General features: G+C 59.4%; 88 protein-coding genes and 2 tRNA genes. 40 read left to right on the forward strand and 50 right to left on the reverse strand.

Translation table 11 applies throughout. The features are described from left to right. Positions 1-278 precede the first annotated feature (278 nt). The 4 genes from purT to R0125_RS16140 are packed head-to-tail and all read right to left on the reverse strand — an operon-like array spanning position 279 to position 2,816. Positions 279-1,469: a formate-dependent phosphoribosylglycinamide formyltransferase gene (gene purT / locus R0125_RS16125; protein ID WP_317238811.1), complete on the reverse strand. Its 1,191-nt coding sequence runs from the start codon at positions 1,467-1,469 to the stop codon at positions 279-281. Positions 1,470-1,496: 27 nt separating this feature from the next. Continuing rightward, the gene (locus R0125_RS16130; RefSeq protein WP_248184884.1) at positions 1,497-1,679 is read right to left on the reverse strand and encodes a DUF1289 domain-containing protein; all 183 of its coding nucleotides are present in this window, start codon (positions 1,677-1,679) and stop codon (positions 1,497-1,499) included. Between the two features lie 2 nt (positions 1,680-1,681). Then, the gene (locus tag R0125_RS16135; RefSeq protein WP_317238812.1) at positions 1,682-2,209 is read right to left on the reverse strand and encodes a gamma carbonic anhydrase family protein; all 528 of its coding nucleotides are present in this window, start codon (positions 2,207-2,209) and stop codon (positions 1,682-1,684) included. A 1-nt stretch (position 2,210) separates the two neighbouring features. Continuing rightward, positions 2,211-2,816 carry an NUDIX hydrolase gene (locus tag R0125_RS16140; protein WP_248184890.1) on the reverse strand — a complete coding sequence of 202 codons (606 nt, stop codon included), beginning with the start codon at positions 2,814-2,816 and terminating at the stop codon, positions 2,211-2,213. Between the two features lie 97 nt (positions 2,817-2,913). On the opposite strand from R0125_RS16140, the gene R0125_RS16145 reads away from it, so the two are divergent. Further along, the gene (locus tag R0125_RS16145) at positions 2,914-3,462 is read left to right on the forward strand and encodes an NUDIX hydrolase (RefSeq protein WP_248184892.1); all 549 of its coding nucleotides are present in this window, start codon (positions 2,914-2,916) and stop codon (positions 3,460-3,462) included. 6 nt (positions 3,463-3,468) lie between these two features. Here the strand turns inward: R0125_RS16145 and R0125_RS16150 are convergent, their stop codons facing one another. Continuing rightward, a complete protein-coding gene (locus R0125_RS16150) occupies positions 3,469-3,780 on the reverse strand; it encodes a YqfO family protein (RefSeq protein WP_248184895.1) in 312 nt (103 codons plus the stop codon). Positions 3,781-4,218: 438 nt separating this feature from the next. After that, on the reverse strand, positions 4,219-8,124 hold the full coding sequence (gene purL / locus R0125_RS16155) for a phosphoribosylformylglycinamidine synthase (RefSeq protein ID WP_248184898.1): 3,906 nt from the start codon (positions 8,122-8,124) through the stop codon (positions 4,219-4,221). Between the two features lie 336 nt (positions 8,125-8,460). On the opposite strand from purL, the gene mltF reads away from it, so the two are divergent. Further along, positions 8,461-9,975 carry a membrane-bound lytic murein transglycosylase MltF gene (gene mltF / locus R0125_RS16160; RefSeq protein WP_248184900.1) on the forward strand — a complete coding sequence of 505 codons (1,515 nt, stop codon included), beginning with the start codon at positions 8,461-8,463 and terminating at the stop codon, positions 9,973-9,975. A gap of 31 nt (positions 9,976-10,006) precedes the next feature. Here mltF and R0125_RS16165 read toward each other — a convergent pair whose 3' ends face one another. Further along, the gene (locus R0125_RS16165) at positions 10,007-10,486 is read right to left on the reverse strand and encodes a regulatory protein RecX (RefSeq protein WP_248184903.1); all 480 of its coding nucleotides are present in this window, start codon (positions 10,484-10,486) and stop codon (positions 10,007-10,009) included. Positions 10,487-10,659: 173 nt separating this feature from the next. On the opposite strand from R0125_RS16165, the gene R0125_RS16170 reads away from it, so the two are divergent. Further along, positions 10,660-13,134, forward strand: a complete 2,475-nt coding sequence (locus tag R0125_RS16170; protein WP_317238813.1) for a DUF349 domain-containing protein — start codon at positions 10,660-10,662, stop codon at positions 13,132-13,134. 63 nt (positions 13,135-13,197) lie between these two features. Here the strand turns inward: R0125_RS16170 and R0125_RS16175 are convergent, their stop codons facing one another. Next, positions 13,198-13,461 (reverse strand): late competence development ComFB family protein, encoded by a 264-nt coding sequence (locus tag R0125_RS16175; protein ID WP_248184907.1) that lies wholly within the window; start codon positions 13,459-13,461, stop codon positions 13,198-13,200. 196 nt (positions 13,462-13,657) lie between these two features. Between R0125_RS16175 and R0125_RS16180 the strand changes: the two genes are divergently transcribed. From R0125_RS16180 to R0125_RS16195, 4 genes are all read left to right on the forward strand, one after another. Next, positions 13,658-14,866 (forward strand): acetyl-CoA C-acetyltransferase, encoded by a 1,209-nt coding sequence (locus R0125_RS16180; protein ID WP_317238814.1) that lies wholly within the window; start codon positions 13,658-13,660, stop codon positions 14,864-14,866. Between the two features lie 33 nt (positions 14,867-14,899). Then, the gene (locus R0125_RS16185) at positions 14,900-17,050 is read left to right on the forward strand and encodes a 3-hydroxyacyl-CoA dehydrogenase NAD-binding domain-containing protein (RefSeq protein WP_317238815.1); all 2,151 of its coding nucleotides are present in this window, start codon (positions 14,900-14,902) and stop codon (positions 17,048-17,050) included. A gap of 270 nt (positions 17,051-17,320) precedes the next feature. Then, positions 17,321-19,477: a carboxy terminal-processing peptidase gene (locus R0125_RS16190; protein WP_248184912.1), complete on the forward strand. Its 2,157-nt coding sequence runs from the start codon at positions 17,321-17,323 to the stop codon at positions 19,475-19,477. 43 nt (positions 19,478-19,520) lie between these two features. After that, entirely contained in the window at positions 19,521-20,240 is a 720-nt protein-coding gene (locus tag R0125_RS16195) for a helix-turn-helix domain-containing protein (protein ID WP_248184914.1), read from the forward strand. Here R0125_RS16195 and mtnA read toward each other — a convergent pair. Further along, positions 20,229-21,293 (reverse strand): S-methyl-5-thioribose-1-phosphate isomerase, encoded by a 1,065-nt coding sequence (mtnA, locus tag R0125_RS16200; RefSeq protein WP_248184916.1) that lies wholly within the window; start codon positions 21,291-21,293, stop codon positions 20,229-20,231. The two genes, R0125_RS16195 and mtnA, sit on opposite strands and share 12 nt — an antisense overlap. Positions 21,294-21,497: 204 nt before the next feature. Between mtnA and R0125_RS16205 the strand changes: the two genes are divergently transcribed. The 8 genes from R0125_RS16205 (at position 21,498) to rdgC (ending at position 27,390) form a co-directional block, all read left to right on the forward strand. Continuing rightward, positions 21,498-22,829: a TRZ/ATZ family hydrolase gene (locus tag R0125_RS16205; RefSeq protein WP_317238816.1), complete on the forward strand. Its 1,332-nt coding sequence runs from the start codon at positions 21,498-21,500 to the stop codon at positions 22,827-22,829. A 63-nt stretch (positions 22,830-22,892) separates the two neighbouring features. Next, a complete protein-coding gene (gene ubiG, locus R0125_RS16210; protein ID WP_248184921.1) occupies positions 22,893-23,621 on the forward strand; it encodes a bifunctional 2-polyprenyl-6-hydroxyphenol methylase/3-demethylubiquinol 3-O-methyltransferase UbiG in 729 nt (242 codons plus the stop codon). Beyond that, complete coding sequence (gene gph, locus R0125_RS16215; RefSeq protein ID WP_317238817.1) at positions 23,618-24,313, forward strand: phosphoglycolate phosphatase; 696 nt, start codon at positions 23,618-23,620, stop codon at positions 24,311-24,313. Before ubiG ends, gph begins: the two co-directional genes overlap by 4 nt. Before the next feature lie 64 nt (positions 24,314-24,377). After that, positions 24,378-25,127, forward strand: coding sequence for a YciK family oxidoreductase (locus R0125_RS16220; RefSeq protein ID WP_248184924.1), 750 nt, complete (start codon positions 24,378-24,380; stop codon positions 25,125-25,127). Then, positions 25,127-25,360, forward strand: a complete 234-nt coding sequence (locus tag R0125_RS16225; RefSeq protein WP_317238818.1) for a glutaredoxin family protein — start codon at positions 25,127-25,129, stop codon at positions 25,358-25,360. Before R0125_RS16220 ends, R0125_RS16225 begins: the two co-directional genes overlap by 1 nt. A 12-nt stretch (positions 25,361-25,372) precedes the next feature. Further along, a complete protein-coding gene (yaaA, locus tag R0125_RS16230) occupies positions 25,373-26,143 on the forward strand; it encodes a peroxide stress protein YaaA (protein WP_248184929.1) in 771 nt (256 codons plus the stop codon). A gap of 25 nt (positions 26,144-26,168) precedes the next feature. After that, complete coding sequence (locus tag R0125_RS16235; protein WP_248184930.1) at positions 26,169-26,369, forward strand: DUF2788 domain-containing protein; 201 nt, start codon at positions 26,169-26,171, stop codon at positions 26,367-26,369. 91 nt (positions 26,370-26,460) lie between these two features. Then, the gene (gene rdgC, locus R0125_RS16240) at positions 26,461-27,390 is read left to right on the forward strand and encodes a recombination-associated protein RdgC (protein ID WP_317238819.1); all 930 of its coding nucleotides are present in this window, start codon (positions 26,461-26,463) and stop codon (positions 27,388-27,390) included. A 38-nt stretch (positions 27,391-27,428) separates the two neighbouring features. On the opposite strand, the gene R0125_RS16245 is transcribed toward rdgC, so the two are convergent. Continuing rightward, a complete protein-coding gene (locus tag R0125_RS16245) occupies positions 27,429-30,173 on the reverse strand; it encodes a GNAT family N-acetyltransferase (protein ID WP_317238820.1) in 2,745 nt (914 codons plus the stop codon). A 188-nt stretch (positions 30,174-30,361) separates the two neighbouring features. Between R0125_RS16245 and R0125_RS16250 the strand changes: the two genes are divergently transcribed. Further along, positions 30,362-31,288, forward strand: a complete 927-nt coding sequence (locus R0125_RS16250) for a histone deacetylase family protein (RefSeq protein WP_248184935.1) — start codon at positions 30,362-30,364, stop codon at positions 31,286-31,288. On the opposite strand, the gene R0125_RS16255 is transcribed toward R0125_RS16250, so the two are convergent. Next, entirely contained in the window at positions 31,285-32,148 is an 864-nt protein-coding gene (locus R0125_RS16255) for a flagellar protein MotY (protein ID WP_317238864.1), read from the reverse strand. The genes R0125_RS16250 and R0125_RS16255 overlap by 4 nt on opposite strands. A gap of 214 nt (positions 32,149-32,362) precedes the next feature. Here R0125_RS16255 and pyrC point away from each other — a divergent pair, with 214 nt between their 5' ends. Together pyrC and rnt are read left to right on the forward strand one after the other, a co-directional pair. Continuing rightward, positions 32,363-33,400, forward strand: coding sequence for a dihydroorotase (gene pyrC, locus R0125_RS16260; protein ID WP_317238821.1), 1,038 nt, complete (start codon positions 32,363-32,365; stop codon positions 33,398-33,400). A gap of 41 nt (positions 33,401-33,441) precedes the next feature. Further along, positions 33,442-34,101 carry a ribonuclease T gene (rnt, locus tag R0125_RS16265; protein ID WP_248184937.1) on the forward strand — a complete coding sequence of 220 codons (660 nt, stop codon included), beginning with the start codon at positions 33,442-33,444 and terminating at the stop codon, positions 34,099-34,101. Between the two features lie 54 nt (positions 34,102-34,155). Here rnt and R0125_RS16270 read toward each other — a convergent pair whose 3' ends face one another. Further along, the gene (locus R0125_RS16270) at positions 34,156-36,141 is read right to left on the reverse strand and encodes an SDR family oxidoreductase (RefSeq protein ID WP_317238822.1); all 1,986 of its coding nucleotides are present in this window, start codon (positions 36,139-36,141) and stop codon (positions 34,156-34,158) included. A gap of 383 nt (positions 36,142-36,524) precedes the next feature. Here R0125_RS16270 and R0125_RS16275 point away from each other — a divergent pair, with 383 nt between their 5' ends. Then, positions 36,525-36,824 carry a hypothetical protein gene (locus R0125_RS16275; RefSeq protein WP_248184941.1) on the forward strand — a complete coding sequence of 100 codons (300 nt, stop codon included), beginning with the start codon at positions 36,525-36,527 and terminating at the stop codon, positions 36,822-36,824. 32 nt (positions 36,825-36,856) lie between these two features. Further along, positions 36,857-39,709, forward strand: coding sequence for an insulinase family protein (locus R0125_RS16280; RefSeq protein ID WP_317238823.1), 2,853 nt, complete (start codon positions 36,857-36,859; stop codon positions 39,707-39,709). Here R0125_RS16280 and R0125_RS16285 read toward each other — a convergent pair. Beyond that, entirely contained in the window at positions 39,633-40,271 is a 639-nt protein-coding gene (locus tag R0125_RS16285) for a TIGR04282 family arsenosugar biosynthesis glycosyltransferase (protein ID WP_248184946.1), read from the reverse strand. The genes R0125_RS16280 and R0125_RS16285 overlap by 77 nt on opposite strands. Further along, positions 40,255-40,956: a TIGR04283 family arsenosugar biosynthesis glycosyltransferase gene (locus R0125_RS16290; protein ID WP_248184948.1), complete on the reverse strand. Its 702-nt coding sequence runs from the start codon at positions 40,954-40,956 to the stop codon at positions 40,255-40,257. Before R0125_RS16290 ends, R0125_RS16285 begins: the two co-directional genes overlap by 17 nt. A gap of 113 nt (positions 40,957-41,069) precedes the next feature. Here R0125_RS16290 and R0125_RS16295 point away from each other — a divergent pair, with 113 nt between their 5' ends. Both R0125_RS16295 and R0125_RS16300 read left to right on the forward strand, forming a co-directional pair. Further along, complete coding sequence (locus R0125_RS16295) at positions 41,070-41,717, forward strand: MBL fold metallo-hydrolase (RefSeq protein ID WP_282448476.1); 648 nt, start codon at positions 41,070-41,072, stop codon at positions 41,715-41,717. 62 nt (positions 41,718-41,779) lie between these two features. After that, positions 41,780-41,856, forward strand: a tRNA-Arg gene (locus tag R0125_RS16300). 23 nt (positions 41,857-41,879) lie between these two features. On the opposite strand, the gene R0125_RS16305 is transcribed toward R0125_RS16300, so the two are convergent. The 3 genes from R0125_RS16305 to R0125_RS16315 all read right to left on the reverse strand — a co-directional run bounded on the left by R0125_RS16305 (position 41,880) and on the right by R0125_RS16315 (position 46,895). Further along, the gene (locus tag R0125_RS16305) at positions 41,880-42,884 is read right to left on the reverse strand and encodes a hypothetical protein (RefSeq protein WP_317238824.1); all 1,005 of its coding nucleotides are present in this window, start codon (positions 42,882-42,884) and stop codon (positions 41,880-41,882) included. Between the two features lie 193 nt (positions 42,885-43,077). After that, positions 43,078-45,723: an AAA family ATPase gene (locus tag R0125_RS16310; RefSeq protein ID WP_317238825.1), complete on the reverse strand. Its 2,646-nt coding sequence runs from the start codon at positions 45,721-45,723 to the stop codon at positions 43,078-43,080. Beyond that, positions 45,720-46,895, reverse strand: a complete 1,176-nt coding sequence (locus tag R0125_RS16315) for a DNA repair exonuclease (RefSeq protein ID WP_317238826.1) — start codon at positions 46,893-46,895, stop codon at positions 45,720-45,722. The genes R0125_RS16310 and R0125_RS16315 overlap by 4 nt, the downstream gene beginning before the upstream one ends. A 175-nt stretch (positions 46,896-47,070) precedes the next feature. Here R0125_RS16315 and R0125_RS16320 point away from each other — a divergent pair, with 175 nt between their 5' ends. Beyond that, positions 47,071-47,733 (forward strand): hypothetical protein, encoded by a 663-nt coding sequence (locus R0125_RS16320; RefSeq protein ID WP_317238827.1) that lies wholly within the window; start codon positions 47,071-47,073, stop codon positions 47,731-47,733. A gap of 40 nt (positions 47,734-47,773) precedes the next feature. On the opposite strand, the gene R0125_RS16325 is transcribed toward R0125_RS16320, so the two are convergent. Both R0125_RS16325 and R0125_RS16330 read right to left on the reverse strand, forming a co-directional pair. Next, positions 47,774-48,394, reverse strand: a complete 621-nt coding sequence (locus R0125_RS16325) for an L-threonylcarbamoyladenylate synthase (protein ID WP_317238828.1) — start codon at positions 48,392-48,394, stop codon at positions 47,774-47,776. Beyond that, positions 48,391-48,735 (reverse strand): BolA family protein, encoded by a 345-nt coding sequence (locus tag R0125_RS16330; protein ID WP_248184957.1) that lies wholly within the window; start codon positions 48,733-48,735, stop codon positions 48,391-48,393. Before R0125_RS16330 ends, R0125_RS16325 begins: the two co-directional genes overlap by 4 nt. A 141-nt stretch (positions 48,736-48,876) precedes the next feature. On the opposite strand from R0125_RS16330, the gene R0125_RS16335 reads away from it, so the two are divergent. From R0125_RS16335 to R0125_RS16350, 4 genes are all read left to right on the forward strand, one after another. Then, a complete protein-coding gene (locus tag R0125_RS16335; protein ID WP_317238829.1) occupies positions 48,877-51,045 on the forward strand; it encodes a DNA topoisomerase III in 2,169 nt (722 codons plus the stop codon). 88 nt (positions 51,046-51,133) lie between these two features. Then, on the forward strand, positions 51,134-51,859 hold the full coding sequence (locus R0125_RS16340) for a response regulator transcription factor (protein WP_248184961.1): 726 nt from the start codon (positions 51,134-51,136) through the stop codon (positions 51,857-51,859). A 1-nt stretch (position 51,860) separates the two neighbouring features. Next, a complete protein-coding gene (locus tag R0125_RS16345; protein ID WP_317238830.1) occupies positions 51,861-53,507 on the forward strand; it encodes a FecR family protein in 1,647 nt (548 codons plus the stop codon). Between the two features lie 33 nt (positions 53,508-53,540). Continuing rightward, a complete protein-coding gene (locus tag R0125_RS16350) occupies positions 53,541-56,120 on the forward strand; it encodes a CHASE2 domain-containing protein (RefSeq protein ID WP_317238831.1) in 2,580 nt (859 codons plus the stop codon). Positions 56,121-56,130: 10 nt separating this feature from the next. On the opposite strand, the gene R0125_RS16355 is transcribed toward R0125_RS16350, so the two are convergent. After that, on the reverse strand, positions 56,131-56,577 hold the full coding sequence (locus R0125_RS16355) for a fibronectin type III domain-containing protein (RefSeq protein ID WP_248184966.1): 447 nt from the start codon (positions 56,575-56,577) through the stop codon (positions 56,131-56,133). Between the two features lie 414 nt (positions 56,578-56,991). Between R0125_RS16355 and R0125_RS16360 the strand changes: the two genes are divergently transcribed. The 3 genes from R0125_RS16360 to R0125_RS16370 are packed head-to-tail and all read left to right on the forward strand — an operon-like array spanning position 56,992 to position 60,129. After that, positions 56,992-57,747, forward strand: coding sequence for a helix-turn-helix transcriptional regulator (locus R0125_RS16360; RefSeq protein ID WP_317238832.1), 756 nt, complete (start codon positions 56,992-56,994; stop codon positions 57,745-57,747). Positions 57,748-57,749: 2 nt separating this feature from the next. Then, positions 57,750-59,654: a sensor histidine kinase gene (locus R0125_RS16365; RefSeq protein ID WP_317238833.1), complete on the forward strand. Its 1,905-nt coding sequence runs from the start codon at positions 57,750-57,752 to the stop codon at positions 59,652-59,654. Continuing rightward, the gene (locus R0125_RS16370; RefSeq protein WP_248184973.1) at positions 59,647-60,129 is read left to right on the forward strand and encodes a response regulator; all 483 of its coding nucleotides are present in this window, start codon (positions 59,647-59,649) and stop codon (positions 60,127-60,129) included. The genes R0125_RS16365 and R0125_RS16370 overlap by 8 nt, the downstream gene beginning before the upstream one ends. Before the next feature lie 74 nt (positions 60,130-60,203). On the opposite strand, the gene R0125_RS16375 is transcribed toward R0125_RS16370, so the two are convergent. The 3 genes from R0125_RS16375 to R0125_RS16385 form a co-directional block, all read right to left on the reverse strand. Then, positions 60,204-60,761, reverse strand: a complete 558-nt coding sequence (locus tag R0125_RS16375) for a hypothetical protein (protein WP_248184974.1) — start codon at positions 60,759-60,761, stop codon at positions 60,204-60,206. 191 nt (positions 60,762-60,952) lie between these two features. Beyond that, positions 60,953-61,765, reverse strand: coding sequence for an SDR family NAD(P)-dependent oxidoreductase (locus R0125_RS16380; protein ID WP_317238834.1), 813 nt, complete (start codon positions 61,763-61,765; stop codon positions 60,953-60,955). 26 nt (positions 61,766-61,791) lie between these two features. Further along, on the reverse strand, positions 61,792-62,853 hold the full coding sequence (locus R0125_RS16385; RefSeq protein WP_317238835.1) for an AraC family transcriptional regulator: 1,062 nt from the start codon (positions 62,851-62,853) through the stop codon (positions 61,792-61,794). A 566-nt stretch (positions 62,854-63,419) separates the two neighbouring features. Between R0125_RS16385 and R0125_RS16390 the strand changes: the two genes are divergently transcribed. Further along, positions 63,420-65,246, forward strand: coding sequence for a CocE/NonD family hydrolase (locus R0125_RS16390; protein WP_317238836.1), 1,827 nt, complete (start codon positions 63,420-63,422; stop codon positions 65,244-65,246). Between the two features lie 170 nt (positions 65,247-65,416). Here the strand turns inward: R0125_RS16390 and R0125_RS16395 are convergent. From R0125_RS16395 to rpsB, 16 genes are all read right to left on the reverse strand, one after another. Continuing rightward, positions 65,417-65,493, reverse strand: a tRNA-Met gene (locus tag R0125_RS16395). A 70-nt stretch (positions 65,494-65,563) separates the two neighbouring features. Next, positions 65,564-66,241 carry a ribonuclease HII gene (gene rnhB / locus R0125_RS16400; protein WP_317238837.1) on the reverse strand — a complete coding sequence of 226 codons (678 nt, stop codon included), beginning with the start codon at positions 66,239-66,241 and terminating at the stop codon, positions 65,564-65,566. Then, entirely contained in the window at positions 66,238-67,422 is a 1,185-nt protein-coding gene (lpxB, locus tag R0125_RS16405; RefSeq protein ID WP_317238838.1) for a lipid-A-disaccharide synthase, read from the reverse strand. The genes rnhB and lpxB overlap by 4 nt, the downstream gene beginning before the upstream one ends. 16 nt (positions 67,423-67,438) lie before the next feature. Further along, complete coding sequence (lpxA, locus tag R0125_RS16410; RefSeq protein WP_248185330.1) at positions 67,439-68,230, reverse strand: acyl-ACP--UDP-N-acetylglucosamine O-acyltransferase; 792 nt, start codon at positions 68,228-68,230, stop codon at positions 67,439-67,441. Beyond that, positions 68,230-68,667: a 3-hydroxyacyl-ACP dehydratase FabZ gene (gene fabZ / locus R0125_RS16415; RefSeq protein WP_248185331.1), complete on the reverse strand. Its 438-nt coding sequence runs from the start codon at positions 68,665-68,667 to the stop codon at positions 68,230-68,232. The genes lpxA and fabZ overlap by 1 nt, the downstream gene beginning before the upstream one ends. A 12-nt stretch (positions 68,668-68,679) precedes the next feature. Then, on the reverse strand, positions 68,680-69,705 hold the full coding sequence (gene lpxD, locus R0125_RS16420; protein ID WP_317238839.1) for a UDP-3-O-(3-hydroxymyristoyl)glucosamine N-acyltransferase: 1,026 nt from the start codon (positions 69,703-69,705) through the stop codon (positions 68,680-68,682). Between the two features lie 59 nt (positions 69,706-69,764). Next, entirely contained in the window at positions 69,765-70,262 is a 498-nt protein-coding gene (locus R0125_RS16425) for an OmpH family outer membrane protein (RefSeq protein WP_248185333.1), read from the reverse strand. Between the two features lie 46 nt (positions 70,263-70,308). Next, entirely contained in the window at positions 70,309-72,627 is a 2,319-nt protein-coding gene (gene bamA / locus R0125_RS16430) for an outer membrane protein assembly factor BamA (RefSeq protein WP_317238840.1), read from the reverse strand. 43 nt (positions 72,628-72,670) lie between these two features. Next, entirely contained in the window at positions 72,671-74,020 is a 1,350-nt protein-coding gene (gene rseP / locus R0125_RS16435) for an RIP metalloprotease RseP (protein ID WP_317238841.1), read from the reverse strand. A 61-nt stretch (positions 74,021-74,081) separates the two neighbouring features. Further along, positions 74,082-75,260: a 1-deoxy-D-xylulose-5-phosphate reductoisomerase gene (gene ispC, locus R0125_RS16440; protein ID WP_410797727.1), complete on the reverse strand. Its 1,179-nt coding sequence runs from the start codon at positions 75,258-75,260 to the stop codon at positions 74,082-74,084. 8 nt (positions 75,261-75,268) lie between these two features. Continuing rightward, positions 75,269-76,108, reverse strand: coding sequence for a phosphatidate cytidylyltransferase (locus R0125_RS16445; protein ID WP_317238843.1), 840 nt, complete (start codon positions 76,106-76,108; stop codon positions 75,269-75,271). Between the two features lie 22 nt (positions 76,109-76,130). Then, positions 76,131-76,901, reverse strand: a complete 771-nt coding sequence (gene uppS / locus R0125_RS16450) for a polyprenyl diphosphate synthase (protein WP_317238844.1) — start codon at positions 76,899-76,901, stop codon at positions 76,131-76,133. A 66-nt stretch (positions 76,902-76,967) separates the two neighbouring features. Next, positions 76,968-77,525: a ribosome recycling factor gene (gene frr / locus R0125_RS16455; RefSeq protein WP_248185339.1), complete on the reverse strand. Its 558-nt coding sequence runs from the start codon at positions 77,523-77,525 to the stop codon at positions 76,968-76,970. Between the two features lie 71 nt (positions 77,526-77,596). Continuing rightward, the gene (pyrH, locus tag R0125_RS16460; RefSeq protein ID WP_317238845.1) at positions 77,597-78,325 is read right to left on the reverse strand and encodes a UMP kinase; all 729 of its coding nucleotides are present in this window, start codon (positions 78,323-78,325) and stop codon (positions 77,597-77,599) included. Between the two features lie 186 nt (positions 78,326-78,511). After that, the gene (gene tsf / locus R0125_RS16465) at positions 78,512-79,381 is read right to left on the reverse strand and encodes a translation elongation factor Ts (RefSeq protein ID WP_248185341.1); all 870 of its coding nucleotides are present in this window, start codon (positions 79,379-79,381) and stop codon (positions 78,512-78,514) included. 88 nt (positions 79,382-79,469) lie between these two features. Beyond that, positions 79,470-80,222 (reverse strand): 30S ribosomal protein S2, encoded by a 753-nt coding sequence (gene rpsB, locus R0125_RS16470; protein WP_248185342.1) that lies wholly within the window; start codon positions 80,220-80,222, stop codon positions 79,470-79,472. 251 nt (positions 80,223-80,473) lie between these two features. Here rpsB and map point away from each other — a divergent pair, with 251 nt between their 5' ends. Genes map through dapE form a run of 6 tightly spaced genes read left to right on the forward strand, consistent with a single transcriptional unit; the run spans position 80,474 to position 87,624 of the window. Further along, entirely contained in the window at positions 80,474-81,244 is a 771-nt protein-coding gene (map, locus tag R0125_RS16475) for a type I methionyl aminopeptidase (RefSeq protein WP_317238846.1), read from the forward strand. Next, on the forward strand, positions 81,245-83,890 hold the full coding sequence (locus tag R0125_RS16480; protein ID WP_317238847.1) for a [protein-PII] uridylyltransferase: 2,646 nt from the start codon (positions 81,245-81,247) through the stop codon (positions 83,888-83,890). After that, positions 83,887-85,089 carry a succinyldiaminopimelate transaminase gene (gene dapC, locus R0125_RS16485; RefSeq protein ID WP_317238848.1) on the forward strand — a complete coding sequence of 401 codons (1,203 nt, stop codon included), beginning with the start codon at positions 83,887-83,889 and terminating at the stop codon, positions 85,087-85,089. Before R0125_RS16480 ends, dapC begins: the two co-directional genes overlap by 4 nt. Beyond that, entirely contained in the window at positions 85,086-85,433 is a 348-nt protein-coding gene (locus tag R0125_RS16490) for an ArsC family reductase (protein WP_248185346.1), read from the forward strand. Before dapC ends, R0125_RS16490 begins: the two co-directional genes overlap by 4 nt. Before the next feature lie 39 nt (positions 85,434-85,472). After that, entirely contained in the window at positions 85,473-86,501 is a 1,029-nt protein-coding gene (gene dapD, locus R0125_RS16495; RefSeq protein WP_248185347.1) for a 2,3,4,5-tetrahydropyridine-2,6-dicarboxylate N-succinyltransferase, read from the forward strand. Beyond that, positions 86,488-87,624, forward strand: coding sequence for a succinyl-diaminopimelate desuccinylase (gene dapE / locus R0125_RS16500; RefSeq protein WP_317238849.1), 1,137 nt, complete (start codon positions 86,488-86,490; stop codon positions 87,622-87,624). Before dapD ends, dapE begins: the two co-directional genes overlap by 14 nt. A 22-nt stretch (positions 87,625-87,646) precedes the next feature. On the opposite strand, the gene R0125_RS16505 is transcribed toward dapE, so the two are convergent. Next, a complete protein-coding gene (locus R0125_RS16505; RefSeq protein ID WP_317238850.1) occupies positions 87,647-87,865 on the reverse strand; it encodes a SlyX family protein in 219 nt (72 codons plus the stop codon). Positions 87,866-88,071: 206 nt separating this feature from the next. On the opposite strand from R0125_RS16505, the gene R0125_RS16510 reads away from it, so the two are divergent. Beyond that, a complete protein-coding gene (locus R0125_RS16510) occupies positions 88,072-88,596 on the forward strand; it encodes a cold shock domain-containing protein (protein WP_317238851.1) in 525 nt (174 codons plus the stop codon). 96 nt (positions 88,597-88,692) lie between these two features. Here the strand turns inward: R0125_RS16510 and R0125_RS16515 are convergent, their stop codons facing one another. The 4 genes from R0125_RS16515 to R0125_RS16530 all read right to left on the reverse strand — a co-directional run bounded on the left by R0125_RS16515 (position 88,693) and on the right by R0125_RS16530 (position 92,454). Further along, the gene (locus R0125_RS16515; protein WP_317238852.1) at positions 88,693-89,070 is read right to left on the reverse strand and encodes a hypothetical protein; all 378 of its coding nucleotides are present in this window, start codon (positions 89,068-89,070) and stop codon (positions 88,693-88,695) included. Beyond that, positions 89,042-90,448: a hypothetical protein gene (locus R0125_RS16520; protein WP_317238853.1), complete on the reverse strand. Its 1,407-nt coding sequence runs from the start codon at positions 90,446-90,448 to the stop codon at positions 89,042-89,044. Before R0125_RS16520 ends, R0125_RS16515 begins: the two co-directional genes overlap by 29 nt. A 52-nt stretch (positions 90,449-90,500) precedes the next feature. Next, positions 90,501-91,907, reverse strand: coding sequence for a mannose-1-phosphate guanylyltransferase/mannose-6-phosphate isomerase (locus R0125_RS16525; protein WP_317238854.1), 1,407 nt, complete (start codon positions 91,905-91,907; stop codon positions 90,501-90,503). Between the two features lie 106 nt (positions 91,908-92,013). Then, positions 92,014-92,454 carry a VOC family protein gene (locus tag R0125_RS16530; RefSeq protein ID WP_317238855.1) on the reverse strand — a complete coding sequence of 147 codons (441 nt, stop codon included), beginning with the start codon at positions 92,452-92,454 and terminating at the stop codon, positions 92,014-92,016. A 65-nt stretch (positions 92,455-92,519) separates the two neighbouring features. Between R0125_RS16530 and R0125_RS16535 the strand changes: the two genes are divergently transcribed. Continuing rightward, entirely contained in the window at positions 92,520-93,479 is a 960-nt protein-coding gene (locus R0125_RS16535) for a DUF1853 family protein (RefSeq protein WP_317238856.1), read from the forward strand. Beyond that, positions 93,472-95,349 carry an MFS transporter gene (locus tag R0125_RS16540; protein ID WP_317238857.1) on the forward strand — a complete coding sequence of 626 codons (1,878 nt, stop codon included), beginning with the start codon at positions 93,472-93,474 and terminating at the stop codon, positions 95,347-95,349. The genes R0125_RS16535 and R0125_RS16540 overlap by 8 nt, the downstream gene beginning before the upstream one ends. On the opposite strand, the gene R0125_RS16545 is transcribed toward R0125_RS16540, so the two are convergent. The 6 genes from R0125_RS16545 to R0125_RS16570 all read right to left on the reverse strand — a co-directional run. Beyond that, positions 95,346-95,696 (reverse strand): hypothetical protein, encoded by a 351-nt coding sequence (locus R0125_RS16545; protein ID WP_317238858.1) that lies wholly within the window; start codon positions 95,694-95,696, stop codon positions 95,346-95,348. The two genes, R0125_RS16540 and R0125_RS16545, sit on opposite strands and share 4 nt — an antisense overlap. Positions 95,697-95,722: 26 nt before the next feature. Then, positions 95,723-96,706, reverse strand: coding sequence for a hypothetical protein (locus tag R0125_RS16550; RefSeq protein WP_317238859.1), 984 nt, complete (start codon positions 96,704-96,706; stop codon positions 95,723-95,725). A 143-nt stretch (positions 96,707-96,849) separates the two neighbouring features. Continuing rightward, positions 96,850-97,176, reverse strand: a complete 327-nt coding sequence (locus R0125_RS16555) for a hypothetical protein (protein ID WP_317238860.1) — start codon at positions 97,174-97,176, stop codon at positions 96,850-96,852. 231 nt (positions 97,177-97,407) lie between these two features. Beyond that, positions 97,408-98,484: a hypothetical protein gene (locus R0125_RS16560; protein WP_317238861.1), complete on the reverse strand. Its 1,077-nt coding sequence runs from the start codon at positions 98,482-98,484 to the stop codon at positions 97,408-97,410. Then, entirely contained in the window at positions 98,481-101,801 is a 3,321-nt protein-coding gene (locus R0125_RS16565) for a toxin VasX (protein WP_317238862.1), read from the reverse strand. Before R0125_RS16565 ends, R0125_RS16560 begins: the two co-directional genes overlap by 4 nt. A gap of 5 nt (positions 101,802-101,806) precedes the next feature. After that, positions 101,807-103,229: type VI secretion system Vgr family protein (locus R0125_RS16570; protein ID WP_317238863.1), on the reverse strand; the 1,423-nt coding region annotated here is incomplete at its 5' end.

The following is a 103,229-nucleotide window of genomic DNA, read 5'->3' on the forward strand; positions in this document are numbered from 1 at the left end:
CTCGGCCAGCGCCCACACGAATTACTTGGTTAACTTTTTAAAGAGCGTTTGAGCTGTTGCTCAATCAAGGTGGCGTATTCTACATCGTTCCGCCGCCTTGTCAACCGTTTATCTGAAGAATTTCAAAACTCGTTTTCTTCAATACTTTCAAACAGTTGACCCCCGAATCCGGAGCCGCCTAATCGGCTTGCCCCTCGAAGGAAATGCGCATTCTACAGACCTGCCCGAAGGTGTCAACGGTTCCATCAAAACTTTTTCAGGATCCACCAAAAACCGCCTTACAGGTCGACTTTCACCGCAGCCGCTGAGCGCCTGGCAGCTTCCCTTGCCTGCTCAATGGTCTCGCCTTTGGCTAACGCCACACCCATGCGGCGGCGCCCGTGCAGTTCAGGTTTGCCGAACAACCTCAATTGCGTGTCCGGTACCGCCAGGGCCTCTTGCAACTCATAATAGGAGACATCCGTCGATTCACCCTCAGGGAGGATGACCGCAGAGGCGGATGCGCCTAACTGACGAATAGCAGGAACCGGCAAGCCGAGAATGGCGCGGGCGTGCAGGGCAAACTCCGACAGGTCCTGAGAAACCAGGGTAACCAGACCGGTATCGTGAGGCCGGGGAGAGACTTCCGAGAACCAGACCTCGTCGCCTTTGACGAAAAGCTCCACACCGTAAACGCCATACCCGCCCAGGTTGCTGGCCACTGCTTCGGCAATCTCACGGGAGCGCGCCAGTGCCTGCTCACTCATGGCCTGAGGTTGCCAGGATTCGCGGTAGTCACCGTCTTCCTGCCGGTGCCCGATCGGATCACAGAATGAGATGCCGTCACGATGCTTGACGGTAAGCAGGGTAATTTCATAATCGAAGTCCACAAACCCCTCAACGATCACCCTGCCTTTGCCGGCACGGCCCCCGGTCTGGGCATACTCCCAGGCAGCCTCTACGTCACTTTCTGACTGAACGGTGCTCTGCCCTTTACCGGATGAGCTCATCACCGGCTTTACCACCAGGGGAATACCGACTTCCTTTATAGCCGCCAGATAATCCTCGCGGGTTTCCGCGAAACGGTACGGAGACGTTGGCAGGCCCAGTTCCTCTGCCGCCAGCCGACGAATGCCCTCCCGGTTCATGGTCAGGTTGACTGCACGGGCCGTTGGGATCACGCGATAACCCTCTTGCTCGAGAGCGACCAGTTCGGGTGTAGCGATGGCTTCAATCTCTGGAACGATGAGATTGGGACGCTCCTGCTCTATTACCGCGCGCAGCGCCTGGCCATCAAGCATATCCACAACATGACTGCGATGGGCCACCTGCATGGCCGGCGCATTGGCGTATCGATCAACAGCGATCACCTCCACACCCAGCCGCTGGAGCTCGATAACAACCTCTTTACCCAACTCACCCGAGCCACAGAACAGAACTTTGAACGCGCCCGTTCTGAGCGGCGTACCGATGCGCACGGTTTCAGACATAACCTTGGATTCCTGTAGCAATACGTTTCACAGGGCGACTTTCTCTTCGCGCCTGGCGACCTTCTTCAACACTTCCCGACGTTCCTCATTGGTCATTCGGGTCCAGTGCATGATTTCGTCGCCGGTGCGGTGACAACCAATGCACACATCGTTCGCGTCCAACGCACAAACGCTGACGCAGGGCGACCTTACTTTGTCAGCTACCTTCATGTTCAAAGCTCGCAGGGTGTCAGTTGGCAAAGATACCGTTCAGCGTTCTGGACATAGTGCGCCGCACTGAGCTCGAGCATCTTTTTCTGGTTATCGTTCAGTTCACGCTTGATTTTGCCGGGCGAGCCCACAACCATCGACCCATCCGGCACCTCCATGCCTTCAGGAATCAGGGTATTAGCGCCAATCAGGCAATGCTTGCCAACCTTTGCACCGTTAAGAATGACCACATTGATGCCAACCAGCGAATAGTCGCCAATCTGACAGCCATGGAGCATCGCCTTGTGGCCAACCGTGACACCCCGCCCCAGAGTCAGAGGGATGCCCGGGTCGGTATGGAGCACCGAGCCATCCTGAACGTTGGATTCAGGACCGATGGTGATCCATTCGTTGTCACCGCGGATCACCACGTTGAACCAGATACTGGCTTTCTCAAGCAAACGCACACTGCCAATCACACTGGCGTTGTGCGCCACAAAGTGGCCATTTCCCTGCAACTCGGGTTTGCGATCGCCAAGCGCGAAATACATATCAGGCTCCTGTTCGGGATGTGTTGGGGGCTGGGGGCTCCAGAAGGTCAATGCCGGCATCGTACACAGCGTTCAGGAAATCAACCAGAACCACTGCCGACAACCCCCATATCTGATACCGCTCCCAGCGGTAGCATGGAACATAAAACGTGTGATTCAGGAAGTCGAGAGCGTCGGTGCGCTCACGGCGGTCCTCCAGGAAAAATTCCAGAGGAACTTTAAAAATACTTTCGATTTCGTGGGGGTTCGCCTGCAGTGGGTGATCGCGGGGTATCACCCCAACGTAAGGTGTTACCAGTATCCCGTAACGGGACATGACCTGACTCAGGGGCGCAACGATCTGCACCTGCTCAGGCGGCAAACCGATTTCCTCGTGAGTTTCACGCAACGCTGTCGCCGCCAGCGAGGTATCGGTCAGGTCCCGCTTGCCACCCGGGAATGCAACCTGCCCGCGATGGGTATTCAGGTTCGACGACCTCAGGGTAAACACCATTTCGGGGTTGTGGTGGTTATCCGTCACCGGCACGAGAATCCCGGCTTCCGGATAATCCAGCGCCAGCTGTCGAGGCGCGTAACCCGAGAGTCGTTCTTTCAAAAGGTTGTGCAAAGCCCTGCTCCAACTACGACCGTCGTTTGAATGAGACAGCGGCAGCGCAGATCGTTAAACTTGCTACCACACATTTTACAAGTATACGGTGAAAGCCATGAAATACTGCAGCACATGCGGCCACCCGGTAGAGCAGCGAATCCCGCAGGGTGACAATCGGCACCGTTATGTGTGCCTCAGTTGCGACACCATACATTACCAGAACCCCCGCATTGTTGCGGGCACCGTTCCCGTCTGGAACAACCAGATCCTGCTTTGCCGCCGCGCCATCGAGCCGAGGTATGGCTACTGGACCCTGCCGGCAGGCTTTATGGAGAATGCCGAAACCACGATAGAGGCAGCCGCCCGCGAAACCCGCGAGGAAGCCCTGGCGGAAGTCAACATCGACGGCCTCTACAGCATTATCGACGTACCTCATATCAATCAGGTACACATGTTTTACCGGGCAACGCTGATCGACGGCCAGTTCGGTGCCGGCGAGGAATCCCTGGAAACCCGCCTGTTCGATCTGGATAACATCCCCTGGGAAGAACTGTCTTTCCCGACAGTACGCAAGACCCTGGAACTGTTCCTCGAGGACCTGAAAAGCGAGGCCTTTCAGGTTCACGTGACGGACATTCGCTATTCCATGGCTACGCGAAAATAGACCGGCCTAAAGCACCTCAAGGCGATAGACTTCATACGCAGGCTCTTCATAGGGATGAGCCTGTTTGAAGGCCTCGATCGCCTGCCTGATCACGCTGTCTTCGCACACCAGCTCGACCTTGTACTCGCTCACCTTCTCGACCTGACCTTGCTGGCCGATAAAGGGCTGGCTGCCCGCCAATGGACGGAACTGCCCTTGCCCCAAACTTTGCCAGGCACAGCAATCGTAGTCACCGATGCGACCGGCCCCTGCCCCGAACAATGCCGACTTGGTTTCCTCCAGGTGAGACTCGGGGACAAAATAACAGATTTTGTACATCACACTCGCTCCAATTGAACACTCCGTCACCTTCGTGACCGAGCATTTTTTGTACAGATTAAGGGCTTAGCTACTTACCCACAGATTCTGTGGATAACTCTGGGGAAAGTTTTTGGGAACACGCCCTCACCCCCTGCTATTACTGCACTTTCGTTAAATTGGCGACAAATTCACCTACAGATTTAAATCTATATTTTTCAATACCTTACAACTGTCCTACAAAATCTGAAGCAATAATCAGCGTTTTGTTCACTGATCGCACAGCGTGGCACCAAGAGTGTGCATAAAAGTAACGAGTCAAGGGCAGAAAAGCGATTTCAGAGAAATATTTCCCTTGAAATGTGCACACTTTTGAGGCTCACAGCCATAAAAAAACCGGCCAGAGGGCATCGCGTATTCGCAATCCCTCTGGCCGGCTCTGTCAGCCGGACCGGCGTATCAGCCAAACCAGCGACGGGCGCTCCGGAACATTCTCATCCATGGACCATCTTCCTGCCACTCAGACGGATGCCAGGAATGCTGAACGGCCCGGAATACGCGCTCAGGATGCGGCATCATGATCGTGACCCGACCGTCCCGTGTGGTCACACCGGTAATCCCGTTTTCCGATCCATTGGGGTTGTAGGGGTAACGTACCGTTGCCTGGCCTCGATTGTCGACGTAGCGCAACGCCACCAGCTCATGCTCTTCCAGAGCCGCTGCCGAGTTACTGCCCGCAAACTCGATACGACCCTCGCCATGCGCTACCGCAATCGGCATCCTCGAGCCGGCCATCCCGTCCATAAAGGCCGAAGGTGACGGAAGAACTTCTGCCATCACCAGGCGGGCCTCGAACTGCTCGGACTGGTTACGCACAAAACGCGGCCATCCCTCACTGCCCGGGATCAGCTCGTGGAGATTCGACAGCATCTGGCAGCCATTGCAGACGCCTAGCGCGAGGGTATCCTGCCGGTTAAAGAAAGTAGCGAACTGATCACGGACACGGTCGCTGAACAGGATCGACTTCGCCCATCCCTCTCCCGCACCCAGAACGTCACCATAGGAAAAGCCGCCACAGGCCACGAGGCTGCTGAAACCCTCCAGGGAGGCGCGGCCTGAGAGCAGATCACTCATGTGCACGTCAACAGATTCGAAGCCGGCCCGATCAAAGGCGGCCGCCATCTCAACCTGACCGTTCACGCCCTGCTCACGCAGCACCGCTACTTTCGGACGGGCCCCGGTGTTAATAAACGGAGCTGCCACGTCTTCGTTGATGTCGTAGCTGAGATCCACGCTCAAGCCCGGGTCAGCGACGTCCAGCAGATTATCGAACTCTTCCTGGGCGCAGTCCGCGTTATCGCGCAGCCCCTGAATCCGGTAGCTGGTCTCCGCCCACAGGCGCTGAAGCTCGGCGCGGGGTTCATCCACCACAGCGGAGCCGCCAAAACTCAGACGAATCCTGTCGTCATCACGCAGCGAACCGACAACCGAGGTATGGTCTCCCAGGCCGGACGCCGAAAACTGCTGCAGCACGAAATCGGTATCGTCACGACGCACTTGAATCACCGCACCAAGCTCTTCGTTGAACAGCTCGCGGGCGAATTGTGAGGGGTCCTCAGCGAGGCCATCCAGTTTGACGTCAATCCCGGTGTGACCGGCAAAACTCATCTCAGCGAGCGTCACGAAAAGCCCGCCGTCAGAGCGGTCGTGATACGCCAGCAGCTTGCCGTCACCGTTCAGGCCCTGTATCACCGCAAAGAACGCCTTGATGTCTTCCGGGTCGTCCAGGTCGGGCGCGACCGCACCCACATGACGGTAGACCTGCGCCAAGGCAGAGCCACCGAGACGGTTCTGGCCGGCCGCCAGGTCAATCAGAATCAGATCCGTTTCGCCGGCGTCGGTCATCAGCTGGGGCGTCAATGTACGGCGCACATCGGTCACCGGAGCGAAACCGCTGATGATCAGGGACAGGGGTGAAGTCACGCTTTTCTGCTCGCCACTCTCCTCTTCCCAGACGGTCTTCATGGACATGGAATCCTTGCCCACCGGAATGGTGATGCCCAGTTCCGGGCACAGCTCCATGCCCACCGCACGCACGGTCTCGTAGAGATTCTCGTCCTCACCGGGATGACCCGCTGCCGCCATCCAGTTGGCAGACAGGCGGATATCCGACAACTTCGAAATGGACGCTGCCGCCAGGTTGGTAATTACCTCACCGACCGCCATGCGACCGGAGGCCGGCGCGTCGATCACCGCAACCGGAGTGCGCTCACCCATGGCCATGGCTTCGCCCGCGCGAACATCGTAGGAACTGGAGGTAACCGCAACGTCTGCAACCGGCACCTGCCACGGACCGACCATCTGGTCGCGGGCGACCAGGCCGGTGATGGTACGGTCACCGATGGTGATCAGGAAACTCTTGGAACCGACGGAGGGCAGTCGCAGAATTCGCCGGATCGCGTCATTCAGGTCGACCTTGGTGGAATCGAAAATCGGCTTGGTAAACGACGACCGGGACACACTGCGATGCATGCGCGGCGGCTTGCCAAACAGTACGTCCATCGGAAGATCGACCGGCTTGTCGTCGAAATAGGAATCACCCAATTCCAGGTGGTGAGACTCGGTGGCCTCGCCGATGACCGCGTAGGGACAGCGCTCACGGCGGCACAACGCGTCAAAGAGCTCGAGATTTTCCGGGGCCACCGCCATGACATAGCGCTCCTGGGATTCGTTACACCAAATCTCCAGAGGCGACATGCCCGGCTCATCGCTGGGGATGTCCCGCAGCTCGAATTTCCCGCCGCGACCGCCGTCTTTGACCAGCTCCGGCATGGCGTTAGACAGGCCACCGGCGCCCACATCGTGGATAAACGCTATCGGGTTGGCCTCGCCCATCTGCCAGCAGCGATCAATCACCTCCTGGCAACGGCGCTCCATTTCCGGGTTATCACGCTGAACGGATGCGAAGTCCAGATTCTCGTGGCTGGTGCCGGAGTCCATGGAGGAAGCGGCACCGCCGCCCAGTCCAATCAGCATGGACGGTCCGCCAAGAACAATCAGCTTGGCACCCACCGGGATGTGACCTTTCTCCACGTGCTCGGCGCGAATATTACCAAGACCGCCGGCAATCATGATGGGCTTGTGATAACCGCGAACCTCTTCACCGGCTGCGCCGGGTACTTTCTCTTCGAAGGTACGGAAATAACCTGCAAGATTCGGGCGGCCGAATTCGTTGTTGAACGCTGCGCCGCCGATCGGTCCCTCGATCATGATGTCCAGTGCGGAGGCAATCCGTTCCGGCTTGCCGTAGCCAATTTCCCAGGGCTGCGGGTCACCCGGCAGATTCAGGTTGGAAACGGTGAACCCGGTAAGGCCCGCCTTCGGTTTCGAGCCACGACCGGTCGCGCCTTCGTCACGGATCTCGCCACCGGACCCGGTTGCTGCGCCGGCTGCCGGCGCAATCGCGGTCGGGTGGTTGTGGGTTTCCACCTTCATCAGGATATGAATGTCTTCTTCGTTGTAGCCATAAACCCCGGTTTCAGGATTCGGATAAAAGCGGCCACCACGGCTGCCGCGGATGACAGAGGCATTGTCCTTGTAGGCAGACAGCACACCTTCGCTGTTCATTTCATAGGTGTTGCGAATCATCGCAAACAGGGACTTTTCCTGGCCCTCACCGTCAATGTCCCAGGAGGCATTGAAGATCTTGTGGCGACAGTGCTCGGAGTTAGCCTGAGCAAACATCATCAGTTCAACGTCGGTGGGGTCCCGCTCCAGATCGGTGAACGATTTGGCCAGGTAGTCGATTTCATCATCCGCCAGCGCCAGCCCCAACTTGCGGTTAGCTTCCACCAATGCATCACGGCCGCCCGCCAGCACAGGCACCCGTTGAACGACACGGGGCTCGTCATGGCTGAACAGGAGTTCCGCGCCGCCCACCTCGTGAAACACTTTCTGGGTCATGCGATCGTGCAGCAGTGCCGCAATTTTTTCCCGCTGCTCCAGATTCAGTTTGCGATCAGCGCGCACGTAATAGGCGATACCCCGCTCAATGCGACGGATCTGACGCAGGCCACAGTTGCGGGCAATGTCGGTGGCTTTGCTGGACCAGGGGGACAGGGTTCCTGGGCGCGGCACCACCAGAAACAGCACACCTTCCGGGTCTTCAACCTGCACGCTGGGGCCGTAAGTGAGCAGACGATCAAGAATGACCTGCTCCGATTCAGACAGCTCGAATTCCAGATCAGTGAAGTGCATGAACTCAGCGTACACATGCTCCACTTCGGGCACGATGTCCCGGAGGCGGCTGTGCAGTTTGCTGGAGCGGAAGGGCGAGAGCGCTGGCGCGCCGCGAAGTTCAAGCATGATCGAAACCTGTATCGCGCGAAACGGGGGAGTCAGGGCGCCTGTGGACATTCGCCTCAGGTACCCGGCCATCTGAAAGGCCGCCATGATACTTGAAAGCGTGGCAGGGATACAGCGTCGGGAGCGTAATTACGGCCATGTACAATTGACATTCTTTTGCATATAAATTGATCACATTGATTGACCGGCGTAACTCGAACGGAGATGATTGAAATGTGGCATCGGACGCCACTAACAGGTTTGAACTCGGGTGTTATCGGATCCGGCAATGATCGGAACCCCGTAATGACATCGTAAACTCAGTGTCCTGCAGCAGTTCCAAGGGAGACCAGGGATTTGTCAAAGCCAAGACTGTATTCTGCCAGCCAATTCGGGCGCTGGCTGTTGCCTATCGCGCTTGTTGTCCTGTCCAGCGGTTGCTCTCGGCCAACCACCGTTCAGGAAGTGCGCTCGGAAGGCGTTCTCCATATCATTACCCGTACGGCTCCCTCCATCTATTTTGAAGGCCGTGACGGCACCACCGGTTATGATTACGAACTGGCAAAGCGATTCGCCGACCACCTGGGCGTAGAGCTTCGGGTCAGGGTGGAAGAAAACAACACTGATATTCTGTCTGTTCTGGACCGCAACTTTGCCCACATCGGGCTCGCCGGGCTGACCAACCGCGAAGAACTCACCGACCGCTATCACACCGTCCCGACCGGGATACTGGCTGAATCTGTGGTGATCTACCATCGAGAGATAGACCGCCCGCAAACGACCGCCGATCTGACCGGAGCCACCCTGCACCTGGTTTCAGACAGCAACCATGAACACCGGCTCAAGCAGCTGCGCGCGGATCATCCGGATCTCCAGTGGCAGGTACACCCAGCACTGGACGCCGCCGGAGTGCTGGCGCGCGTAGAGTCCGGTGAATTCCCGATTGCGGTTGTCTCGTCCAATGAGCTCGACCTCAACCACGTCTATTTCCCCATGGTGAAAGAGGCGTTTTCGCTGGGTGAACCCGAACAACTGGCTTGGCTGTTCCCCGCCGATCAGGACACCACCCTGTCGGATGCGGCGCGGGCATTCCTCGAAGAGCTGAACACCAACGGCACCCTGGCCCAGCTTTCGGAGCGGTTCTACGGGCATCTGGACCGGCTCAATTACGTCGGTGCCCGCACCTTCGTCCATCACGTCAATAACCGGCTTCCGAAGTACGAAGGGCTGTTTCGCAACTATGCGTCAGAGTACGGACTCGATTGGCGGCTGCTGGCCGCTATTGGCTACCAGGAATCCCATTGGCGGCCCAACGCCGTGTCGCCCACTGGCGTTCGCGGGCTGATGATGCTGACCCAGAACACGGCGGGCCAGATTGGTGTCAGTAACCGGCTGGACCCCGAAGAGAGCATTCAGGGCGGCGCAAAATACTTCACTCTGGTGCACCGCCAGATCCCGGATCGCATTCCGGAACCTGATCGCACCTGGTTTGCCCTCGCTTCCTACAACGTCGGCTTCGGCCACCTTGAGGACGCACGCCGGCTGACCGAGGGCGCAGGCAAGGATCCGGATCGCTGGATGGACGTGAAGGAATTCCTGCCGCTGCTGGCTCAGAAAGAGTGGTATTCAAAAACCCGGTATGGCTATGCCCGGGGCCACGAACCGGTGATCTACGTTCAGAACATCCGCCGTTATTATGACGTGCTCGCCTGGATGCTTGAGCCGGCCGAAGAACGCGAAGCCCCGGAAGAACCCTGGTTCGTTGAACTCGAAGGCGCCCCCATCGTCGAGCCCCCAGCCGAGTCCGGCGGCGGGGGCGACATGCGCGCAATGCTGCCAAGCGAGCTGGGCATGATTCCACCAACCCTGTGAGCCGCCACAGCCGGATGCATCGCACCGGCGGTCAAAGCCCGGATTCCTCGGTGTAGTCCAGCGCCTGCTCAACCTGGGCGGCGGTAAATCCGCGACGGCTCAGAAACCGGGCCTGGCGGGCTTTCTCATTCCAGTCATCGCGCAGGCTGTACCCACCGAAGCGCTTGCAGCGCAAACGAGTCGCCTGTTCCGCCCAATCCTCGTCCGTCATCTGATCCACGCACTCGGGCGCTGTGTGAACGCCGCGCTGCTGCAGTTCGGACAGAATTCTCAGGGGGCCGTACCCGAGATCCATACGCTGACGGGCATACACGTCGGCGAAGCGATCATCATTGAGCCACCCCTCCGCTTCATACTCGTCGAGAACCCGGTCAATTACGGCTCTTTCAATCTGACGTTGGCGCAGTTTCAGGCTCAATTCGACTCGACTGTGCTCACGCCGCGCCAGCAATCTCAACGCCACCGAGCGCGCCTTGTATTCCTGATCGTCCGGTTTTTCCTGTTTTGCCATTCTGACCCTTCCCGCAAACGCGAACAAAACGCTAGACTAGCCCCCGCAATGCAACTGCCCCTCTATCGATGGCAGCGCGTTGACTTCTCCGGCCCCGTGACGCGGGACGCCGATGGTCGGTGCGGCACACTTTGCCCACACCGGGAACTGGTTTCAATCTCAAGGATACCCTCATGGCTGCATTCATCCAGAAACTGTTCGGCAAAAACAAATCCGCAGGCAAGTCCGGCGCGACCCGCGGCAACACCAAACCGGCTCCGGTGAAGCCGGTCGAAACGCCGGCCGTGGATCCGCGAGACGAACTGCGTGCAACGCAACAACAGCAGCTGGCGAATGCCCCCACCGACACCCAGCTCGAACAACTCGCCATCGAGGGATTGACCGCCGATATCCGTGCCGAAGCCGCCGGCCGGCTGACGGATAAGGCCGGTTTACAGCGGATCCAGAAAGAGGCCAAGGGCCGTGATAAGGGGGTTTACCAGATTGTTCGGCAGGCTTTGCAACACCTGCGGGAAGAAGAAGAGCTGGCGCAGAAAATCCGTGACCGCATTCAGGCCCTGGTGACCAGCGCCACAGAACAGGCCCGCAGCGAAGACATGAAGCTCTATGAAGCCCGCCTGGACGCCCTGCTCAAACAATGGGCCGAGGTGGAAAAACAGGCCACGGCGGATCAGATCAATGCCTTCCTGGAAGCGATTCATCAGTGCCGTGAACGGGTAAACGCTCTGAAAGCAGAAGCGGAAGACATACAGCGACAAAGAGAACAGCAACAACAGCGGGCTGAAACCCTCGCGCTACTTCAGACCACGCTGGATGAGCTCCGACAGCAAAGCCCGGACCAGGCACCGGCGATCTCCTCCCTCGATGCCCTGCAGAAAACCCAGGAAAACCGGTGGCTTGAAGCAACCCGTGACACCACCGTCGACAAGCAGCAGCAAAAGCACTACGAGAGCCTGATGCAGCCACTCAAGCTGTTCATCGCGGCGCTGCGCCGACTCGGGCAGTACCGAGAGCAACTGGCGGCATTCGACACCGCTCAGGCGACTGACGACAGCGGCGATGCGCAGACCCGGGCACGGGAGCTGATCAAAGCCATCGACTGGCCCATGGATTTTGCCCGCCCGGAGCAGCTGGACGCACTCACCCGCAAAGCCGGCGAAACCCCGGCGGCAAAACCCCCGAAGCGGGACGACGCCGAACAGAAGCAGCAGGCAGATGCCCTCAAGAGCACAATGGCCAAGTTGGATGAGGCGCTGGACGCCAAGCAGCTCAAAGAATCCAAGCAACTGTTCAAGCAGGCACAGCAGCAGCTGAAAGCGCTGGATCACCGCCATAGCAAACCGTTTCAGGCGCGCATACAGCTACTGGGCGGGCAGTTGAGAGAGCTCACTGACTGGCAGGGCTTTGCGACTGAACCCAAACAGATTGCCCTGTGTGAACAGATGGAATACCTGGCCACCCAGCCCATGGAGCCGGAAGCCAAATCCGAGCGCATCCGCGAACTGCAGAACGAATGGCGGGAACTGGGCGGGTCCTCGGACCGAACCTTGTGGACCCGCTTCAAGGCCGCTTCAGATACAGCCTACGAGCCCTGCAAAGCCTATTTTGCGGCCAAGTCGGGCCTCAAACAGGCCAATCTGGAAACCCGCAAGGCGATCTGCGACCAGTTGGCCACCTTTGTCGATAATGCAGACTGGTCCCGGATCGACTGGAAGTCTGCCGAACGCATTCACCAGACCGCACGTCAGGAATGGAAAGCGGCGTGGCCTATCGAGTTCCGTGACAACCGCACGGTCCAGAAGCGCTTTGACGAACTGCTGAAACAGCTCGAGGAACCTCTGGAAGCGGAGCGCCGGAAAAACGAAGCGCTCAAGCAGGATATTGTTGACCGCGCCCACGCTCTGATCACCCATGAGCCATTGAACGAGGCCATGGACCGAGCCAAAGGCCTGCAAACCGAGTGGAAACAGATCGGCATCACCCGCCACCGGGAAGACCGCAAACTGTGGCAGTCTCTGCGTCAGGCCTGTGACGAGATTTTCGCACGTCGGGACGCACAGAAGTCCGAGCAACAGCAAGCATCCCGGGATGCGGATGCCAGCGCGGCTCCGGTACTGACCGAATGCGAGGCCCTCCAGCAGGCCACGGACCCGCAAGCCGTTGAACAAGTCCTCTCCGGGGTGCGGGCGATCACGGCGGAACCGGTGTCACCGGCAGTTCGGGAGCGGCTGAATCAGGAGAAACGCCGGCTGACCCAGCTGTTGGACAACCTGAAAATCCGCAGCCGGGTGCAGACCTGGCAGAACCTGGTCAGTGCACGGATGACTGGAGCATTGGATCAGGGCGCGCTGCCCGAAACCTGGACGCAACTGGCGAGCGACGGCGATGTCATGGCGGCCGATGAACTGGTCATTCGAGCCGAAATCCTCACCGGGACCGCATCACCGGAGTCGGATCAGGGGCGCCGAATGCAGATTCAGGTACAGCGCCTGGCGGACGGCATGGGCAACAGCAACGGTGACACGCCGGACACCGGCCGGCAGCTGGAGGCACTGGTTGCCCACTGGTGCCTCCGCCTGCCGGCGGAGGCAGTCAATAATTCGCTGGCCGAGCGTCTCAACCGGTCACTGGAGACGATGCTGGAGTGAGCGGCCTCATCTTCGCTGATGGCTCCCAACTTCGCTGATGGCTCTCAATTCCGCTGATGGCTCCTAACCTCGCTGATGGCTCTTCACAAACTCCCTGGCGTCCTTAACGGCGATCAGGGAGTTTTCTTTCATGGCCTTCAGTTCGTCGTCACCCAGGTAGAACATCATGTCGATGGAATGCCGGTAGTATCGGGTTGGCAGGTGGTTCAGGGCCACGCATATCACGTCGGTCAGGAAGTCGGCGTTGTCAGATTCCTCTCGGGTGGCATCGATGGCGTCCACCACCAATCGTTCATAAAAGTTATCGATCGCATCTCTGAGGGACATCTTTAACCTCCTGCCGCAGTGTTCGTCTTTTTATACAATAGATCCCCCGCGCCACCTTGTCATGGCCGCCCGCCCACGCATGAGCAGTTTTGCCAATTCGATTGGCAGCCGGCGTCATTACGCAGAACACCCCCAACCCGCTATGGTTGCATCATCGGCAGAGCATCCCGACACAATAATCATCAGAGGAACAGCAATGACCACCGAAGCGTATATCTTCGATGCAGTACGTACCCCGCGGGGTCGCGGCAAAAAAGACGGCTCACTTCACAGCGTGAAACCCATTTCACTGCTGACCACCGTTCTCAACGCACTGCAGGAGAGAAACAGTCTCGATACCGCACACGTCGATGACATCGTCATGGGCTGTGTGACGGCGGTGGGTGATCAGGGTGCCGACATTGCAAAAACCGCCGCACTGGCTGCCGACTGGGACGAAAAAGTCGCTGGTGTGACCCTGAACCGCTTCTGCGCTTCCGGGCTGGAAGCTGTCAACCTGGCCGCCATGAAGGTCCGCTCAGGCTGGGAAGACATGGTGGTCGCTGGTGGCGTCGAAGCCATGTCACGGGTGCCCATGGGCTCCGATGGCGGTGCCTGGGCCACCGACCCTGCCACCAACCTGCACACCGGCTTTATGCCCCAGGGCATCGGCGCTGACCTGATTGCCACCCTGGAAGGTTTCAGCCGCGAGGACGTAGACGGTTTTGCGGTGAAATCCCAGCAAAAGGCGGCCAATGCCTGGGCCAACGGTTACTTCGCCAAATCCATCATCCCGGTGACCGACCAGAACGGTGTGGTGATTCTTGACCAGGACGAGCAGATTCGTGGCGGCACCACGGTCGACTCCCTGGCGAGCCTGAAGCCGTCCTTCCAGATGATGGGCGAAATGGGCTTCGACGGCGTCGCGCGTGAGAAGTACCACTACGTGGAGAAGATCAACCACGTGCATCACGCCGGCAACTCTTCCGGCATCGTGGATGGCGCTACCGCCATGCTGATCGGCAGCGAAGCCAAAGGTAAAGCGTTGGGCCTGAAGCCGCGGGCACGCATTGTCGCCACCGCGGTCACCAGCACCGACCCCACCATCATGCTCACCGGCCCGGCTCCGGCCACCCGCAAGGCACTGGAAAAGGCGGGCATGACGGTTGATCAGATCGATCTGTTTGAAGTGAACGAAGCGTTTGCCTCGGTGGTTATGCGCTTCCAGAAAGAACTGTCTGTTCCGGATGAAAAAGTGAACGTCAACGGCGGCGCCATTGCCATGGGTCACCCGCTGGGCGCCACCGGCGCGATGATTCTCGGCACCCTGCTGGATGAGCTGGAGCGCCGTGATCTGCGGTTCGGCCTCGCCACCCTGTGCGTGGGCGGCGGCATGGGCATTGCCACCATCATCGAACGCGTCTGAGCCCGACACTTTTTCTGACAGGAGAACCGAATTATGAGCGCCATCCATTATGACCTGGGATCAGACCAGATTCTGACCCTCACCATTGATATGCCGGGCCAGTCCGCCAACACCATGAATGAGGATTTCCGCGCAGGCCTGACCGACACCGTCGCCAGGGTCAAGCAGGATCTCGACAACATCAAAGGTATTATCATCACCTCCGCCAAGAAAACGTTCTTTGCCGGCGGCGATCTGAAAGAACTGCACAAAGTCACCCGTAACGACGCCCAGGCTTTTGAAGACATGGTCAACGGCCTGAAAGCCGAAATGCGCGCCCTGGAGACCTGCGGCAAGCCGGTCGTGGCTGCCATTAACGGCACCGCGCTGGGCGGTGGCCTGGAGATTGCGCTGGCCTGCCACCATCGGGTGGTGCTGGATAACGACAGCATTCAGTTGGGCCTGCCGGAAGTTACCCTCGGGCTGCTGCCCGGTGGCGGTGGTACCCAGCGCCTGCCACGTATGATCGGACTGGAAGCGGCGTTTCCATTCCTGATGGAAGGTAAGAAGGTCAACCCGAAAGCGGCTCTGAAAGCGGGTATTGTCAGCGAACTGGCCACCTCCGCCGACGACATGATGCAGAAAGCGCGGGCCTTTATTGACGCCAACCCCAAGTGCCAGCAGCCCTGGGATCAGAAAGGCTTCAAACTGCCCGGTGGGGCACCTCACCACCCGGCGATGGCGCAGAAACTGGCCATTGCTCCGGCCATGCTCAAGCAGAAGACCAAAGGCTGCTACCCGGCACCGGAGCGCATTCTCTCGGCCGCCGTGGAAGGCGCCCAGGTAGACTTCGACAACGGCAGCCTGATTGAAACCCGCTATTTTGCCGAGCTGGTGATTGGTCAGGTGGCAAAAAACATGACCGGCACTTTCTGGTTCCAGCTTAACGCCATCAATGCCGGTGGCAGTCGCCCGGATGGTGTTGCCAAAGAAACCTTCAAGAAGGTCGGAGTACTGGGCGCGGGCATGATGGGCGCCGGCATAGCTTACTCAACGGCCACTCGCGGTATTGACGTCGTGCTGAAAGACGTCTCCGTTGAAAACGCCGAGAAAGGCAAAAGCTACTCCGAAAAGCTGCTGGCGAAAAAGGTCAGCCGTGGCCGCATGACCGAGGAGCAGAAAGCCGAGGTACTCGGTCGCATCAAGGCGACGGCTTTGGCGGATGATCTGGAAGGCTGTGACATGGTGATCGAGGCGGTGTTCGAGGACAGCTCCCTCAAGGCCAAAGTCACCCAGGAAGCGGAGCCAAAGCTGGTCAGCAACGGCATCTTTGCCTCTAACACCTCCACCATTCCCATCACCCAGCTGGCCGAGGCCTCCGCCTTGCCGGACAACTTCATTGGCCTGCACTTCTTCTCCCCGGTGGACAAGATGCAGCTGGTGGAGATCATTGTGGGTGCCAAAACCTCCGAGGATACGCTGGCGCGCGCGTTCGACTATGTCCAGCAGATCGGCAAGATTCCGATTGTGGTCAATGACAGCCGTGGTTTCTTCACGTCGCGGGTGTTCGGTACGTTTGTGAACGAAGGCATCTCCATGCTGGCCGAGGGCATCCACCCCTCCAGCATCGAAAATGCCGGTGTACTGGCGGGTATGCCGGTTGGCCCGCTGGCCATTTCGGACGAAGTCAGCCTGACTCTGATGCAGCACATCCGCGCCCAGAGTAAGAAAGACACAGAAGCGGCCGGCGGCACCTGGCAGCCACACCCGGCTGAAGCCGTCATCGACCAGATGGTCGACAAGCACAACCGCAAAGGCAAAGCCGCAGGTGCCGGATTCTACGAGTACCCGGCCAACGGCAAGAAGCAGCTGTGGCCGGAACTGGACACGCTGTTCGTGGACGCCGACAAGGCCCGCGACGTGGCGCTTCAGGACCTGAAAGATCGCATTCTGTTCATTCAGGCCATCGAAACCGTTCGCTGCCTTGAGGAGGGTGTGCTGAAAACCGTCGAGGATGCCAACATCGGCAGCATTTTCGGGATCGGCTACGCGCCCTGGACCGGCGGCGCTATCCAGTTCATCAACCAGTACGGTGTGCGTGCGTTTGCAGAACGCGCGAAAGCGCTGGCAGACACCTACGGTGAGCGATTTGCCCCGCCCGCCCTGCTGATCGAGAAAGCCGAGAACAACACCCTGTTCGAATAACGTTTCGAATCAGGAGTGTATCGAACCCCGCAAGGCCCTGCGCCCTGCGGGGTTTTTCGTGTTTGCCGGTTACGAACCTGACCACTTCATGGACAGATTGTCACGAACCGATACGCCCCGCCTATGGCAACCACTGGGGCCCTTGCCTACAATAAATCCAAGATCCAATCCGGCGATTCCGGCCTGGCGTATCTGTCAGAAGCAGTAAACACTGTACAGCTATCCCGCCCGGCGTACCGTTATCGCCACATACCGTCAGGTAGACTGTTTATGAGCATCGCGGAACGTTTGATCACCAGACACACGCCCCATCGGGCCCTGGGAAAAGGGATTGCCCTCAGCCTGCTGCTGGCACTGCCCTTCTCGTCCGTCGCGACTGTCGACACGGACGCCGAGTACAAGGCGGTCACGCCAACGGTCGATCAGGCCCGTGCCAACATTCTTATCGCCCGACAGCTCCAGTTCACCCATTTCCGTGATCTCGGCATTAACGATTCCCTGTCGGGCGACGTGTTTGACGCCTACCTCGACTATCTTGACGGGCAACGCATCTACCTGACCCAGGAAGACCTGCAGAAATTCTCGGCGATTCGCCTGGGCCTCGGCTCCGCCCTGAAAACCGGCCAGCTGCAGCCCGGTTTTGACATCTACAACCTGGTGCAGCAGCGCATTATTGAGCGCCTGAATTTTGCGCTTAACATCATCGACAACGGCATCGACAAGCTCGAGTTCGACACCAACGACACCATCCGGCTCGACCGCTCCGAAGGCGACTGGGAGCCCGACCGCGCAGCGCTGGATGCGCTGTGGGTCAAGAGGGTGAAGAATGCAGTGCTGGCCCAGCGGCTGAACAACACAGACGACGACGCCATTGAGGAGAGCCTGCGCCAGCGTTATGAAGGCCAACTGAAGCGCGCCTTTCAGGCTCGCAGTGAAGATGCCTTCCAGGCCTACATGAACGCCTTTGCCGGCATGTGGGACCCCCACACCTCTTACTTTTCGCCACGCACCTCGGAAAACTTCAACATTAATATGAGCCTGTCCCTTGAAGGCATCGGTGCCGTTCTGCAGGCAGACAACGAATACACCAAGGTGGTTCGGCTGGTTCCCGGCGGCCCGGCGTCCAAGCAAGGGCAACTGCAGCCAGCGGACCGCATTGTCTCGGTGACTCAGGATGACGAGGAAAAACCGGTCAACGTCATCGGCTGGCGTCTCGATGAAGTGGTGGATCTGATCCGTGGCCCCCGCGAGTCCACGGTCACGCTGGAAGTGATCCCCGCCAATGCCACCGACGAAACCGTTACCAAGGCCATTGCAATCAAGCGCGACAAGGTCAAGCTGGAAGAACAGAGCGCCAGCAAAGACGTGATCGACCTGGACCGGGGTGGGCAGAGCTATCGCATCGGGGTCATCAACATTCCCACCTTCTACGCCGATTTCCAGGCCATGCAGGCCGGTGATGCCAATTACAAGAGCACCACCCGGGATGTGCGCAATCTCATTGAAGAACTGAAAGAAGACGGCGTTGACGGTGTGGTGATGGACCTCCGTAACAACGGCGGCGGTGCGCTGCACGAAGCCAACGATCTGGTGGGTCTGTTTATTGACCGGGGCCCCACCGTGCAGATCCGCAATTCCAACAACGACGTGCAGGTGCTGACCGACGAAGATCCGGCCGTCGCTTACGATGGTCCGCTGGTGGTGCTGGTGAACCGGATGAGCGCATCGGCGTCAGAAATTTTTGCCGGCGCCATCCAGGATTACGGCCGCGGGCTGGTGGTCGGGTCGCAAACCTTCGGCAAAGGCACCGTGCAGGCCGTGCGCCCGCTCAATCACGGCCAGCTCAAAATCACCCAATCCAAGTTCTACCGGGTATCCGGGGGCTCCACCCAGCACAAGGGGGTGATTCCCGATATCGAGATTCCGTCCCGGGTTGATAAATCCCGCATTGGTGAAGACGCTCTCGATCACGCCCTGCCCTGGGACCAGATCGAGGCCGTGCCCCATGCGCGCTACTTCGACTTCAGCGGAATCATTGATGAGCTGCGCCAACGTCATGACGAACGCTTCGAGGAAAGCCCGGAATTCCGTCTGCTGCAGCAGGAAATCGACTTCCTCAAAGAGCAGCGGGCCACGGAATCAGTCAGCCTGAACCATGACGAGCGCAAGGCGCAGCAGTCCCAGATCGAGCGTACCCGACTGACCATTGCCAACGCCCGTCGCGAACTGCGCGGCGAAGAGCCGTTCGAGACTCTGGAAGAACTGGACGACTGGCAGGACGTTCGGGCCGCGGATCTGGACAACACCGATGAGGAACTCGACTTCATCATCCGTGAGGGTGGCCACATCATGGCCGATATGCTGGAGCTGGACCGCCGCATGGCGTCCATACTCAATCCCAAGCAACTTGCCGCTCAGGCACGCTGAGAGCGCCTGATAGCAGGCTGAGACCAGACCGACAGGGTAGCCCATGACGGCCAGAAAGGACGACGACCAGAAAAAAGCGCAGATGCTTCAGGGCATGCTTATGGACGCCATGCACGCCATGAAATCCCTGGAAGAGGTGGAAGGCCTGGAACAACAGGGAGACGAGGGTCGCGACCAGAAATCTCTGGTTAACCGGCTCGCCGGCATGACCGGCTCGGCACTGCGATTTGCCGCTCGCTCAACCGACACCTCACTGCGGGTCGGGCGGGCGCTGATCAACTCCCAGGACCAGCTGCGAATGATGCTGTCCGCCGGCCAGTCCCTGAAAGACATTCGCGAGGTGGCGGGACTCACGCTGTCGGAAATGAGCGAAGCCCTCAACCTGCGTGACAAATCGGTGCTGGAAGCCATAGAGAATGGCACCGCCACGCTCTCATTCGAGCTGATTCTGCGCCTGGCGGCACTGATAGCCCGCAATGATCCCATCCCGTTCATCCTGCGCACCACACGCAACTACAACCCGGAAGTCTGGCAGATTCTCAACGACTGGGGCGTGGGCCGGCTGCCACTGCAGTTCGAGCGGGAGCGCGAGTTCATCAATATATTCCGCCGCCATGACGACGCCCGTAACCTGTCGGATGAAGGCTTCCAGAAAGTACTGGAATTCACCCGCCAGAGCTTCGAGATGTCACTGCACTTTATCGAAGAGCAGGAACAGCAAACGGCAGCGCTGAAAGCCCAATACGAAGACTCAGCCGAATAATACCCGCATGCCGGTGATGTCCGGATTGTGAACCACCCCTTTCTCGGTCACGATGGCGTCAATCAGGCTCGCCGGCGTCACGTCGAACACCGGGTTGAACACATCGACGCCCTCCGGGGCGATCGGAACCCCCCTGATCTGTCGCACCTCACTGCCCTCACGCTCCTCGATGGGAATATCGCTACCTGAAGCCAACGACATATCGACGGTGCTGGAGGGCGCCACCACCATAAAACCGACCCGGTGATAACTGGCCAGCACCGCCAGACTGTAAGTGCCAATCTTGTTGGCCACGTCGCCATTGGCGGTGATGCGGTCCGCACCCACGACGATCCATTTCACTTCACCGCGAGCCAGGATCGCGGCTGCCGCGCCGTCGGCGTTGAGCGTCACAGGTATACCATCCCGCGCCAGTTCCCAGGCCGTCAGCCGGCTACCCTGCAGCCAGGGTCGGGTCTCATCGGCGTACACTTGCTTCAACAGCTTTTTCTCGTGAAGGCGGCGAATCACACCCAGCGCGGTGCCATAGCCACCGGTGGCGAGGGCGCCGGTGTTGCAGTGGGTCAGCACCGAAAACGGCGTATCCGCGGCCATGAACTCGAGGGCGCGATCCGCCATCGCCAGATTGGCTGACAGGTCCTCCTGGTGAATCTGCACCGCTTTCGCCGCCAGACATGTGATCGCCTCGTCGAGGGTCCGGCACCGGTGAAATTCCTTTTCCATGATCTGCAGCGCCCAGAACAGGTTGACCGCCGTCGGGCGGGAGGCCGCCAGTTCGCTGATGGCTTGGCGGATTTCCGCTTTCCAGTCACCTGCGCCGGCATGGCGTGCTGCCAGGGCGACGCCGTAGGCGGCACTGATGCCAATCGCCGGTGCGCCCCGCACCACCATGTCACGAATACACTGGGCCACACCTGAGGCACCCTCCAGCGTAATCCAGTGTTCCTCCATGGGCAGCAGGCGCTGGTCCAGCAACTCAAGGCTGCTGTCATGCCAGCGCATGGCCACCGTGCCGATGGCGCGCTGGTCAGAGGAATGGGTTGGCTCAGGCATGGACAGGCTCCAATCGACTCAATGGGATGAATTCCGGGCCGCCAGTATAACCGTCCATCCTGCCGGATTTGAATCACGGGCTGACTCGCCCTGCCGGCAGGGTAGTTCTCAACGCACCTGCTCGTTATACTTTCCGGCTACATTCTTCGGGAACGGCCTGTCAGGCAGGCGGCCCACACAAACAGCACCCAAAAGGCAGGGTACATGACGGCAGATACCATCACGGCAGCGGACATTCGCATTAACGCCCGCTGGCTTATCCCGGTGGAACCCGCAAACACCGTATTGCACCACCAGGCAGTCATCATCCAGGGCGATCGCATTGCCGCCATTGTGCCCCAGCACGAGGCCGACAGCCGGTTTCGCGCCCGCGAGACCAATGATCTGGCCTCCCATGTGGTACTGCCGGGGCTGATCAATATGCACGGCCATGCGGCCATGTCCTTGTTCCGCGGCCTCGCCGACGACCTGCCGTTGATGACCTGGCTGAATGACCACATCTGGCCCGCCGAGGGCGCCCATGTCAGTGAATCGTTCATTGCTGACGGCACCCAACTGGCCATGGCGGAGATGCTGCGAACCGGCACCACCACCTTTTCAGACATGTATTTCTTTCCGGAGGTTGCCGCCCAGCTGGCACACGATGCGGGTATGCGCGCGCAAGTCTGCTTTCCCCTGCTGGACTTCCCCACGCCCTGGGGCGCCGGCCCGGACGAATACCTGAGTAAAGGGGCTGCGTTTATCGAACAGTGGCAGGGCAACGAATACATCATGCCGGCTATCGGCCCCCACGCGCCCTATACCGTATCCGATGCGCCGTTGCGCCGCGCGGTAGCGCTTTCTGCTGAAACCGGCGCGCGCCTGCAGGTCCACCTGCACGAAACCGCATTCGAGGTGAATGAGGCCGTCGAGAAAAGCGGTCAGCGCCCAACCCGGCGCTTGGCGGAACTGGGCGTGTTGAACTCTCTCACCCAGTGCGTTCACATGACACAGATTGATGACAGCGATATCGAGCTGCTCACGCAGACCGGCGCCCATGTCATTCACTGCCCGGAATCCAATCTCAAGCTCGCCAGTGGCCTGTGCCCGGTACAGAAACTGACCGACGCCGGGGTCAATGTCGCCATCGGCACTGACGGCGCCGCCAGCAACAATAACCTGGACCTGTTCGGCGAGATGAACACCGCCGCCTTGGTGGCCAAAGTGGTCGCCGGCGACGCCGCCGCCCTGCCCGCTCACCATGCCATTGCCATGGCGACGCTGCACGGCGCCCGGGCGCTGGGTCGGGATCATGAGCTCGGCAGCCTGGCCGCCGGCAAACTGGCGGATCTCATTGCCGTGGACCTCAGCGATCCTTTCCTGCAGCCCGTGTACGATCCGGCGTCACACCTCGTATACAGTAATCACGGCCGCCAGGTAAGCCACAGCTGGATCAATGGCGTACCACAAGTACAGGACGGCCGTTTGACGCGGATAGACGTGCCGGATCTCATGCTCAGGGTCAAGTCCTGGTCTGAGCGCATCGGACAACACTGAGCCCGGCGGACGCCCCGGATGGAATTCGTCCACGACCTTATTATGAATCAGGCAGAAACGACCATGAGTAACCACAACGTAGACCAGAACGAAATTGCCAAGTTTGAAGCGCTGGCCAGCCGCTGGTGGGACCCGACCAGCGAATTTCGCCCCCTGCACGACATCAACCCGTTGCGCCTGAACTACATTGACGAGCGGGCGCCCCTGGCCGGCAAGCGGGTGCTGGACGTGGGTTGCGGAGGCGGCCTGCTGTCCGAGGGCATGGCCCGCCGTGGCGCGCAGGTTACCGGCATCGACATGGGCGAGGCCCCGCTGTCCGTGGCCCGGCTGCACGGTCTGGAGAGTGGTGTCAAAGTGGACTACCGCCAGATTACGGTGGAAGAGCTGGCGCAGGACCCGGAGCAGGCCGGCCAGTATGATGTGGTTACCTGCCTGGAGATGCTTGAGCACGTGCCGGATCCGGCTTCGGTCATTCGGGCCTGTGCCTCCATGCTGAAACCGGGCGGCCACCTGTTTGTGTCCACCATCAACCGCAACCCGAAATCTTTCCTGTTTGCCATCGTGGGTGCGGAATATGTGCTGCGCCTGCTGCCCAAGGGCACGCACGAATGGAAGAAATTCATTCGCCCGTCGGAAATGTCCGACCACCTGCGCCACGCCGGGCTGGATATCCGGGAACTCACCGGCATGACCTACAACCCGGTGACCAAGGTGTACCGTCTCGGCCGGGACGTGGACGTGAATTACATGATGCACGCTGTGGACGACCGCGAAGGTAACGGCGGCGAATGAGCGCCTCCGTACCCACCGGCCCGGCTCATGCCTCATCGGGCGCGCCCTCCACCGTGCTGTTCGATCTGGACGGCACGCTGATCGATACCGCACCGGATTTCATTCGCTGCCTCAATCAATTGCGCATCCAGCATGGCCTGACGCCGCTGCCGGCGGCCACCATTCGTCGCTCAGTCTCGAATGGCGCACGGGCCATGGTCCGGGTCGGTTTTGGTCTGGAGCCGGAGCACCCGGACTACCTGGACAAGCACACGGCCTTTCTCGATCTCTATGAGGAAGGCGTTGCCATCGAGACCCGGCTGTTTGACGGTATGGACGCCATTCTCAGTGATCTGGAATCGCGGGGCATTCCCTGGGGCATCGTCACCAACAAGCCGGTGCGTTTTGCCGAGCCGCTGGTGGCGGCACTGGGTCTTGCCGAGCGCTGCGCCGTGGTGATCTGCCCAGACCATGTAACCCACCGCAAACCCCACCCGGAAGCGCTCCACCTGGCCTGCGAGCGCATCGGTGCGGCCCCCGATACGGGCATCTACGTAGGCGACCACGAACGTGACATTGAAGCGGGCCGGAACGCCGGCATGAAAACCATCGCCGTGCGCTATGGCTACATCGAAGAGCCACACACCGTTGATCTGTGGCAAGCAGACCTGATAGCCGACACCGTCCACGACCTGGCAAAGCTGTTACAATAGCGTCCTACCAGAACGTTGGATTCGTCGGTTTTTCCGAACGGTTTCCCCTACAAGGAGACAGGTTATGCAAGATTACCAGGCACCGGCTGATTTATTGAAAGATCGCATTATTATGGTGACAGGCGCGGGCAGCGGCATCGGGCGCGCAGCAGCCAGGTCCTTTGCGGCCCACGGCGCCACAGTGATCCTGCTGGGCCGGACCGTATCCAAGCTGGAATCCCTGTACGATGAAATTGAGGCAGCCGGCCACCCCAAGCCCGCCATCGTTCCGATGAATCTCGAGGGCGCCGCGGTCAAAGAATACGAAGAGCTCGCCATGACCATCGAGGACAACTTCGGGCAGCTGGATGGCCTGCTGCATAACGCCGCAATTCTCGGCAGCCGCAGCCCGGTCGAGCTGTACGATCCCGAAACCTGGAACAAGGTAATGCACGTCAACGCCACCGCACCGTTCCTGCTGACCCGGGCGATGATTCCGCTGCTGCGCAAATCCGCTGACGCCTCGGTGATTTTTACCTCCTCCGGGGTGGGCCGCAAAGCCAAGCCCTACTGGGGCGCCTACGCGGTGTCGAAGTTCGCGCTGGAAGGCCTCAGCCAGCTGCTGGCCGAAGAGCTGGACGACGAGCGTCACAATGTTCGGGTCAACAGCCTTAACCCCGGTGCTACCCGCACCAATATGCGTGCCCATGCCTACCCGGCCGAGAACCCTCAACAGAACCCGGCACCGGAAGATCTGATGCCCAGCTACCTTTACCTGATGGGCAAAGACAGCGCGGATGTGACCGGCCAACAACTGGACGCCCAGCCGAAATAATGGAACTGCTGTTTTACACCACCTCACAGTGCCACCTGTGTGAACTGGCAGAAGCCCTGCTCGTAAACACTCCTATACCCGCGCCCGTTCCGGTGGATGTGGTGGACATTGCCCAATCGGAAGCACTGGTGGAACGCTACGGCACCCGCATCCCGGTGTTGCGCCGCAACGATACCGGAGCCGAGCTGGACTGGCCGTTTGACCGGGATCAGTTACTCACCTTCTTGCAATGAGGACACCCTGACATGTTGATGGTTATATCCCCGGCGAAAACCCTGGATTACGAAAGCTCGCTGGCCACCGAGCAGCACAGCCAGCCCGATTTTCTGGACGACGCCTGTGAACTGGTGGATCAGCTCAAGACCCTCGAGCCCCATCAGGTCAGCAATCTGATGAGCATCAGCGACAAACTCGGGCAGCTCAACGCCGAGCGTTTCCAGCAGTGGAAAACGCCGTTCACCCCGGACAACGCGCGCCAGGCCATTCTGGCCTTCAAGGGTGATGTGTACACCGGTCTCGACGCAGAGCGCTTCAGTGACAAGGAGTTCGAGTTTGCCCAGAAGCACTTGCGCATGCTGTCCGGCCTGTACGGAGTACTCAAGCCTCTCGACCTGATGCAGCCCTACCGGCTGGAAATGGGCACCCGCTTCGAGAACACCCGCGGCAAAGACCTGTATGCCTTCTGGGGCGATCGCATTACCCGGGAACTGAATCGCCTGCTGGAAGCGGACGACGGTGTGCTGGTGAATCTGGCGTCCAATGAGTATTTCAAGAGCGTGCGCAAGAAAGAACTCAATGGCCGCCTGGTCACACCCCAGTTCAAAGACTGGAAGAACGGCCAGTACAAGATGATCAGTTTCTACGCCAAAAAAGCCCGAGGCCTGATGTGCCGTTACGCCATTGAAAACGGCATCACCCAGGCAGACGACCTCAAGGGATTCAATCTCGAAGGCTACTATTTCAGCCCGGAGCAATCCGACCAGAACAACTGGCTCTTCCTGCGGGACGAGCAGTAACACCGATCACGTTGTGGAGTCCTGAATGAACGAAGCTGTATTTTCCCAGATTGCCATGCTGGTGCTTCTGACCGGCCTGATTGTCTGGATGGGCATTATCGTCTGGGATCTGGCCAAGAAATCCCAGGCCGGTCGGTTCGGCACCCTTGCCCTGTTCACCGTGCTGGGCGCTGGCGTGGTTGGATTTATCGTCAAAACTGTGATGGTGGAGATCTTGCAGATCTGACGTGACGCTGCCGCCACCACTTTACGGCCACGGACCCGTGGCCGTATCATCCTCTCCCCGATTTCTGAAACTCTGACAAGGACCGACCCTGATGTGGTTTCGTAATGCCCGTGTGTTCCGTTTTACCAAGCCCTTCGATATTTCCGCTGAAGCCCTGGAAGAAAAACTGCAAGGCGACGCATTCAAACCCTGCGGTCCCCAGGAAACCACCCGGCAAGGCTGGGTACCGCCGCTTGGCAAACACAGCGACATGCTGGTGCACAGCACCAACGGATACCACCTGATCGCCCTGCGCAAGGAAGACAAGATCCTGCCAGGCTCTGTGGTCAAAGAGATCGTGGAAGAGCGCGCCGAAGCCATCGAGATCGAGCAGAGCCGCAAGGTACGGCGCAAAGAGAAGGATGAAATCAAAGAACAGGTCATGCTGGAAATGCTGCCCCAGGCTTTTTCCAAAAACCATCGCAGCTTTGCTTATCTGGCGCCCCAGGATGGACTGCTGGTGGTAGACGCGGGTTCCTCGAAACAGGCCGAAGATCTGGCCTCGTTCCTGCGTAAAAGCCTCGGCTCGCTGCCGGTTCGCCCCCCTGCGGTAGAGCAGGCGCCCGCGTTTACCTTTACCGGCTGGCTCAATGAAAGCATTGATCTGCCGGGCACCATCGAGCTGGGCACCGAGTGTGAACTGAAAGACCCGTCAGAGGACGGTGGCGTGGTGCGCTGCAAAGGGCTGGACCTGAAAGCCGACGAGATTCGTAACCATCTGGACGCCGGGATGCAGGTCACCAAGCTGTCCCTCACCTGGGAAGACAACCTGTCCTTTGTGCTGGATGAGGAACTGGGCATCAAACGCCTGAAGTTCGGCGATACCCTGCAGGAAAAGCTGGACGACGTGGACGCCGACGACGCGGCCGCCCGTTTCGATGCTGCGTTCGCGCTGATGACCCTGGAACTGGCGCGTCTGATTCCCGGCCTGCTCGAGGCCCTGGGCGGAGAAGACCGCTCGGCGATCATCGAAGAGAGCTGAGCACGGCCCAATGCCGTGACGGCTCTGCGTTACCCTGGTCAGTGGGACTGCCGGCGAAGGCGCTCCCGCTGCCAGTCTTTTTCAGGCTCGTTAAGCACCAGCCGCAGATCCATCACTTCCTCTTCCGCGTTGTACTGGACCTCGAACCCCAGGTGGTCTGCGAGATGCAGCATGGGCCGGTTGTCCGGTAGTACATTGCCCACCATTTCCACGGTGCCACGGGCGCGGCAGTAATCAATCATCTTCTGCATCAACGCCACTCCCAGGCCCTCACCTTTCATCTTGTCATGCACCATCACGGCAAATTCGCACTGCAGGTTATCGGCGTCCGTCCAGACCCGTACCGTGCCCAGGGTTTCCTCGCCCTCGCCGTCTTCCCGCGGGGCGTTGGCAATGAACACCATCTCCCGGTCATAATCGATTTGCACCATCTGCGCCACGTCCTCACGGGAGAAGTGTTTGCGGTATTGAAAAAAGCGGTAGCGGATGGACTCCGGCGATTGCAGTTCGTGGAACGCCCGATGGGCGGGCTCGTCTTCGGCCAGTACCGGGCGCAACACCACCCGGCGACCGGATTTGGGCAGCACGATCCACTCTTCCAGTTCCTTCGGATACGGCTGTATGATCGGCCGGCCGGGCTTGTCCGCAAGATCGATTGCCACATTGACCGCCACAGCGCCACTCTCGTTGAACAACAGCGGCGATATTTCCAGCCCGCGTATCTCGGGAATGTCGATTACGATCTGGGATAACGTGACCAGGGTTTCCGAGACGGCGCGAATATCTTCATCGGGCCTCAGGCTGTTTTCTTCCAGCAGTTTGTACATGTAGGTCCGGCGCAGCAACTCCCGCGCCAGCACCATGTTCAGCGGCGGCAGGGCAATCTGCCGATCTGTCATCACATTGATCTGCGCGCCCGCAGCGCCACAGACGACGAGGGGGCCGAACACCGGATCACGGGTGATACCCACACTGAACTCGATACCCCCGACATGTTGATAAGCTCGCTGAACGGCGAACCCCAGGAACCCGCTGCCCGGGAAATGGTATTGATACTCTTCCATCAGAACCCGGCAGCAATCGATGATGGCCGCCTCACTGTTGAGCTTCTGCATGGTGCCCTTGAACCGCCGCTGACCGGTGCTCAGCTCCTGGAACGGGTAACACGCCTGTTGGTGAATCACCGTGATGTCCACCGGGCGCCGCTCCACGGCAAACGCCTCGAGCACCTCTTCCACGTCATCACAATAGATGGTCTCGATGGTGTTGATGCCGTAATCACGGATCACGTCCCTGGCCTCGCGGCTGGACAGGTGCATGCGCCCGGCCCGCATGGCCGCCATTACCACCCGGCGTGTCTGTGTGCGGTCTTCGAAATGATCGGTAAAGGACTCCGGCGTCTCAGTCAGCAGGCGCTGAACCCGCTGGTGACGAACGTGCTGCATGAACGCCATGACCGCCTTCTCCGGATTGAAGAATGACGGCAGGCCGGCACGGTAGAACTCTTCACGGGCGTCCATCACCGTGCTCTGCCCCAGCCAGCAGGTGAACACATTCAACCGCGTACCTTTGGCTGCCTGTACCACCGCATCGGCAATCTGCAGGCTGTCTTCGGTCAGGCTGGGCGCGTACATCACCAGCACGTTGGCCACTTCCGGATCACGCGCCAGAACCTTGATCGCCTCCGCGTAAAGCGCCGGTGAAGCATCGTAGTTCAGGTCGATGGGGTTCTTGCGGGTCCAGTACGGCGGCAGGTGTTCCGCCAGTGCCTCGATGGTCTGCTCCGACAGCGGTGCCAGCTCACCCCCCAGGTCTGCCAGCCTATCCACCGCCAGCACCCCGGGACCGACGCCATTGGCCATGATCGCCAGGGTCTCGCGGCGCAGCGGGCGCATGCGAGTGAGGGTTTCCAGGGCGTCGAACATCTGCCCGAGGCCGTCGACCCGCAACACACCGGCGCGCTGCAGCATCGCATCGTAGATGGGATCGCTGCGCTTCAGGCCTGCCGGCAACTGATGGGGAAACCATTCCGATTCCGGAACACGGCCGCTTTTCACAGCGATCACCGGCTTGGTGCGGGAGGCAACCCGAACGGCCGACATGAACCGGCGCGGGTTGGGAATGTTCTCGATGTGCAGCAGAATAGCGCGGGTCTGGCTGTCCTGGGCCAGGTAATCGATCAGATCGTCGTGATCAATGTCCATGCCATCGCCCAGAGTCAGGAAGTAGGAGAACCCCACCCCCCGGGCGAAGGCCCAGTCAATCACCGAGCTGGCAATGGTGCCGGACTGCCCCACGAACGCGACCTTGCCCGGAATCGCCCCCATATGGGCATAGGTGGCGTTGAGACTCCGGGCGGGCACCATCAGGCCGATGGTGTTGGGCCCGAGTACCCGGATACCGGTTTCCCGGGCCGCGTCCCGCACCGAATACATCAGCGGCTGGCCAGTCTTGCTGTGGGTCCGGGACATGCCGCCGGTCATCACAATCGCCGTGCGCACCCCGGCCTCACCCAGCCGACGCACCATCTTTGGCACCGTATCCGGCGGCGTACAAATAATGGCCAGATCCGGGCTGAACTCCATTTTCGACACTTTGCGCACGCAAGGTACACCGTGCACGTTGTCGTAATCGTTCTGGTTCACCACCAGCAACTGGCCTGGATAACCGCCTCCCAGCAGGTTACGCAGCACCATGCCGCCCAGGTTGTCTGCGCGCTCCGACGCACCGGTCACCACGATAGATGAAGGATTGAAAAGACTTTCCAGATACCGGGTGCTCAAACGCACGCTCCTTGCTGATTCCAGTCGTTGACGAGGCTACCCTTATCTTAGGCGCTTGGCCTCTGATGTAAAATGCCGAGCACCGGCCTAAGACCAAAGAAACACGGCAACAACGTACTATCCCTGATAACATTGATGAAAATACAAGCAGAACCCAAGCACGCAAAACGAACGTTGTCAGGATTCGTATGACCACAGCCTTTTTCTCTCATGATGACTGCCTGAAACACACCATGGGTCCGGAACACCCCGAGTCACCGGAGCGCATTGCAGCCATCATCAGTCACCTTGCCGACACCGGCGTCGGGGATGTGCTGGATTGGGTTCGCCCGGACGAAATCACCCGGGATCAGCTGCTGACCGTTCACCCCGAGAAATACCTGCACCAGCTTGAGCTGATTCAACCGACCCGCGGCCGCGTGTTCACCGATCCGGACACCGCCATGATGCCCGACACCCTGCGCGCGGCCCGCCTGGCCGCCGGCGGCAATATTGAGGCGGTCGACATGGTACTGAGCAGCCAGGTGACCAATGCGTTTGTGTGCGCCCGCCCGCCGGGACACCACGCCGAGCGCAGCAAATCCATGGGATTCTGCTTTTACAACAACATTGCCCTGGCGGCGATGCGGGCCCTCACCTTCCATCATCTGGAGCGGGTCGCGATCATCGATTTCGACGTGCACCAGGGTAACGGTACCGCCGATATTGTCGGGGGCGACGAGCGCATTCTCATGTGCTCCAGTTTCCAACACCCCTTCTACCCCCACTCCCATGTGCATCGCCAGCCGGAGAACATCGTCAACATCCCGATTGAATCCGACTGCTCGGCACTGGCCTATCGCAAGGCGGTGGAAGCGGGCTGGCTGAAAAAACTGCAGGATTTCCGGCCGCAACTGGTGCTGATCTCGGCCGGCTTTGACGGCCACCGGCTGGACCCGATGGCGGAGCTGAATCTGGAAGTGGACGACTATCGCTGGCTGACGGAAATGATTGTCAGCGTGGCCAGCGACCACGCCAATGACCGCATCATTTCAACCCTGGAAGGCGGTTACCATTTGCGTGCACTGGCGGAAAGTGTCAATGCGCATCTGGAAGTGCTGAGCGCGGTGCACTAGCCGGCAAAGCCGGACTCATAACCGTTGGCCTGCTGCAGTTCCGGGCGCTCGCCCTCGCGCTGCAGACGAATGGTTGTGCGTCGGTTGTCCGCCGCGCGGTTAGACACCGGGTACTGATCCGCATGGGCCCGAACCGTGATCAGATCCTGCGGCACCCCCTGCTCAATCAGGTAATCCGCCACCGCGTTAGCGCGCTTTTCTGACAACGCCCGGTTGTCAATGCGGCTGCCGGAACCGTCGGTATGACCATCCACGAAAATACGCTCAATGGTGGAATCCGCCCGCACGTAGGTCACGATGTTGTCCAGCAGGGTCCGGTCACCGTCCGACAGGCTGGTGCTGCCTGCCCGGAACGGAACCCTGGAACGCTTGATCTGGTCGTAATTCACCGGCAACAGACCCGCGGTGCACTGACGATAACGGCCGAACTCGCTGGCAAAATTGATGTTCGACACCCTGACCCGTACCGGACGGCTGTCATACCAGGATTGCCGGGTCACCGTGGGCATCATGCCGTCCAGCAACCCCTGAGCGATGACCATAGCCTGTCGGGCGCCCAGCGCCACCGGGCGGCGGCCCTCACCCACATCAATGGTGCCCATCTTGCGCGGTGCCGCTCCGGGCCGCCAAGGCGGCGCCTCGACCGCCAAACTGCCACGGCCCGGCCGCATCAATGCGGTATCAGACTCGAGAATGAACGATAACTGCTCACCGGCCTTATGGCGAAAAATGGCGCGACCGTAGCCCGGCACCTCATGCACCAGAGCGCATTCGAAGACCGATTCGGAGACATACCACTGGCTGTTTTCGATGCCGGCACCAAAGCTGGAAGACTGCGCCAAACCACTGGCACCCGCCATCAGTGCGCCGGTCAGCGCAGCCGCGCGGGGAAACAAGGCTGATTGTTTGGCCATAACATCAATCCGTCAGTATCTGGGTCACTGATCGTTTAACGGCAGCGGGAAACCTTTCTTTAGGTATTCGGCAGAAACAAACACCCAGCGCATCTGGTATAATTCCGCCAAATTTTTGGCCGGCGCATGCCCGGCCCCGGACTGCGCGGAAAAACACCGAATGACTGACACCCTGACCATCACCCGCCCTGACGACTGGCACCTGCACGTTCGCGACGGCGCCGTGCTCAACGACGTGGTGCCCGCCACCGCCCGGTGTTTTGGCCGTGCCATCATCATGCCGAATCTGGTGCCGCCGGTGACCACCGCGGACGCTGCACTGGCTTACCGGCAGCGGATCGTGACGGCCGCCGGCAACCTGCCGTTCGAGCCACTGATGACCCTGTACCTGACCGAGTCCACCACCGCAGAGGACATTCGCGAGGCCAAAGCTGCCGGGGTTGTTGCTGCCAAGTTGTACCCAGCGGGTGCCACCACCAACTCCGCCTCAGGCGTGACCGACATCCGCAATATTTACCCGGTACTCGAGGCCATGGCCGACTGCGGCCTGTTGCTGCTGGTGCATGGGGAGGTGACCGATGCAGACATTGATATCTTCGATCGCGAGAAAGTCTTTCTTGAGCGGGTGCTGGCGCCCACGCTGGAGGCCTTCCCAGCATTGAAAGTCGTGCTGGAGCACATCACCACCGCCGATTCCGTCGAGTTCGTGCGCAGCCACACCGGCGACAACCTGGCCGCGACCCTGACACCCCAGCACCTGATGTATAATCGCAACCACATGCTGGTAGGCGGCATCCGCCCTCACCTTTACTGCCTGCCGATCCTGAAGCGCAACCTTCATCAGCGCGCCCTGCAGGATGCAGTGATCAGCGGCGACAAACGGTTTTTCCTGGGTACCGATTCCGCCCCCCACGCCCGTGACAAAAAAGAGGCTGCCTGCGGCTGCGCCGGGTGCTACTCGGCCTTCGGTGCCATCAGCCATTACGCCGACATTTTCGAGGAACTGGGAGTGCTGGACAAGCTGGAGGCCTTCGCCAGTTTCCACGGCGCGGACTTTTACGGCCTGCCCCGCCACTCTGACACCATTACCCTGACCAGAGAGCCATGGACCATGCCGGCGGAACTGCCGCTTTCCGACGGTTCGATTGTCCCGCTGCGCGCGGGCGAAACCATCAACTGGAAACTGGCATCCGCCTGAATCAGGCAATCCGAATCACGGCCTGACACCTAGGAGTTTGAGTGACTGACGAAAACAGAGAACTTCATCCCATGGCCCGCCGATTCCGCGGCTTTCTGCCGGTGGTTGTGGATGTGGAAACCGGCGGGTTCAACCCGGAAACGGATGCCCTGCTGGAAGTGGCCGCCGTGCTGCTGACCATGGACGACGACGGTTGGCTGGTGCGTGGCGAAACCCACCTGCAACAGATCGATCCTTTTGAAGGCGCCAACCTGGAGCAGTCTGCACTCGACTTCACCGGCATCGACCCCTGGAGTGCCGAGCGTGAGGCGGTGCCCGAGCGGGAAGGCCTGAGCGAGATCTTCAGCCCGATCCGCAAGGCGGTCAAAGCCCACGACTGCAAACGAGCGGTACTGGTGGGCCACAATGCCACCTTCGATCACAATTTCGTGTTCGCAGCGGCCCTGCGTTCGGACATCAAACGCAATCCGTTTCACCCGTTCTCGACCTTCGACACCGCCACTCTGGCCGGTCTCGCATACGGCCACACGGTACTGGCACAGGCCTGCAAACTGGCCGGCATTCCGTTCAGCAACAAGGAAGCTCATTCCGCTGCCTACGACGCCGAAAAAACCGCCGACCTGTTCTGCGGCATCGTGAACCGGTGGAAAGAGCTCGGAGGGTTTCCGCCGCCCCTGATCTGCGAACCGGACGACGCCTGAACCAAAAAAAACGCCTCCCGAGGGAGGCGTTTTTTACAGGCGTGAGCCAGACCGTTACCAGTAAATGCCCCGCATGATGGCCGCGAAGGCCACCTGCTCGGAAGACACCTTCGGCTTCTCGCCCGACTTGCTGCCCGCAGCAGACGGGGAATCCGGGAACATCCGGTAACCGGTGTTCATCACGATCTCACCCATCTTCGGCGCCACGGCATGCAGCACCTGGGCGAAGATACCCAGCCGCGTCGCAACGCGCTTGGGACGGTACACAATGGCGTCTGCCACCATGTCTGCCGCTTCCTCCGGCGTCAGCGTGGGTACTGAATCGTAGATCTTGGTGGGCGCGATCATCGGTGTTTTCACCAACGGCATATTGATGGTGGTGAAAGTCACGTTGCGATCCGACCACTCAGCCGCGGCACAGCGGCTGAACGCATCCAGCGCAGACTTGGACGCCACATACGCCGAGAAGCGCGGTGCGTTGGTCAGTACGCCGATGGAGGAAATGTTCACCACGTGGCCACGACGGCGCTCCAGCATGGCCGGAGCAAAGCCCATGATCAGGCGCACAGAGCCGAAGTAGTTCAGCTGCATGGTGCGCTCGAAATCGTGGAACCGGTCAAACGACAACGCCAGCGAACGGCGGATGGAGCGACCGGCGTTGTTCACCAGCACATCCACATGACCGTGGTTGTCGAGCACGGTTTTCACGAAGCGGTCGCAGTCTTCCATATCGGCGAAGTCACACTGGTAGGCGTGAATGTTGCCACCACGCGCCTCCAGATCGGCGGCCACTTCGTCGAGGGTTTCCTTGGTGCGTGCGCCGATCACCAGAATGGCACCGGCCTCGGCCAGCTTGTGAGCGGTGGCCAGGCCGATACCCGAGGTGGCACCGGTCACGACACACACCTTGCCTTCGACGGTACCGCGAAGGGTACGGTCCTTGAACAGATCGGGATCCAGGTTACGCTCCCAGAAATCCCAGATCACCGCCGAGTAATCCGGCAGGCGAGGCACGCCGATGCCGGTGCCTTTCAGCACACGCTCGGTTTCCCGGGCATCAAATCGTGTGGGGTAATTGATGAACGACAGCACCGACGGAGGAATGCCCATATCGTCCAGTACCGCAGCGGTGAGTCGCTTCACCGGTGGCAGGTTTTTCAGACTCTGGCGAATGAACGGTGGCACAAACCCGAACATGCGGGAATCAATGCGCATACCCATCTTGGGGGCGTGGCCGGCTTCGCTGAAAATATTGAGGATCTCACCCACTTTGTAAGGATCGGAATCCACCAGATGGAAGCAGTTGCCGTCCTCGCCTTCGAGGTGCGCAATGTGATCCATGGCATTCACCACGAAATCCACCGGCACCACGTTCAGGCGGCCGCCTTCGATACCGATGGTGGGCACCCACTGGGGCAGCATGCTGCGGATCTTCTGGATCATCTTGAAGAAGTAGTAAGGGCCGTCAACCTTGTCCATCTCACCGGTTTCAGAGTGGCCAATCACCATGCCGGGGCGGTAGATACGGAACGGTACCTTGCAGCTCTCACGCACCACCTTTTCGGATTCGTGCTTGGTCAGCAGGTACGGATGATCCAGCTTTTCCGCTTCCTCGAACATGTCTTCGCGGAACGTGCCCTTGAACATGCCCGCGGCCGCAATCGAAGACACATGATGGAAACAGCCGGCCTGCATGGCCTTTGCCGCATTGACCGCACTGCGCGTGCCCTCAATGTTGGTCGCCTGCTGGGCGGCTTCATCGGCGCCCATGTCATACACGGCAGCAAGGTGGAAGAAATGATCAATGTTGCCTTTCAGCGCATCGAGGGTCTTGGCGTCGATACCCAGATTGGGGCTGGTCAGATCGCCGATAACCGCTTTGACCTGCTGCTCGGTTGCGCCCCAACGTTCGCGGAGAACATCCAGTTTGCCGAGAGATTGTTCACGAACCAGTACATGAACGGTACCGCCACGCGCCAGAAGTTTCTCTACGAGAAAACGGCCGATAAATCCGGTGCCACCCGTCAGAAAGTAATTCATTGATTGTCCACCCTGCTTGTTGCTCAATTGTTGTCTGTCCCTAACGCCCGGCCGAGCCCCTGCGACTAAAGTCGTAGACTCATTCGGTAACGCCGGCATTGTACTTAATTGCAACCTTCATGTATCGAACTTTTTTAGAGCTTTTACTCTGTAAGCCTTTGTTTTAATTAGAGCCTTTACTCTAGGATTGCCCCGGAAGCACGCACTGAAAAGCCCGAACCCCTCGACTCTGTCGACACACTGATTTTGAGCCTAGCACAAGGTTCAGCACCTGCCCGGAAAAACACTTCATTACCAGAAAGAAATGAAACCACCCCATAGCAATGACATAATCCGCCCATACATCAGACACATCACTACCCTCTCATTCCGGACAGTCCTATATGAAACAAAACGACGCCAACGCTGAACGCTACATCGCCATCGCGCGCGCCTGCCTGAAAGCCATCAACGATACCGCGGCGGATTCCGGTTCCCGGGAAGACAAGATTCAGGCGGTCTATCAGGCCATTGATGATGCGTTCCAGGCTGAGTTTGCGGATTACCGCCAATCAGTGGCGGTGATGGGCACCGTGCTGGAGAAGATTGCCAGCGGACAGCTGGATGCTGATACGGCGGCCTCCCTTGCTCGTAAAACTCTGGACCAGCAACCGAAAAGCACCCGCAACGCCATGATCCACTGAGCGATTCACCGAAACCCGGAGCACGCGACACCATGCAATCAGGCACCGTCCGTTTGAGCGCCCAGCCCCGCTGGCTGGTTCAGTCATTGGCCCTGGCTTTCCTGCTGATTTTCGGCAGCCTGGCCCTGGCCGCTACCGACCCGGTAAAAAGCCCCAATGACAACAATCGCTATCGCTATCTGGAACTGGATAACCAATTGCAGGTGCTGTTGATCTCCTCCCCCGGCTCGGACAGGGCAGCCGCGTCCATGAACGTTGCCGTGGGCAGTGGCGACGACCCCAGGGATCGTGAGGGGCTGTCCCACTTTCTGGAGCACATGCTGTTTCTGGGCACTGAGAAATATCCGGAGGCAGGTGAATACCAGCAGTTCATCAAAAGCCACGGCGGCAGCCACAACGCGTTTACGGCGTTCCAGGACACCAATTACTTCTTCGATATCCGCGCCGGCTATCTGGACGATGCCCTCGACCGTTTCGCCCAGCAATTCTCCGCGCCCCTGTTCACCCCTGACCTGGTCGACCGCGAGCGGCAGGCGGTGCATTCCGAATTCACCTCCAAACAGAAAGAAGATGGCCGGCGCATCTATTCCGTGGAAAAAGCCATCAGCAACCCTGACCACGCCTTCAATCAGTTCGCCGTGGGCAACCTGAGCACCCTCGAAAACACCGAGCAACGGCCGTTGCGGCCGGACCTGATCGAATTCTGGAAAACCCATTACTCCTCCAATCTGATGAGCCTGGCGGTTTACGGCCCGCAGTCTCTGGACGAACTGGAGGCCATGGTGCGAGGGCGATTCGACGCCATCGAGAATCGCAACCTGGAAGCGAAAGTGCATTCCGAACCGCTGCTGCAGCCAGACACACTGCCGGCCCGGGTCACCGTGGATGCCCTCAAGGACATTCGCGGCCTGACGCTGACCTTCCCGATCCCGTCCCAGCGCGCCAATTACCGCACCAAACCCGGCAGCTACGTCGCCAATCTGCTGGGTCACGAGGGCCCGGGCAGTCTGTTCGACGTACTGAAACGGGAAGGCCTGGTGGAAAGCCTGTCGGCCGGCACCGGCATGGACACCGGTACGGAAGCCAGTCTGGAGCTGTCCATGTCACTCACGCCGGAAGGGCTGGAGCGCCAGCAGGACATACTCTCGCTGGTGTTCGACTACATCGGGCAGGTCCGTGAACAGGGCATCTCCGAAGATCGCTTCAACGAGATGAAGAACCTGGCACAGATCGATTTCCGCTTCCGTGAGCGCAGCCAACCCATCCATGAGGTGATGCGCCTGTCCAGCCAGCTGCGCCATTATCAGTCGGCCGATGTGCTACAGGCACCGTGGATGATGGAGCGCTACGAGCCGGCCCAGTACCGGGATATTCTGGCGCGGCTGACCCCCGAGAACGTACTGGTCACCGTGGTGGACCCGGAACCCGACATCGAAACACCGAGCCTGACCGAGTGGTACCAGGCCGCCTGGGAACTGCAGCCGCTGAAACTATCGGCGCTTGAGACTACAGACACCAGCCGCCTGGCCGGGCAGCTCGCGCTTCCGGAAGCCAACCCCTTTGTTCCGGAAAACCTGGATATGGTCGGTGGCCCGACCATGACCAAACCGGTGCTTTTGGGCGATCAGGGCGGGTTGTCTGTCTGGTACGCCCGGGATACCCAGTTCGCTACGCCCAAAGCCAACGTGTACGTGAGCATCCGCACGCCACTGGCGCAGGCGTCTGCCCGGGGCAAGGTGCTGACCGAGCTGTTGGTGGATTCGGTCAACACCAACCTGAATGCCTGGGCCTACCCGGCCCAGCTGGCCGGTCTGGATTACAGCGTGTACTCCCACTTGCGGGGCATCACCCTTCGAGTGGGCGGGTACAGCGATAAGCTGCATGTGTTGCTGACGCGCATCCTCGCGCAAGTGGCCGACCCACACCTGACCCAGCAACGCTTTGACATCGCCCGCAAGCGGACGATCGACAACCTTCGGAACAAGACCAAGGAACGCCCGGTTCAACAAACCTCCGAGAGGGTGCAGACGCTTCTGATCGAGGGCGCCTGGAGCACAGAGGATCGTCTGGCGGCTGCCGAGGAAGTCACGCTGGAGGAACTGGAACGGTTTGCCGAGGAGCTGTTCACCCGGACCGACCCGGTGATGCTGGCCCACGGCAATCTGAGCCAGGCCTCAGCGCTGAACCTGGCGCAGCAGGTGCGCGCCATGGTGCTGCAGGATGCGGAGATCACGGAAGTGGCTCGCAGCCAGGTGAAAGAGCTACCGCAGGGCGAGACCACCGAAAGCATCCCGGTGAACCACCCGGATACCGGCTATACCCTGTACCTGCAAGGCACTGACACCGGGTTCGATGAACGGGCCAGGTACCGTCTGCTGGGTCAGGTGATCAGTAGCCCCTTCTACGAGGAACTGAGGACGAACCGCCAGCTCGGCTACATCGTGTACGCCACGCCCTTTGAAATGCTGGAGATGCCGGCCCTGGGCCTGGTGGTGCAATCACCGGAAGCGTCTGCGGATGACATTGACCAGGCGGTCAGTGAGTTTTCCGACGCGTTCGAGGAGCGCCTGAGCAGCCTCAGCGACAGCGACCTGGAGCGGGAAAAGCAGGCTGTCATCAGCAAGCTTGAGGAGCAGGACCGCCAGCTGAGTGAAGTCTCCGAGCGGTTCTGGCGGGAAATCGACCGCGGTGCCACCGGTTTCGATTCACGGGATCGGCTGGTGGCTGCCGTCAAGGCGGTGGACCGGGAGCAACTGCTGGAGGTTTATCGCCGCGCCGTACTGGAGCGGAATCGCGCGTTACGGGTGACTACGGATTCGCCAGGCGAAGAAACCGCTGCCAGTCCTCAGGCTCGTCAACGTCCCAGCGAGGCGCCAGCAGGCTGACGGACAAGCCACAGCCGGCAAGGCGATCACGGGTCTGGTCCAGAACGCTCTCCGTTCCCCAGGCCACGTGATCGAGCATGCCGGGCACAACCCTGCGCACCCCGATCAGCACATAGCCGCCGTCATTGGATGGCCCCAGCACCACGTCGCTGGCGTCCAGCGCGGCCACGGCCTCACGCACGTACTCCGGATCCACTGATGGGCAATCACTGCCCACCACGACGGCTTTGCAGTGGCTTTCCAGTGCCAGGCCCAGCGCCGCCTCCATCCGCTGCCCCAGATTCTCACCCTCCTGAATGCCGATGGTGATGCTTGCCGCGTCCAGCGCTGCCAGCACCTGGCTGGCAGCTTCCGGCGCCGGTTCCAGCGCGCGATCCCACCAGAACTGCACCGGCAGGCCGCTGGCGATGAGGTTATCCAGCACTTTCAGGCTCAGGCGGATGTGCGCGTTGAGGGCACCCCGGGCGCCCAGCTCCGACATCAGACGGGTTTTGACCCGGCCTTCCTCTGGCCATTTCGAGAACTGCATAACCAGCGCTGAGGCTTCAGGATTTGTGGGCATTTCGCACATCCGATCGGTAAACGGTCACAAGAGATTCCGGCGATTCACCGCGCCAATAGCGCCAGCGCAACCGCCACATGAGCAGGATGGTACGCCAGGCGCCGTGTTGTTCCCAGCGCCGGCTGTCAGTGACCACTGGGTCGCGGATGCAGAATGGGCGCGACACCCGCCGCAACCTCGAAGACAACTCCACATCCTCCATCAATGGCAGGGGTTCAAAACCCCGCAGGGCTTCAAACACCGGGCGCCGGACAAACAGCGCCTGATCACCCGTGGCGATACCGCTGAACCGGGAGCGTTGATTCATGAACCAGGCAATCACCCGGAATAAGGGGCGCCTGCCACTGAGGCGCACATCGAACCGGCCCCAGGCGTTGCGGCTGTCACTGAACCGCGCCAGTGCGTCCAGCGCCGATGCCGGCAGGCGGGTGTCGGCGTGCAGGAACAACAGGATATCTCCGGTGGCGACCCGCGCTCCGGCATTCATCTGCAGCGCCCGCCCGCGCTCTGACGCCACCACCCGATCACACAATCCGTCCGCCAGCTGTGGGGTGCCATCGGTGCTGCCGCCATCCACCACAATCACCTGGTGGCCCGACGCCCGCAACGGCGCCAGTGTTTGCAGGGTTGCCACAATGGTGGCCGCCTCCTGCCACACCGGTATGATCACACTCAATGCCAACAAATCATTCTCCGCTGCTGTCTTTGGTTGCGCTTTGTCTTGAAAATTCGAGCCCCGGCCCGATGTCCTTTATCATAGCCATTCTAAACCAGACCAACCCGCGGACGAGCATCACTATGCCACTGAAATACAGAATCATTCCTGTGACCCCGTTTCAACAGAACTGTTCCCTGCTCTGGTGCGACGAAACCCGGGTCGCGGCGGTGGTCGATCCCGGTGGCGATCTGGACAAGATACGCACGGCAATGGAAGAGGAAGGCGTCACCGTCGAAAAAATCCTGCTGACCCACGCCCATATCGACCACGCCGGCGGTACGGCCGAGTTGTCCCGGGCGTTGGATATCCCCATCGAGGGGCCGCAACAGGAGGATAATTTCTGGATTCAGGGCCTGCCGATGCAGGCCCAGATGTTCGGCTTTCCGGCTCCGGAGACTTTCACCCCGAACCGCTGGCTGGAGGATGGCGAGCAGGTAACCGTCGGCAACCAGACCCTGGACGTGCTGCACTGCCCGGGCCACACGCCGGGCCACGTGGTGTTCTATCACGGGCCGTCGCAACTGGCCCTGGTGGGCGACGTGCTGTTCCAGGGCTCCATCGGCCGCACGGACTTCCCGAAAGGCGACTACAACACCCTGGTGCGTTCCATCCGCGACAAGCTGTTTCCGCTGGGCGACGACATCCGTTTCCTGCCTGGCCACGGCCCCATGTCCACCTTCGGCCACGAAAAGGCCACCAACCCGTTCGTCTCCGACCACCGGGGCTAAAAACCCGCGGGCCCTTGAGACACATCACCGGGCCCGCTATCATACCGGCCTTCTGACGATCCGCCCCAGTAGCTCATCTGGATAGAGCGTCCCCCTCCTAAGGGGAAGGTAGCAGGTTCGAGTCCTGCCTGGGGTACCACAGCCCTCTCTGGATCAGCCCACTCAGAAAATCAACGCCTCGCACTCAGCCTCTGTATAGTCCTCGGTATCGCTGGTACCAATCACCGTTGCCCGTGCCTCTGTGCCACTACCCATCACAGGCGGCGGAAGTATGCTTACTCCGTACGCGATCTCAATGCCTGAGGCTTCTGGCTCACCGATAATCCGAACAACTCCCTCATCGGGACAGCCGCCCCCGGTTGGGCGCTTCATGGTGGTTGTTGTGGAAATATCGACGTACCCATCCGTTGCGGAATCAATCAGGCGGGAATTGATGGTCACTTCGGTAATGCCGCCTTGAGACGACAGGGTGGTGACCGCATTGGTAATGGCCTTGTAGTCACCGCCACGCAAAAACTCCAGCGCATCGGTGGTGTAGGTCTCCTCACGCGGGCCGGAGCCTGCCTGTAACGGCGTGGATGTCTCCCAGGCATCGGAGCCCTGCATGGCGATCGGCTCGCTGCCGCTGACGATGGTGCCGGTCAGATCCACGATCTGGAAACCGTCCACTTCTCTGCTGCTGTCGGTCTCGGAGACCAGATTGACGTAGGTATAGGTGCCATTGAGCACCACTGTGCCGAGCTCGGCGGTTGCCAGTTGGCAGTTACGGAACTCCAGGGTGAAGTCGGTCTCGGTTTCACGGTTCAAGGTAAACGCCAGTGTGCCCGACCCGGGGTTGTCGCAGCGAACGGTCACGGTATTCCCGGACTGCCCCACGGCATCGTCCAGTTCGAGGGCTGCTTCGCGGATCTCGTCAATCGACAGGTAGGTTTGCTCGGCGCCGGAATAGACATCAAGAACCTCCTGAAAATCTTGAAACCCCTCGACCAATGCTCTCTGTTCGCTGAGCCCGCCGGCATCCAGCTCTAGCTCTACACTCTCCGGTGGTGATGTTGGCGTGCCGCCTCCCCCATCGCTGCTTCCACCGCTACTGCCCCCACCACCACACGCTACCAAAGCCGACACGGTGCCGAGCACCAGAATTCTGGATGTTGTTGTTCTGACCACAGCGAACGCTCCCTTTTCAGCGGCCGGCGCGAACGGTTGAACCTGTCCGGGTCCCCCGACTTCCTTTCGCGTCTTCCCCAATCTACCTGAGGTGGTGAGTGGCCGCGGCCACCCGCCTGTTAATCACGGCTTACACCTTAAAAAGAGTAGTTCATACACCGGAAAACCGGCAGTTTTTTGCAAACATTTCACGTTACGGGTTGCCGGTTTTCAGTGCTTCCAGATCCACGGGTGCAACACCCAGGTCTCGCCAGTTTTCCGGGTGGCAGGTAAACAGCAATATCTGATGGCGGCAGGCGGCGTCGAACAGGATGCGTTTCATCTGTTCCAGGCGCTGTTTGTCACTGTGCACCAGGGTGTCATCGAGAATGATCAGCGTGGGCCGGCCCGCTTCCTGCAACAGATCGGCGTAGGCAAAACGGCTGATCAACCCCATCTGCTCGCGGGCGCCAAAGCTCAGCTCCTGGAGCGCACCCCGCTCCTGCCCCTGCTGGCCGGTGCGGGTCAGTTGCCCCGGGACCAGGTGGTCGTCCACTTCCAGGCTGGCTTTAGGAAACAGCACGCCCAGGTAGTGGTTCAAATGCTTCTGCAACGGTGCCTGTAGCCGCCGCGTCAGCGCCTGGCGCTTGTCCTGCAGCAGCCCCAACAACAGGTCCAGCGCCTCGGCGCGGCGATGCAGTTCCTGATAACGTCGGCGCACATGCTCCAGGCGGGCGGCCAGTTCGTCACGCTGCTCCTCGAGCCCCTCGGCGCCCTGGCTCTCCAGCTTGCTCTGCAACCCGGTCAGTTCCAGGGCCTCTTTCTGGTGGCCTTTTTCCAGCTGCTCGGCGCTCGCTCTGAACCGCTCCATGTCCTGCCGGATCAGTTCCGGACGAGCCTCATCAATCTGGCTCTGGCGCTGGCTGACCGACTGCTTCAGCCGGGCTTCCCGCTCGCCTGTCTCCATCACGGACTGCTGCAGGCTCTTGAGCGTAGCCTGGCGCTCGGGATCGTCCAGCTCATTCTTGAGCTGCTGCCATTCCGCTTGCGCCGTCGCCAGGTTCTGTGCCGACGCAAACTGCTGTTTGCTGTGTTCCTGCAGTTGCCCGTCGGCCTCACGCAGTTGTTGCTCGGCCGCTTCCAGTGCGGCCTCAGCACCGGCCAGCGGAGGGGTGTCCACATTGGCTGGCGGCAACACCTGATGTTCGTTTTGCAGCTGGCTCAACCGCCCCGACAGTTCCTGCTGCTGGGCCTCCAGGGTTTCCACGCCGCGCGGTGCCACTGACCCCAGCAGTGCTTCCAGCCGTTCAATGGTTTGCTGACACTGCAAGTGCTCGGCGGCACGCTGCTCGGCCTGCTCAAGCGCGGTAACATTGAGAGCTTTCAGCTGGCCGTCGTAATCTTCCTGCAAACGCTCCAGCTGGCGCTGAACCCTGGAAAGATCATCCCCGCCCGGAGTGATGGTCAGTTGGCCGAGGCCGGGTAGCAGCAGGGTGGATTCCGCCAGCAACAAGCGGTCGCCCTCACCTTCCACGACTTCGCCGTCGACGGAGAGGGAGCGACCATGGTCAAGCTGGTAATGAAGCCGGGTGGCAATGGCACGGGAGCGAATGCGCTCCTCCTCGAGCCGGCGGTGAATGCCGCGGAGGTTCTCCAGGCCGGCCACATCAATCAGGCTGGCCTGCTGTTGCTTGCGGGCGTTCTTCAGCTCTGCCAGATAGTCACGGGCCCGGACCAGGGTCTGTTCCAGCGCGTCCAGTTGCTGGCGCACCTGCCGCAGCTCTGTGTCCAGGCGGGCCCGGCGCTCCTGTTCCTTGGCAGCGCGAACCTGGCCGCGGGCACTCTCATAGGCCTGTTTCGCCCTGGCCTGGGTTTCGGTCACCCGGGCCTCGCGGTTCTTCAGGGCCTCTTCCGCCTCGCGGGAGGCTTTCAGGTGCCCGGCACGGCTTTCGAGTTTCTGGCTGGCCACCTCTGCCTGCTGCTGTTGCTGTCGCAGCAGCCTGAGATTCTGCTGGCAGTCCACCAGCGCCTGCTGCTCACGCTGCTGCGCCTGTTGCCATTGTTCAATCTCCCGGAAGCGCTGCTCAGCCTCCTGCAGGTTCTTGCGGGCGGTCTCCCAGGGTCGTTCCTGTTCATTCTGCTGATGGCGCTGGCGCAACTCGCCAAGCCGATCCACCAGGGTCTGATACTGGCTGATGCGCTCATCCAGCGCGGACAGCTCGGTCTCCAGGCTCTGCTGCTCGTCCCTCAGCCGGGCGTATTCTCCGCGGGGTTTTCCGGTACCGGTGAGCAGTTCCGCGCGCTGGCTCTGCACCTGCTGGATCACGTCATCACCGCCGGTGCTGGCCACCTCGCCCAACAGACTGTTCAGTGCGGATTTGAGATGGTCGCCGGCATACGCCACCGCGTCATGAACATTCTGCCCGCTGCCCTGCTCCACCCACAGCAGACCGGGTATGCCCCAGTGTTTATCCTGGCTGGCGCCTCGGGAAGCGAACTGGAAACCCAGCAGATCCGCCAGTTTGTCCTCGGCTTCCTCACCGGACCAGGATTCGCCGCCCACGCTCAGGTCACAGCGTTTCTGCTGGAGGAAGCGTTTCTTCAGGTGCCAGGGCTGATCCTGAGCAACAAACTCCAGCTCCACCGAAGGCGCCGCCGAGGAATCGCCCCAGGGGCGCAGATCGTCCACGCTGCTGGAGCGGTGGCGCTCGAAGAAGGCCGCACGGATGGCACGCACCAGGGTGCTCTTGCCGGACTCGTTGGGGCCATGAATCACATTCAGACCGGGGTTCAGATCGGTCAGTGTGAACGGTTGGCGAAACTGTCGCAGCTGCTCGATGCGAAGACCCTGTATCTTCATGACGGCTGCTCCCCGCTGACCCTTGCACCATGGCCATCCGCCGCACTGGCGTTGGAGCCACTACGATCCATCAACAGGCCGGTGAGTATCGCCAGGGCGTCCCGTGCCGGCAGTGCGCGGGCTCCGTCGTCACTGGCTTGTTGCTCCCGCAGCTCAGTGATCACATCGCCCAGATAGCCATCGGCATTCAATTCGGCAATATCGTCATCGGTGGGCTGCAGCGACAACCCGCTGCGGTCACACTGCACGCTGCGGTGTTTTGCTTCCGCCACTGATAATGCCCGGAGCAGACGGCGCTCCCCGGCCAGGTCCACCTCGCCGGTGAGCCTCAGGTCCACCACCGCTGGCGCTTCCAATTCCTCGAGCCGGGCCAGCACTTGGTCCAGATCGGTCGGCACATTGAGGTGCTCGCGCCATTGCACCCACTCGAATTGCCCGATGCGATGGGGCGTGACTGTCGGCTCAGTGCCGGGCCCGCCGATGTCGACAATCAGCGCCACCCCCGCATCATTGTTACGGAATCGCTCCGGTTCCGGCGTGCCGCTGTACCAGGTGCGGGGATTAATCTGTTTGACACCGTGCCAGTCGCCCAGCGCCAGGTAATCCAGCCGCGCCCGCTCTACCCGGTCCGGGGCGATGGGATTGGCGGAATCGATGCCCTCGGCCAGCACGCCCTGCACGCTGCCATGGGCCAGCCCAACCCGGATCAGGGCTGGCGCCGTTTGCCACTGATCAAACGCCTCGGTGAGATCACTGTGAGTATGGCGCTGGGTCAGCGGGGCCGCCAGAACCGCCATGCTCTGCTCCGGCAATTCCACCACGCCCGGCGCCAGCGCCAGATGAACATTTGCCGGCACGGCACCGAGGCGCTGGGCGCGGGTCCAGACACTCTCGGCCAGCGCCGCATCGTGGTTGCCGGGCAACATGACCCAGGGGCCTTCAAAGGCGGCCAGGGCGTTGAATACCCGGCGAATGGTGCGGTCCGATACGGTCTGGGCGTCAAACACGTCGCCCGCCACCACCACCGCGTCGCACTGTTCATCCACCGCCAGCTGCGCCAGCCGCTCAATAGCGGTGTATCGGGCTTCCGCGAGCGCAACCGCATCGTCGTTGTCGAAACGGCTGTAATAACGGCCTATCTGCCAGTCAGCGGTGTGAAGAAAGCGGGGCATCGGATTTCCTTTGGCTCTGGAGAACAATATCAGGGGGATAAATCCGCCGTTAACTCTACGTTCAAACGGCGACGAACGAAAGTCTGGCCCGGTTTATGCAGACACCGGGATATATAACCCTGCAAGCGTTCGATTTTTGTCGCCACCTACAGGTGACAATGGGAGGTTACCAGCCGTGTCGCTGCTTACATCACTGATCAAGGCCAGCACCCAGTTCCAGAGTGCACTGGAGAAACGCCCTGCAGCCGCTGCCGACCAGCCAGCCGGCAAGGCCGGCGATGCGGTGGCTGTGGATCAGCCGTCATCACCCACCGATGACCGCTTTACCCGCACTGCACCGCAGAATCCAGACCTGGCGGCGTTGAAATCCCGCCAGCTGTCGGTCACCGATTACAAGCAGACCGTGGGGCAGGATCTTGCCTTCGTAAGGGAAACCCTGCGGCACAAACTTGCCGAGTACGGGATGCACCCGGCCACGGCGATCAATGTCACCAAAGGTGATAACGGCAATGTGCAGGTGGAAGGCAAGGTGCCGGAAGCCAAGCGCGGCCAGATTGAACAGGATCTGAATAATAACAAGGGATTTCAGGATGCGTTCAGCCGCCTGAGCGTCAACGAGCCCACCCTGCACTTCGTGGACAACGCACTGAAGCTGAACCGTGCCTATGGCGTCAATAATTCGTTACTGGACACTCTGGTCAGCGACAACCAGCAGTTCAATGGCCTGCAGGATCTGGTGCACCGCTACGACACCGTGCGCAAGACCGTCAGCTCCGAGCAGCTGGAGGCGGCGGGCGTCCGCAAGAATTACGCATTCAACTTCAACACCCGCGCCTAGGTTGCCGCAGTCGCGTCAGGCACAATCTGTCGCGCCGGACTTACTGAAAGGGTTCCGGATCGCCCTTGCCGACCCGCGTCACCTCTGGCACATCACCGGTCATGTTGACAACAGTAGTGGCTTCAAACCCGCAGAAACCACCATCGATGATCAGGTCGAGCTCGTGTTCCAGAGTGTCGCGGATCTCGTAGGGGTCTGTCATCGGATCGGACTCACCGGGCAGAATCAGCGTACTGCTCATGATCGGCTCGCCCAGCTCACCCAGTAACGCTTGCACGATGGGGTTGTCCGGCACCCGCAAGCCAATGGTCCGGCGCTTGGGATGCAGCAACCGGCGTGGCACCTCGCTGGTGGCATCCAGAATGAAGGTATAGGGCCCGGGGGTGAACGTTTTCAGCAACCGGTACTGGGTGTTGTCCACTTTTGCATAAACCCCGATGTCAGACAGGTCACGGCACATCAGAGTGAAGTTGTGTTTGTCATCCAGCTTGCGCACTCGCTTGATGCGGTCCGCCGCCTGCTTGTCCCCGAGGTGGCAGCCAATGGCGTAAGCCGAATCGGTCGGATACACAATCACCCCGCCGTTGCGAAGGATATCCACCGCCTGGTTGATCAGCCGTTTTTGCGGCGTTTCCGGGTGTATCTGGAAAAACTGGCTCATTGAGGCTCTCCCGAGGCCATCGCCGGATCTTTTTTCGATCCGCCCATACAGTTGGGAGACTCCGGCGCGGCCTGCCCGGAGGCCACCCACTCCTTTGGTGAGTAGAGATGCAACGCCAGGGCGTGAACCTCGCCCGCCAGCTCGTCCGCCAGCACGGTGTAGATGGCCTGGTGGCGCTTCACTTTCATTTGCCCGTCGAAATCCGGCGATACCAGCGTCACCTTGAAGTGGGTTTCGGAATTGGGCGGCACGCTGTGCTTGTGGCTTTCATTGGCCACCTGCAGATGATCGACGGCAAACGCCGAGGACAGTTTCTGCTCGATCGAATTCTGAATTTTCATGGGTCATTCTGCTCCTTTTCGCGCTTCCTCGCGCGAACTTCATATCAGTACCTGACGCCAGTCTACTACAGAGCCCGCCAGCCTTGACACAACAAGGCCAAAAGGCCATCTTCCTTTCCCGATCCGAACACGCTCGATGCCATGCAACTGTATATTGCCGAAAAGCCTAGCCTGGGCCGCGCCATCGCCGCGGCGCTGCCTGCGCCCCACCAGAAAGGGCCGGGGTGGATTCGCTGTGGCCAGGGGAATGAGGCCGTCACCGTCAGCTGGTGCATCGGGCATCTGCTGGAGCCGGCGGAACCGGGCAGCTACGACCCCCGATGGCAGAAATGGCGCCAGGAAGATCTGCCACTGTTTCCCGAGCGTTGGGAAGTCACCCCCAAAGACAGCGTGCGCCAGCAGCTCAACGTGCTGGAGTCCCTGATCCGCCAGGCCGATACCATCGTGCACGCCGGCGATCCGGACCGCGAAGGCCAGCTGCTGGTGGATGAAGTGATCCGCTATTTCGGGGCCACCTGTCCGGTTCAGCGGATCCTGATCAACGATCTGACCCCGGCGGCCGTGGCCCGCGCCATCCACAGCCCGAAAGACAACCGCGAGTACCGGCGGCTGTCGCACTCCGCGCTGGCTCGCCAGCGCGCGGACTGGCTGTATGGCATCAACCTGACCCGCTTCTACACGCTCAGCTATCAGCAGCAGGGACAGCAGGGGGTTTACTCGGTCGGCCGCGTACAAACGCCGGTGCTGGGCCTGGTGGTCGAACGCGACCACACCATTGAACACTTCGAGCCCAAACCGTTTTATCGCATCGAAGCCACCTGCCACGGCATTGAACCGGACAGCGATCCGTCACCGTTTACCGCGCGCTGGCTGCCTGACGAGACCTTCCGCGAGCACCTCGACGAAGAGGACCGCCTGCTCGACAAAGCCTCCGCCGAGCAGATCGCCGGCGCAGTGGAAGGCCGGCCAGGCACCATCACCGAATCCCGGTTCCGCGACCGCAACGAGTCGCCGCCGCTGCCGCTGTCGCTGTCGGCGTTGCAGATCGAAGCTGGGCGGCTGTTCCGCATGGGCGCAAAGGACGTTCTGGATACCGCGCAGAATCTCTACGAGCGGCACCAGCTGATCACCTATCCCCGCTCCGACTGCCGCCACCTGCCGGAGGGCCACTACGGTCAGCGCCAGGGGGTAATTCGGGCCATCGGCCAGGTGGATAGCGAATTGACCCGGGCCTGTGAGCAGGCCGATCTGACCCGACGCACTGCGGCGTGGAATGACAAACAGGTGGATGCCCACCACGCCATCATCCCCACCAGCCGGCCAGCAGCCAACGGCAAACTGACCGCAGCGGAAACGAAGATCTACAACCTGATCGCCCGTTTCTACCTGATGCAGTTCAGCGCCGATGCCGTGCATCGCGAGGGCCGGCTGACCGTCACCATCGGCGAGCACCGCTTCCGTGCGACAGAAACGGCGATACTGACTCCGGGCTGGAAAACCCTTGAAATCAAACTGCGGGAAGCCGCCCAGGAGACCCGCAAGGCACCGCTGCCACGGCTCGGAAAAGGCGAGCCGGCGCTATGCGACCAGACCGCCATCCGCGAGCGCAAGACCCAGCCGCCGCAGCACTTCACTGACGCCACCCTGTTGTCAGCGATGACCAACATTGCACGCTTCGTGAGCGATCCGGAACTGCGCAAAACGTTGCGGGAAACCGATGGGCTGGGTACCGAAGCCACCCGCGCGGCGATCATCGACACCCTGTTCAAGCGCGATTACCTGTACCGCGACAGCCGCCATATCAAGGCAACCGACAAGGGCAAGGCGTTGATCGGCGCATTGCCAGACACCGTCAGCAAACCCGACATGACCGCCCTCTGGGAAGCCACGCTGGAAACCATAAAGCGTGGCGAGGGGGACCCCAGGCAGTTCCTGGCGGACCTGAAACAGCAGATCAGCGGTTTCATCCGCACCCGCCCGGGCATCGGCAGCGCGCCGGTCGCCGATCAACCGGCGGCGCCCCACTGCCCCAAATGCCGGACCGCGATGCGGGAGCGGGAGGGCAAATTCGGCCGCTTCTGGGCCTGCACCCGCTTTCCCGACTGTAACGGCACCCGGCCGCTGGAAGACAGCGCGCCCGCCGACGGCACCAGCCAGAAGCCGGTGCCCTGCCCCCATTGTTTCTCCCCGCTGGTGCGGCGCAAGGGTAAAAAAGGCTGGTTCTGGGGCTGCAGTAATTTCCCCACCTGCCGACAAACAGTTGATGACAATGATGGAACACCTGCCGTTCGTTTACGCAATTCTACATAACGACACTGAAGGTAAATCCGTGATCTGTGATAATGCTCAACGTCACCAAAACTTTAATCGGTGGAACGTCACCCCCGGGAGATGCTTGATGCGCATAGCTTTGCTTGAAGATGAACATGAACAGGCGCAGCACGTTCAGTCCATTCTTTCAGAGCGCGGACACCACTGTGACAGCTTCCCCACGGGGCAGTCGTTCCTGAGCGCCGTGCTGCACCGAAGTTACGACCTGCTAATTCTTGACTGGCAGATACCGGACATGACCGGTATCGATGTGCTGGAAAACGTGCGGGCTCAGCTCAACTGGCCGATTCCGGTGGTGTTCCTGACCCAGCGCGACAGCGAATCTGACATCGTTCGTGCCCTCGACGCCGGCGCCGATGATTACCTGGCCAAGCCGGCCCGCGAGGCCGAACTGGTTGCGCGCATCAACGCGCTGGCCCGCCGCACCAACCCGGACAACGAAAAAGAGCTGCTCACCTACGGGCCTTTCGAGATTAATACCCAGCAGCGCAGTATTCTGCTCCACGGACAGGCTTTGACGCTGACCGACAAGGATTTCGACCTGACCCTGTTCCTGTTTCAAAACCAGGGCCGGCTGCTGACCCGCGAAATGCTGCTGGAGCGCGTGTGGGGCCTGGCCCGCGACATCAACACCCGCACCGTGGACACCCACATGAGCCGCCTGCGCCGACGCCTGGGACTGAACCCGGAAAACGGCTTCCGGATCAAGACTATCTACCAGCGCGGTTACCGTCTCGAAGCCATGAAAGCCAACGAATCGGCCGATCCGGTCGCGACCGCGGACCACGCCTGACATGAAATCAGGTTCCTACGGCAACCGGCTCATCCGTGCCGTGATCCCAGCGTTACTGACGCTGGTCTTTGCCGTACCCGTGCATGCGGAACTGTCTGTCACCCGGGGCTCCACCGCCTCTAAAAACGCCTCCCAGCAAAGCAGTTCAGTACCGGAGTGGCTGTACACACTGCGCCCGGGTGAAAGCTTCAGTGAAGTCGCCGACGCATTGCTGAACCGCAATGTGCGCCCGGAACAGGTCTTGCGCTACAACAGCATCGGTAACAGTGCCTCCATTGGCGAAGGCGACGCACTGCGTATTCCCCTGACCTGGCTGAAGCGGCAACCGGACCCGGCGCGGGTCGTTGCAGTGTCTGGCCAGGTACACCACATCTCCGGAAACAACGGGCGCAAACAACCACTGGGCAATGACGCCCTTGTGCGCGTAGGAGACGAGATTCTGTCCGGATCGGGAACCGCTACCGTGGAACTGGCAGACGGCTCCCTGGTGCGCATATCCCCTGATTCCCGGCTGATCTTCAACCGGCTGACCCAGTATGGTAAATCCGGCATGGTGGATACCCGTCTGCGGCTGGATCATGGCGAAGTGCACACCCAGGTCAAGCCGGTTATCGAAGGCGGCTCACGCTTCGAGATAGAAACCCCGTCCGCCGTGGCCGCGGTTCGCGGCACCGCGTTCTCCATGCGGTCCGGCCCGGGCACCACCAGCCTTCAGGTCACCGAGGGTGAGGTCAACTTTGGCGCTCCAGGTCGCACCCGCAACATCCCGGCCGGTTACAGTGCCAGCGTGTCAACCGCCGCCAGCGGCCACCTGAGCATTCGCCGATTACCGCCGGCGCCGGCAGTGAATCCGCTGGCACCTCAACTGAACCGTTTACCGACCAAACTGAGCTGGCAGGCGAGCGCCGCACCGGCACACCGCCTCGACATATTCGACGCCGAATCCGGGCGTTGGGTCGACAGCCGCCGTGTTAATGGCAGCCAATACAAGCTCAACCTGCTCGATAACGGCACTTACAAGATTCATCTGGCCGCCCTGGACGACCGCGGGATGCCCGGCATGCCCAGTATCCTGGAGGTGGAAGTGGATCTGCGGGCACAGGCTGCCAAACTGCTGGCCCCACAGGCCGGGGCGACCGTGGATGATGACATGCCGGAATTCAGCTGGGAGCTCACCGGCAGCAACGAAGTGGCCCGGATCGAAATTGCCGAGGACGACTCATTCCGCCGGCTGATCGCCACCAGCGAGTGGGCGCCGGATACCGAAGCTCTGCCGTCACGGGCGCTGTCACCCGGCACTTATTACTGGCGCGTGGTCAGTGAGGCCGGCGGCAACTCGGTGGCCACCAGCAAGCCGCAATCCCTCACCGTGAACGGAACACTGCCGCCGGTTCGTATCATCAGTGTAAATTACGTGGACAACCAGGTTCGGGTGTTCTGGGAGAGCGTTGATACCGCCTCGGACTACCGGCTGCAGCTCGCCGAAGAGCCCGGATTCAACAACATTATCAAGGAGGCAACGCTGTCGGATACCACCGCGGCCTTGCGCCTGATTCCCGGAAGGCGGTATTTTGTGCGCCTGAAGGCTCTTTCTGATGGTCCGCTGGCAAGCCGCTGGGGACCTGGGAGGGAACTGTACCTGGAATAATCCATCGCACCTGAACATCTGACAGCAGGGCTCATGACTCGGGATTGGCTGGCCATAAAAACGACTCCCCTGACCCTGGGCATACCGCTACTAGGCATTCTGCTGTTACTGCAGATGACCGCCCTGCCTCAACGGTTCGATTACTGGCTGTTCGATGCGGAAGTCACCACCAGCCCGGCGCCCCTCTCTGAAGACGTAGTGCTGGTCGAAATTGACGAATTGAGCCTTGACCGCCTTGGCCGTTGGCCATGGCCCCGCGACATTCACGCCCGGTTAATTGAAAAACTCCACGCCGCGGGCGCTGACACTCTGGTTTTTGACATCCTGTTTCCGGAACCGTCGCCGTACGATGCAGAGTTGGCCGCGGCCATGCGGTCACACGGCAAAGTCGTCTTGCCCCTGTACCTGTCGCCCGCAACGCGGAACTACCTGATCAGCGAACAGCTACCGACAAACACTCTGGCGTCTGCCGCCTACGCCATGGGGCACGCCCACGTCGAGCTGGACGCAGACGGCATCGCACGGGGCCTGTATCTGCGGAACGGCCTCGGTGACAGGCTCTGGCCAAGCCTCGCCATGGCCGCATACAACGATCCGGAGACGGCCTACGTGGGCGGAGAAAGCGGCAGCGCCGCCGCGTTCATGAATATCCGCAAACATTACCGTGCCGTGCCTCTGGCCGGCGAAGCCGGCACCCTGCCCAGTTATTCGTATTTCGAGGTGCTGTCCGAGCAGCCCGCGCCGGATCGGTTCCGCGGCAAAACCGTATTCATCGGGGCCACCGCGCCGGGCTTCGGTGACATACTGCCCACCCCCTTCTCCGGGCTGAACCGGCCCATGTCCGGTGTGGAATTCCACGCCAACAGCTTTTCGGCGCTCACCGGCAACGAGTTGATCACCCCACTGCCGCGGGCACTGTCGATCGCCACGGCGGTGCTCACCATCGTCTTTCTTGCGCTGGCACTGCCCCGTATGCGCCCGACGCGCACGCTGATGCTGTGTCTCACGGTAACGGTGGCCCTGGTGGTGGTGCACAGCCTGCTGCTGCTCGGCGCGCGCCTGTGGCTGCCCATTGCCAACGCGCTGCTGATGCCGTTCTTCGCATTTCCCGTGGCCAGTGGCCTGCGTCTGGCAATGACCAACCGGTTTCTCAACCGGCAGCTGGATGATCTGGCCCGGGGGCCACACATGGCACTGCCCGAGCCCTCCCGGCGCAACCCGGCACAATTGCTGGAGCATTTTCAGGCCCTGTTGCAGCCCCGGGGCTGGTGGCTGTCCGAAGACGACGATCTCCTCAGCAGCCATCAGCTGCACGCTGAGGAGATCCCGCCCCTGCAGCCGGACCAGTGGCTGCATACCAACAACCAGAGCTGGATCCAACTGCAGCGAGGCCGGAAGCGCTACACCCTGGGCCTGCTACTGCCCAACGACCTGAGCCGTGAAGCGATCCAGCGATACCTGCGCAGGCTGCCTCTGGGCGCTGCGGAGCAGGAACAGAAGCCGACGAAGCCCAGCGAGAATATCTCCGCGCGGATTGAGCGGGTAAAACTCGCCACTGACCGCCTGAACAACCTGCAGCAGTTCATTCGCCGCAGCTTCGAGCGCATGCCCGATGGCATTATCGTCACCGACGAGCTAGGGGTGATCCGCTTTGCCAACGGCCACATTGAAGAATGGTTCCACGAGCCCATGCCCAGCCTCGCTGGCCTGCCCCTGGTGCGCCTGCTGGAAGGCCATGACCCGAGGGAGACGCCGCCCTGGCACGAAACCGTGTCCGAGACACTGACTCTGAACCAGAGTCGCACTGTGGACCTGAACATCGGCGACAAGGACTTCCTGATCCACTTCGCGCCATTCGCGCTGCCCGACAGCGAACAGAGCGGCATTATCGCCAACATTTCCGACATCTCCGAGTTGCGGGCACAACAACGCCAGCACCGGGAAGCCATCGACTTCATCTCCCACGACGTGCGTTCGCCGCTGGTGTCCCAGCTTGCGCTCATCGAACAACTCAAACGCAACCCGGGTCACATTGAACCGGGCCAGCTGGAGCAGCTCGGCCGCCTGGCGCGCCGCAGCTACCACCTGGCGGAGGAGTTCGTGCAACTCGCGCGGGCCGAGCAACTGACAGAAACACGGTTCTACGATTGCGAATTCCTCGCCATTGTCGAGAATGCCCGAGACAGCGTCAGTGAACAGGCCGCCGAGAAAGGCATCCATCTGGCGCTGCAGGGCAACGAGGATCTGTGGCTGAAAGGCAATGCGGAATTGCTGGAACGGGCGGTGATCAATCTCCTGACGAATGCGGTGCAATACAGCCCCGGCGGCTCAACGGTAAGTATTCAGGTGTTCCGGGCCGGACACCAGGCCTGCCTGACCGTCAGCGACGAAGGCAGTGGCATTGCCCCCGAGGAGCTTCCGCACCTGTTCGACCGATACCGGCGGCAGAAAAGCAGTGAATTGTCAGGCAACCACGGCACCGGTCTGGGGCTGTCGTTCGTGAATGTTGTGGTGGAAAAGCACCGGGGGGAAATTGCCGTGAGCTCTGAGCTCGGGGAAGGCTCGGCGTTTACCCTCAAACTGCCCGTAGCCGACCCCTTACCGAACTCCTGACGATCCGGGATCAGCCCCGGATCTGCTTACTCACGATCCCGGCAGGCTCACTGATCAAACCATCCACGTCTTCTGCCTGAATGGTGAAATACCAGGTACCGCTGTCCAGGTTGCTGACGGTGTACTCCATAGTGGCGGCGCTATCGATACGGATCGATTCTGTCATCTCGGCAGGGTCCTTTCCGTAGCTGATGACATAACCTGCCAGCTCACCCATCTTCAAAGATTCGTTATTGACCCGTGACATCGGCGCATTCCAGTTCAACGCCGCGGTGCGGTCACCCGGTGCACCCACAACCGAAGATACGACAGTACCGTCAGATGCCGGCGACTCGGTCTTGACGGAATCACCAGAACTGGCGCTCCCACCTGAAGAACCACCCCCACAGCCTGTGAGAATGATTCCGGTAAACAACGCGGCGATCCATGCCTTTGACATTTCGTTGACGCGTTTCATGATATATACCCACCATTATTTCGTCGTATTTGTGAAATTGTATAAAACGTGGGCAAGTATCGGCGTGACCGGCCTCATCTTCCTAATTACAAAATGGTCAATTTTTCGACACTAATAAGTAATGAAAGGCATCAAGGCCTTGAATGAAAAAGGGGTTTTACGTAACGGACAGGAATCGTTCGGTTGCTGGATACAAAACTACAAAGCGATGTAACCAAGGTCGCTGAAAAATCGGATGTTTTTAATAACCTATTATAATAAAAAAAGCCTTTTTACGTCGGCACAGCTACCCAGCCGCCCGCGTGCTGTCAGGCGATCCGACTGAGCCATGTGGCCTCAACCCCACCCATGAACATGGGCTCTTGCTCACGAAGCGGCGTATAATGTTCAGTCTCCAGCCACATTTTGCGAACCATGCCTGAACTCGATTCGACGGCGACCGCCCTGCGGGCCGCCTACCGCGCAGCAGGACTCTCTGAACGGCACCTGCAGTGCCTGCAAAGCTGTATTCAGCTGATGCAATCGCCGAGGGATGACGACCAACAAAAACTGTTAGCAACCATTGCCGACCATTTTGGCGCGCCTCATGCCGTGCTTTTAAGCTATCAATCTGGGCGCCTGCGAGCGCTCGAGTCACTTGGCGGCGCCGCCATTACCGCATCACGACAACCTGTCAGAGCGGCTCTGGCCCCCTTTCTGAAGTGGCCGTGTAAACCTTTTGTTCGACACACACCGGAAAAAGCATGGCTTTTCTATTCTCTGGATCCCGGATTCGAATGGCTGATTCCAATCATTCTTCGGGGGCGAGTCGTGGGAGTCTTGGCAATGGCGGGATATGCAGATCAGCCTGCACCTGGAGAACGTGATCATCAGCTAATGACGATTCTGTCAGCACTTCTTGCTGGCCGGATTGGCCACGAAAAACCCCAACCCGCAACGTCAGCCCGCGCCCAAAGCCATGATCTGGGTTTGCTATCACCCCGGGAGAAAGAGGTAATGAGCCTACTGCCGCGCGGCATGAGCAACTCACGCATCGCCACAACACTGGGCATTGCTCCGGGAACCGTCAAGACTCATGTGGAGCGCATTCTCAATAAGCTCCAGCTTGAGGACCGATCCCATGCGGCTGCCCGCGCAGTGGAGCTGAATTTAGGTAACTCAGGACTCTAGATATGCCGCTGAAAACCACAAGGTTCTGGCACGGGTGGGACCTGAAACGTCGGAGCCTGATTGCCCTTCTCATCCCATTAATGGTTGCCGCCGTTGTACTTCTCGTTATGGTCAAGGTTCTCGCGTTCAATCGAGAGGCGGAAGATGAGTTGCAGCGCGGTCTTCGCGCACTCGGACAAATTCATGCGGTGCATGCAGCGCTGGCCGAAGCTGCCAGTGGCGTGCGAGGCTTTATTCTGACTCAGGATGAAACCTTTCTGGCGCCCTATCAACGAGCCGAGGGTCTGTTAAAAAAATCTTTAAGTGAACTCGAGACGGACCTGAAAGATCCGACGCAGCGTCAAAGTCTGTCGGAAATTTCGGCGCTCGTTACTGTGAAACTCGCTAACCTCGAGAAGTTGCAGTCTTCTCCTCTCACTGAGTCCTCCGGCCGGGTACGAGAATACTCTCTCGATAACAAGTTATTGCTGGATCAGATTCGCACGCGCATCGCCGAAATGGAGACACGCGAGAACCAGATTATCGCTGCCTTGCAACAAGACCTTAAACAAGCGCGCCAATCCAGCCAACGGATCATTTTCAGCACGCTGTTGGCCGCTGTCATTCTGGCTGCAATCCTTGCTCAATGGTTTGCCAGGGACTTGATCAGACGCGTCCGCCGCATTCGTGACAACGCAGTGAACATAGGCCGTGGAATACCCTTAAGGTCGTTCAGTGGTGGCTATCAGGATGAGGTGGCGGAACTTGACAGCCTGGTTGTTCAAACGGGTGTAATTCTCGACCAAAAGCTGGAGGAGCTGCGCTGTGCAAGGGAGCTCGCTGAAGAGGCGAACCAGGCCAAAACCGAGTTCCTGTCCCGCACGAGCCATGAATTGCGGACTCCACTGAATGCCATTCTTGGATTCAGTGAACTTTTGCAGGGCACAGCTCGGTCCCCTGAGAACAACAGACATATCACTATCATCCGTCGTAGTGCAGAGCACCTGCTTCAATTAGTAAACGATCTTCTGGATCTATCTCAACTGGAAAGTGGCAATATGGCCATTCCATTGCACCCAACCTCTATCCATGAAGCCGTTTTCACCGCGCGGGATATCGTCTCAAGTCGCGCTCAGGCGAAGGCGGTCACATTGAATGTCATCGACGATGGCGTCGTCCTGGCGATGGCGAATCCACAGCGACTGGTGCAGATCCTGATCAACCTGATGGACAACGCCATCAAATTTACGCCCCCGGCAACACACGTTACCGTGCGCTGGAGGATAATGAACGGGAAGTCCGCAGAGAGTGTTGAGCTCATCGTAACCGATAGCGGCCCGGGCATCACCGCGGGTCTCGAAGAAGGGCTGTTCAGTCCGTTCAACCGTCTTGATAGCAACCGGGAGGGCGTGGGGCTTGGGCTCGCCATCAGCCGCTCCCTGGCAGAACAAATGGGGGGGCGCCTTGATTACCGAGCGGCCCCCGGGGGCGGCTGCGATTTTGTTCTCTGGCTGCTATTGGATCGCCGCGCAACCGAGTCGCATAAGCCCTCGCAACAGCCACATCGCGCCACTCTCTCCAATCAATTACAAAAGACCAGACACCCACCGCTTCCCTGGATCCTGATGGTTCAGGACCCGGAATTCCTGATGCTTGCAGAAACGCTGGCTGCTCGCTTTCGGGCCCAATGCGTGGTTGTGTCTTCGCAATTGGACTGGCGGTCGATATCTTTGACAGAGCCGTGTTTTCTGCTGACTGACATCCCCCCTCAAAGGCTGACATTGCCTGAGAATCTGATGATCACGAAACGGCTTTACATCACCGCGGAACCGCCGCCCCATTGTGACCAGAAGAGCATACTATGGCTCGCCGCCCCAATTACGGCGAGACGCATGCGGCGCCTAATTCAGGAAATGGATTATGTCTGAACAGCCTAATAACATTCAGCAAAGCCGACTGCTGATCATTGATGATGAGCCTGCCAACCTCGAACTACTTGAGGACCTGTTTGCGGAGGAAGGGTTCGAAAATGTGCTCTCGTCCATCGATGCTCGGCGCGCCTCCTCTCTGATACAGGGCTTCCGACCGGACATCATTTTACTGGATCTGCGAATGCCGGATATCGACGGATTCAGTGTACTGAGCCTAATCGATGATTTGCGCGATCAGGAGTGGATTCCGGTTATCGTTCTCACCGCCGACATTACCAAGGAAGCGCGTTACCGGGCGCTGTCCATGGGCGCATCGGACTTTCTCACCAAACCATTCGATCGGATGGAAGTGGTGTTGCGGGTCTGGAATCTTCTGGAAACGCGACACCTCTACCGACGGCTCAGAGCCATCGGAGACTCTCCGGATATCTCTAAAATCCGACCATGGACCAAACATTCACCAAGCGACTGACTCTCCGAAACCTGCCCTCACTCTTACACTACTGCACCGGAGTATGACCGTGACGGAGAGCCAGGGTAAACAGATTACTGATTACCGAATGGCAGAGACGAATGATGGAGAACGATACGAAGGTTTCCTTCGTCATCACGCTGATAGCCAAAGGATTTATCAACCGTAGTGATCGAACCATCTGTGTTTGTGAAATGCACGTTACCCATCGTCAAAGCGACCGGGCCCGCGAAGTGAATCGCTGCGTTCTCAAACTCCACCTTGGTCCAGCCTTTAATGCCAAAGCCACTGTCCTCAGGGTAGTTGTCATCGTGACCGACAAAATACGCGAGAGCACCATCGGCAGTAAGCCGAATGTTCTGCGGGATCGGCGCGAGGGTAGGCTTGAACAGCACAGGCCCCATATTGTAACCGTAGGCTGCATCGATGACTTCGCGGGCGGAGCTCCGGGCCTTCTCTACGCCCCCCTCATCGAAGTGCGCCGACAGCATGACCACAGCATCGCCCCACGCTTTCTGGGCAGAAACCACCTCCGCTTCGGTAATGTCTGCCGATGCGGTGGCAGAAAATGCGACTGCGGCAGCAATAGCAGTCAGACTCAACGCGTGACGATTAACAATGGTATTTCTCATGGCGACTTACCTCATTGACGATTAGAAGAAAGAGCTGCTTTGGCAGTAGCCCCTGAACACATCCAATCGTACGCATGAGTTTTCGCCCGTTAATCTGCCGATCAGCATAGCCTCGTGTATGCCAATCAGCATACACGGCCTTAGCGTAAATGCCATGTATCGAGAACCGGCAGCGTCACTGCCCCTTCCGCTTAACGGGCGGAACGTTTGCCCACAACCCCGTGAAGCATCCGCGAAACAAACTGTTGAGGGAAGAGAGCGGAGGCAGGAACCAGTTTATTCCACCCTGGCAACGCCACCCGCTGCCGCTTCTCAATGGCCCGAACTCCACACTCCGCAACCTGCGTTGCGTCCATCGCCACCAGGTCGGCGAGCGAGCTGATGGATCCACGGCTGTGCTGCTCGGACGATAATCCCATGGCATCGTAGATCTTGGTGCGGGTTATTCCCGGGCAGAGCATGCCCACATAAATCCCATGGGTCGCCAGCTCATCAGCCAGGGCGTGAGTGAAGGCAATCACATAATGTTTGCTACCGGCGTAGGCAGCCAGTTTCGGCACCGGAACATAACCACCAATGGAGGCGACATTGAGGATGTGTCCCTTCACTCCGTTCTCTATCATCCGCCGGGCAACCAGGGCCACCAGTTCAGTGACCACCTGAACGTTGAGAATCAGCGCCTTGCGCACGCTTTTTGTGTCCAGTTCCGTGTGATTGCCCAGCAAGCCCGTGCCGGCGTTGTTCACCAGTACTTCCACGCTGAAACCCTGATCATCCAGTTGCTGAATCAACGCTTCCACAGCGTCGTCAGCCGTAAGGTCCACCTGGATGGGAATGAACTCGCCGGGACCGCTGCCCAGTTCGGCCTGCAATGAATCCAGTTCATCCGGGTCCAGAGTCGCCGTTGCCACTCTTGCCCCCATCGCGTGAAGCATGATGACCATTTCACGCCCAATGCCACTGCCACCACCGGTTACCAGCACCTGCCTTTGATTCCAGTCCATACCGTTCTTTACCTCTTTTAATTGCCTTAATTGCCTTGATTGGTTGCTTGCTGCCTGAACCGGGCGGGAGTCACCCCATGACACGCCTTGAACCATCGTATAAACGACTGGCTTTCGGTGTACTGCAGGCGATGCGCAACGGTTTCGATACTCTCGTCACTTTCCAGAAGAAGGTTCCTCGCCATCTCCTCACGCAATTCACCCAACAAGGCTCGATAGCTGCTGCCTGCATCGGTCAAGCGGCGCAGGAGGTGACGGCTGCTCATACCCATGGCATTTGCCAACACAGACCGGGAGGGCTTCCCGCGCATCACCATCGTTTTCAGAATGGCGCGGGCGCTACCGAGAAAATCAGGTTCGGGCTGTTTGCTTTCGAGGAACCGGGCATGGCTCTCCAGGACATCGCGCATGGCGCTGTTGGCATGCAACAGCGGTGCGTCCAACGCCGCCAGTGGGAATACCAGCGCATCGATTGGCTGATCAAAATACACCGGGCAACGGAACACCCGCTCATATTCCCGGATCTGGTCAGCGAGTTCTGGCGCCCTTCGACGGAGCCGCACGCAGTCGAAATCCCAGTGGGTTACGTTCGGTAGGTGCCCCCTCACCGTGGCGAGACTGCCTAGCATGTAATCCACCGCCTGCAACCGAAACACCGGGTTGGTTGTAGTCAGTTTCCAGGTCCAGGCAACCTGTCCGGGCCTGACATCAAACGAGGTACTGCCAACACTGCTCACCAGGTGCTCATACCGCATGCACATCTCAATCACCTCGCGAAGCGATCCGCAGGCCCGCACGATGTAGCCAGCCACCCCGAAACTTTCGGGCTGAGTCAACTCCGATAAATGCAGCCCGAGGAGATCATCGCCGGTGCGCCTGACACCCGCATCGAGTACTTGCTGAACGTACCGCATGGGGACCATCCGGTTCGGATCCGTCAGGGCCTCAGGGCTCAGCCCGGCATCACCTAACAAGGTGTTGTACGATAAACCGAACTGCTCGGCCAGGATCACCAGGTTCTGCAAGAGACCGGCCTGCACCCGCCCTCCATCGTCGTTGACGCCACCATCCTCAATGTCTGATTGCATACCGAGACCGTTCTTCCCAATCATTGAAATCCGGACCAGGGCCAGACCCGGCAAGCCAATAATGTGTACATTCCATGCACAATACTGGACATGTGGACAAACTGACCATCACATCTTGGGACCACCGATAAACATTTTAGGACAAACTGGGGAGTGCAAAGACCGGTACGCTCATCGTTATGCTCTATCATCCGGGATCCAATTCGTTAACGGGTTCCGGAGACGACACTGCTGCGGGCAGAGTATTCACCACCGGGCATTATTTTTGTCCAGCCGCCAACGCGAGCAACGCCACCCTGACACAGGCCCACGGCACTCTAGCCAATGTGCCATATGACTGACGGCTTAAAATGACAAATCGTCACGTTACTCCGAATCCTGTTGAGGGCTCCATGACAAAGACCATAAAAACAATCAATATCGCCTGGGTCGCCACCCTGTCGCTCGCCTTAGCTGCCTGTGGTGGTTCCTCAGAGCCGGCCTCAGTAGCCACGGATCCAACGGCTCAACCCGAAGTACGCCCCCCAGTGGTCGATAACGAGTCAACAGAGTCTCGCAGAGAGTTAATGACTCTGGGCAGCCGCAATACCGAGGCGCAGCTGGTCTCCGTGGGCAACCCCGAGCCCACGCAGTGGCAAGTGTACGATCGGCCACCGAGCTTTACCCATACCGTGGCGCTACCGAACCAGACGATCACCATGTCAGACGGTACCAAATTGTTCGTAAAGGTATCCTTGCCCGGTTTCAGTGCCAACAACCCAGAACCCGGACCGTTTCCGGTGGTGTTGACGCAAACGTCCTATAACACGTCGGTTGGTCAGTTCGTGCCGGAGGTAGGGGGCGCGAATGAATTCCTGGTGACCCGCGGATACGCTCATGTTGTGGTCGATGTTCGAGGCACGGGCAACTCCGCCGGTAACTGGGAAGCATTCGGCGATCGGGAGCAAGCAGACTACCTTGAGGTGGTCGAGTGGGTGGTGGAGCAACCGTGGGCGCTTGACCGCATCGGACTGGAAGGCATCTCCTACCTCGGTATAACGGCGATCCTGACATCACAACACAACCATCCGGCGGTAAAGGCTTCGTTCCCCATCGTACCGATCGGTGATGGCTACCGGGACATTGTATTCACCGGTGGCAACGTCAACGCGACCTTCATCCCTTCCTGGATGGCTCTGGTAACCGGCCTTGGGTTACTCCCCGTGGAATTACTGGCCACCGATCCCGCCAGTTTCCTGGGGGCTGTTCCGGATCGTTTGACCGGCGCCCTTCTCGACTTTCAGGTGCCCACCATCCTCAAAGCTCTGCTTGGCGAAGAGGAAACCGTTTTCGATGAGGGGTTCTGGGAAATTCGCTCGCCGATGGAGGGTGTGGATGACATCAATGTCCCCACCTTCGTGGTCGGCGGGCTGTTCGACCTTTTTCAGCGCAGTGAACCCCTGTGGTTTGAGCGACTTAATGGCCGGGTGCCCACCAAACTGCTCATCGGACCCTGGACGCACATTGAAGCCGCCGGAGTCCCCAGCAACGGCTTGCCCAAAGATGGCGTACCGACTCTCGATGTATTGCGCTTACAGTGGTTCGACGAATATGTCATGGGCCTGGATACTGGCGTTGACGACCAGCCAGACGTAACGCAATACGTCCTTGGATTAGAACGCTACGAGACAGCGACAAACTGGCCGCATCCGGAACTGCGGGCCGAGCGCTTCTTTCTGGACAGCGATGGCGCTATGAGCTTGGACCTGCCAGCAGATGGCGGAGAGCAGAGCACACTTCAACAGCCACTCAACGGACTGTGTTCCTTCAGCACCACCCAGTGGACCGCAGGCCTGACCGGCCTGATACCCCTGCCCTGCCTGGAGGATAACCGAACCTCAGAACTGGCGGCGCTGAAGTTTGAACTGCCAGCGATTGACGACGGAATCTACCTGAACGGCCCCATGCAGGCAGACCTTTGGGTATCAACCACCGCCAGCGATGTTCAACTCTCAGTCAGGCTCGACATTCTTGATCCCGACGGGACCACTCAGCCCATAACGAACGGGTTGCTTACAGCAAGCATGCATTCCGTCGATGAGAGCCGGTCGCGCTTTGTAAATGGAGAAATGCTTCAACCCTGGCACACCTATCGGGCCAGCGATCGTTCCCCGCTGACCCCCGGTGAGATCCGGAAAGTCTCGGTTGAAATCTTTCCCAGCAGTGTTTGGGTGCCACCCGGCAGTTCCCTGCTGGTATCGGTAAATACCAGCAACATTGCACAGGGAGTTCCACCACTGCTCACCGGACTGATTCCGTCTCTGTTGGGCGTAATGACCTTGCACACAGGGCCAGAGACCCCGTCCAGTCTGACGCTACCTGTGGTGCCAGTGGACAACCTGCAAATACCTTAAAAATGGCATTTAAAGTTTGAAACAAACACCAAAGCCCGCCATCTGCGAGCTTTGGTGACTCCGGAGGAGGCGACTGGGGTTCGGGGGTGTGGCACGTTTTTCACTGCAATTTCTAACGCCCAAACGAAAAAAGGCGGATCAGTAAAATACTGATCCGCCTTTCTCTTATATGGTAGCGGGGGCAGGATTCGAACCTACGACCTTCGGGTTATGAGCCCGACGAGCTACCAGACTGCTCCACCCCGCATCAAACTGGCTGTTTACCGGGGAGCCCCCCGATCAACGTGCGCGTATATTAAGGATTAGCCTGGGCTCTGTCAATTGATATTTTCAAACAGGTCGACGGGATAATGCATCGTTTCTTCCGCCTGCTCCCGATAGAACCCCACTGAATCAATCGCTTCCTGAACCGGCCGGAAGGAACGGCGATGGTGCACGGTGGCGCCGTGGCAATTCAGTGCTTCCAGGTGCACCGGCGTGGGGTAGCCTTTGTGTTGGGCCAGGCCGTATTCCGGAAACTGCGCATCGAGCTCGGCCATTTCCCGATCCCGAACCACTTTGGCGATGATCGATGCGGCGCTGATCGCCTCGACACGGCTGTCCCCCTTGATGACCGGCTCGGACGGCCAGTGCCACTTCGGACAGCGGTTGCCATCCACCAGCACATATTCCGGCTGCACCGGTAAACCAGCGACCGCACGCTCCATGGCCACCATGGTAGCCTGATAGATGTTGAGGCGATCAATCTCGCCTGCTTCCGCCCGCCCAATGCACCAGGCAGTGGCGTTTTCGATAATCTGCTCGTAGAGTGCCTCACGGCGTTTTTCCGTGAGCTTCTTGGAGTCGGCTAGGCCGGCAATGGGTCGCCGAGGATCCAGGATCACCGCGGCGGTGACGACGGCACCGATCAACGGGCCGCGACCGACCTCATCCACGCCGGCCAGCAAGGTGCCATCATAGCGGCAGTGAAAAGGCGGCAGCGGTGGTTTGCTCATGAGGCGCGCCTTTGCTCGACCAGAGCGGAAATGGCATCGGCGGCGCGCTCATCGGCGTTCTGCCGTAACTGGTGGTGCAGTTTGGTGAATTCGGCTTTCAGGTGCGCCCGTTCTTCGCGGTTCTCCAGGCGCTCCAGTACCGCGGCACCGAGGGTCTCGGGGGTGGCGTCATCCTGCAGCAACTCCGGCACCAGCGGTTTGCCGGCCAGCAGATTCGGCAGCGCCACGTGGGGCACTTTCACCAGCCGGGACACCAGGGCGTAACTGAAGTTACTCAGGCGATACCCCACCACCATGGGCTTTTTCAGCAACATGGCTTCCAGGGTGGCGGTGCCCGAAGCCAGCAGCACCACATCGGCGGCGGCCATCACTTCGCGGGAACGGCCCCGCACGATGGTCACCGGCAACGCCACGTCCAGGGCTTCCACCAGCCCCCGCACCTGTTTTTCCCGGTCCCGGTTCACACAGGGAATCACCAGTTGGAGATCCGGGCGAGACGACTGGATTTCCCGTGCGGCAGAGAGAAACAGGCTGCCCAACCGCTCCACTTCCCCACCCCGACTGCCCGGCAGGATGGCCAGCACCGGCTGGTCCTCGTTCAGACCCAGATCACGGCGTGCAGCCCGGGTATCCGGCTCCATGGGTATGCGGTCCGCCAGGGGATGACCCACAAAGGTGACCGGCACGTCGTGTTCTTCGTAGAATCGCGCCTCGAAGGGAAACAGGGTCAGCATCAGATTGACGGATTTGGCGATCTTGAAGATACGCTTCTGGCGCCAGGCCCAAACCGACGGGCTGACGTAGTGAGCGGTGGGAATGCCGGCGTCACGGCAGCGCCGCTCAACCCCGAGGGTGAAATCCGGCGAATCGATTCCGATAACCACATCGGGTGGCGTGGTCAGGAAGTACTCCATCAGCCGGCCGCGGATGCTGAACAGCTCGCGGATGCGGCCCAGCACTTCCACCAGCCCCATCACCGACAATCGCTCCATGGGCACCAGCGAGTGAAAACCCGCGGCTTCCATTTCCTCGCCACCGATGCCGACGAAACGCGCCCGCGGATAGCGGGCGCGAAGCGAGCGAATCAGGCCGGCGCCGAGTATGTCACCCGATGCCTCGCCTGCCACAATACCGAACGTTATGGGTCGGTCACTGATGACCGAAGGGTTAGAACTGTCCATCACCGCTCCGGCCCGGTCAGCGGATGATGCCGCGGTGTGCACCACGAAGGGATTCGATCAGCGGACGAACTTCGACCACGTCCGGATAGGCTTTTTCCAGTTCCTCGACAGCCTGCTCGGTTGTCAGGCCCTGACGATAGATGGTCTTGTAGGCGCGACGCAGGGTCAGCAGCACCTCTTTGCTGAAGCCACGGCGGCGAAGGCCTTCCACGTTCATACCATGAGGCGCCGCCGACTGGCCGCTGGCCATCACGTACGCCGGGATATCCTTGAGAACGATACTGCCGCCGGCTGCCATGCTGTGAGGGCCAATGTGACAGAACTGGTGCACCATGGTGCCGCCACCGAGAATGGCGTGATCACCTACAGACACATGCCCGGCCAGGGTCGCGCAGTTGGCCAGTATGGTGTTGTCTCCCACGGTGCAGTCGTGGGCCACATGGACGTAGGCCATCAACAGGTTGCCGCTGCCGATCCGGGTCTCGCCCCGATCCTGTACGGTGCCCCGGTGGATGGTGCAGTTCTCACGGATGACGTTGTCATCACCGATGAACAGCGTGGTCGGCTCACCTGCGTATTTCTTGTCCTGGCACTCTTCACCAATGCTGCAGAACTGGAAGATGCGGTTGTTGCGGCCGATGCGGGTCGGCCCTTTTACGACCACATGGGACAGGATTTCAGTGCCCTCTCCGATTTCCACATCCGGACCGACATAGCTCCACGGCCCAACGGTGACGTTATCCGCCAGTTTGGCTGATGGGTCTACAATCGCTTGAGGATGGACACCCGACCAGTCATTTGTCGCCATCAAACTTCTCTCTCAGCGGTCAATATGTCGGCCACACAGACGACTTCCCCATCGACCAGTGCCCGGCACTCGAATTTCCAGATTCCGCGCTTGCCGGAGATGAAAGTCGATTCCATGCAGAGTCGATCTCCCGGCACCACGGGGCGCTTGAAGCGCACCTTACTGGACCCAGCCAAATATTGTATCACGCCGTCTGAGGGTTTCCGTTCAACGGTCACAAAACCCAGGATGCCGGAAAGCTGCGCCATCGCTTCTATGATCAGCACTCCGGGCATGATGGGCTTGTTGGGAAAATGGCCCGTAAAGAATGGCTCGTTAAAGGAAATGTTCTTAAATCCCTTGATCGATTTGCCTTTCTCGACTTCCGTCACCCGATCCACCAGCAGGAACGGGTATCGATGGGGCAAAAATTCCAGTATCTCTTCAATGTACATCATCTTTAAACGGCCTCAGCCTTCGGATTTCTTTTCCAGTTCTTTCAGCTTCCGTGCCATGGCATCCAGCTGACGAAAACGAACTGCGTTCTTGCGCCATTGACGGTTCGTGTCTGCGCTGGTGCCCGATGAGTACACGCCGGGTTCGCGTATATCGCCCGTCACCAGTGTCATGCCGGTCAAGTGGACCTGATCGGCAATCTCGAGATGCCCGGCCACGCCCGAGGCGCCACCAAACACACAATGCTTTCCAATACGGGTACTGCCGGCGATACCCACCATCGCGGCCATGGCACTGTGATCGCCAATGCTTACGTTGTGGGCGATCTGGATCAGGTTATCCAGCTTGACGCCATCGCCGATGACGGTGTCATCCAGCGCGCCCCGGTCGATGGTGGTGTTGGCACCCACTTCCACATCATCACCCAGGATCACCCTGCCTATCTGCGCAATCCGGTGCCATACGCCCCGCTCATTGGCAAAGCCGAAGCCGTCCGAGCCGATCACGGCACCGCTGAGGATATGACAACGCTGCCCTATGACCGTGTCGTGCGCCAGAGTGACCCGGGGGCGCAGAACCGTCTGATTGCCGATGCGGCTGCGGGCGCCCACAATGGAACCGGCGCCAATCACAACGTCGTCACCGATGTCGGCCTCGGCCTCGATCACCGCCTGGGGACCAATGGAGGCCGAGTCTGAAATGCGGGCAGTAGGATCAACCACCGCGCTCGGATGAACGCCGGCTGACGGGCGTGGCGAGGGGTCGAACCAGTGGCTGAGGCGAGCGTAGCCGAGGTAGGGATTGTCCAGTAACAGGACATTGGTCGGAGATTCGTTTGCCACCGAGGGCGACAGGATCACTGCTGATGCTTGCGTGTCCTTGAGGTACTTGCCGTACGTTGCGTTGGCCAGAAACGCAATCTGACCCGGCACCGCCGCCTGCAGCGTAGCAATTCCACGGATCGGTGTTTCCGGGTCGCCCTTGAGCTCCGCACCGAGTTCGGCGGCAATGTCGCCCAGCCGATAACAACGTTCTGTCATCACGTACTCCAGAAGTCAGGGCCGGCGGTGTAACCGATGCCAGCCCATGCCAGGCTCGTTCAGCGGTTAAGCTTGTTCAGCAGCTCATCGGTCAGATTCATTTCCGGCTTCACGTAAACCACGGCTTCGCTCGGGAGAATCATGTCCAGATCGTGCTCTTCCAGCAGTTCCTTGACGGCAGCATCCACATCGGGCCGGGCATCTTCCAGGAACGCCTGCTTGCGGTTGGCAACGGTGGTGTCGAGGCGCTGTTTGAGGAAGTTGAACTCTTTCACTTTCTCCTGGAATTGCCCGGTGAGCTCGTTGCGCTCGGACTCATTCATCATCGCGCCGTCTTTCTCGAGCCGGTCCTTCAATTTCCGCGCTTCCTCCTGGGCCTCGCGCACCTGGGCCTCATCATCGGCAAAATCCCGCTGCAGGCTTTCGCTGAACGTTTTTGCCTCGTTGGAGGAAAACAGCGCCTGACGAAGATCAACAACGCCAATACGGGTTTCGGCCATCGCCGGGAAAGACAGGGTCAGCGCCAGCATGGCAGCCATCGTTGCAAAGCGGAACATGCTATTTCTCCTATGATTCATTCTTTTTTTGTTTATCGTCCGTTGATCAGAACGTCTGTCCCAGCGAGAACTGGAAGATCTGGGTATCGTCGCCACTCTTGTCGTTCAGTGGCTGCGCCAGACTGAAGGCCAGCGGGCCCACGGCGGTAATCCACTGGAAACCGACACCGGCAGAAAGCCGGAGTTCGTCGGCGGCCGGGTCAAAGTCCCGGTCCGAATCGAATACCTGACCGGCATCCACGAAGAACGCGGTGCGCATGGAACGGGTATCGCCGGCGAACGGCGTCGGGAAGATCAGCTCCAAACTGCCCTCGGTCAACAGATTGCCCCCGAACGGATCCGGATCTGACAGATCGTTCGGGCTGTTGGTTGCCCGCGGACCCAGAGAGTTTGCCTCGTATCCCCGCACAGAGCCATAGCCCCCGGCGTAGAAATGTTCATAAAACGGCATGATGTCACGATCGCCGTAGCCGTCACCGTAACCGACCTCGGTACGTGCACGCACCACCCAGGTCTGATTGTCGTTCAATGGCTGGTAGAAATCCGTCCTGTGGCTCAGCTTGTAGAAGGTGAGATCACTGCCGGGTACCGCAACGTCTGCAGACAGCGAGTGACTGTAACCGTCACTGGGCAACACGCCCCGGTTCAGCGTGCTACGACGCCAGGAGCCGAAGAGGAAGTAATTGTTGAAATCATTGCCTTCCTCGGCGATGAAATCACGGACTTCCTGAGCGGAAAATACGCCTTCCTGAATTTTTGACAGGGTGTAGCCCACGCCGAAGTTGAGGCGGGTAATGTTGTCTGTCGGATAGCCAAAGGTGACGCGGCCGCCATACTCGTCCAGCAGATAGGATGAGATATCCTGCTCTTCGAAGTCGGTTTCCCGCGCAAACACACTAAAGCCCCGGCTGACGCCGTCGACAGTGTAATACGGGTCGGAATAGGAGAAGTTGGCGCTCTTGATGGAATCACTGACGTTGACGCCGAATGAGACCCGCTTGCCGCTGCCGAAGAAGTTGTTCTCGGACACATTGGCACCGAGGATAACCCCGGACGCCTGGGAGAAACCGACCGAGGCAGACAGGCTGCCGGTGGGCTGCTCGACCACAGAGTAGTTGACATCAACCATGTCGTCGGTACCCGGCACCGGGACCGTATCCACATCCACGGTCTGGAAGAAGCCAAGCCGCTCCAATCGGGTCTTGGAGAACTCGATGCGATCCGTGGAGGCTACGCCACCCTCCATCTGGGTCATCTCCTGGCGCATCACCTCGTCACGTGTGGAGACATTGCCGCTGAAATTGACACGCCGCACATAGGCGCGCTTACCCGGCTCCACAAAAAAGGTCACCGCAGCGGTGTTGTCATCGCCAGGTTCTGGTACCGCATTAACGTTGGCAAACGCGTAACCCTCCCGACCCAGCCGGCGAGACAGCCGCTCGGATACCGCCGTGGCAGTGGAACGAGAGAACACATCGCCCTCCTCGATCGGTATCAGGTCCCGCAGCTCGTCTTCATCAACAATCAGTTCGCCACGCAACCGGACCTCAGATACGGTGTATTGAGGCCCCTCATTGAGTGCAATGGCAATAAACACTTGCTTCTTGTCGGGAGAAATCGACACCTGACTGGATTCCACGTTGAAATCCAGGTAGCCACGGTCCAGGTAGAACGAACGCAGGGATTCGAGATCACCACTGAGTCGCTCGCGGGCGTACTTGTCAGCATTGGTAATGGAGCTCCACCAGGTGCTGGTGCGCAACTCGAACAGGTCCAGCAGCTCCTCGTCGTTAAAATCCTCGTTGCCGATGACGTTGATGTGCTGGATGGCGGCAACGTCGCCCTCGTTGATGTCCAGTTTGATCGCCACCCGGTTGCGGGGAAGCTCATCAGCGGTGGCCTTGACGCGCGCGTTGTAGCGGCCCTGGCTGATGTAGGAACGCAGAATCTCGAGCTCGAGACGCTCAAGCGTCGCCCTGCGGAACACCTGACCCTCTTCAAGACCGGCACTGGACAGCGCATCCAGCAGCATATCGGATTCAATATTCTTGTTACCTTCGATATCGATCGAGGTAATGGACGGCCGCTCCTGAACATTCAATATCAGCACACCGCCATCGCGGCTGGCTTGAATGTCAGTGAACAGACCGGTGCGGAACAGATCCTTGATGGCTCCGGCCAGCTCGACCTCATCGACAGGCTCGCCAATATTGACTGGAAAGGCAGAGAATACCGTACCCGCGGAAACCCGCTGTAATCCCTCAACCTCGATATCGGAAACCGTGAATTCGTCAGCCTGCGCTGAGCTCATGCCGGTGCCGGCCAGTGCCAACCCGATAGCTACACCTAGAAGAGAACGTCTCATTCAGTCATTTCGCCTGTTAATGCGCGTAAGGAGCCCGCAATTCTCACAACCGCATCAGGTCGTTGTAAAGAGCAAACACCATTAATGTGAGAATCAATGCCATACCAATTCGTAATCCAAGCGCCTGAACCTGTTCGGAAAGCGGCTTCCGGCGAATCGCCTCGATGGTGTAATACACGATGTGTCCACCATCCAGCACCGGCACCGGCAACAGGTTCAGCACACCCAGGCTCACACTCAGGTAAGCTAGGAAGCGGATAAAGTCTTCAAACCCGGAGCTGACACTCGCCTCGGCCACCCTCGCAATGGTGATCGGGCCACTGAGATTGGTCGGGGATAACAGCCCGGTCACCATTTTCTTGATCGCCACCAGCGTCAGGCGGGTATCCGCCCAGGTCTCACTTACGGCATTGGGTATCGCCGCTAGCGGGCCGAACTGAACGTCCCGGAGCACCTCGTCCGGCCACGACACCTGGGCCACGCCGGCCCCCACGAAACCGATGTTCTGGCCGGCGTCCGAGGTTCGGGATTCCGGTGTGACCGACACGTTGATGATTTCACCACCCCGCTCCAGCGAGATGTCCAGCGTCTGCTCCGGCGAGTTACGGATCACCTCCACCAGCTCGAACCAGTTCGCCACGGGCTCGCCGCCAACGGCCATTATCCGATCGTCCGGCTGCAGGCCTGCAGCTTCCGCGCGGCCACCACCGGCGATCTCACCGAGCACGGCCGGAATATCCGGGCGCCAGGGCTGCACACCGAACTCACCCAGCGGATCAGGATTATCGTCCCGCAGGCGCCATCCATCCAGGGTCGTGCTCAATTTGTCCCGCCGACCCTCGTCACTGACAGCGACCACCACGTTACTGTGTTCGCCCGCCCTTTCCAACAGCCGCATATTGATATCACGCCACGACGTGACCCGATGCCCATCCACTTCATGGATTTCCATGCCCTCGGCCAGACCCATGCGCTCGGCAATGCTGTCCGGCGTCACATCGCCGACGATGGGCGCAACCGTGGTGAAACCCACCACGCTCAGCAACCAGTACGCGAAAATGGCAAACAGGAAGTTGGCAACAGGGCCGGCGGCGGCGATCGCAATCCGGCGGGAAGGCGGTTTGGAGTTGAAGGCCTGATCCCTGAGCTCGTCAGGCACCGGCCCCTCACGCTCATCCAGCATTTTGACATAGCCACCCAACGGAATGGCGGCGATCGCAAACTCAGTGCCGTGGCGGTCATACCAGGAAAACAGAGGCTTACCGAAGCCCACGGAAAAACGCAGCACCTTTACACCGCAACGACGGGCCACCCAGAAATGACCGTACTCGTGGAGGGTCACCAGGATACCCAGGGTCAGAGCCAGCGCCAATATGGTTTGTACTATGTGCATAGTGCTCTCGGTATTATTTTCAGGTCAGGCCAACTACCAAACGAATGGCGCCGGGGATACATCAGACAGCCAGCCGCTCTATCTGTTCCCGCGCAAACCGGCGAGCCTCGGCGTCCTTGGCAAAGATGATCTCAAAGCTGCTGCCAGCTACCACCTCGGTCGCGGCCAGTGTGCGCTCTATGATAACGGGGATATCGGTGAAACCAAGGTCGCCCGCGAGAAAAGCCGCCACCGCCTCTTCGTTGGCGGCATTCAGCACCGCGGGCGCCGTTCCACCAGCGTGGAAAGCTTCCGCTGCAAGCCGCAGACACGGAAAACGGTGAAGGTCCGGCCGCTCGAAATGGAAGCGGCCAATGGCAAACAGATCCAGCGGAGCCACACCGGCATCAATCCGCTCCGGCCAGGCCAGGCCATTGGCGATGGGGGTTCGCATGTCAGGGCTGCCCAGCTGCGCCAGCACAGAACCGTCAGCGTACTCCACCATGGAGTGGATGATGCTTTCAGGGTGAACGTGCACCTCGATCCGCGACGGATCAGTATTGAACAGCCAGCACGCCTCAATCAGCTCCAGCCCCTTGTTCATCAGCGTGGCGGAATCCACCGAAATTTTCTGGCCCATGGACCAGTTCGGATGCGCACACGCCTGGGCTGGAGAGACCGTTTTGAGGTCCTCATTGGAGTGGCTGCGAAAAGGCCCACCGGAGGCCGTCAGCAGAATTCGGGTAATGCCCGCGCCCCGTGGATCACGCACACGGTCTGCCGGCATGCACTGGAAAATGGCATTGTGCTCACTGTCGATGGGCAGCAGTTCGGCACCGGACGCGGTCACGGCGTCCATAAACAGTTGGCCGGACATCACCAATGCTTCCTTATTGGCCAGCAGAACCCGCTTGCCGGCGCGCACAGCAGCCAGTGTCGGCGGCAATCCGGCTGCGCCGACAATCGCGGCCATCACCGTATCGACGCTTTCTGCCGCCGCCACCTCACACAACCCCACCTCGCCCTGAAGCACGGTGATTTCCGGTAGATCTGACAAACGCTGAGCAAGAGTCTCGGCGGCGTCCGCATCGGCCATCACCGCACGCTGTGGACGGAATTCCCGACACAACTCAGCCATTTCCTCTACCCGGATATTGGCTGCCAGTCCATACACGCGGAAACGGTCCGGATGCCGGCGGATCACGTCCAGGGTGTTGAGACCAATCGACCCGGTCGCCCCGAGGATGGTGACATGGCGCATGACGATGCTCACCACTGCCCCGTCGTCAGCCAGCCCAGCTGGGTGATAATCAGCGCGAACACCGGGATGGCAGCGGTCAGGCTGTCAATGCGGTCCATGATACCGCCATGTCCGGGCAGCAACTGGCTGCTGTCCTTAATGCCACGGAAGCGCTTGAGCATGCTTTCAAGAAGGTCGCCGAGTACCGACACGAAGCCGGTAACCAGGCTGGCAATTACCAGCAACAGAGTCTGTTCAAGGGGCGCAGAGGCCGCCTGACTGACCACCACCGCGAACACGGCCACGGCGGCGAGACCGCCCCAGACTCCGGCCCAGGACTTGCCCGGACTGACCCGAGGCGCCAGCTTGGCTTTGCCGAACGCCCTGCCGGCAAAGTAAGCGCCGATATCCGCCACCCACACGACACAGAACACGTAAAGAATCACCAGAAGATTGTTGGCAACGTCACCGAACTGCAGCGAACCTGTGCGCAAATGGTTGAGACCCACCCAGGCTGGCACCAACACCAGCAAGCCCATCAAAGCTCTCACCGGCACGCCGCCCCAGCGATCCGAACCGGCCGGGTAGCGCCTGACCATCAGGAAGCAGACCAGCCACCAACCGAGGGCCAGCCACAGCACCGCCACCGCTGGCACATTCAACAGGCCGAACATGACGGCAGCAACAACCGCCGCATAACCCACGCGACTGCCCTGCGACGTCAGTCCGGACATGTTCGCCCACTCCCAGGCACCAATGGTAATGATGGCGCCGGTAAACAGCGCAAAGCCGAGCGGGGGCAGGAAAAAGATGCCGCCGATGGCAATAGGGGCAAGAATAAGCGCGGTAATAATTCTGGTTTTTAGCACAATAGAGTTCGCTGTCTTGTCGTTATTGTTCCGGCTGGCGAGCGGCGATCTGGTCGTCCGTCTGCCCGAACCGCCGTTGGCGACAGGCATAGGCCCGCAGCGCCCCCCGCATTTCATCTTCCAGAAAATCGGGCCAGTATACCGGCGAGAAATAGAGTTCGGTGTACGCCAGGTGCCAGAGCATGAAGTTGCTGATCCGCTGTTCTCCAGCGGTACGGATCATAAGGTCCGGCATCGGCAGATCGCCAATGGACAGGTGCTGCTGAATCAGGCTGTCAGTGATATCCGACGGCTCGATCTGCCCGGCCTGTACCATGTCAGCAACCTTACGGGTGGCTTGGGTGATGTCCCAATGCCCCCCGTAATTGGCAGCAATAACCAGGGTCATCAGCGTATTGTGGCGGGTCAGCTCTTCGGCCTTTTCCATGTGTTCCTGGAGTGTCGGGCTGAAAGCTGAGCGGTCACCGATGATGCGCAGGCGGATGTTGTTGCGATGCAGCTTCTTGACTTCCCGCTCGAGCGCGAAAAGAAACAGGCGCATCAAAGCAGAAACTTCGTCTTGCGGCCGCCGCCAGTTCTCGCTCGAGAACGCGAACAGGGTCAGCACCTCCACACCCTCGCGCGCGCAGGTTTCCACGACTGCCTTGACCGCATTCACGCCGGCCTTGTGACCAGCGACCCCCTTCAGCCGCCGAGCCTTCGCCCAGCGGTTGTTACCATCCATGATAATGGCCACATGCCGGGGCCGGCTATCGGCCGACACCGGAATTTCTGCGGATACAGTTTCCGTCATGAAGTCCCCTGCTCAACCAGCAACGCAGTGCCGGCTGATCGTTTCATTCGAAGCAGACCCGGCCGATCAAACGGCCATCAGGTCCTCTTCTTTCGCTTTGAGCATCTTTTCGACTTCGGCGATGTAGCGATCCGTCAGTTTCTGGATGTCGTCTTCGCCTTTGCGCTCTTCGTCTTCATTGATGTCCTTTTCCTTCAGCAGGTCCTTCAGCATGGTGTTTGCATCGCGACGCGCGTTACGGATAGAGACCCGACCATGTTCGGCGTCGGCTTTCGCCTGCTTGACCATTTCCTTACGGGTTTCTTCAGTCAGCATCGGCATAGGCACACGGATAACGTCGCCGTTGTTCGCCGGATTCAAGCCCAGGTCCGAGGTCATGATGGCCTTCTCGATCACCTGCAGCAGGTTCTTTTCCCAGGGGGCAACGGTCAGCGTGCGATTGTCTTCCACGTTCACGCTGGCAACCTGCTTGAGCGGTGTTTCCTGGCCATAGTAATTCACCAGAACGCTGTCGAGAATGGCCGGATGGGCGCGGCCGGTGCGGATCTTGTTAAATGCCGAGTGCAGAGCCTCAAGGCTCTTCTTCATCTTGTTATCAGCATCAGATTTGATGTCGTCAATCACTGGAGCATCCTCAATTCGTGTTACAGGTCAGTCCGTTTTCCGGCTCGCTTCTGTGCGGGCCGTCAACCACGTTATTCGATCAGTGTACCTTCTTTTTCGCCGGTCACGATGCGGATCAGCGCGCCTGCGCGATTCATGTCGAACACCCGCAGCGGCATGCCGTGATCACGGGCCAGACAGATGGCGGTCAGGTCCATCACGCCGAGTTTCTTGTCCAGCACCTGATCGTAAGTCAGGTTATCGTATTTCTCTGCGGTCGAATCGAGATGGGGGTCCGCAGAATAGACGCCGTCCACCTTCGTGGCTTTCAGTACCGCATCGGCCTCAATTTCAATGCCACGCAAACACGCCGCCGAATCCGTGGTGAAGAAGGGGTTGCCGGTACCGGCACAGAAAATCACCACGTCGCCGTCTTTCAGATCGCGCACTGCGCGGCGGCGATCATAATGCTCAACGATGCCGCTCATGGGAATGGCCGACATGACACGCGTGCGTATGTTGGAGCGCTCGAGCGCATCCCGCATGGCCAGACCGTTCATAACCGTCGCCAACATGCCCATGTGGTCGCCGGTTACCCGGTCCATGCCGGCGGCGTTCAGAGCCGCGCCGCGGAACAGATTGCCACCGCCGATCACCAGGCCCACCTGAACGCCAATGCCGATCAGAGCACCGATTTCCAGCGCCATGCGATCAAGAACTTTGGGATCAATGCCGAAATCGTGCTCGCCCATCAGGGCCTCGCCACTGAGCTTGAGCAGAACACGCTTGTATCTGGGCTGGGTTTTGGATGAAGTCGGCATGGTGATCCCCTTTTCGTCTGTTGGCTGCTATCTGGCGCGACAAGCTTCGCAGGCTTGTATATGACATACCCCTCTCTGAAAAGGGGTATCTCAGATACAAGCCCGCCACGAGAGCCGGGTTTCCCCAACTAACGTGGCAGACTCAGGTGGCGCTGCAAACCGGGTCTGCAGCGCCTTTCAGAAAGATCAGGCCTTGCCGGTGCCGGCTGCTGCTGCAACCTCGGCGGCGAAGTCCACTTCTTCCCGTTCAATGCCTTCACCCACTTCCAGGCGAACAAAGCCGACCAGTTCGCCACCGGCGGACTTGATCAGTTCACCCACAGTCTGGTCCGGATTTTTTACGAAAGGCTGCTCAACAAGGCTGTTTTCCTTGAGGAACTTCTTGATACGGCCGCCCATCATCTTCTCGACGATTTCGGCAGGTTTGCCTTCCATATCCGGCTGGGCCTTGATGACCTCTTTCTCTTTCTCGAGCTCTTCAGCAGGCATCTCTTCCGGCTTGCCAACGCGCGGGTTGACCGCGGCAGCGTGCATGGCGACGTCACGGGCTACTTCAGAGTCGCCGGCGGTCAGGGCCACAACGCAGGCAATCTTATTGGTGCTGTGAACATAGCCACCTACAACCGGGCCTTCCACTTTCACCAGACGACGAACAGTGATGTTTTCGCCGATCTTCTGAACCAGCGCTTCACGCTTGCCTTCCAGATCGCCTTCCATCAGCTTGGCAACATCGGTTTCGCCTTTTTCGAACGCCACGTTCAGCACGTCGTTCGAAAAGTTCAGGAAGTTGTCGTCACGGGCAACAAAGTCCGTCTCGGAGTTCACTTCCAGGATGTAAGCAACGGTGTTGTCGTCGGAAATCTTGACCAGAGACACGCCTTCAGCGGCGGTACGGCCGGCTTTCTTGGCGGCTTTGAGGCCAGAAGACTTGCGCAGCTCTTCAATGGCAGCGTCAACACTGCCTTCAGCTTCAACCAGTGCTTTTTTGCACTCCATCATGCCAAGGCCGGTGCGCTCACGCAGCTCTTTGACCATTGCAGCGGTAATTGCAGCCATGTTCAATCCTCTTGTTCCGAATTCGGTGGGAAGACAGGCCTGGTCACAAAACCGGGCCTGCCCAACATCTCACATCTGAAGGGAAAGCTTACTCAGCAGCGGGAGCAGCGCCTTCAGTGTCTTCACTGACTTCAACAAACTCGTCAGCGCCGGCACCGCCAGCCTGGGCTGCGTCGATGCAGGTGTCAGCAACAGCCTTCACGTAGATCTGGATAGCGCGAATGGCGTCATCGTTGCCCGGGATAACGTAGTCAACACCGTCGGGATCGCTGTTGGTATCAACAACACCGATAACAGGGATGCCCAGCTTGTTGGCTTCCTTGATGGCAATGCGCTCGTGGTCCACGTCGATTACGAACAGTGCGTCCGGCAGGCCACCCATGTCCTTGATACCACCGATTGAACGCTCAAGCTTGTCCATCTCACGGGTGCGCTCGAGGGCTTCTTTCTTGGTCAGCTTGTCAAAGGTGCCGTCCTGACTCTGGGCTTCCAGGTCACGGTAGCGACGGATCGACTGACGGATGGTTTTGTAGTTGGTCAGCATGCCACCCAACCAGCGGTGGTTTACAAACGGCTGACCGGAGCGCTCGGCTTCTTCCTTGATGATTTTCGCCGCGGCGCGCTTGGTGCCCACGAACAGTACCTTGTTCTTGCTCTCTGCCAGTTGCTGAACGAACTTGAGCGCGTCGTTCATGGCAGGAACGGTCTGTTCCAGGTTGATGATGTGAATCTTGTTACGGGCGCCGAAGATGAACTTCGACATTTTCGGGTTCCAGTAACGGGTCTGGTGACCGAAGTGAGCACCTGCCTTGAGCAGGTCACGCATATTTACCTGAGCCATGATATTTACCTTTTAGCTTCGGGTTAGTCCTCCACGCATCCGATTGACCCAACCAACCTCCTTATAAGCAGGAGCTGGCACCCTGGGACAACGTGTCGACACGTGTGTGAATTTGCTGGATTCGTTTCCAGCGGGCGCGTTTATACCATAAAACGCCAAGGCCACGCCATTATTTTTGCCTGCACGCTTCCTTGTACCCGGCCCTCGTCCCCCTTAAAATGCCGGTCTGATGTACACCAATGGGAAGCCCAATGCAGGTATCGATCAAAACTCCGGAAGAAATCGAAAAAATGCGCGTCGCCGGCCGGTTGGCCGCCGAGGTTCTCGAGATGATCGGGGAGCATGTGAAGCCCGGCGTCAGCACCGAGGAGCTCGACCGCATTTGCCACGACCACATCGTGAACGTGCAGAAAGCGATTCCGGCCCCCCTGAACTACAAGGGTTTTCCGAAATCCGTGTGCACGTCGGTCAACCACGTGATCTGCCACGGCATTCCCTCAGAAAAGAAAGTATTGAAGGACGGCGACATCCTCAACATTGACGTCACTGTCATCAAGGACGAATATCACGGCGATACCAGCAAGATGTTCGTTGTGGGGAAACCGAAGCCGGGTACAGAGCGGCTCATCGACATCACCCAGGAGTGCCTCTATAAAGGCATCGAACTGGTCAGGCCCGGCACCCGGCTGGGGGATATCGGCCACGTCATCCAGCAGCACGCAGAGAAGCATCGCTATTCAGTGGTTCGCGACTACTGTGGCCACGGTATCGGCAAGGTGTTCCACGAAGAGCCGCAAGTGATGCATTACGGCAAACCGGGCACCGGCATGGAGCTGCAGGAAGGCATGACGTTCACCATTGAGCCGATGATCAATCAGGGCAAGTACCACACCAAGCTGCTTCCGGACGGCTGGACCGTAGTCACCAAGGATCACAAGCTTTCCGCCCAGTGGGAACACACCATTCTGGTGACCGCTGACGGGTACGAGGTGCTCACGAAGCGCACGGAAGAGTCTCTCTAGGTGAACCGAAGCGAGCTGGAATCCCGCATAAGCAACGACACTTCCCCGGTTAGTGCGGCCCGCGAGCTGCTGCGGGAGCGATATAATGCCGATGCGGAAGCTTTTCGCCAGGGGGCCGACGTGCGCTCCCTGGTCCATTCCAGAGCCGACACCGTCGACACCGTACTGCGCCTGATCTGGAACCGGTACCCGTTTGCCGCCTCCTCGGACATATCGCTGATTGCGGTCGGCGGCTACGGCCGCGGCGAGCTCCATCCCCACTCCGACATCGATTTGCTGATCCTGACCCGCAGCGGCATCCGCAAGGAGTGGCAGGAGGATCTCGGCGCCTTTATTACGCTGTTGTGGGACCTGAAGCTCGACATCGGCCACAGCGTACGCAGCATTGACGAGAACAAGGCGGCTGCCCGCGAAGACATCACCATTCTGACCAACCTGCTGGAGACGCGGACCATCGCCGGGCCAGACGAGTTGAGGGAGATCCTCAGCGAGGAAGTTTACTCCGACGATGTCAGCTCCGATCGCGATTACTTCATCGCCAAACGGCAAGAACAGCAGCAGCGGCACCAGAAGTACGGCGACACCGAGTACAACCTGGAGCCCAACGTAAAAGGCTCCCCCGGTGCATTGCGGGACATCCAGACCATTGGCTGGATTACCAAGCGGCACTTCGGACTGCAGAACATCGCCGACCTGACGCGCTTCTCCATACTCACCGAAGAAGAGCACCAGATTCTGTTCCAGGGCGAATCCTTCCTCTGGCGCCTGCGCTTTGGTCTCCAACTGATCGCCGATCGCAACGAGAACCGCCTGTTGTTCGATCACCAGCGGGCGTTGGCGGAAATGCTCGGCTATAAAGACGAGGGTAAGCGCCTGGGCGTGGAACTGATGATGCAGTCCTACTACCGCACGGTACTGGCACTGGCTGAGCTGGCCGACGTGATTCTGCAATACTACGACGAAGCCATTCTCGGCGCCGGCGAAGCCGGCGACATCCAGCCGCTGAACAAGCGTTTCCAGGTCCGCAACCTCTATATAGAGGCAGTGAACAACCAGGTGTTTGCCTACGCCCCTTACTCCATCATGGAAATCTTCGTGCTGATGGCCCAGCACCCGGAGATCAAGGGTATACGCGCCACCACCATTCGATCACTGCGAGCGCACCGGCACCTGATTGACGATGCTTTTCGCGGGGACCTGGCGGTCACCTCCCTGTTTATGGAACTGTTGCGGACGCCCCACGCCCTGGATCAGACGTTGTCTGCGATGAAAAAATACAACGTGCTGGGCCGTTATCTTCCGGAGTTCGGGCAGATCATCGGGCAAATGCAACACGATCTGTTCCATATTTATACGGTAGATGCCCACACCATGCGGGTGATACGCAACATGGTGCGACTGACCAGCCCGGAAGCCCGAACCGAATACCCGCTGGCCTCACGCCTTATTCATCGACTGCCGAAGCTGGAAACTCTGTTTATCGCGGGCCTTTACCACGACGTTGCCAAAGGCCGCGGGGGCGATCATTCGGAGCTGGGAGCGATTGATGCAGAAAACTTCTGCGAGCGGCACCATCTGAGCGCCCGGGATACCCAGCTGATTTCCTGGCTGGTGGAAAACCACCTGCTGATGTCCATGACCGCGCAGCGGAAGGACATTTCCGATCCCGACATCATCCACGCGTTTGCTCAGGCGGTGCCGAGCCAGGCGCACCTGGATTATCTTTATGTCCTGACGGTGTGCGACATCAGCGCCACCAACCCCAAGCTCTGGAATACCTGGCGCGCATCGCTGTTGCGCCAGTTGTTTATCGAGACCAAGCGGGCGCTGCGACGGGGCACCGAGACCCCGGTGGACCGCCAGGAGTGGGTGCAGGCAACCCAATCCGAGGCGCGGGAGATACTCCGCGCCCAGAACATGACGGATGAGCAGATCGACGGGATCTGGAACACCCTCGATGAGGACTATTTCCTGCAGGACTCCACGGTGGATATCGCCTGGCAGACCGCAGCCATCATCCGCCACGGTGACAACCCCGATCCGCTGGTGCTGATCCGCGACACCCGCGGCGGGCCCACCGACGGCTACTCACAGATCATCATCTACATGCGCGACCGGGTTGCGTTGTTTGCTGCGACCACTGCTGTGCTGGAACAACTGAACCTGAACATCGTGGACGCACGCATCAGCTCCGGTGAAAGCCCCTATTCGGTCAGCTCCTACGTGGTGCTGGACGAGAAAGGGAAGCCCCTTGGCATAGATCCGGCCCGCAAGGATCGTGTGCGCAAACGCCTGATCGAGGAACTGGACGACCCGGACGACTACCCGGACATCATCCACCGACGCACACCACGGCAGCTCAAACACTTCGCCTTCCCCACCGAGGTGACACTGTCAAACGACACCATTAACCAACGCACGGTCATTGAAGTGATTACCCCCGATCGCCCCGGCCTGCTGGCCCGCGTCGGCCAGGTGCTGCTGGAACACCGGGTGCGACTGACCAACGCCAAGATCGCCACCCTCGGTGAGCGGGTGGAAGACGTGTTTTTCGTCACCGACGAGCAAGGTGAGCAGATCAGCGACCCCGCTGTCTGCCAGGCCCTGCAGGAAGATCTGCGTACAATGCTGGACGATAGCCAATGAACCCCAATCTGGACCGACTGCACCCCTATCCGTTCGAAAAGCTGGCCAGGCTGAAAGCCGGTATCACCGCGCCGGACCACCTGCGATCCATCTCGCTCGGCATTGGTGAACCCAAGCACCCGTCACCGGAATTTGTGAAGCAGGTGATCGCCAACAACCTGGACAAGCTGGCCAACTACCCCACCACCAAGGGGCTGGATGAGCTGCGCGAAGCCATCAGCAACTGGGCCACCCGCCGCTTCAGACTGGCACCCGGCACCCTTAGCGCCAGCGATCACATCGTGCCGGTGAACGGTACCCGCGAGGCCATCTTCTCGTTGGTTCAGGCCGTGGTGGATGCGTCCGGGCCGGCCACCGTTGTCAGCCCGAATCCGTTCTATCAGGTATACGAGGGAGCGGCGTTCCTCGCGGGCGCAACGCCGGTGTACCTGCCCTGCGACGGTAGCAACGGCTTTATCCCGGACTTTGACCGGGTGCCCGAGTCTGTCTGGCGCGAGTGCCAGGTATTGTTCCTGTGTTCACCGGGCAACCCCAGCGGCGCGATCATGCCGAGAGAGACCCTGATCCGGGTTATCGAGCTTGCCGACCGCTACGACTTTATTGTGGCGTCAGACGAATGCTACTCCGAACTGTACCCGGACGAGACTCATCCGCCGGAGGGGCTGCTGCAAACCTGCGCTGCCATGGGGCGCGACGACTACGCCCGTTGCGTGGTGTTCCACAGCCTGTCCAAGCGCAGCAACCTGCCCGGGTTGCGCTCCGGATTCGTGGCCGGCGATGCCGCGATTCTCAAAGGCTATCTGAAATACCGCACCTACCACGGCTGTGCTATGCCGATTCACAACCAGCTGGCCAGCATCGCCGCCTGGCAGGACGAAGACCACGTGCGGGAGAACCGCGCCGCCTACCGGGCGAAATTCGAAGCCGTGGTGCCCATCCTGCGGGAAGTGATGAACGTGGACTTCCCGGATGCCGGGTTTTACCTCTGGCCCGAAACCCCGATGGACGACGAAACCTTTGCCCGTGAGCTCTCGGCGCAGCAGAACGTTCATGTGCTGCCGGGGCGTTACCTGTCCCGCACGGTGGATGGTCACAATCCGGGCGAGAACCGGGTGCGCATGGCGCTGGTCGCACCGCTGGAAGACTGCGTTGAGGCGGCCAGACGGATCGTCGACTTTGTTAGGGCAAATCAGGCATGAAGATTTACGGCATCAAAAACTGCGACACGGTGAAAAAGGCCCGAAAGTGGCTAGATGAGCAAGGCGTGGCCTACGAATTTCACGATTTCAAGAAAGACGGCCTGGATGACGCCACCCTGACCCGCTGGGAAGACGCGATCGGCTGGGACGCGCTGGTAAACCGCCGCGGCACCACCTGGCGCAAACTTCCGGATGAGGTTCGTGATACCATTAGCGCCCAGTCCGCCCGCGACATCATGCTGGACAACCCGTCAATCATCAAACGCCCCGTAGTCGAGCACCAGGGAAGCGTCAGTGTCGGGTTCAATGCCAGCGAGTGGGCCACCCGTTTCTCACACGAATAACCCTCATACTTTCTTAAAGATCACAGGAGCAACCATCAGATGAGCTTTGCATTCGGTATCGGTATCGGCAGCCAGAACAACCAGGGCGAATGGCTGGAAGTGTTTTATCAGCAGCCGGTAATGACACCCGACAACGGCCTTATTGATGTGGCTCGCAACAGCCTGGATTATCAGGGCGGCAACCAGGCCTTGCTGGTCAACGCCGAGCAGCTGAGCCAGTTCGCCAATGCACTGCGTCAGGTCGGCGAGACCGACCAGGCAGCCCTGGCCGAGAAAGCCGCCAGCAGCAGTCGCCCGGTGTGCGTGACCATTCTGGAGACAGACAACACCGCCTCCAGCACTCCCGAGGTGTATCTCAAGCTGCACCTGATCTCTCACCGTCTGGCAAAACCCCACGGCCTGAAGCTGGATGGCATCTTTGGCCTGCTGCCGAATCTGGCCTGGACCAACGAAGGCGCCATTGATCTGAACGAACTGCCCGATCGCCAGCTGAAAGCGCGCCTGGAAGGCCGTACCCTGGAAGTAAAGTCTGTCGACAAGTTCCCCCAGATGACCGATTACGTGGTTCCGAAAGGTGTGCGGATTGCAGACACCGCCCGCGTTCGCCTGGGCGCCTACGTGGGCGAAGGCACAACGGTCATGCACGAGGGCTTCATCAACTTCAATGCCGGTACCGAGGGCACCAGCATGATCGAAGGCCGCATTTCGGCGGGCGTTATGGTCGGCAAGGGTTCCGATCTGGGCGGCGGCTGCTCCACCATGGGCACTCTGTCCGGCGGTGGCAACATCATCATTTCCGTGGGCGAGAATTGCCTGATCGGCGCCAATGCCGGCATCGGCATTCCGCTGGGCGACCGCTGCAAGGTGGAAGCGGGCCTGTACATCACCGCCGGCACCAAGGTGGCACTGCTGGACGACAACAACGAGCTGGTGGAGATCATCAAGGCGCGGGATCTGGCCAACACCACAGACCTGCTGTTCCGTCGCAACAGCCAGACCGGTGCCGTCGAGTGCAAATCCAACAAAACCGCGATCGAGCTGAACGAAGAACTGCATGCAAACAACTAATTCCCCGACACTCGATCTCGCCATCGACCTGATTCGCCGGCAGTCTGTCACTCCGGATGACGCCGGCTGTCAGGAGCTGATGATGTCACGGCTCGCGCCGCTCGGATTTGGCGGCGAACACCTGCGATTCGGGACCACCGACAACCTCTGGGCCAGAAAAGGCACCGAAGGACCGGTGCTGGCGTTTGCCGGCCATACCGATGTGGTTCCCACCGGCCCTGAAAAGAACTGGGCGCACCCGCCGTTCGAGCCGGTTGTCGAGGATGGCTATCTCTACGGTCGTGGCGCCGCGGACATGAAAGGCAGCCTCGCCGCCTTCGTGACCGCCTGCGAGCGTTTTGTGGGCAGGCATCCGCATCACCGCGGTTCCATCGCTCTGCTGATCACCAGCGATGAGGAAGGCCCTGCCCAGGATGGTACCGTCAAGGTGATTGAAACCCTCGAAGCCAGAAATGAGAAAATGGACTGGTGCCTGATTGGCGAACCTTCCAGCACCCACGAAGTGGGTGATGTCATCAAGAACGGACGACGCGGCTCACTGCACGGGTACCTTACCGTGCGCGGTGTTCAGGGCCATGTCGCCTATCCGCACCTGGCGGAAAACCCGGTGCACACGGTGGCGCCGGCGCTGGACGCTCTGGCGAAGGAGTTCTGGGACAACGGCAACGACTTCTTCCCGCCGACCACTTTCCAGATCACCAAGGTGGAAGCGGGCACCGGCAGCAACATCATTCCCGGCGAATGTCTGGTGCATTTCAACTTCCGCTATTGCACGGAAAACACGGCGGAAAGCCTGGAAGAACGGGTGGTGGCCATTCTGGACCGGTTCGGGTTCGAGTACGACCTGCAATGGCACCTGAGTGGCCGCCCGTTCCTGACCGACCGTGGTGCACTGGTATCCGCCAGCCAGACTGCGATTCGCAGGGTGACCGGCCGGGAAACCGAGCTATCCACATCCGGTGGCACGTCCGACGGACGCTTTATTGCGCCGACCGGTGCCCAGGTTGTCGAGCTTGGCCCCATCAATGCTACGATTCACAAGGTGGATGAGTGCGTGAAAGCGGCTGACCTGGATGTCCTTTCCGACATCTACGAGCAGATTCTCGAAGAACTGCTCACCTGAAGCGTTTGCGTCAGCCCTGCCCTCAGTAATGCGGGGGTGGGGCTTCGTCTTCCTCCGCCTTGATGTTTGAGGGCGACACTTCCTTCAACTGCTTGTTCAGTTGCCGCTTTGCCTCCCACAATTCTCGGATGTCCATTTCCTGTTTGGCAACCTGCTCGCTGAGGGTATTTATGATGTCATCCTGAAACGTTAGGCGGGTCTCAAGCTCATCCATCCGTGCTTCCAGATCTTTGTTACTCATCAGTGCCGCTAACCCTGTAATTCATGTATCTGACTGGCCAGTTGCTTGGTCAGCACTCACCGTTATCTGGTATCATGCCGCTTTTGCCCGCCAAGGCCCGTCCATTTTTGGAAATTTTGGCGGTTTTCACCGGCCGGATATGCGATTTTACCCGATATCCGGTTCTTTATCGTTAGCGTTAAATAAGTATGGAGAAATCTCAGTCAATGCGTAATCCAGCCAAAGCGATCCTTGTTGCTCTTCTGATCGCCATCCCTGCACCGTTGATTCTTGCCATTTTGCTGTCGTTCACCCCGGAACCGCTGCGTTTGATCGCTGCCGGCCAGACGCTTGAAGCGCTCGGCGCCACGCGCGGCATCGCCGCTTACATCATCGCCGTTGTGCTGTTCGGTATTGCCGGTTTTCTGACCGTGGCCATCGCCGCGCGACAGTCAGGTCAGCGCGCCGCGCGTCCTGCCCAGTCCCGCCCGTCCAACCAGGACTATGACGACGAAGACGACTTCGACGACACCAGCCCGGAAGGCGACGAGGAAGGCACCGTTAAATGGTTTAACGTGAAGAAAGGGTTCGGCTTTATCGTTCGCGACAGTGGTGACGAGGTGTTTGTGCACTTCCGCGCCATCCGTGGTCGCGGCCGCCGCGTTCTTCGCCAGGGTCAGCTGGTTCGCTTCAGTGTGGTTGAAGCGGACAAGGGCCTGCAGGCTGACAATGTGTCGATCCTGAGCGACTGATCAGGGGCACCGCCAAAAAAGGGGCGGCCGCTTGGCTGCCCCTTTTTTTATTTCACTGATTTTCTTGTTTCACTGACACACCATCTGCGCTTCGGCTCAGTTCCACACCACAAGCTGCTCACCACGGCTGTCCAACCGCCACCATTTGTCGTCCTCCACCGGTTCACCCTCTTTCCAGTCTCCGGGGCTGCATCGGACTTCCGTGTCCATCGCGCGCCAGGCACTGCGGGCGCACTCAAGATCTGTGTTCCAGGGCAGTGATTCCCCTTCCAGCACCACACAGGTAAAGCGCTTACCGAAAGCCCCCGGGTAGAGACTGACCGTGACCGCTGTATTCAGGTATTGACCCACGCCCTTGATGGCCTTTGTGTCTTCCAGCCCGTCCGCCAGCTCCAGCTGGTCCAGGTGATTGGACAACCACTCCGACACCGCCAGAGACTTCAGGTCACGAATGTATATTTCGAGATCCCTCACCCGCTTTTTCTCCTACGTCATGATCACAATGGACCACATAGTGAACCGCGCCGGGGCGCGCTGCAACCCAGCGCTCCAGTTCCTGACGCAGGTCGTCGAGGGTCAGGGTCCGGAGGCTTCCTGCGGCCTTGCGCTCGTGCCAGACGACTTCTGCAGCCGCGCGCTCCAGTTCGGTTTTGGCCAGATCGCTCTCCAGCTCGGCAATCGGTTCCTGGCGCGCCAGCGCCACCAGGCTTTGCCGGCGCAAGGTGTCGGCCTGGCCCGTCAGCGCCAGAGCCGCAGTGGGGCCGCGGCTGGCGAACAGGTTCAGGCGGGCTGCCGCCCGCTCCACCCATTGCAGCATGCCGCCGGGCGACCCCACAGACTGGCTATGGCAACCCGCAGCATAGGCAATCACGCCATCGGACAAACAAACATTCCATTGTTTCTCGATGACAGGCTGATGAGCGGTCAGAATCGTTTTTTTCTGCAGGTATCCGCAGGGCGGCATATCAAACAGGTCCATCGAACGACCCAACCATTGTTCCAGTTCCGCCACGGCTTCCGCGCCCCGGCTGGCTCCCGGCCCCAGCAACAACACCGGTCCCCGCCAGCCCTGGATCAACTGAGCCGCCAGACTATCCCAGCGTCCCGCCAGAGTCAGCACCTCCGCCGGCGACACATTGTCCAGAATCAGCGCCGGCCAGTCCCTGCGGGGCACGTGGCTATCCGGAACCGCCGGGTGGTCATCGGCGGCCAGTTCGGACTCTCGGCGCAAATCGATCTCGACGTAGCCAGCGTCCAGACAGGGCAATAACGCCTGCAACCAAGCAGTCTTTCCCGTGCCACGATCACCCCGTAACCAGATCAGCGCCGAGGGCGATGCCGCCATGGTAATCGCCACGTCTTCTGCCAGGGCCAGCCAGCCCAGGTCACTGACCACCACGGGCACCCGGTCATCGCCCGCGGCACTCTCGCTATGCCCGCTCCAGCCAGACAACGGCCAATCGCTAACCATCTCCAGTATCGACACGTAAGCTTTTTCCTGCAGGCGCTCAGCAGACAATGTGAGTGCACGCATCAACAGCGGCCAGTCCAACCAGGGCGCATCAGAGAGTTCCCGCGCGCAGGCGTACCAGTACAGCAACTGGGACGAGAGCAGGCCCTCACCGCCGACCTCGGTCACAATGGGTTGTTCGCACTGAATGGTGCGCACCAGCTCGTCCAGATCGACACCCCGGGCTTTGAGGAAGCCGGAAACTACGGGCTCGTCTTCAACCAGTGCCAACAGAAAGTCTTCAGCGGTGATCGCACAACCACCGCGATGGGCAACGCTGTCCCGGGCGCGCTGCAAAGCGGTTTGACAAAGGGGGCTCAGGCATCCCTGCCAGTCATCCATTCAGCATCTCCTTATGCGTGAGGCCGGCCCATCCTGAGCCGGACGACTTTCATTAAACGCGGTTGTAAGTGTCCTCGAAGCGGACAATGTCATCTTCGCCCAGATAGCTGCCGGTTTGCACTTCGATCAGCTCCAGGGGAATCACACCGGGGTTGGTCAGGCGGTGAGTCACGCCCAGAGGGATATAGGTTGACTGGTCCTCGGTCAGCAGCAGGGTGTCCTCTCCCCGATTCACCGTGGCCGTGCCCTTGACCACCACCCAGTGCTCGGCCCGATGATGGTGTTTCTGCAAAGACAGGGAGGCACCGGGATTCACGGTAATGCGCTTCACCTGAAAGCGCTCGCCCATGGTAATGCCCTCGTAGGTGCCCCAGGGACGGTGCACTTTCTTGTGGAAGCGGTGTTCCAGACGGCCCTGAGCTTTCACCTGGGCAACCAGTTTCTTGACGTCCTGAACCCGGCGGCGATCGGCCACCAGAACCACGTCATCGGTTTCGACAATGACGTGATCGCTGACTCCAAGGGCGGCGATCAGGCGGCCCTCCGAGTGAATGTAGGAGCCGGATACGTCCTCGGTAATCACATCGCCGCGGCAGACGTTGCCATTCTCGTCCTGGGGCTGAATTTCCCAGAGGGCAGACCAGGAGCCGACATCAGACCAGCCGGCATCCAGCGGCACCACCACCGCATCGCGGGTTTTTTCCATCACGGCGTAATCGATGGAATCGTCCGGGCAGCTCTCGAAGGCGGTCTTGCCAACACGGGTAAAGTCGAGATCGGCGGTTTTCTGTTCCCAGGCGTCTCGGCACGCATTGAGCATGGCCGGGTTGTGGGCTTCCAGTTCCTGCAAGTAACGATCCGCCCGGAACAGGAACATACCGCTGTTCCAGAAGTAATCGCCCTCGGCCAGATAGCGCTCAGCGGTCACTTCGTCGGGCTTTTCCACGAAAGCGGCCACATCCTGGTAGCCACTGTGCCGGCCCCCCGCCTTGATGTATCCGTAACCGGTATGGGGTGCTGACGGCACCACCCCGAAGGTAACCAGCTTCCCGGCGCGGGCGGCCTCGGCGCCCTTTGCCACGGCCTCACGGAACGCCGTGAGGTTCTTCAGCACGTGATCCGACGGCATCACCAGTAACAGTTCTTCCGGATTCTCCTCTGCCGCCGCCAGGGCCGCCAGAGCGATGGCCGGTGCCGTGTTGCGGCCAACAGGCTCCAGTATGATACCCGCCGAGCGATCCGGCGCCTGGGCGTGCAACTGCGCTGCCACCACGAAACGATGATCCTCATTGGTGATGGCCATCACCCGGGCGCTGCCATCCAGCGCCAGACCCCGATCGATGGTTTCCGCCAGCAGGGAATCGTCAGACACCACCGGCAGGAACTGTTTCGGATAAGCCTCCCGCGAGAGCGGCCAGAGACGTGTGCCTGAACCGCCAGAGAGAATCACTGCGAGCATGGGGTCTTCCTTGGTTAACCAGTTGAGAATTGAGCAATTTACAAATTTTAGCCTAAACCCGCCGGCTTTCCCATTGCAGCCCGTTCATGCCGGCCCGCGCCTGGCCTTACCAGGTGCCGGTATTTTCCATGCTGGCCCAGGGTTCCTGCGGTGCCAACGCCTCACCTTTCTGCAACAACTCGATGGAGATGCCATCGGGGGTGCGAATGAACGCCATATGCCCGTCACGGGGCGGTCGATTGATGGTGACACCGTTCGATCGCAGGTGTTCGCACAAGCCGTAGATATCATCGACCCGATACGCCAGGTGCCCAAAATTGCGGCCGCCGCTGTACTCCTCCGGGTCCCAGTTATAGGTCAACTCGATCATCGGCGCCCGCTCTTCCCTGGCCCGTGCCTCGTCTTCCGGGGCCGCAAGAAACACCAAGGTGAAGCGACCCTTCTCGCTGCTTTTACGGCTGATTTCCTTCATGCCCAGCAGGTCGCAGAAAAAGTGCAGGGTTGCTTCCAGGTTGCTGACCCGGATCATGGTATGAAGATACTGCATGTCGATTCTCCTGAGTAAAAGCCCGGCATCGGCGGCAAGGCCTGATCACCGCGTCGGTTTGGGTTATGCTGCGGCGTATGAACCAGCAACTGCCGCTCACTGATACGAATTCAGCCCGGATCCCGTTCCGCGTGCCTGCCGTGCGCCACCTGGCGTGGATGTGCCGTGTTCCCCAGCTTATCAGCTCTCCCATGGAATTTGATCCGGGAAATTACCTGCCGGCGGATGCCGAGGCAAGGCTGCGGACGTGGGATGCCCAACCCGATCGCGGCCCGGCCATGCTCACCGAATTGCCGGCAAAACGTCTGGGGCTGTATTTCGAGCGCCTGTACGCTTGCATGATGGAAGACGTGCTCGGCTGGGAGATTCTCCTTCAGAATCAGCCGATCCGAGGAGAGGGCCGGACTCTGGGGGAGCTGGATTTTATCGTGCGCAATCCTGCGGACGGCCTCATTGAACACCATGAAATCGCCGTGAAGTTCTATCTGGGCTATCCCCGGGCCAACCGGGACGGCCCGCTCTGGTATGGCCCCAACGCCCGGGATCGCCTCGATCTGAAATCCGCGAAAATGACGGATCATCAGAGCCAGCTCACGGAACGACCAGAAACCCGAGACCTGCTCGCATCCCTCGGTATCAGCGCGCCGATTCGGCCACGACTCTTCATGCCCGGCTATCTGTTCTATCCCCGGCGCATTCAACTGAGTTCCCCAAGCGGCCCTGCGGCCAATCACCTGCGGGGAAGCTGGCTCTACATCGATGAACTGGATCAGCCGGGCCTGGCTGGACCGGACAGCACCCAGCACTGGGTGCCTCTGGTCAAGCCCCACTGGCTGGGCCCCTGGCACCAGGACCATGTCCCTGCACGGCAGCCCACCGAGGATGCGCTGGAAATGGTTCGTTCAAGGGCCATTCCCCGGTTGTTTGCGATCATGGAGCCGGACAAGGCAGAGGGTGTCTGGCGGGAAACCAATCGTGTCTTCGTCATGCCGGGCGCGTGGCCGGGGGAGCCAAACCATGGATGACCACAGCCAGTTCCGGCTGCTTTCAGAGCGACGCTTTCTGCCGTTCTTTCTGACCCAGTTCTCAGGTGCATTCAACGACAACCTGTTCCGCAACAGCCTGCTGCTGTTAATCACCTACACTGCAGGTGGTCTGTTGGGGCTGCCGATTGATGTGGCGGTCAATGTTGCCGCCTTCCTGTTCATCCTGCCGTTTTTTCTGTTCTCCGGCATTGCCGGCCAACTGGCGGACAAATACGAGAAATCCCGCGTCATTCGCTGGGTCAAACTGGCGGAAATCGCCATCATGGCGCTGGCCGCCGTGGGGCTCTGGCACGGCTGGTACGAAGCGCTCCTGCTGCTGTTGTTCCTGATGGGCGTGCAATCCACCTTCTTCGGGCCGGTGAAATACGCCATCCTGCCCCAGGTGCTGCGGAATGACGAGCTGGTGGGCGGCAACGCCCTGGTGGAAATGGGCACCTTCGTTGCGATTCTGGTGGGCACGCTGGCCGCGGGCCTGATGATGGCCAGCAGCCAGCCGGAGAAACTTGCCGCCATCGGCGTTGTCGCCCTCTCCGTTATTGGCTATCTGGCCGCACGACACGTCCCGGAAACCGGCGCGACGCAACCGCAGATGAACATCGGTTTCCGACCCCTGAAAGAAACCTGGAATCTGATGCGACTGGCGGCTGAGAACCACTCCGTGCTGCTGTGCATCATGGCCATTTCCTGGTTCTGGTTTCTCGGTGCCGCCTACCTCACCCAGTTTCCCAGCTTTGCGCAATCGGATCTGATGGGTGACGAAACCGTCGTTACCCTGCTGCTGGCGGTGTTCACCATCGGTATCGCCCTGGGTTCGGTGGCCTGTGAGCGGCTTTCCGGCCATCGCATAGAGCTCGGCATTGTGCCCATTGGCTCACTCGGCATCAGCCTGTTCGGGCTTGACCTGTATTTCAATATGCCCGCCAACCCGGTAGCGACCGACTGGTGGATGATCATCACCGACAGCCAACACCGACAGGTGGCGATTGATCTGTTGGGCATCGGCTTTTTTGGCGGGCTGTTTATCGTTCCGCTCTACGCCTTCGTACAACGGGAAACGCCAGAGCCCAGGCGAGCCCGCGTGATCGCGGCACTGAACGTGTTCAACGCACTGTTCATGGTGGTCAGTGCCGGCATGGGCATTCTGATGCTGGGCGTGATCGGCCTCAGCATTCCTGAGTTCTTTCTGGTGCTGTCCATCATGAATCTGGTGGTGGCCGGTTTCGTGTACCAGCAGGTGCCGGAATTCGCCCTGCGGTTTATCGTCTGGGTGCTGTCACACACCATCTACCGGGTGCGCCATGAAGGCCTGCACCGGATTCCCGAGGAAGGCCCGGTGCTGCTGGTCTGCAACCACGTGACCTACATGGATGCGTTGGTGATCGCGGGCGCAGTACGCCGGCCCGTGCGCTTCGTGATGGACTACCAGATCTTCAAAACGCCCATTCTCGGCGCACTGTTCAGGCTTGCGAAAACCATCCCCATCGGCCCGAAGACCAAGGTACCGGAGATCTACAATGCCGCCTTCGAACGCATTGACGAAGAACTGGACGCGGGCAACGTGGTCTGCATTTTCCCTGAAGGCCGGCTCACGCCGGATGGCGAAGTGGCGCCCTTCAAAGGCGGCGTTGAGATCATCCTCGAACGCACGCCAGTGCCCGTTGTCCCCATGGCGCTGCGCGGGCTTTGGGGGAGTTTCTTCAGCCATTGTGGCGGACCGGCACTGAAGCACGTCCCCAAGCGATTCTGGTCGCGGATTGAGCTGATTGCCGGCGGGCCGTTGCCTGCGGAGAAGGCCACGGCGGGCATTCTGGAGGAGAGGGTCAGGATGCTCAGAGGCAACCACCACTAGGGATGCTTGCCCTCAACCTGCTCTAAGTTGAGCTTGCTGTTACTGAGACTCGATACCAGCACGGTAGAAACCAGAATGACGGGAATCGCAACAAAATAAGTCGGAAAGCCGGCATCACCAAAGATATTTATTAGGGCCACAATAGCCACACTTGCCGCACCAATCGTCAAAGCAAACACCGAAAGCTTTGTTTTACGCTCTGAGTTGGCGTCAGGCGTGATCTTTAACATGGCGTTGCATTGGCTACAGGGGACAGGTTCCGATCTTCCAAGCTGCTCCAAGTCTTCCTGTACCAGCTGAATCGTGTTGTTACAGGCATTACAGATTGCGTTTATAACCGTAGTCATAGTTTCCTCCTTGATAATGTTTCAGATTAAGCAGTCATCGAGGCCGCACCTGAAAACTCCTCATCAACCTGGGCAAAGATCTCGGTAACCGGCCTTTGTGGATCCGCTTTTTGCAGTTCCAGCACTCGCTTGCGTTGGCGCTTCAGTTCTTCGCTGGGTCTCGCCCACTGCTCTTCTGGCAACACTTCAGACCACTCCGCCATGGCCTGAGGTAATGTCTTCCGGCTCGTGCGTTTGATCTTCCTGACCTCCCACTCCACCAGCCGGTTCGGTATGATCCAGAAAGTGATCACGTGGTAGAGGTACCAGCCGGTCAGGTAGAGCATCCCCCGCTTGCCTTCCCGGAAGTCTTCATGAAGACGTTTGCGGGCATTTCGGAAAACATGGACACCCTCCCAGGGCGGGTCGTCCGGGCCCTGAAGTTCCAGTGGATCCTGGATTTCTTTCAAGGTATGGACTTCGTACTCCATGTACGCCCGAATAGCCTCCCAGGTGCTAATGGCCTGGGGCTGGCCGTAGGTTTCAAACTCCAGGGTGTATTTCTCGCCCGTGTCCGGGTGATAGAAGCCAATGCCAAAGCCGTATTGGCGCTGCACGCCATATTCGGTAACGCCCTGGGCTTCCGTCACCCAGGCGACCAGCTCCTCCCAGGGAACGAAGATCGGCTCTTTCTGTCCCTCTGGCACAAAACACACTTCGCGGCGTTGGCGGTTGAAGCGGGTGGGGATAATGGATTCCAGCTTCAGGTGATCTCGGTACGAGATACCGAGGCCCAACAGCAAGAAGAAACTACACCCCCAAACCGCAATCCAGAAGGCGTAATCAAAGGTTACTCGCCACCCCCAAAGAGCATCCTCCCAGCCATTACCAAAAGCAAACCCTCCAAGAAAAACAACGAAAGGAAAAAAGAAAGCACCAAGCAAAAAGCAAAAAAAAGGCCCGCCAAGCGCCATTTGCCAACCAATCACCGGCGGTGTCCCCGCTCCAAAATCCAGGTAGCCGTCATTCACTTCCCCCACCGCATGGCCATGATCCACCCGTGGCATGCCGGTTGGCAGGGGTTTGGGGGATAAAAAGGTCAGCCGGCCACTCGGGAAGGGCTCGGAACGACCCGCGCGGGGAGGCTGTTCTGACTGGGCATTCTTGGGGGTCATTAAAGTCCATCCGTCACTATGAGTGGCTGGCGGAGTCGCCACCAGGTAATTTCAGCTTTCGGTGCCTCCTGCACGGGTGTCAGGGGGTAATGGGTGTCCGGAGTCACCTTCAGCATATAAACGGCACCGGTATGGGCTCCATCTGCTTGTAATGTTTCGAGCTTGACCATCAAGCCCAGGTCCCGGGTGCGGATGCCATGCTGCGTCTTCTCATGGGCCGGTGGCCTGAAGGCCAGTTGCAGGTGATCGGTATCGGCCGACTGCTCCAGGCTACCCAGGATGGCACCAGTGCAGGGCACCCAGGTTTCCGGCTGGACGGAGAACATTCCCCTTCGCCCCGGCTGGATACGCCATGCGGCGATCAGAGCGCCAGGAAAACTCGGTTAATCAGGAAGGTTCGTGCCAAGGTGAGCCAGGCTCGAACGTTGCAATCTTCTGAGGCAGACGCATTTGATTACCCGACTGCTTTTTGAGCTGCTCGAAGATCTCATGTCGGCTTAGTCCCTGCTTCATCAGATCTTCTATTTGGCTATCCATAGTTTACCCTCCTTGTAGTATCAAATCGGCCAAGCCTCGGCCGGCCGCTGCTTTCGGTATTCTTCCATCGAGATCTTGCCCAGTTGCGGTGTCAGCTTGCAGGTTCTCTTGCCCCAAGGGTAACTCTCCTGGCGTCGAAGGACCTCGGTCCAACCTTCACCGTCTCTCCAGGCCTCCAGATCAAGGTCACGCCAATATCTGGGATTGCGCCCTGTGTTCTTATCGTGCTCTGCGGTCACCGGATCCAGGTGCCGAAAGGGCTCCAGGCGAGGGGTATCGGGCAAGGGTTGCGTCACATCCATGTAGGTCTGCAGCATGTCCCAAGTGGCCAGTACCTCTGATTTGCTGGACTCGATGGAGCTGAACGCCATCGTGTGAAAGGATTTCTGGGTGTAGCGGTGCACCAGAATCAGACGGTAGAACACACCGCTCTGCTGGATAACGCGGTCGACATAGGCATCAAACTCCACGAATGGAGCCTGGAAAAAGCGCCCTCCTCCCATGGCCAGCCGCACTTGGCCGGTGACTCGGTTGAATTCGCTGCAGCCGTCTTCAAGGGTCTTGTCTAGCTTTTTATTGATCGCTTTTTCAAAGGGCTTCAACACAAACCCCAAACCAGTGCTCATGAGCCAGTTTGTTGTGATAGGTGTCGCCCAGACTACGAAAGCAAACCACGCCAATATAAAGAAAATAATGAATACTCCAACCACGAGGGGCGGAAGTTCAGCAACAAACTCCATCTCCCCCAAGGCCCAGATCATTAATGCTGGCCCCCCAATCCATAAGGTACTCACCCAAATCATCGGTATAACCAGGATCAGAAATTTAAAGCCCAGTTTGTCGTTCAGAAACCTGATTTTTTGGTGATCCCACCACCAATCCTTGGATGTAAATTCGGGGTCGGACTGTTCATGATCCTGAAGTGCTTCAGCGTCTTGAATCGTGCCAAGGTAGGGGATCGTGCCTGCATAGTTACCAACAGGCTGGAGTTCCTCCCCAACCCTTACTCGCTCTTTGGGTGATTTCGGCAAGGGCCCAATGTCAGTTGCCCGAAATGCCGGGTCTGTAACATCGGGGCCATACTGCTTTTCATTCATACGCCGACCTCAGTGAAGTACCAGTATGGTGATTCTGGCTGTGCAAAGGGGTTAAAGAGATTTCTTTCCTTTAGGGGAGGATTGTCGTGTCTAGACAAATCAAACGATTCATAATCTCCAAATATGGGAGTGGGAAACACCAACGGCCCTAGCTCTGTGCCAAGGGTAGCCTGCAATCCAACTCGAATTTGTGTAGTCATAGATTCCCGGTAATGAGAGGCCTCATAAACACTCTCGTGAATCTCCCGCTTAACCAGAAAGCGAACTCCGGATTGCTCAGGGAGCGACTGCCTGGCGGTGACCTTGGTGAGTGGTGTCGCTTTGTACACCTGTGTGCTGGTGCTTTCCCCCATTACGCCTTTGGAGGGAACGTTGGTGGTCGTAGTGTGATACGCCACCTCTTGGACCACCAATCTAAACGGGCTTGTTGGAAGATCGCCCTCGCACTCATGATGCAATTTAATGCGGCTTACCAAAGGTAGTTGCACTGTGATCACATAGTCATCCGGCGTGGGAGGAAAATCGGGGTGAGCTAAGTCAGGGTCGGGTTCTATGTCGGCATATCGCTGAGCTGTGACTTGCACGGGAGAGAGCATTGTGAGCAGTTGGCTGTAGTATGCTTTGTCATTCATTCCCGGCAGAGAACTGTCCGAGAAGGTTCCCCAAGGACCACGTTTTATCAGTTGCTCGAAAGTATCGTCGGTAACTGATGCCGCATAAATCCCACCGCCAACGGCCATCGCCAAGCCAAAAATTGCCCAGCCCCAACCCGGGATCGCCAGGAGCGTATGCATAAGGGGAGAAGCGAGCACAATCAAACTACCAGTCATTGCCATTGCGTGCCCAATCGCCGCGTCAAAATCCTTGTTCGCCAGGCTGATGCGCATCTCCCAGTAACTCAACCCAGCGCCAACAGCTCCAGCGAGGAACGTTGCCAACCCTGCAACCTTAACCAAAGTTGCTGACCCTACCGCTTTTAACCGTTCGCCGATCAGAACCCAATTTTTCATATCAAACACTGGGCGCGTCGACACCTTATAAATTCTAGTATTGTTACCTTGAGCGGCGGACTCAGCTCTCCCCAACACCTCGCTCAACTTAAGAGATGCAGCAATCAAATCGGCCGTCGCCCCAGCCAATTTGCCTCTGTTCAAATTAATCGCGCCTTCATCTTGCCGAGAAGTCTTCATCAAGTTGTTCAACTCAATAAAGATATTAAATGCTGCCAGCGCCACTAACCCCCTAGACACCGCAGGCCCGTCAATCACCTCATTTGCGCGCTTCGCAAGATCAACTTTCAACAAGCTCAACTTTCGAGCCTCTGGGTGGTCATCGGGAGCGATGAATACCGAGACGGTGCCAGCGACCCTTTGGATCGCTTCCTCGATCTCGTCAGACATACGCGCTGGGCTTGTGGACGCTACCATCCGGCCAGAATCATCCATCAAGTCGGCATACAGGTAATCCTTGGCTCTGGTGAGAACACCCTCGGTTCGATCAAAGTCGGTCAGGCCCCGTTTCATTCCATTACTGTTAACACCGATGATCGAGCCGGAAACTATCGCCGCCTCCCGAGTCATTACGTCGATGCGCCTGAGGCTGGGGTCGCCGAGTGCAAAGTTCGAACGGGCTCTCTGCATGATTCTTGGCAGCTCGACCTCTTGGACATGCCCGCCTTCCATCAGGCGTTTGCCAACGGCGAGTAATGCCGAGCTCCATTCGTTGAGAGAACCCGCGATCATGCCACTCACCTTACCCGCATTAGCGACGCCTCTGATCCCCGACTCAACCTCATCGCTCTGCTCGTTTAACTGCTTCTCCAGGTAAACCAGAGACTGCATACTCAGCCGATTCAAACGCTCATCGTCGATCTCTGCATTGTCCTGAACCAGCTTTTCAAGGCTTCGCATCATCGGCTCGGCACCGTCTTCTGCAGTTTCGGGTGCCCATTTACTCAAGAATACTCCGTCAAGAACCCAACGGCGGAGCTCTTGCAGAACCCAGTCCCTACCGACAACGCCCTGGGCCTGGAGCACGCCCGGAATTTGCTGAAGCAGGTTGAGGTTATCAGCCACCAGCAAGTACCCCTCACAGATCGCGACATCCTGACAGGTCCGGTAATCCTCAAGCACTGCGTCGTAATCGCCGCTGCCAAGCAGTCCGCGGAGCGTGTCGAGGTGCCGGTCAATAACGGCCAGGGCATGCTGCTTTTCTTCGGTTTTGAGGGTCTGATCCAGTTTCGAACGGTCAACGGCCGATGCATATTGGGCGAAGGGGTTTTGGCCATTTGGTCGAGGGTCGAAAACCGCCTGGCGGATCAGCATTGCAGAGTGCGCCATCGGATTATCACGGATGGAAGCATCGACAGCATCCAGATAATGCAATGCAAGATGGAGCTGAGACATAGAATGCCGGACTTTGAACAGAGGATCTGGCAGCGCCAGGCAGGCGATGCCCGGTTGCTGTCTCAATGCGGCCAACTGGTCCTCGCCCGGCTCACAGCTCAGGTCGAACGGTGATTCAAGCAACCGGCCAAGTTTGACGCAAAGCTCGCCGTCTGCCGGAGCGTCAAAACTCAACCCAAAATCACTGGGGTTTTCCAGCATTAACTCGATGCCAAGATCCCTCTCCCGAAGTTCCGATACATCCTCAACCCGTGCAGCCACAAAGCCGCTTTCGAAGCTTAGGCCCTCTACACTGGATGTAGCCCAGGCAGGACCAACGCCCGTTGTTCTGGCATTGCGAGCTGACTCATCCTGCTCGAGTTGCTCGATATAAGACCAATCCCATTGCACTTCACTGTAGGCCATACGGAAGTTATGCATCACAGCCTGACCCTGAAGGAAAACCGGGATCAACACATCATCAAGCCATTCCCCGCTGGACGGCCGGGTAATCCGTAGGGCAGAGTCAGTATCCGTTAAATCTGGCCGGGTTGCTGCGAGGTCGATATCGCTGAATTGGGAATTTTCGCCAATCTCCAGCTCTCGCCAAAGCCTGTCGTTGCGAAAGACGTAAAGATACCCGGGTCTAAGCAGCGCAACCCCTTTGCCCTGATAAACGGTGATACCGCCGCTTTTGACCGGCAAATTGCTTTCAATCTCTGCCAGAGGTTTTACCCGGAGCAGGGTGTTTTCCTGATAATCCTCCCGCTCAATATTCGACCGCGCCTGTTCCAATAAAGGCACCTTGATCTGGCCACCGTCACGGGAAGGGATAGTGAGCACAAGATCTTTCGGATCAGCATCATCGTACTCGGCTTTGCGAACAACGGAGCGGTCCCGCGGTTCGTCTGAAAAATTCACAGTATCTGTCATGCGTTCTACTCCCCTTCGGGCTCTTTCACAGCTTCTACCGAGTCGCGTTCGAGACGCCCGCCAATCACGTCAACAATCAGTTTTCGGTCAGTGCAAGGCAGTTGCGCCAACTCCATTTGCTTCGGCGATGCGGATTGGCGCTGGCCTACGGTGGCAAGTGCCGAAGATTGGGGCATAGCTGCGCCATGCTTATCGAGCACTGCAGGCAGATCTGGATCAGCGGCGCTTTGTCCTCGCCCACTCCCTGAACTCCCCCCAGAATTAATCTTGATCCCCGGCCCCGCCAGCGTCACGCCGCTCGGGTCCAGTTTAAGCAGGCTGCCGCCGGCGGAGATGGTGAGTTCTGCGCCCGCGTCCAGCACCACCTTGGCACCCGCCTTGTGGTGCACTTCGGTGCCGGCTTCGCTGAGGGTGCCTTTGCCGGATTTCTGGTGAAGGGTGCCGACGATGTTCTGGCTGCAGTCGCCGCTGACGGATTCGCGCTTTTCGCCATCTACGGTGCAGTGGTCATCGCCCTTGATGTGGCTGAAAGCGTTATTTTCGACAGTACGGTGGCTGTCGTTCCTGATAACTTCCGTGCGGTTGTTTTCGGTCAGCAGGTCCAGGTCTTTCTGGGCGTGGAGGTAGATCTGCTCTTTGTCGGCTTCGTCTTCAAACCGCAGTTCGTTGCTGCCCTCGCCCTTGTGGGTCTGGGTTTTTAATGTGGTGCGGGTTTTGTGTTCCGGCAGCGCATACGGCGGCGTGCTGGTGGCGTGGTAAGTTCTTCCGGTAATAATCGGCTGATCCGGATCGCCGTCCAGGAAACTGACGATGACTTCGTGGCCGATTCTCGGCAGTGCTATAAAGCCATACTGGCCGCCGGCCCAGCCCTGGCTGACTCTTAACCAGGCGCTGCTGTGCTCGTCATTTTTCGAGTAGCGGTCCCACGGGAACCTGACTTTCACCCGGCCGTGTTCGTCGCAGTGGATCTCTTCACCCTCCGGGCCGGTGACGATGGCCATCTGCGGTCCGTCCATCAATGGGCGGTGTCCGATCTGCGGGCGCCAGGTGCGGTCCGCGGGCACGGCCTTGAAACGATTGCTGTAGCTGGTGGGGTCGGAACCGCCCTCTTCTTCCAGCGCTTGAGGCTGTTTGCCGGTGTGGACAATGCCGGTCAGCAGCCATTCCCGGTTCAGGCGTTCGCTGTCGTGGTCGGTCAGGGTGACTTTGGCACCGGGGGTGAAATCGGCGCGGTTGCTTTCACCGCTGGCGGCGCTGACGTCGTTTCGCAGGGCATCCAGCCGGGCTTCGGTGAAGGGCTGGCCACTGGCGTCGGCCTTGAAGCGGCCGGGGTATTGATAGCTCTGGTAGTCCTCGCGGTGATTGAGGTCGGCACCGGCGTCTTCGTGCATCAACGCGTAAGCGGGGTTCTTGAAGGTGTAATCCTTC

Source organism: Marinobacter sp. M-5, from assembly GCF_032911545.1.
Lineage (GTDB): Bacteria > Pseudomonadota > Gammaproteobacteria > Pseudomonadales > Oleiphilaceae > Marinobacter > Marinobacter goseongensis.

Excerpts from the sequence above, each read along its gene's own strand:
- R0125_RS16565 (WP_317238862.1), bottom strand. The coding sequence starts at position 101,801 with ATGACAGATACTGTGAATTTTTCAGACGAACCGCGGGACCGCTCCGTT.
- R0125_RS16130 (WP_248184884.1), bottom strand. The coding sequence starts at position 1,679 with ATGAAGGTAGCTGACAAAGTAAGGTCGCCCTGCGTCAGCGTTTGTGCG.
- R0125_RS16490 (WP_248185346.1), top strand. The coding sequence starts at position 85,086 with ATGAAGATTTACGGCATCAAAAACTGCGACACGGTGAAAAAGGCCCGA.
- R0125_RS16340 (WP_248184961.1), top strand. The coding sequence starts at position 51,134 with ATGCGCATAGCTTTGCTTGAAGATGAACATGAACAGGCGCAGCACGTT.
- ispC (WP_410797727.1), bottom strand. The coding sequence starts at position 75,260 with ATGCGCCATGTCACCATCCTCGGGGCGACCGGGTCGATTGGTCTCAAC.
- R0125_RS16375 (WP_248184974.1), bottom strand. The coding sequence starts at position 60,761 with ATGAGAAATACCATTGTTAATCGTCACGCGTTGAGTCTGACTGCTATT.
- tsf (WP_248185341.1), bottom strand. The coding sequence starts at position 79,381 with ATGGCTGCAATTACCGCTGCAATGGTCAAAGAGCTGCGTGAGCGCACC.
- R0125_RS16530 (WP_317238855.1), bottom strand. The coding sequence starts at position 92,454 with ATGCAGTATCTTCATACCATGATCCGGGTCAGCAACCTGGAAGCAACC.
- R0125_RS16275 (WP_248184941.1), top strand. The coding sequence starts at position 36,525 with ATGAAACAAAACGACGCCAACGCTGAACGCTACATCGCCATCGCGCGC.
- R0125_RS16345 (WP_317238830.1), top strand. The coding sequence starts at position 51,861 with ATGAAATCAGGTTCCTACGGCAACCGGCTCATCCGTGCCGTGATCCCA.
- R0125_RS16145 (WP_248184892.1), top strand. The coding sequence starts at position 2,914 with ATGAAATACTGCAGCACATGCGGCCACCCGGTAGAGCAGCGAATCCCG.
- R0125_RS16540 (WP_317238857.1), top strand. The coding sequence starts at position 93,472 with ATGGATGACCACAGCCAGTTCCGGCTGCTTTCAGAGCGACGCTTTCTG.
- R0125_RS16135 (WP_317238812.1), bottom strand. The coding sequence starts at position 2,209 with ATGTATTTCGCGCTTGGCGATCGCAAACCCGAGTTGCAGGGAAATGGC.
- R0125_RS16330 (WP_248184957.1), bottom strand. The coding sequence starts at position 48,735 with ATGAAAATTCAGAATTCGATCGAGCAGAAACTGTCCTCGGCGTTTGCC.
- R0125_RS16310 (WP_317238825.1), bottom strand. The coding sequence starts at position 45,723 with ATGAAGATACAGGGTCTTCGCATCGAGCAGCTGCGACAGTTTCGCCAA.
- dapC (WP_317238848.1), top strand. The coding sequence starts at position 83,887 with ATGAACCCCAATCTGGACCGACTGCACCCCTATCCGTTCGAAAAGCTG.
- gph (WP_317238817.1), top strand. The coding sequence starts at position 23,618 with ATGAGCGCCTCCGTACCCACCGGCCCGGCTCATGCCTCATCGGGCGCG.
- yaaA (WP_248184929.1), top strand. The coding sequence starts at position 25,373 with ATGTTGATGGTTATATCCCCGGCGAAAACCCTGGATTACGAAAGCTCG.
- R0125_RS16185 (WP_317238815.1), top strand. The coding sequence starts at position 14,900 with ATGAGCGCCATCCATTATGACCTGGGATCAGACCAGATTCTGACCCTC.
- R0125_RS16510 (WP_317238851.1), top strand. The coding sequence starts at position 88,072 with ATGCGTAATCCAGCCAAAGCGATCCTTGTTGCTCTTCTGATCGCCATC.
- R0125_RS16220 (WP_248184924.1), top strand. The coding sequence starts at position 24,378 with ATGCAAGATTACCAGGCACCGGCTGATTTATTGAAAGATCGCATTATT.
- R0125_RS16175 (WP_248184907.1), bottom strand. The coding sequence starts at position 13,461 with ATGTCCCTCAGAGATGCGATCGATAACTTTTATGAACGATTGGTGGTG.
- rnhB (WP_317238837.1), bottom strand. The coding sequence starts at position 66,241 with ATGAGCAAACCACCGCTGCCGCCTTTTCACTGCCGCTATGATGGCACC.
- purT (WP_317238811.1), bottom strand. The coding sequence starts at position 1,469 with ATGTCTGAAACCGTGCGCATCGGTACGCCGCTCAGAACGGGCGCGTTC.
- R0125_RS16205 (WP_317238816.1), top strand. The coding sequence starts at position 21,498 with ATGACGGCAGATACCATCACGGCAGCGGACATTCGCATTAACGCCCGC.
- rpsB (WP_248185342.1), bottom strand. The coding sequence starts at position 80,222 with ATGGCTCAGGTAAATATGCGTGACCTGCTCAAGGCAGGTGCTCACTTC.
- R0125_RS16370 (WP_248184973.1), top strand. The coding sequence starts at position 59,647 with ATGTCTGAACAGCCTAATAACATTCAGCAAAGCCGACTGCTGATCATT.
- R0125_RS16390 (WP_317238836.1), top strand. The coding sequence starts at position 63,420 with ATGACTCTGGGCAGCCGCAATACCGAGGCGCAGCTGGTCTCCGTGGGC.
- R0125_RS16270 (WP_317238822.1), bottom strand. The coding sequence starts at position 36,141 with ATGAATTACTTTCTGACGGGTGGCACCGGATTTATCGGCCGTTTTCTC.
- R0125_RS16280 (WP_317238823.1), top strand. The coding sequence starts at position 36,857 with ATGCAATCAGGCACCGTCCGTTTGAGCGCCCAGCCCCGCTGGCTGGTT.
- R0125_RS16380 (WP_317238834.1), bottom strand. The coding sequence starts at position 61,765 with ATGGACTGGAATCAAAGGCAGGTGCTGGTAACCGGTGGTGGCAGTGGC.
- R0125_RS16250 (WP_248184935.1), top strand. The coding sequence starts at position 30,362 with ATGACCACAGCCTTTTTCTCTCATGATGACTGCCTGAAACACACCATG.
- pyrC (WP_317238821.1), top strand. The coding sequence starts at position 32,363 with ATGACTGACACCCTGACCATCACCCGCCCTGACGACTGGCACCTGCAC.
- R0125_RS16165 (WP_248184903.1), bottom strand. The coding sequence starts at position 10,486 with ATGGCAAAACAGGAAAAACCGGACGATCAGGAATACAAGGCGCGCTCG.
- R0125_RS16355 (WP_248184966.1), bottom strand. The coding sequence starts at position 56,577 with ATGAAACGCGTCAACGAAATGTCAAAGGCATGGATCGCCGCGTTGTTT.
- rseP (WP_317238841.1), bottom strand. The coding sequence starts at position 74,020 with ATGCACATAGTACAAACCATATTGGCGCTGGCTCTGACCCTGGGTATC.
- bamA (WP_317238840.1), bottom strand. The coding sequence starts at position 72,627 with ATGAGACGTTCTCTTCTAGGTGTAGCTATCGGGTTGGCACTGGCCGGC.
- R0125_RS16505 (WP_317238850.1), bottom strand. The coding sequence starts at position 87,865 with ATGAGTAACAAAGATCTGGAAGCACGGATGGATGAGCTTGAGACCCGC.
- R0125_RS16385 (WP_317238835.1), bottom strand. The coding sequence starts at position 62,853 with ATGCAATCAGACATTGAGGATGGTGGCGTCAACGACGATGGAGGGCGG.
- R0125_RS16325 (WP_317238828.1), bottom strand. The coding sequence starts at position 48,394 with ATGAGCCAGTTTTTCCAGATACACCCGGAAACGCCGCAAAAACGGCTG.
- purL (WP_248184898.1), bottom strand. The coding sequence starts at position 8,124 with ATGCTTGAACTTCGCGGCGCGCCAGCGCTCTCGCCCTTCCGCTCCAGC.
- lpxD (WP_317238839.1), bottom strand. The coding sequence starts at position 69,705 with ATGACAGAACGTTGTTATCGGCTGGGCGACATTGCCGCCGAACTCGGT.
- ubiG (WP_248184921.1), top strand. The coding sequence starts at position 22,893 with ATGAGTAACCACAACGTAGACCAGAACGAAATTGCCAAGTTTGAAGCG.
- pyrH (WP_317238845.1), bottom strand. The coding sequence starts at position 78,325 with ATGCCGACTTCATCCAAAACCCAGCCCAGATACAAGCGTGTTCTGCTC.
- R0125_RS16295 (WP_282448476.1), top strand. The coding sequence starts at position 41,070 with ATGCCACTGAAATACAGAATCATTCCTGTGACCCCGTTTCAACAGAAC.
- map (WP_317238846.1), top strand. The coding sequence starts at position 80,474 with ATGCAGGTATCGATCAAAACTCCGGAAGAAATCGAAAAAATGCGCGTC.
- R0125_RS16180 (WP_317238814.1), top strand. The coding sequence starts at position 13,658 with ATGACCACCGAAGCGTATATCTTCGATGCAGTACGTACCCCGCGGGGT.
- R0125_RS16555 (WP_317238860.1), bottom strand. The coding sequence starts at position 97,176 with ATGTTCTCCGTCCAGCCGGAAACCTGGGTGCCCTGCACTGGTGCCATC.
- R0125_RS16535 (WP_317238856.1), top strand. The coding sequence starts at position 92,520 with ATGCTGCGGCGTATGAACCAGCAACTGCCGCTCACTGATACGAATTCA.
- R0125_RS16545 (WP_317238858.1), bottom strand. The coding sequence starts at position 95,696 with ATGACTACGGTTATAAACGCAATCTGTAATGCCTGTAACAACACGATT.
- uppS (WP_317238844.1), bottom strand. The coding sequence starts at position 76,901 with ATGACGGAAACTGTATCCGCAGAAATTCCGGTGTCGGCCGATAGCCGG.
- R0125_RS16315 (WP_317238826.1), bottom strand. The coding sequence starts at position 46,895 with ATGCCCCGCTTTCTTCACACCGCTGACTGGCAGATAGGCCGTTATTAC.
- R0125_RS16195 (WP_248184914.1), top strand. The coding sequence starts at position 19,521 with ATGACGGCCAGAAAGGACGACGACCAGAAAAAAGCGCAGATGCTTCAG.
- mtnA (WP_248184916.1), bottom strand. The coding sequence starts at position 21,293 with ATGCCTGAGCCAACCCATTCCTCTGACCAGCGCGCCATCGGCACGGTG.
- R0125_RS16335 (WP_317238829.1), top strand. The coding sequence starts at position 48,877 with ATGCAACTGTATATTGCCGAAAAGCCTAGCCTGGGCCGCGCCATCGCC.
- R0125_RS16560 (WP_317238861.1), bottom strand. The coding sequence starts at position 98,484 with ATGAATGAAAAGCAGTATGGCCCCGATGTTACAGACCCGGCATTTCGG.
- R0125_RS16365 (WP_317238833.1), top strand. The coding sequence starts at position 57,750 with ATGCCGCTGAAAACCACAAGGTTCTGGCACGGGTGGGACCTGAAACGT.
- R0125_RS16150 (WP_248184895.1), bottom strand. The coding sequence starts at position 3,780 with ATGTACAAAATCTGTTATTTTGTCCCCGAGTCTCACCTGGAGGAAACC.
- R0125_RS16360 (WP_317238832.1), top strand. The coding sequence starts at position 56,992 with ATGCCTGAACTCGATTCGACGGCGACCGCCCTGCGGGCCGCCTACCGC.
- R0125_RS16170 (WP_317238813.1), top strand. The coding sequence starts at position 10,660 with ATGGCTGCATTCATCCAGAAACTGTTCGGCAAAAACAAATCCGCAGGC.
- rdgC (WP_317238819.1), top strand. The coding sequence starts at position 26,461 with ATGTGGTTTCGTAATGCCCGTGTGTTCCGTTTTACCAAGCCCTTCGAT.
- R0125_RS16235 (WP_248184930.1), top strand. The coding sequence starts at position 26,169 with ATGAACGAAGCTGTATTTTCCCAGATTGCCATGCTGGTGCTTCTGACC.
- R0125_RS16255 (WP_317238864.1), bottom strand. The coding sequence starts at position 32,148 with ATGGCGGGTGCCAGTGGTTTGGCGCAGTCTTCCAGCTTTGGTGCCGGC.
- R0125_RS16525 (WP_317238854.1), bottom strand. The coding sequence starts at position 91,907 with ATGCTCGCAGTGATTCTCTCTGGCGGTTCAGGCACACGTCTCTGGCCG.
- R0125_RS16285 (WP_248184946.1), bottom strand. The coding sequence starts at position 40,271 with ATGCCCACAAATCCTGAAGCCTCAGCGCTGGTTATGCAGTTCTCGAAA.
- dapE (WP_317238849.1), top strand. The coding sequence starts at position 86,488 with ATGCAAACAACTAATTCCCCGACACTCGATCTCGCCATCGACCTGATT.
- R0125_RS16190 (WP_248184912.1), top strand. The coding sequence starts at position 17,321 with ATGAGCATCGCGGAACGTTTGATCACCAGACACACGCCCCATCGGGCC.
- lpxB (WP_317238838.1), bottom strand. The coding sequence starts at position 67,422 with ATGGACAGTTCTAACCCTTCGGTCATCAGTGACCGACCCATAACGTTC.
- R0125_RS16425 (WP_248185333.1), bottom strand. The coding sequence starts at position 70,262 with ATGTTCCGCTTTGCAACGATGGCTGCCATGCTGGCGCTGACCCTGTCT.
- lpxA (WP_248185330.1), bottom strand. The coding sequence starts at position 68,230 with ATGGCGACAAATGACTGGTCGGGTGTCCATCCTCAAGCGATTGTAGAC.
- fabZ (WP_248185331.1), bottom strand. The coding sequence starts at position 68,667 with ATGATGTACATTGAAGAGATACTGGAATTTTTGCCCCATCGATACCCG.
- R0125_RS16350 (WP_317238831.1), top strand. The coding sequence starts at position 53,541 with ATGACTCGGGATTGGCTGGCCATAAAAACGACTCCCCTGACCCTGGGC.
- dapD (WP_248185347.1), top strand. The coding sequence starts at position 85,473 with ATGAGCTTTGCATTCGGTATCGGTATCGGCAGCCAGAACAACCAGGGC.
- R0125_RS16520 (WP_317238853.1), bottom strand. The coding sequence starts at position 90,448 with ATGGATGACTGGCAGGGATGCCTGAGCCCCCTTTGTCAAACCGCTTTG.
- R0125_RS16225 (WP_317238818.1), top strand. The coding sequence starts at position 25,127 with ATGGAACTGCTGTTTTACACCACCTCACAGTGCCACCTGTGTGAACTG.